This is a genomic window from Phaeobacter sp. JH20_29 (assembly GCF_048056175.1).
Classification (GTDB): Bacteria; Pseudomonadota; Alphaproteobacteria; order Rhodobacterales; family Rhodobacteraceae; genus Phaeobacter; species Phaeobacter bryozoorum.
The window spans coordinates 1-111,794 of the sequence record NZ_JAYMWO010000011.1; the positions used below are offsets into that span (position 1 = coordinate 1).

Annotated in this window: 112 protein-coding genes and 1 pseudogene; 70 read left to right on the forward strand and 43 right to left on the reverse strand. The window is 61.0% G+C overall.

The annotated features are described in order from the left end of the window. Positions 1–278: 278 nt before the first annotated feature. Both VWZ85_RS07510 and VWZ85_RS07515 read right to left on the reverse strand, forming a co-directional pair. Positions 279–1,586, reverse strand: a complete 1,308-nt coding sequence (locus tag VWZ85_RS07510; RefSeq protein ID WP_416587640.1) for a DUF6538 domain-containing protein — start codon at positions 1,584–1,586, stop codon at positions 279–281. Positions 1,587–1,622: 36 nt separating this feature from the next. Continuing rightward, positions 1,623–1,820, reverse strand: a complete 198-nt coding sequence (locus tag VWZ85_RS07515) for a hypothetical protein (RefSeq protein ID WP_102882925.1) — start codon at positions 1,818–1,820, stop codon at positions 1,623–1,625. A 910-nt stretch (positions 1,821–2,730) separates the two neighbouring features. On the opposite strand from VWZ85_RS07515, the gene VWZ85_RS07520 reads away from it, so the two are divergent. After that, positions 2,731–5,721 (forward strand): Hint domain-containing protein, encoded by a 2,991-nt coding sequence (locus tag VWZ85_RS07520; RefSeq protein ID WP_416587641.1) that lies wholly within the window; start codon positions 2,731–2,733, stop codon positions 5,719–5,721. A gap of 35 nt (positions 5,722–5,756) precedes the next feature. Here VWZ85_RS07520 and VWZ85_RS07525 read toward each other — a convergent pair whose 3' ends face one another. Continuing rightward, a complete protein-coding gene (locus VWZ85_RS07525) occupies positions 5,757–6,770 on the reverse strand; it encodes a LacI family DNA-binding transcriptional regulator (RefSeq protein ID WP_416587644.1) in 1,014 nt (337 codons plus the stop codon). A 264-nt stretch (positions 6,771–7,034) separates the two neighbouring features. Here VWZ85_RS07525 and VWZ85_RS07530 point away from each other — a divergent pair, with 264 nt between their 5' ends. The 9 genes from VWZ85_RS07530 (at position 7,035) to VWZ85_RS07570 (ending at position 17,623) form a co-directional block, all read left to right on the forward strand. Then, complete coding sequence (locus VWZ85_RS07530; protein ID WP_416545636.1) at positions 7,035–8,336, forward strand: extracellular solute-binding protein; 1,302 nt, start codon at positions 7,035–7,037, stop codon at positions 8,334–8,336. Positions 8,337–8,411: 75 nt separating this feature from the next. After that, on the forward strand, positions 8,412–9,293 hold the full coding sequence (locus VWZ85_RS07535; RefSeq protein ID WP_340544181.1) for an ABC transporter permease subunit: 882 nt from the start codon (positions 8,412–8,414) through the stop codon (positions 9,291–9,293). Between the two features lie 10 nt (positions 9,294–9,303). Continuing rightward, entirely contained in the window at positions 9,304–10,185 is an 882-nt protein-coding gene (locus VWZ85_RS07540) for an ABC transporter permease subunit (RefSeq protein WP_416536387.1), read from the forward strand. Positions 10,186–10,197: 12 nt separating this feature from the next. Beyond that, a complete protein-coding gene (locus tag VWZ85_RS07545) occupies positions 10,198–11,244 on the forward strand; it encodes an ABC transporter ATP-binding protein (RefSeq protein ID WP_340544184.1) in 1,047 nt (348 codons plus the stop codon). Continuing rightward, a complete protein-coding gene (locus VWZ85_RS07550; RefSeq protein ID WP_416587647.1) occupies positions 11,241–12,242 on the forward strand; it encodes an endonuclease/exonuclease/phosphatase family protein in 1,002 nt (333 codons plus the stop codon). The genes VWZ85_RS07545 and VWZ85_RS07550 overlap by 4 nt, the downstream gene beginning before the upstream one ends. A gap of 138 nt (positions 12,243–12,380) precedes the next feature. Further along, positions 12,381–13,463, forward strand: a complete 1,083-nt coding sequence (locus tag VWZ85_RS07555; protein WP_416543401.1) for a bifunctional transcriptional activator/DNA repair enzyme AdaA — start codon at positions 12,381–12,383, stop codon at positions 13,461–13,463. A 108-nt stretch (positions 13,464–13,571) separates the two neighbouring features. Further along, positions 13,572–15,092, forward strand: a complete 1,521-nt coding sequence (gpmI, locus tag VWZ85_RS07560) for a 2,3-bisphosphoglycerate-independent phosphoglycerate mutase (RefSeq protein WP_416587650.1) — start codon at positions 13,572–13,574, stop codon at positions 15,090–15,092. Beyond that, entirely contained in the window at positions 15,089–16,273 is a 1,185-nt protein-coding gene (locus VWZ85_RS07565; RefSeq protein ID WP_340544189.1) for a murein hydrolase activator EnvC family protein, read from the forward strand. The genes gpmI and VWZ85_RS07565 overlap by 4 nt, the downstream gene beginning before the upstream one ends. 3 nt (positions 16,274–16,276) lie before the next feature. After that, positions 16,277–17,623: a S41 family peptidase gene (locus VWZ85_RS07570; protein ID WP_340544191.1), complete on the forward strand. Its 1,347-nt coding sequence runs from the start codon at positions 16,277–16,279 to the stop codon at positions 17,621–17,623. Positions 17,624–17,730: 107 nt separating this feature from the next. On the opposite strand, the gene VWZ85_RS07575 is transcribed toward VWZ85_RS07570, so the two are convergent. Next, positions 17,731–18,603, reverse strand: coding sequence for a helix-turn-helix domain-containing protein (locus VWZ85_RS07575; RefSeq protein WP_416587652.1), 873 nt, complete (start codon positions 18,601–18,603; stop codon positions 17,731–17,733). A 90-nt stretch (positions 18,604–18,693) separates the two neighbouring features. Between VWZ85_RS07575 and pobA the strand changes: the two genes are divergently transcribed. Beyond that, on the forward strand, positions 18,694–19,875 hold the full coding sequence (gene pobA / locus VWZ85_RS07580; RefSeq protein WP_416537154.1) for a 4-hydroxybenzoate 3-monooxygenase: 1,182 nt from the start codon (positions 18,694–18,696) through the stop codon (positions 19,873–19,875). Here the strand turns inward: pobA and VWZ85_RS07585 are convergent. Next, positions 19,872–20,528, reverse strand: a complete 657-nt coding sequence (locus tag VWZ85_RS07585) for an NAD(P)-dependent oxidoreductase (protein ID WP_416540752.1) — start codon at positions 20,526–20,528, stop codon at positions 19,872–19,874. The two genes, pobA and VWZ85_RS07585, sit on opposite strands and share 4 nt — an antisense overlap. A gap of 195 nt (positions 20,529–20,723) precedes the next feature. Between VWZ85_RS07585 and VWZ85_RS07590 the strand changes: the two genes are divergently transcribed. The 10 genes from VWZ85_RS07590 (at position 20,724) to VWZ85_RS07635 (ending at position 29,113) form a co-directional block, all read left to right on the forward strand. Next, positions 20,724–21,653: an ABC transporter ATP-binding protein gene (locus VWZ85_RS07590; RefSeq protein ID WP_340544196.1), complete on the forward strand. Its 930-nt coding sequence runs from the start codon at positions 20,724–20,726 to the stop codon at positions 21,651–21,653. Beyond that, positions 21,650–22,411: an ABC transporter permease gene (locus tag VWZ85_RS07595; RefSeq protein WP_340544197.1), complete on the forward strand. Its 762-nt coding sequence runs from the start codon at positions 21,650–21,652 to the stop codon at positions 22,409–22,411. The genes VWZ85_RS07590 and VWZ85_RS07595 overlap by 4 nt, the downstream gene beginning before the upstream one ends. Before the next feature lie 223 nt (positions 22,412–22,634). Further along, the gene (locus tag VWZ85_RS07600; protein ID WP_340544198.1) at positions 22,635–23,432 is read left to right on the forward strand and encodes a S49 family peptidase; all 798 of its coding nucleotides are present in this window, start codon (positions 22,635–22,637) and stop codon (positions 23,430–23,432) included. Beyond that, positions 23,413–23,610, forward strand: coding sequence for a hypothetical protein (locus tag VWZ85_RS07605; RefSeq protein ID WP_340544199.1), 198 nt, complete (start codon positions 23,413–23,415; stop codon positions 23,608–23,610). Before VWZ85_RS07600 ends, VWZ85_RS07605 begins: the two co-directional genes overlap by 20 nt. Continuing rightward, positions 23,607–24,551, forward strand: a complete 945-nt coding sequence (locus tag VWZ85_RS07610) for a calcium/sodium antiporter (RefSeq protein WP_340544200.1) — start codon at positions 23,607–23,609, stop codon at positions 24,549–24,551. Before VWZ85_RS07605 ends, VWZ85_RS07610 begins: the two co-directional genes overlap by 4 nt. A gap of 35 nt (positions 24,552–24,586) precedes the next feature. After that, positions 24,587–25,363: an SDR family oxidoreductase gene (locus tag VWZ85_RS07615; RefSeq protein WP_416587655.1), complete on the forward strand. Its 777-nt coding sequence runs from the start codon at positions 24,587–24,589 to the stop codon at positions 25,361–25,363. A gap of 314 nt (positions 25,364–25,677) precedes the next feature. Further along, positions 25,678–27,567, forward strand: coding sequence for an excinuclease ABC subunit UvrC (gene uvrC / locus VWZ85_RS07620; RefSeq protein ID WP_340544204.1), 1,890 nt, complete (start codon positions 25,678–25,680; stop codon positions 27,565–27,567). Between the two features lie 164 nt (positions 27,568–27,731). Further along, positions 27,732–28,403, forward strand: a complete 672-nt coding sequence (gene pgsA, locus VWZ85_RS07625) for a CDP-diacylglycerol--glycerol-3-phosphate 3-phosphatidyltransferase (protein ID WP_416537158.1) — start codon at positions 27,732–27,734, stop codon at positions 28,401–28,403. Continuing rightward, entirely contained in the window at positions 28,403–28,648 is a 246-nt protein-coding gene (moaD, locus tag VWZ85_RS07630) for a molybdopterin converting factor subunit 1 (protein ID WP_416536399.1), read from the forward strand. The genes pgsA and moaD overlap by 1 nt, the downstream gene beginning before the upstream one ends. 3 nt (positions 28,649–28,651) lie before the next feature. Next, on the forward strand, positions 28,652–29,113 hold the full coding sequence (locus tag VWZ85_RS07635; RefSeq protein ID WP_340544209.1) for a molybdenum cofactor biosynthesis protein MoaE: 462 nt from the start codon (positions 28,652–28,654) through the stop codon (positions 29,111–29,113). Positions 29,114–29,171: 58 nt separating this feature from the next. Here the strand turns inward: VWZ85_RS07635 and VWZ85_RS07640 are convergent, their stop codons facing one another. The 3 genes from VWZ85_RS07640 to ubiA all read right to left on the reverse strand — a co-directional run bounded on the left by VWZ85_RS07640 (position 29,172) and on the right by ubiA (position 32,418). Then, entirely contained in the window at positions 29,172–29,486 is a 315-nt protein-coding gene (locus VWZ85_RS07640; RefSeq protein ID WP_340544210.1) for a hypothetical protein, read from the reverse strand. Beyond that, positions 29,483–31,378, reverse strand: a complete 1,896-nt coding sequence (locus VWZ85_RS07645; protein ID WP_416536400.1) for an OmpA family protein — start codon at positions 31,376–31,378, stop codon at positions 29,483–29,485. The genes VWZ85_RS07640 and VWZ85_RS07645 overlap by 4 nt, the downstream gene beginning before the upstream one ends. A gap of 77 nt (positions 31,379–31,455) precedes the next feature. Then, positions 31,456–32,418 (reverse strand): 4-hydroxybenzoate octaprenyltransferase, encoded by a 963-nt coding sequence (ubiA, locus tag VWZ85_RS07650; RefSeq protein WP_260112936.1) that lies wholly within the window; start codon positions 32,416–32,418, stop codon positions 31,456–31,458. Between the two features lie 11 nt (positions 32,419–32,429). Between ubiA and VWZ85_RS07655 the strand changes: the two genes are divergently transcribed. The 5 genes from VWZ85_RS07655 to VWZ85_RS07675 all read left to right on the forward strand — a co-directional run bounded on the left by VWZ85_RS07655 (position 32,430) and on the right by VWZ85_RS07675 (position 36,505). Next, positions 32,430–33,155 (forward strand): 16S rRNA (uracil(1498)-N(3))-methyltransferase, encoded by a 726-nt coding sequence (locus VWZ85_RS07655; protein WP_260099592.1) that lies wholly within the window; start codon positions 32,430–32,432, stop codon positions 33,153–33,155. Beyond that, a complete protein-coding gene (locus VWZ85_RS07660) occupies positions 33,155–34,063 on the forward strand; it encodes a GNAT family N-acetyltransferase (RefSeq protein ID WP_416587658.1) in 909 nt (302 codons plus the stop codon). The genes VWZ85_RS07655 and VWZ85_RS07660 overlap by 1 nt, the downstream gene beginning before the upstream one ends. Continuing rightward, positions 34,060–34,587 carry a hypothetical protein gene (locus VWZ85_RS07665; RefSeq protein ID WP_260099594.1) on the forward strand — a complete coding sequence of 176 codons (528 nt, stop codon included), beginning with the start codon at positions 34,060–34,062 and terminating at the stop codon, positions 34,585–34,587. Before VWZ85_RS07660 ends, VWZ85_RS07665 begins: the two co-directional genes overlap by 4 nt. Positions 34,588–34,651: 64 nt before the next feature. Beyond that, positions 34,652–36,022, forward strand: a complete 1,371-nt coding sequence (locus VWZ85_RS07670; RefSeq protein ID WP_416587661.1) for a glutamate--cysteine ligase — start codon at positions 34,652–34,654, stop codon at positions 36,020–36,022. 228 nt (positions 36,023–36,250) lie between these two features. Further along, complete coding sequence (locus tag VWZ85_RS07675; RefSeq protein ID WP_340544218.1) at positions 36,251–36,505, forward strand: hypothetical protein; 255 nt, start codon at positions 36,251–36,253, stop codon at positions 36,503–36,505. A gap of 103 nt (positions 36,506–36,608) precedes the next feature. Here the strand turns inward: VWZ85_RS07675 and VWZ85_RS07680 are convergent, their stop codons facing one another. From VWZ85_RS07680 to VWZ85_RS07705, 6 genes are all read right to left on the reverse strand, one after another. After that, the gene (locus VWZ85_RS07680) at positions 36,609–37,082 is read right to left on the reverse strand and encodes a YHS domain-containing (seleno)protein (RefSeq protein WP_340544219.1); all 474 of its coding nucleotides are present in this window, start codon (positions 37,080–37,082) and stop codon (positions 36,609–36,611) included. Positions 37,083–37,362: 280 nt separating this feature from the next. Next, positions 37,363–37,968, reverse strand: a complete 606-nt coding sequence (gene plsY / locus VWZ85_RS07685; RefSeq protein ID WP_416587663.1) for a glycerol-3-phosphate 1-O-acyltransferase PlsY — start codon at positions 37,966–37,968, stop codon at positions 37,363–37,365. Further along, entirely contained in the window at positions 37,968–39,278 is a 1,311-nt protein-coding gene (gene pyrC, locus VWZ85_RS07690) for a dihydroorotase (RefSeq protein WP_340544221.1), read from the reverse strand. Before pyrC ends, plsY begins: the two co-directional genes overlap by 1 nt. Beyond that, positions 39,275–39,682 carry a hypothetical protein gene (locus tag VWZ85_RS07695; protein ID WP_416536409.1) on the reverse strand — a complete coding sequence of 136 codons (408 nt, stop codon included), beginning with the start codon at positions 39,680–39,682 and terminating at the stop codon, positions 39,275–39,277. The genes pyrC and VWZ85_RS07695 overlap by 4 nt, the downstream gene beginning before the upstream one ends. 4 nt (positions 39,683–39,686) lie before the next feature. Beyond that, positions 39,687–40,244, reverse strand: a complete 558-nt coding sequence (locus tag VWZ85_RS07700; RefSeq protein WP_416537164.1) for a hypothetical protein — start codon at positions 40,242–40,244, stop codon at positions 39,687–39,689. 3 nt (positions 40,245–40,247) lie between these two features. Beyond that, a complete protein-coding gene (locus tag VWZ85_RS07705) occupies positions 40,248–41,243 on the reverse strand; it encodes an aspartate carbamoyltransferase catalytic subunit (RefSeq protein WP_340544224.1) in 996 nt (331 codons plus the stop codon). Between the two features lie 141 nt (positions 41,244–41,384). Here VWZ85_RS07705 and VWZ85_RS07710 point away from each other — a divergent pair, with 141 nt between their 5' ends. From VWZ85_RS07710 to VWZ85_RS07725, 4 genes are all read left to right on the forward strand, one after another. After that, on the forward strand, positions 41,385–42,146 hold the full coding sequence (locus VWZ85_RS07710; protein WP_416587666.1) for a uracil-DNA glycosylase: 762 nt from the start codon (positions 41,385–41,387) through the stop codon (positions 42,144–42,146). Between the two features lie 76 nt (positions 42,147–42,222). Next, positions 42,223–42,765, forward strand: coding sequence for a molybdenum cofactor biosynthesis protein B (moaB, locus tag VWZ85_RS07715; protein ID WP_416537166.1), 543 nt, complete (start codon positions 42,223–42,225; stop codon positions 42,763–42,765). A 133-nt stretch (positions 42,766–42,898) separates the two neighbouring features. Further along, complete coding sequence (locus VWZ85_RS07720; protein WP_416587669.1) at positions 42,899–44,374, forward strand: efflux RND transporter periplasmic adaptor subunit; 1,476 nt, start codon at positions 42,899–42,901, stop codon at positions 44,372–44,374. A 5-nt stretch (positions 44,375–44,379) separates the two neighbouring features. Next, complete coding sequence (locus VWZ85_RS07725; protein WP_416587672.1) at positions 44,380–47,772, forward strand: efflux RND transporter permease subunit; 3,393 nt, start codon at positions 44,380–44,382, stop codon at positions 47,770–47,772. 64 nt (positions 47,773–47,836) lie between these two features. Here VWZ85_RS07725 and VWZ85_RS07730 read toward each other — a convergent pair whose 3' ends face one another. Both VWZ85_RS07730 and VWZ85_RS07735 read right to left on the reverse strand, forming a co-directional pair. Next, positions 47,837–48,325: an NUDIX hydrolase gene (locus VWZ85_RS07730; protein ID WP_416587674.1), complete on the reverse strand. Its 489-nt coding sequence runs from the start codon at positions 48,323–48,325 to the stop codon at positions 47,837–47,839. A gap of 31 nt (positions 48,326–48,356) precedes the next feature. Beyond that, positions 48,357–49,226, reverse strand: a complete 870-nt coding sequence (locus VWZ85_RS07735; protein ID WP_416587675.1) for a protein-disulfide reductase DsbD domain-containing protein — start codon at positions 49,224–49,226, stop codon at positions 48,357–48,359. A gap of 187 nt (positions 49,227–49,413) precedes the next feature. Between VWZ85_RS07735 and VWZ85_RS07740 the strand changes: the two genes are divergently transcribed. After that, a complete protein-coding gene (locus tag VWZ85_RS07740) occupies positions 49,414–49,971 on the forward strand; it encodes a YqgE/AlgH family protein (protein WP_416540742.1) in 558 nt (185 codons plus the stop codon). Between the two features lie 30 nt (positions 49,972–50,001). On the opposite strand, the gene VWZ85_RS07745 is transcribed toward VWZ85_RS07740, so the two are convergent. Next, positions 50,002–50,949: an L-threonylcarbamoyladenylate synthase gene (locus tag VWZ85_RS07745; protein WP_416587677.1), complete on the reverse strand. Its 948-nt coding sequence runs from the start codon at positions 50,947–50,949 to the stop codon at positions 50,002–50,004. 130 nt (positions 50,950–51,079) lie between these two features. Between VWZ85_RS07745 and VWZ85_RS07750 the strand changes: the two genes are divergently transcribed. The 6 genes and pseudogenes from VWZ85_RS07750 (at position 51,080) to VWZ85_RS07775 (ending at position 55,792) form a co-directional block, all read left to right on the forward strand. Further along, positions 51,080–52,786, forward strand: coding sequence for an acyl-CoA dehydrogenase (locus VWZ85_RS07750; protein ID WP_416587678.1), 1,707 nt, complete (start codon positions 51,080–51,082; stop codon positions 52,784–52,786). Next, positions 52,783–53,820, forward strand: a pseudogene (locus VWZ85_RS07755) (MBL fold metallo-hydrolase). The gene VWZ85_RS07750 and the pseudogene VWZ85_RS07755 overlap by 4 nt, the downstream one beginning before the upstream one ends. 24 nt (positions 53,821–53,844) lie before the next feature. Further along, entirely contained in the window at positions 53,845–54,309 is a 465-nt protein-coding gene (locus VWZ85_RS07760) for a DUF6173 family protein (RefSeq protein ID WP_340544237.1), read from the forward strand. Positions 54,310–54,412: 103 nt separating this feature from the next. After that, on the forward strand, positions 54,413–54,880 hold the full coding sequence (locus VWZ85_RS07765; protein WP_416595454.1) for a hypothetical protein: 468 nt from the start codon (positions 54,413–54,415) through the stop codon (positions 54,878–54,880). 100 nt (positions 54,881–54,980) lie between these two features. After that, positions 54,981–55,115, forward strand: a complete 135-nt coding sequence (locus VWZ85_RS07770) for an aa3-type cytochrome c oxidase subunit IV (RefSeq protein ID WP_340544239.1) — start codon at positions 54,981–54,983, stop codon at positions 55,113–55,115. Between the two features lie 8 nt (positions 55,116–55,123). Then, the gene (locus VWZ85_RS07775; RefSeq protein ID WP_416536420.1) at positions 55,124–55,792 is read left to right on the forward strand and encodes a hypothetical protein; all 669 of its coding nucleotides are present in this window, start codon (positions 55,124–55,126) and stop codon (positions 55,790–55,792) included. Positions 55,793–55,871: 79 nt separating this feature from the next. Here the strand turns inward: VWZ85_RS07775 and VWZ85_RS07780 are convergent, their stop codons facing one another. Together VWZ85_RS07780 and VWZ85_RS07785 are read right to left on the reverse strand one after the other, a co-directional pair. After that, positions 55,872–56,207, reverse strand: coding sequence for an AzlD domain-containing protein (locus VWZ85_RS07780; RefSeq protein WP_340544242.1), 336 nt, complete (start codon positions 56,205–56,207; stop codon positions 55,872–55,874). Then, the gene (locus VWZ85_RS07785) at positions 56,204–56,929 is read right to left on the reverse strand and encodes an AzlC family ABC transporter permease (protein WP_340544243.1); all 726 of its coding nucleotides are present in this window, start codon (positions 56,927–56,929) and stop codon (positions 56,204–56,206) included. The genes VWZ85_RS07780 and VWZ85_RS07785 overlap by 4 nt, the downstream gene beginning before the upstream one ends. A gap of 59 nt (positions 56,930–56,988) precedes the next feature. On the opposite strand from VWZ85_RS07785, the gene VWZ85_RS07790 reads away from it, so the two are divergent. Genes VWZ85_RS07790 through glp form a run of 5 tightly spaced genes read left to right on the forward strand, consistent with a single transcriptional unit; the run spans position 56,989 to position 61,148 of the window. Next, positions 56,989–57,891, forward strand: coding sequence for a formate dehydrogenase accessory sulfurtransferase FdhD (locus VWZ85_RS07790; protein WP_340544245.1), 903 nt, complete (start codon positions 56,989–56,991; stop codon positions 57,889–57,891). A 32-nt stretch (positions 57,892–57,923) separates the two neighbouring features. After that, a complete protein-coding gene (mobA, locus tag VWZ85_RS07795) occupies positions 57,924–58,598 on the forward strand; it encodes a molybdenum cofactor guanylyltransferase MobA (RefSeq protein WP_416587681.1) in 675 nt (224 codons plus the stop codon). Continuing rightward, on the forward strand, positions 58,595–59,086 hold the full coding sequence (gene mobB, locus VWZ85_RS07800) for a molybdopterin-guanine dinucleotide biosynthesis protein B (protein WP_416587683.1): 492 nt from the start codon (positions 58,595–58,597) through the stop codon (positions 59,084–59,086). The genes mobA and mobB overlap by 4 nt, the downstream gene beginning before the upstream one ends. Continuing rightward, positions 59,083–59,895, forward strand: coding sequence for a molybdopterin guanine dinucleotide synthesis (locus tag VWZ85_RS07805; RefSeq protein WP_416587685.1), 813 nt, complete (start codon positions 59,083–59,085; stop codon positions 59,893–59,895). Before mobB ends, VWZ85_RS07805 begins: the two co-directional genes overlap by 4 nt. Next, complete coding sequence (glp, locus tag VWZ85_RS07810; RefSeq protein WP_416587686.1) at positions 59,892–61,148, forward strand: gephyrin-like molybdotransferase Glp; 1,257 nt, start codon at positions 59,892–59,894, stop codon at positions 61,146–61,148. The genes VWZ85_RS07805 and glp overlap by 4 nt, the downstream gene beginning before the upstream one ends. A 21-nt stretch (positions 61,149–61,169) precedes the next feature. Here glp and VWZ85_RS07815 read toward each other — a convergent pair whose 3' ends face one another. The 4 genes from VWZ85_RS07815 to VWZ85_RS07830 all read right to left on the reverse strand — a co-directional run bounded on the left by VWZ85_RS07815 (position 61,170) and on the right by VWZ85_RS07830 (position 63,703). Beyond that, positions 61,170–62,192 (reverse strand): hypothetical protein, encoded by a 1,023-nt coding sequence (locus tag VWZ85_RS07815; RefSeq protein WP_416587688.1) that lies wholly within the window; start codon positions 62,190–62,192, stop codon positions 61,170–61,172. Positions 62,193–62,303: 111 nt separating this feature from the next. After that, positions 62,304–62,774: a transcription elongation factor GreA gene (gene greA, locus VWZ85_RS07820; RefSeq protein ID WP_340544253.1), complete on the reverse strand. Its 471-nt coding sequence runs from the start codon at positions 62,772–62,774 to the stop codon at positions 62,304–62,306. A gap of 316 nt (positions 62,775–63,090) precedes the next feature. Further along, the gene (locus VWZ85_RS07825; protein ID WP_340544254.1) at positions 63,091–63,330 is read right to left on the reverse strand and encodes a hypothetical protein; all 240 of its coding nucleotides are present in this window, start codon (positions 63,328–63,330) and stop codon (positions 63,091–63,093) included. Continuing rightward, positions 63,320–63,703, reverse strand: a complete 384-nt coding sequence (locus VWZ85_RS07830) for a VOC family protein (RefSeq protein WP_416540732.1) — start codon at positions 63,701–63,703, stop codon at positions 63,320–63,322. The genes VWZ85_RS07825 and VWZ85_RS07830 overlap by 11 nt, the downstream gene beginning before the upstream one ends. A gap of 145 nt (positions 63,704–63,848) precedes the next feature. Here VWZ85_RS07830 and soxR point away from each other — a divergent pair, with 145 nt between their 5' ends. From soxR to VWZ85_RS07850, 4 genes are all read left to right on the forward strand, one after another. After that, a complete protein-coding gene (gene soxR / locus VWZ85_RS07835; RefSeq protein WP_416545588.1) occupies positions 63,849–64,343 on the forward strand; it encodes a redox-sensitive transcriptional activator SoxR in 495 nt (164 codons plus the stop codon). Positions 64,344–64,501: 158 nt separating this feature from the next. Further along, entirely contained in the window at positions 64,502–66,148 is a 1,647-nt protein-coding gene (locus VWZ85_RS07840) for a 4Fe-4S dicluster domain-containing protein (protein WP_416536428.1), read from the forward strand. Positions 66,149–66,277: 129 nt separating this feature from the next. Next, complete coding sequence (locus VWZ85_RS07845; RefSeq protein WP_416540729.1) at positions 66,278–68,026, forward strand: tetratricopeptide repeat protein; 1,749 nt, start codon at positions 66,278–66,280, stop codon at positions 68,024–68,026. Further along, the gene (locus VWZ85_RS07850) at positions 68,016–68,852 is read left to right on the forward strand and encodes a 4-(cytidine 5'-diphospho)-2-C-methyl-D-erythritol kinase (protein WP_416587691.1); all 837 of its coding nucleotides are present in this window, start codon (positions 68,016–68,018) and stop codon (positions 68,850–68,852) included. The genes VWZ85_RS07845 and VWZ85_RS07850 overlap by 11 nt, the downstream gene beginning before the upstream one ends. Positions 68,853–68,923: 71 nt before the next feature. On the opposite strand, the gene VWZ85_RS07855 is transcribed toward VWZ85_RS07850, so the two are convergent. Then, entirely contained in the window at positions 68,924–69,922 is a 999-nt protein-coding gene (locus VWZ85_RS07855; RefSeq protein WP_416587693.1) for a polyprenyl synthetase family protein, read from the reverse strand. Positions 69,923–69,979: 57 nt separating this feature from the next. On the opposite strand from VWZ85_RS07855, the gene VWZ85_RS07860 reads away from it, so the two are divergent. The 3 genes from VWZ85_RS07860 (at position 69,980) to VWZ85_RS07870 (ending at position 71,296) form a co-directional block, all read left to right on the forward strand. Next, a complete protein-coding gene (locus VWZ85_RS07860) occupies positions 69,980–70,192 on the forward strand; it encodes a DUF2007 domain-containing protein (protein ID WP_416587695.1) in 213 nt (70 codons plus the stop codon). Next, the gene (locus tag VWZ85_RS07865; RefSeq protein ID WP_416537178.1) at positions 70,192–70,959 is read left to right on the forward strand and encodes a tRNA1(Val) (adenine(37)-N6)-methyltransferase; all 768 of its coding nucleotides are present in this window, start codon (positions 70,192–70,194) and stop codon (positions 70,957–70,959) included. Before VWZ85_RS07860 ends, VWZ85_RS07865 begins: the two co-directional genes overlap by 1 nt. Before the next feature lie 157 nt (positions 70,960–71,116). Further along, positions 71,117–71,296, forward strand: a complete 180-nt coding sequence (locus VWZ85_RS07870; RefSeq protein WP_340544264.1) for a YdcH family protein — start codon at positions 71,117–71,119, stop codon at positions 71,294–71,296. A gap of 171 nt (positions 71,297–71,467) precedes the next feature. Here the strand turns inward: VWZ85_RS07870 and VWZ85_RS07875 are convergent, their stop codons facing one another. From VWZ85_RS07875 to VWZ85_RS07910, 8 genes are all read right to left on the reverse strand, one after another. Further along, the gene (locus tag VWZ85_RS07875; RefSeq protein ID WP_416536433.1) at positions 71,468–72,331 is read right to left on the reverse strand and encodes a DMT family transporter; all 864 of its coding nucleotides are present in this window, start codon (positions 72,329–72,331) and stop codon (positions 71,468–71,470) included. Then, on the reverse strand, positions 72,328–73,269 hold the full coding sequence (locus VWZ85_RS07880) for a transcriptional regulator GcvA (RefSeq protein ID WP_416587698.1): 942 nt from the start codon (positions 73,267–73,269) through the stop codon (positions 72,328–72,330). Before VWZ85_RS07880 ends, VWZ85_RS07875 begins: the two co-directional genes overlap by 4 nt. Positions 73,270–73,603: 334 nt before the next feature. Beyond that, a complete protein-coding gene (gene phbB / locus VWZ85_RS07885; RefSeq protein WP_416587700.1) occupies positions 73,604–74,326 on the reverse strand; it encodes an acetoacetyl-CoA reductase in 723 nt (240 codons plus the stop codon). 205 nt (positions 74,327–74,531) lie between these two features. Then, complete coding sequence (locus VWZ85_RS07890; RefSeq protein ID WP_340544269.1) at positions 74,532–75,707, reverse strand: acetyl-CoA C-acetyltransferase; 1,176 nt, start codon at positions 75,705–75,707, stop codon at positions 74,532–74,534. A gap of 301 nt (positions 75,708–76,008) precedes the next feature. Further along, positions 76,009–76,830 (reverse strand): EAL domain-containing protein, encoded by an 822-nt coding sequence (locus VWZ85_RS07895; protein WP_416537323.1) that lies wholly within the window; start codon positions 76,828–76,830, stop codon positions 76,009–76,011. 135 nt (positions 76,831–76,965) lie between these two features. After that, on the reverse strand, positions 76,966–77,901 hold the full coding sequence (locus tag VWZ85_RS07900; RefSeq protein WP_416587701.1) for a sterol desaturase family protein: 936 nt from the start codon (positions 77,899–77,901) through the stop codon (positions 76,966–76,968). Then, positions 77,894–78,337 carry a hypothetical protein gene (locus VWZ85_RS07905; protein ID WP_416587704.1) on the reverse strand — a complete coding sequence of 148 codons (444 nt, stop codon included), beginning with the start codon at positions 78,335–78,337 and terminating at the stop codon, positions 77,894–77,896. The genes VWZ85_RS07900 and VWZ85_RS07905 overlap by 8 nt, the downstream gene beginning before the upstream one ends. Before the next feature lie 166 nt (positions 78,338–78,503). Beyond that, positions 78,504–79,067, reverse strand: coding sequence for a TlpA disulfide reductase family protein (locus VWZ85_RS07910; RefSeq protein ID WP_416540724.1), 564 nt, complete (start codon positions 79,065–79,067; stop codon positions 78,504–78,506). Between the two features lie 22 nt (positions 79,068–79,089). On the opposite strand from VWZ85_RS07910, the gene argH reads away from it, so the two are divergent. The 4 genes from argH (at position 79,090) to VWZ85_RS07930 (ending at position 84,940) form a co-directional block, all read left to right on the forward strand. Next, positions 79,090–80,484 carry an argininosuccinate lyase gene (gene argH / locus VWZ85_RS07915; RefSeq protein ID WP_416587706.1) on the forward strand — a complete coding sequence of 465 codons (1,395 nt, stop codon included), beginning with the start codon at positions 79,090–79,092 and terminating at the stop codon, positions 80,482–80,484. A gap of 71 nt (positions 80,485–80,555) precedes the next feature. After that, on the forward strand, positions 80,556–80,741 hold the full coding sequence (locus VWZ85_RS07920) for a hypothetical protein (RefSeq protein ID WP_340544277.1): 186 nt from the start codon (positions 80,556–80,558) through the stop codon (positions 80,739–80,741). Between the two features lie 52 nt (positions 80,742–80,793). After that, positions 80,794–82,059, forward strand: coding sequence for a diaminopimelate decarboxylase (gene lysA, locus VWZ85_RS07925; RefSeq protein WP_340544278.1), 1,266 nt, complete (start codon positions 80,794–80,796; stop codon positions 82,057–82,059). A gap of 52 nt (positions 82,060–82,111) precedes the next feature. Then, positions 82,112–84,940: a DUF4175 domain-containing protein gene (locus VWZ85_RS07930; protein ID WP_416587708.1), complete on the forward strand. Its 2,829-nt coding sequence runs from the start codon at positions 82,112–82,114 to the stop codon at positions 84,938–84,940. 68 nt (positions 84,941–85,008) lie between these two features. Here VWZ85_RS07930 and VWZ85_RS07935 read toward each other — a convergent pair whose 3' ends face one another. Next, positions 85,009–85,869, reverse strand: a complete 861-nt coding sequence (locus VWZ85_RS07935; protein WP_416587710.1) for a zinc-ribbon domain-containing protein — start codon at positions 85,867–85,869, stop codon at positions 85,009–85,011. A 216-nt stretch (positions 85,870–86,085) separates the two neighbouring features. Here VWZ85_RS07935 and VWZ85_RS07940 point away from each other — a divergent pair, with 216 nt between their 5' ends. The 4 genes from VWZ85_RS07940 to VWZ85_RS07955 are packed head-to-tail and all read left to right on the forward strand — an operon-like array spanning position 86,086 to position 88,988. Next, positions 86,086–86,763 carry a cell division ATP-binding protein FtsE gene (locus VWZ85_RS07940; RefSeq protein WP_340544281.1) on the forward strand — a complete coding sequence of 226 codons (678 nt, stop codon included), beginning with the start codon at positions 86,086–86,088 and terminating at the stop codon, positions 86,761–86,763. Next, on the forward strand, positions 86,760–87,659 hold the full coding sequence (locus VWZ85_RS07945) for a cell division protein FtsX (protein ID WP_340544283.1): 900 nt from the start codon (positions 86,760–86,762) through the stop codon (positions 87,657–87,659). Before VWZ85_RS07940 ends, VWZ85_RS07945 begins: the two co-directional genes overlap by 4 nt. Next, complete coding sequence (locus tag VWZ85_RS07950) at positions 87,656–88,405, forward strand: lysophospholipid acyltransferase family protein (RefSeq protein ID WP_416536441.1); 750 nt, start codon at positions 87,656–87,658, stop codon at positions 88,403–88,405. The genes VWZ85_RS07945 and VWZ85_RS07950 overlap by 4 nt, the downstream gene beginning before the upstream one ends. Further along, on the forward strand, positions 88,383–88,988 hold the full coding sequence (locus tag VWZ85_RS07955) for a pyridoxamine 5'-phosphate oxidase family protein (RefSeq protein ID WP_416587713.1): 606 nt from the start codon (positions 88,383–88,385) through the stop codon (positions 88,986–88,988). Before VWZ85_RS07950 ends, VWZ85_RS07955 begins: the two co-directional genes overlap by 23 nt. Positions 88,989–89,055: 67 nt before the next feature. Here the strand turns inward: VWZ85_RS07955 and VWZ85_RS07960 are convergent, their stop codons facing one another. From VWZ85_RS07960 to sucC, 8 genes are all read right to left on the reverse strand, one after another. Continuing rightward, on the reverse strand, positions 89,056–89,370 hold the full coding sequence (locus VWZ85_RS07960) for an EthD family reductase (protein WP_340544286.1): 315 nt from the start codon (positions 89,368–89,370) through the stop codon (positions 89,056–89,058). Between the two features lie 116 nt (positions 89,371–89,486). Then, complete coding sequence (gene lpdA / locus VWZ85_RS07965) at positions 89,487–90,884, reverse strand: dihydrolipoyl dehydrogenase (RefSeq protein WP_416587715.1); 1,398 nt, start codon at positions 90,882–90,884, stop codon at positions 89,487–89,489. A 107-nt stretch (positions 90,885–90,991) separates the two neighbouring features. Further along, on the reverse strand, positions 90,992–91,402 hold the full coding sequence (locus VWZ85_RS07970; RefSeq protein ID WP_340544289.1) for an MAPEG family protein: 411 nt from the start codon (positions 91,400–91,402) through the stop codon (positions 90,992–90,994). A 7-nt stretch (positions 91,403–91,409) separates the two neighbouring features. Beyond that, positions 91,410–91,817, reverse strand: coding sequence for a hypothetical protein (locus VWZ85_RS07975; RefSeq protein WP_416537186.1), 408 nt, complete (start codon positions 91,815–91,817; stop codon positions 91,410–91,412). 6 nt (positions 91,818–91,823) lie between these two features. After that, complete coding sequence (gene odhB, locus VWZ85_RS07980) at positions 91,824–93,377, reverse strand: 2-oxoglutarate dehydrogenase complex dihydrolipoyllysine-residue succinyltransferase (protein WP_416587716.1); 1,554 nt, start codon at positions 93,375–93,377, stop codon at positions 91,824–91,826. Positions 93,378–93,383: 6 nt separating this feature from the next. Next, complete coding sequence (locus VWZ85_RS07985) at positions 93,384–96,341, reverse strand: 2-oxoglutarate dehydrogenase E1 component (RefSeq protein WP_340544292.1); 2,958 nt, start codon at positions 96,339–96,341, stop codon at positions 93,384–93,386. A 265-nt stretch (positions 96,342–96,606) separates the two neighbouring features. Next, entirely contained in the window at positions 96,607–97,491 is an 885-nt protein-coding gene (sucD, locus tag VWZ85_RS07990) for a succinate--CoA ligase subunit alpha (RefSeq protein ID WP_416587718.1), read from the reverse strand. Positions 97,492–97,859: 368 nt separating this feature from the next. Beyond that, complete coding sequence (gene sucC / locus VWZ85_RS07995) at positions 97,860–99,053, reverse strand: ADP-forming succinate--CoA ligase subunit beta (RefSeq protein ID WP_340544296.1); 1,194 nt, start codon at positions 99,051–99,053, stop codon at positions 97,860–97,862. A 359-nt stretch (positions 99,054–99,412) separates the two neighbouring features. On the opposite strand from sucC, the gene VWZ85_RS08000 reads away from it, so the two are divergent. Continuing rightward, the gene (locus VWZ85_RS08000) at positions 99,413–99,955 is read left to right on the forward strand and encodes an AAA family ATPase (protein WP_416587721.1); all 543 of its coding nucleotides are present in this window, start codon (positions 99,413–99,415) and stop codon (positions 99,953–99,955) included. Between the two features lie 103 nt (positions 99,956–100,058). Here VWZ85_RS08000 and mdh read toward each other — a convergent pair whose 3' ends face one another. Beyond that, on the reverse strand, positions 100,059–101,021 hold the full coding sequence (mdh, locus tag VWZ85_RS08005) for a malate dehydrogenase (protein ID WP_416587724.1): 963 nt from the start codon (positions 101,019–101,021) through the stop codon (positions 100,059–100,061). Positions 101,022–101,184: 163 nt separating this feature from the next. Here mdh and VWZ85_RS08010 point away from each other — a divergent pair, with 163 nt between their 5' ends. Then, on the forward strand, positions 101,185–101,940 hold the full coding sequence (locus VWZ85_RS08010) for a sulfite exporter TauE/SafE family protein (protein WP_416536451.1): 756 nt from the start codon (positions 101,185–101,187) through the stop codon (positions 101,938–101,940). 176 nt (positions 101,941–102,116) lie between these two features. On the opposite strand, the gene VWZ85_RS08015 is transcribed toward VWZ85_RS08010, so the two are convergent. Beyond that, entirely contained in the window at positions 102,117–102,446 is a 330-nt protein-coding gene (locus VWZ85_RS08015; RefSeq protein ID WP_416540715.1) for a hypothetical protein, read from the reverse strand. 383 nt (positions 102,447–102,829) lie between these two features. Between VWZ85_RS08015 and VWZ85_RS08020 the strand changes: the two genes are divergently transcribed. The 11 genes from VWZ85_RS08020 (at position 102,830) to VWZ85_RS08070 (ending at position 111,608) form a co-directional block, all read left to right on the forward strand. Further along, positions 102,830–103,684 (forward strand): HpcH/HpaI aldolase/citrate lyase family protein, encoded by an 855-nt coding sequence (locus VWZ85_RS08020; RefSeq protein ID WP_416587726.1) that lies wholly within the window; start codon positions 102,830–102,832, stop codon positions 103,682–103,684. A 35-nt stretch (positions 103,685–103,719) separates the two neighbouring features. Continuing rightward, on the forward strand, positions 103,720–104,268 hold the full coding sequence (locus VWZ85_RS08025; protein ID WP_340544303.1) for an NnrU family protein: 549 nt from the start codon (positions 103,720–103,722) through the stop codon (positions 104,266–104,268). 6 nt (positions 104,269–104,274) lie between these two features. Continuing rightward, the gene (locus VWZ85_RS08030; RefSeq protein WP_416587729.1) at positions 104,275–104,478 is read left to right on the forward strand and encodes a DUF1737 domain-containing protein; all 204 of its coding nucleotides are present in this window, start codon (positions 104,275–104,277) and stop codon (positions 104,476–104,478) included. After that, a complete protein-coding gene (locus tag VWZ85_RS08035) occupies positions 104,478–105,509 on the forward strand; it encodes a MaoC family dehydratase (protein WP_416587731.1) in 1,032 nt (343 codons plus the stop codon). Before VWZ85_RS08030 ends, VWZ85_RS08035 begins: the two co-directional genes overlap by 1 nt. Positions 105,510–105,534: 25 nt before the next feature. After that, positions 105,535–106,167, forward strand: coding sequence for a histidine phosphatase family protein (locus VWZ85_RS08040; RefSeq protein ID WP_416543357.1), 633 nt, complete (start codon positions 105,535–105,537; stop codon positions 106,165–106,167). A gap of 32 nt (positions 106,168–106,199) precedes the next feature. Then, on the forward strand, positions 106,200–106,889 hold the full coding sequence (locus VWZ85_RS08045; protein ID WP_416543356.1) for a DUF1194 domain-containing protein: 690 nt from the start codon (positions 106,200–106,202) through the stop codon (positions 106,887–106,889). Positions 106,890–107,081: 192 nt separating this feature from the next. After that, positions 107,082–107,465, forward strand: coding sequence for a succinate dehydrogenase, cytochrome b556 subunit (gene sdhC, locus VWZ85_RS08050; RefSeq protein WP_340544310.1), 384 nt, complete (start codon positions 107,082–107,084; stop codon positions 107,463–107,465). An 18-nt stretch (positions 107,466–107,483) separates the two neighbouring features. Continuing rightward, positions 107,484–107,855, forward strand: a complete 372-nt coding sequence (sdhD, locus tag VWZ85_RS08055) for a succinate dehydrogenase, hydrophobic membrane anchor protein (RefSeq protein ID WP_340544311.1) — start codon at positions 107,484–107,486, stop codon at positions 107,853–107,855. Positions 107,856–107,870: 15 nt separating this feature from the next. Beyond that, positions 107,871–109,676, forward strand: coding sequence for a succinate dehydrogenase flavoprotein subunit (sdhA, locus tag VWZ85_RS08060; protein ID WP_340544312.1), 1,806 nt, complete (start codon positions 107,871–107,873; stop codon positions 109,674–109,676). 90 nt (positions 109,677–109,766) lie between these two features. Then, positions 109,767–110,678: a hypothetical protein gene (locus VWZ85_RS08065; protein WP_416587734.1), complete on the forward strand. Its 912-nt coding sequence runs from the start codon at positions 109,767–109,769 to the stop codon at positions 110,676–110,678. A gap of 150 nt (positions 110,679–110,828) precedes the next feature. Beyond that, on the forward strand, positions 110,829–111,608 hold the full coding sequence (locus VWZ85_RS08070; RefSeq protein WP_416587736.1) for a succinate dehydrogenase iron-sulfur subunit: 780 nt from the start codon (positions 110,829–110,831) through the stop codon (positions 111,606–111,608). The last annotated feature ends 186 nt before the right edge of the window (positions 111,609–111,794 follow it).

Consider the following 111,794-nt stretch of genomic DNA (forward strand, 5'->3'; position numbering starts at 1 on the left):
CCTATTTCTAAATCTTTGAAATTGCTTACATTTCAACCCTGGGGAGAGGGTCTGGCATGCTCCGCCCGAACCCCTATAGAGGGAACCCGGGCAGAGCGTAGTTCAGTGTGGGAGGGTCTTGTTCACAACGTAGTCTGCTAACCACTGCCAATAGGCCTCGGCATTCACGAAACCCTGTTGTCGCGCAGCAAGATTCTCAGCCTCAGAACGAGAAAGACCGCCATCGTATTCAGCGATAGCGGCCCTTTCCTCGAAGGCATCAATGTCGGGTATCTTGCTCACGGCGAACACCCCGCTGGCAACCTGATCTGGTCCACGATATGCCGCTTCTGCTCGTCCGAGATACCGGCAGAGTAGATGCTATAGGTGATCCCATTCTCAGACCGGGCTGACTTGTGACCAACAATGCTGGCGGTGAAGTGCTCAGGAACACCTGTCCGCTCGCACTGAGTGATGAACCACTTCCGAGTGGAGTGGAATACCAAGCCTTGCCTGTCGATGCCCAGCGCCTGTCTGATCTTTGCGAACCGTTTGGTTATGTCGTTCACCTTCAGGTCTGGGAACAGTGGCCCAGCGCTGGGTAGCTTGGCCAGTACCGGATCGAGTGTTGAGTGGACAGGAACCTGGCGCTCAGCCGCGTCGGTTTTCAGCAAGCGTAATTGGTTCGGGCGCACCAAGAAAAATCCACCAAGATTGCCTTTGGTCACGAGATCTTCCCTGAGCAACCCTGCCGCTTCACCCGCTCTCATGCCGGACAACAGGCAAATCAACAGGACCTTGCCAATTACTGGATCAGCTTGAGCCAGCAGCAGCCTGACCTCCTTGTCCGTCGGAACCGCATATGGCTGGTGCCGAACCTTGGCCTCAAACCTGACCGATGAGAAGGGGTTGGCAACCAGCTCACCCTCGTACACACACCAGTCGAGCCAGTGACAGACCTGTGACCATATGCGCCGCTGGGTCCGCCCGGTGATCTTGGCCTTGCCGTGAGATGACCAGTCCACTGACGCATCCAGGGACATGCCGCGTGTCCGTTCCGACTTGCCGATGGTGGGGCTCAGCTGGGCGATCAGGGATAGGAACTCCCGTCCGTCCTCCCGCGCCAGTTCCACCAGCTTGCGGGTCCCGTACTTGGACGAGAACAGCTCGATCGAATAGCGGACCGACTTAAACCCGCTGGGCCTGAGCTCGTTCTGGCGCAGGATCAGGTAGCGTCTGGCGGCTTCCTGGACCGTCGCCTTGGGCTGGACCACCTGCTGGTACTTAACGGGCTCAGAGTGTTCCAGAGTGGCCCGGAGACGAGCAAGAGCCAGTTCCGATGGGGTTGCCCATTCCGAGGTGGAAGCGTCCGAGAGCGTGGCTCTCTGTGTCAGAGACAGCGCCCCTGACAGAACCTGATCCACGGTATCCTCGTAGCGGATGTTTACCTCGGCAGCCCTTTGTCGGGCCACCTTGGCGTCACTGGTCTTGAGAGACTGCTTCAGGGCCTGTTGGCCGAGGAAAGCAGCCACCTCCTTGGGGTAGTTCCGCCTATAGAGCCAAGTTTGACCCTTTAAATAGGCATAGCGAATTCGAGCAGACGACATGGTCTGTTCCTTTCTTAGTAAGTTGTATGGGTAGGATCAGCCTGCGGCTCGGGAATGAACGCGAAGGATCAGATCGAAGTCTGGTTCTCCGTATTCGTCTTTTAGGGGCCCAGTGATCGAGTATCCGGTTACAAGGTCCTCAAAGACCTCATCGATACGGAACAGGTGTTCGGGCCAGTCTTCCCCAGCTCGAATAACAACAACGTCGCCGGACTTGAGGTCGAGGTAAGTCATACCTAGACCCTCCTCGTGAGAAGGTCGGGCAGGACAACGCCGAGCATGAAACTGAAGGGTAAAGGGAATGGGATCGGGCTAAGCCATTCGGGTAACCCTGCCAAGACTAGTAGGAGAGCAGCCAGTGCTTCAGAGATGGTCAGGCGTAGGTCATACCGCTTCCGCAGGCACCAGGATACGGCCAACCGGAAGCCGCCCCCAGCCGCAACAAGCAACGTGAAAGTTGTAAGCATCTATAAATCTCCATGAGAGTTTCTTTATATAGATGCTTGTATTTCCCCGCCTGGACCCTCTACTGGAGGCTGTTCAGGCGGGGGGGCTTACCCATCTTTTTTTCCCTCAGCCATGCTTAAGACACCACCCAGAGAAACTACTTTGAGGTCTTCTCCGTGGTCATGCAGTACCCCTCCCGTATCGCGTGCCCAGCGGTTCCCGATCACAGGTAAGGCCCCCAAGAATGCCCCAATTCGGCACTTAGCAGGGCTAAACCTATGAAAGGCATCATCCGGCTGCGTTTCCTACCACCCCAGCCATTTTTCCACATATTTTGATGCTTTTGAGGGTCTGGCTTCTCCGGCCACAATCGGCGTTTCGGTGTGGCCAACTGATACCTCGCGGCATATTCGTCTTTAGGTGAAGACCGAGGGGAGGCGCGCTCTACGGTTGTAGTCTCGCTCTGTTCAGCTGCGATATCCGTGCTGAATGCCTCTGGTGCTCGTCAAATCAGAATGGATAAGAGGCAAATACTATTTAAATTTTAATATATTTTACAAAGCAGTATCGATTTTCGAACCGTTGCAGGCCCTGTATTCATTTTGTTTCAACCATAACAGCCTAACCTGATGCACCCGTCGAGACGCGGCAGGCCCACCGGCGCGCACTCGAGGAACGGTAGACTCGGAGGCTGGCCATGACGGTTGGGTATCTTGTCACTCTTGGCGACGGCACACTGGATGCCGGCGATGGGATTTCTGCGAACCAATCCAACTTTACTTCAGCCGACGTCATCGGGACTGGCAGCTGGACCTGGAGCGGTGTCTATCAGGGCGACGGTCAGACCTACTCAAACATCAGTGACACTGGCACCTATCACTATGGAAGTGACGGGAATGTCTATTTTGTTCCAGATACTTGGTACACGACCAGCGGATCCGGCAGTGCGACGACGATCCCTGCCAATTCGATGTCGGGCACATCGGGTAATGACGCAATCAACGGCGACGCCAATGACAATGTTATCTACGGCGGTGATGGTGATGACTACCTGACCGGCTCCTCGGGCGATGACATTATCTTCGGCGGCGAGGGGAACGATAACTACGATACCGATACCGGCAATGACACCTTCTACGGTGAGGGCGGAGATGACTGGGTTGCAATCTATGACAACATGGATGGCGAATCGCTCTACGGTGGCGAAACCGGAGAGACCCTGGGCGATATGCTTGAGGTCTACGGCGATTATGCGGGTGTTGATGTCAACGTCACCTTTACCGGCGATGGGGACGGAACCGTCACATTTGCGGGGCAGACGGCCTATTTCTGGGAGTTTGAGCGGTTCTATCTCCATTCGGGAGACGACACGCTGGACGGCTCTGCGGCGACTTCGGCGCTCAACGTGCAAACCGGCAGCGGTGCCAACAGTGTTACGGGTGGGGCTGGTGATGACACGATATCGACCGGCGCGGGAGCGGATGTGGTCGACGGCGGCGCAGGCGACGATCTTGTCTGGGCCGGGGTAGGGGCCGACACGGTTGACGGCGGCGCCGGGGCCGACAGGCTCTTTGGTCAGGACGACAACGACCTCATCTACGGCGGCACAGGGTCTGACACCATCGATGGGGGTTTGGGCGACGACACGATCTACGGGGGTGAAAACCCGGCAACCTCGGTCGGCGGAAGCAATACCGCAGGGAACACCTACACGGTCATTCATCTTGGGGCGGCGTCCGAGGTCGACAGCGTCGAGGGGAACGCCGCCAACGAAAACCCGAACGCTCTACTGGGGACATACGGGAGCGCGGGGGCAGAGCTATATAACAACTTCCAGACTGCCATCGCGTCAGACGATAATGCGAATACGCGCATCGACTTCGATGACGAAGCCGCGCCGGAAACGATCAATATCAACGGTGTAGACAAGCTCGTCGACACCGGCATGGTCTATAACGCAACGGTAACGTTCACCGACGGCACCACCGGGACGTTCACGGCTGTGGTCATCCAGACCACGGACGGCCACGTCTACATGATGCCGGAAGTCTCGAACAACGCCGAGAACGTTCTTCTAACCAGCAAGACGATCGAGAGTATTTCGCTTGATAGTGTCGTTGCCGGCTACTCAAACGTCACCGCAACCCGGGTAGATGCCGACTATGCTCTGCCGGGTGACACGGATACCTCGGGCGACAGCATCATTGGCGGCGCCGGCGCAGACGTCATCTATGGCGGCGCCGGGAATGACACCATTGCGGGCGGAACCGGCGCTGACAGCATAGATGCCGGGGACGACGCGGACCTCATCCTTCTCCAGGATGGCTTCGGCAACGACACCATTGTTGGTGGTGAAGGGGGCAACGACAGCGATACGCTTTCCATGTCGAGCCTGACCGGGCCAGTGACTGTGACCTATACCGGCGACGAGATGGGGACGATCACCAACGGAACCGATACGGTCAGTTTCTCGGAGATCGAGCGTCTGAACCTGACCGAGCAGGCCGATGTGGTGAATGCCAGCGCGGATAGTGCCGGGGTCGATATAGATGCTCGAGGCGGTGACGACACCATAACCGGCGGCGCGGGGGCCGATTCCATCAAGGGTGGCAGCGGCAGCGATTCCATCGTTGCCGGGGCTGGTGCTGATACGATTGTTGGCGGCATTGGCGACGACACCATTCGGCTGACTGCGGATGCAGATCGCGATCAGCTGGTGTTGGCCGATGGGGCGGGATCCGATCTGATCTATGATTTCGATCTGACGGACAGCGGTGACGGGACCACGGTTGATCAGCTGGATGTTTCAGGGCTCACCAATTTGGCTGGAGATCCAGTTAAAATCGGTGATGTCGTGGTGACCGATACCAATGGTGACGGGACCGGCGATGCGATCATGACCTTCCCCAATGGGGAGAGCATCACATTGGTCGGGGTGCAGCGGTCGCAGGTGGACAACGGGCCCGAAATGCACGCGATGGGCATACCCTGTTTTACGGCCGGGACGCTGATCCAGACGCCAACCGGGCGCGTCAGGGTCGAAGACCTCAGCCCCGGTGATTGTGTCAGCACAATGGGGGCGGGTGCCCAGCAAATCCTATGGGTTGGGGCATCGTCGTTCACCGCCACGCGCAAGCGCCTATCGGAGGCGCTGATGCCGGTGCGACTGGACCCGGACGCCTTTGGAGGTGAGCGGGCGCTGCTTGTTTCGCCTCAGCATTGCGTCCTGATGAAACAGCGCAGTAGCGGGCGCCCGGTGCATGTGCGCGCCAAGCATCTGGCACAGGTAACCGGATTTGCATCGTTCGCACGGGAGGTGACGCAGGTTACCTATGTTCATGTACTACTGAAAAAGCACGAGAATATCCTGTCGAACGGAATCCCCAGCGAGACGTTTTATCCCGGCCCTATGGCGGTCTCCACGCTTGGCCCGGCAGATCGCCTGGGACTGTTTAAATGCCTGCCGCAGCTGATCCTCCATCCGGTAGAGCAGGCTTATGGGCCTCGTGTTCTGCCTGTTCTGACACGCCGGGAGGTGCAATCACTGGCCCGCGCCGGAGACCTGGTGCCCTGGCTGATCGGTGACATATCTCGGCACCCGCCCGCTGAGCAGTGGGCCGAGAAAGGCGGCTGGCAGGCAATGTATTCGCCGCAGTACAGCTTTCAATCCGGCGCCGCAGCAGGGTAGGCAGTCGTCTCAGCCTATCCGCTGTATGGACCTGGTCAGTGGGTGTCGCGCAGGATCATTTCTGCGTCCAGCCTCACCGTTTCTTCGGGGGCCTGCGGGTAATCCAAGCGCCGCTCCAGGCAGCGCAATACGGCGGCAACCATGCCGTCAATCGGGTTTCGCAACGTGGTCAGTCGTATGGTCGGCCAACGGGCCATTTCGATGTCATCAAAACCGATCACCGAGACGTCTTTGGGAACCACCCGACCGGCATCCCGCAGCGCACCGAGTGCGCCGATGGCCATGGCATCATTGGCACAGAATATCCCATCGAAATCCGTCTGTTCCAGCAGATTGCGGGTGGCGAAATATCCACTTTCGGTGGTGTAGGTTCCGGTGATCTCACCCGCCAGTGTGATGCCTTTGGCCGTCAACCCGGCAAGCAGTCCGCTGCGGCGTTCAGCGGTCGCGCCGAATTCCCCCGGACCGCCCACCATCGCAACCCGGCGACGGCCGCGTTGCGCAAACAGATCCGCCGCCATCTGTGCGGCTTCGTGGTTGCGCAGACAGATGTTGTCGACGCCCTCTGCTACGATGATTCGGCCAGAGGCGATGACCGGGATATGCAGTTTGCTACAGAGTTCGACGATTTCGGTCGCAAGACTGCCGCTACGCAGGATCATCGCATCAAGCGGATAGCGGAGCACCTGGGTCACCGCATCGCGGGCATGGTCGCCACCACCGGCGATCACCACCGGCCATTTGCCCGCAGCATTCAGGCCGGCGATCAGGGCAGAGGTCGCCTCCTTGTCGTATTCATTGCGCATCTCACCGGCGAAAACCGCAACCAGATTGGAGCGCGCCCCCTGCAGACTGGCGGCCAGCGCATTGGGCTGGTAGCCGAGTTCATGTGCCGCCAGCAGGATCCGTTCACGTTTTTCTTGATCCAGATAGGCGCCCTCGGTGAAAGCCCGAGAAACAGCCGAACGCGAAACGCCAGCGATTTCAGCCACATCTGCGGCTGTCACCCGGGATTGGCGTTTGCCGCCAGCTGACCCTTGTCGCTTCATCTGTCGTCCCTTTCGGGCGTGATGTTTTTTTTGTGAGACACCGAAACCCTTGACACAACCGTTACATAGCGCCCCTATATGAACACGTGTGCAGTTCTGGTGCAACGGACAAGCTCCTGGCAAAAGACACAGGGCGGAAAGACGCAGCGAGCCGCACAGGCCCAGGGGAGGCCATTTCAAAAAACACCATCGGTGGCCGTTTTCGGCTGCCTTGGACAATTGGATCGTTGGCCCGATTGGGCAACGGCAGACCGGAGACTGATGATGAAGCGTATTACGTTTACGACCGCTGCGACGCTGGCTTTTGCTGCAAACGCTGCGTTTGCCGAAACCGAGATCACCTGGTGGCACGCAATGGGTGGCGCGCTGGGCGACACCGTCAACCAGATCGCATCCGACTTCAACGCGAGCCAGGATGAGTACAAGATCACCCCGGTCTTCAAGGGCACCTATGAAGAGACCCTGACCGCAGGTATCGCTGCCTTCCGCGCAGGCGAACAGCCGAATGTGATGCAGGTGTTTGATGCTGGCGCCGCAACCGTGATCGGCGCCAAGGGCGCGACCATTCCGGTTCAGGATCTGCTGGCCAACAATGGTGTTGAATTCGACATCAACGATTACATTGCCGGGGTGCGCTATTTCTACGCCGACAGCGATGGCAAGATGATCGGCATGCCGTTCAACTCCTCCACGCCGATCATGTATTACAACATCCAGGCGCTGGAAAAAGCCGGCGTTACCGCGCCCAAGACCTGGGAAGAGTTCCAGACCGTCACTGCACCAGCGCTGAAAGAGGCAGGCTATACCGCCCTGTCGCAGTCACATCTGCCCTGGATCTTCACCGAGAATTTCCACTCGCGCCACAACCTGCCGTTTGCCACCAACAACAATGGCTATGATGGGGTCGACACCCAGATCCTGGTGAACAACGACGCGATCAAGGCACATTTCACAGCTGTCACCGACTGGCAGAAAAACGGCTACTTCGAATGGTTCGGCACAGGTTGGGGCGACAACCAGACGCCGTTTGAAGAAGGCAAGGTTGCGATGTGGCTGGGCTCCTCCGGCTCCTTCGGTGGTCTGAGCAAGAAAGACCTGCCGTTTGATTTCTCCGCGACCATGCTGCCCTATTGGGAAGCCGTGACAACAGAGCCGACGCAAACCTTCATCGGTGGCGCCTCGCTGTTTGCCATGGCGGGCCATGATGCCGAAGAAAACAAGGCAACTGCTGCGTTCTTCGACTTCCTGACCTCCGCTGAGGTTCAGTATTTCTGGCATAAAGAAACCGGCTATGTGCCGATCACCGAAGCCGCATATGAGATGGCAAAGGCGGACGGCCATTATGACCGCGCCCCTGCGGCCGAGGTCGGCATCCAGCAGCTTTCGCTGGCGGCTGGTGACAACACCAAGGGCTATCGCATGGGCTTCTACGTACAGATCCGTGACGTGATGAACCGCGAATACGGTCGCATCCTGACTGGTGAAACCTCGGTTGAAGACGCCTTCAACGCGATTGAGTCCGAAGCCAACAACCTGCTGGCCCGTTTCGCCAAGACCCAAGGCTAATCGCGGGGAATTCCCCCTTACCTGTGACGGCCGCAGCCCCTGCGGCCGTCACGCATTACAACGAAGAGGCACACCGTGAAACGCGCCGGATTCTCGACCAAGTGGATGCCGATCCTGCTGCTGATGCCGCAGCTCGTCATTATCGCTATTTTCTTCTATTGGCCCGCCTGGCACGCAATCCAGTCGTCCTTTTACCTGCAGGATCCGTTCGGGTTTGGCTCTACCTTTGTCGGTCTGGAAAATTACACCGATCTTATGGGAAACAGTGAATATCGCCGCGTTGCGGTTTTCACGCTTGTATTTACGGTTTTGGTGACCTTCTTTTCGCTTGCGATTGCACTGTTGCTGGCGGTGAAGGCGGACAATGTCCTGCGCGGCGCACGCACCTATAGGACCCTTCTGATGTGGGTCTATGCGGTCGCCCCGCCGGTTGCCGGCTTCATTGGTCTGATCATGTTCGACCAGAGCTGGGGACCATTGACGCGGCTTGCCGGTTTCTTTGGCTGGGACTTTGTTCTGGGCGTGAACTTCAACGATACGGCAGCCGCGATGGTTCTGGTGTCGGTCTGGAAACAGATTCCGGTCAACTTCATCTTCTTCCTGTCCGGTTTGCAATCCATCCCGCGTTCCGTACGTGAGGCGGCTCTGATCGACAACGGATCGGCGACCAGCCGGTTCTGGGATGTGACGTTCCCGCTGCTTGCGCCGACGGGTTTCTTTCTCCTGATCATCAATATCACCTATGCCCTGTTCGACACCTTCGGCATTGTCGATACACTGGTGAAGGGCGAGCCGGGCAACAATCCGATGACCCTTGTTTACAAGGTTTATGTCGATGGTTTCCGTGGCAATGACCTTGGCGGTTCCTCGGCACAGTCGGTGATCCTGATGGTTCTTGTCCTCGCGCTTACGGTCTTCCAGTTCCGGCTGATTGACCGTCGGATCCACTATACCTGAGGGGGCTGACATGGCTGACCAAACACCCGTTCAAACGCCGCGCCGCTCCATCAACTGGGGGGCCGTTGGCGACCACACCGTTCTGATCCTCGGCTCGCTCTTCATGCTGGTGCCGCTGATCATGGTGGTGATGACCACAACCGTGCCGGATGTGGATATCATCAAATACGGACCGCAGCTGAAGATCGGCGACCAGTTCGACGAGAACTTCAACAAGGCGATGTTCGAGGCCTCCGGCTTTTCCGGGGCCAACACCGGCACGCGGATGCTGTTCAACTCCTTTGTTCTCGGCATCGGCTTTGCGCTTGGGAAGATCCTGATTGCGATGATGGCGGCCTATGCCATCGTCTATTTCCGCCTGCGGTTTGCCACGCTGGCATTCTGGGTGATCTTCACCACGCTGCTGCTGCCGCTGGAGGTCCGTATTCTGCCGTCCTATGAGGTGGTGCAGCAGCTGGGCATGCTCAACACCTACCAGGGTCTGATCATCCCGTTGATTGCGTCTGCAACCGCAACCTTCTTCTTCCGCCAGTTTTTCCGGTCTGTGCCGGAAGAGCTGGTCGAGGCTGCGCGCATTGATGGGGCTGGGCCGGTGAAGTTCTTCATCGATATTCTGGTGCCGCTGTCGCGGACCATGATTGCGGCCATGTTCATCATCATGTTTGTCTTTGGCTGGAACCAGTATCTCTGGCCCACCATGATCACCACCGAAGAGGACATGTATACGCTGGTGCGGGGGATCAAACAGATCACCCAGACCCTCGAAGGCACCAATGTCCCCGAATTCGGTCGCGCAAATCTTCTCGCCGTGATCGCCATCCTGCCGCCCGTGGCAGTCGTCATTTTCTTCCAAAGCTGGTTCGTCAAGGGCCTGACGGAATCCGATAAGTAAGGACTTCAAATAATGGCTCAGGTTTCCCTGAATTCTGTACGCAAGGTCTACCCCAATGGGGTCGAGGCCGTCACTTCCTCCAGCTTCAAGATCGAGGATGGCGAATTCGTTGTCCTGGTCGGCCCATCGGGCTGCGGCAAATCCACGTTGCTGCGCATGATTGCCGGTCTGGAGGATATCACCGAAGGCACGCTGGAAATCGGCGACCGGGTGGTCAACAATGTCGATCCGGCGGATCGCGATATCGCGATGGTGTTTCAGAACTACGCGCTCTATCCGCATATGACGGTGCGCAAGAACATCGCCTATGGCCTGAAGAACCGCAAAACCCCCGAGGCTGAGATCAAGCAGAAGGTGGCCGAGGCCGCCAAGATGTTGAACCTTGAGGAATATCTGGACCGCAAACCCTCGCAGCTGTCCGGCGGCCAGCGCCAGCGGGTTGCCATGGGGCGCGCCATCGTGCGCGATCCGGCGCTGTTCCTGTTTGACGAACCTCTGTCGAACCTTGATGCCAAGCTGCGCAACCAGATGCGGATTGAGATCAAGGCCCTGCAACGCCGTCTGGGCGTCACCTCGATCTACGTGACCCACGATCAGGTTGAGGCGATGACCATGGCGGATCGCATCATTGTCCTGAACGGTGGCCGGATCGAACAGATTGGCACCCCGTCTGAGATCTATCACAATCCGGCGTCGGTCTTTGTCGCCTCCTTCATGGGCGCGCCACCGATGAACCTGGTTGATGCCACGATCTCCGATGGTCAGGTCACCCTGCCGGATGGTGTGGCGATGGGGGCACTGGATGGCGCTGCATCAGGTGCCGTCAAGCTCGGCATCCGCCCCGAGGATGTGCAGCTGGTCAGCGAAGGTGGTATTTCGATCAACGTTGAACTGATCGAAGAACTGGGCGCACATCGCCTGCTGCATGGCCAGCTCGGCGGGCAGCCGTTCACAATCCACGTCCTGAAGGACATTCCGGTTGATCCCGGACCCCATCAGATCTCGGTGGATCCGGCGGCGATCTGCCTGTTTGACGCAGAAAGCGGCAAACGCAGATGACCGAGGTTCTGGACAGTCTGCCGCCGGTTTCCCCCGAGATGCAGGCCCGGATCAAGGCAGCGCCGCGCACTGCAGCGGCGCATCGCGCGCTCATGGCAGAGGTGCCGGCGATGGCCGCCTTGCAAGGCGGTGGTAAGGGTCATCTGGAGGCGTTGGCCTCCTCGGTGTCAGTTGTGGCTTGGAACGTGGAGCGCTGCCTTTTTCCTGAGGATACCGCGGGCCACATCCACCCGCTGGCGCCGCAGGTTGTCCTGCTGTCAGAGGTCGACCATGGCATGGCGCGTACCGGTCAGCGCCACACCACCGAGGAGATGGCTGCCGCACTCGACATGGCTTATGTCTTTGGTGTGGAATTTCACGAGTTGGATCTGGGTGGGCCTACAGAACAGGCGTTCTGCACCGATGATTTCAATCTGTTCGGCTGGCACGGCAATGCCATCCTGTCGGCGGTCCCGCCGGAACGGGTGACGCTGATCCGGCTGGATGATCACGGGCATTGGTTCGCCTCGGATGAGGTGCCGGCTGACCCGGACCAGCCGCGCCTTGGTGGCCGCATGGCGATTGCCGCGGTTCTACCGACTGAGGCTGGACCGATCTGCGTGGTTTCCACCCATCTGGAGAGCAACGCCGACGCAGCCCATAGGCATCAGCAGTTTGACAGGCTGCTCCGCGCCATCGACGCATTTGCGCCGGATATGCCGGTACTGATTGGCGGTGATCTGAATACAGGCAATCACCTGCCGCCTGATTTCGACTGGCAGCGCGAGACGCTGTTCGATCTGGCCCGTTCCCATGGCTACGACTGGAGCGCGACCCCGGATGGTGTCACCACCCGCCCCAGTCTCATCACGCCGCATCCTGATCGGCAGATGAAGCTAGACTGGTTCTGCACCCGCGATATGCGCGCGACCGAGAGCCGGCTGCTGTCTTCAGTTGATCAGAATGGTCGCCCGCTGTCTGATCATGATGCCGTCTGGTGCCGCGTCGCGCTCGATTGATGCGGGCACTGGCCTGATCCATTGACCGGGCGGCATGTGTCCGGCCGGTCAAGGCCCTGAGGTGCTATACGCCCGCGGTATTAAAATACACGCCTGATTATCGGCGGCCGGTCTGCGGTCGCGTGATAAACAGGGCGCATGTTGTTTGATCTTCCTGACCACGAAGCGCTCTATCAGGCGCTGCTGAACCGCGATGACCGCTATGACGGGCAGGCCTATGTCTGCGTGGCCACGACCGGCATCTTCTGTCGCCTGACCTGTCCGGCACGCAAACCCAAGCGGGAGAACTGCCAGTTCTTCGGCAGCGTCGGCGAATGTATCGAAGCCGGGTTCCGGGCCTGCAAACGATGTCACCCGCTGCGCCCGATGGCAGAGGCCGATCCGGCAGTGGCCAGCCTGTTGGCCGCCTTGGATCAACGCCCGGAGCACCGCTGGAGCGAGGGCGATATCCTCCGCATGGGTCTTGATCTCTCGACGGTCAGGCGCAGCTTCAAGCGGCAGTTCGGCATGACCTTTCTTGAGATGGCGCGCCAGCGCCGTCTTCGCGAAGGCTTCACCGCGCTGTCAGACGGCGGCAAGGTCATTGAGGCACAGTTGGATGCGCAATTCGACTCTCCCAGTGCGTTTCGTGCGGCCTTTGCCCGGTTGCTGGGCAGGGCGCCCGGCAGCCTGACCCGCGAAGGCCTTTTGCTGGCCGATTGGATCCCGACACCGCTCGGCGACATGATCGCAGTCAGCAGCCGGACTGAGTTGCACCTGCTGGAATTTGTGGAACGCAAGGCGCTGAAGGGCGAGCTGGACAAGCTGCAAAAGGCGGTGAAGGGCGATCTTGGTATTGGTCCGACACCACCCGGAGAGCAGATCCGTGCGGAACTGGACGCGTTCTTTGCCGGGATCTCCGCCCGGTTTGAAACGCCGCTGGCCTATCACGGGACACCTTTCATGCAGCAGGTCTGGGATGCCCTGCGCCAGATCCCGCCCGGCGTGACGCGTAGCTACTCGGAGATCGCGCGCCAGATCGGACGTCCAGAGGCGACCCGCGCTGTTGCACGCGCCAACGGTGCCAATCAGATCGCGCTGGTGGTGCCCTGTCACCGGGTGATCGGGGCTGATGGGTCGCTGACTGGTTACGGCGGCGGTCTTTGGCGCAAACAGCGCCTGCTGGATATCGAGCGGCAGTATCGCGCGCCCGTCCGGCATACCGCCAGATCCTGCAAGTAGCGGCGGGAAAGGGAGCCCGGATGCCCAGCAGAGGCCTATCGGCGGTTTCCCAAGCCCCGGCAAATCTGTAGAAGGCGGTAACGCCACTCAGAGCCGGAGCCTGAAACCATGTCGACGCCCAAACCTGTTGTTCTGTGTATCCTTGATGGCTGGGGTAGCGCCGATCCGGGAACCGCCAACGCGCCCTATCTGGCCAAGACGCCGACGCTGGACGAGATTGCGAAGACATGCCCGACAGCACGGTTGATCACGCATGGGCCGGACGTCGGCTTGCCGACCGGGCAGATGGGGAACTCTGAGGTGGGGCATACCAATATCGGTGCTGGTCGCGTGGTGGCGATGGATCTGGGCCAGATTGATCTCGCAATCGAGGATGGCTCATTCTTTGACAATGACGCGCTGCAAGCCTTCATTGCGAAGATGAAGCAGACCGGCGGCACGGCCCATCTGATGGGGCTGGTTTCGGACGGTGGCGTGCACGGCCATATCACCCATATCATTGCGGCGGTGAAGGCGATCCGCGATGCCGACGTCCCTGTCTGGCTGCATGTGATGACGGATGGCCGCGACGTGGCCCCGAAATCTGCTGCCGGTTTCGTCGCTGCCCTGCAATCGGAACTGGCGGCTGGCGCGCGCATCGCAACAGTGACAGGCCGTTACTACGCCATGGACCGCGACAATCGCTGGGAGCGGGTCAGCCAGGCTTATGACGCAATGATCCATGCCAAAGGCCTGCACCGGGCAGCGACAGCGGAGGCTGCTATTGAGGCTAGCTATACCCGCGAGGAGTTCGATGAGTTCATCAAGGCGACAGTGATCGAGGGCTATGATGGCGTGAAAGATGGCGACGGCCTGTTCTGCCTGAATTTCCGCGCCGACCGCGCCCGCGAGATCCTGCGTGCGATTGGCGAGCCGAGCTTTGATGCTTTTGACACCGGCGCACGCCCGGATCTTGCGGCGCTGCTTGGCATGGTGGAATACTCCGAAGGCCACAACAGCTATATGCAGACCGTGTTTCCCAAACGGGCCATCGTCAACACCCTGGGGGCATGGGTGGCAAAACAGGGGAAGCGCCAGTTCCGTCTGGCCGAGACCGAAAAATACCCGCATGTGACCTTCTTTCTCAACGGTGGCAAAGAGGATCCCGAGGACGGCGAAGATCGCGCGATGCCGAAATCGCCGCAGGTGGCGACCTATGATCTGCAGCCGGAGATGTCGGCGCCAGAGGTGACGGAGCGCTTTATCGAGGCTATCGAAGCGGGGTATGACCTGATTGTCACCAATTATGCGAACCCGGATATGGTGGGCCATACCGGTGATCTCGACGCTGCGATCAAGGCCTGTGAGGCCGTGGATCGGGGTCTTGGTAAGGTCGTGGCCGCGCTGACGGCGGCGGGCGGCGTCATGCTGGTCACCGCCGATCACGGCAATTGCGAGGTGATGGTGGACCCCGAAACAGGCGGGCCGCACACCGCCCATACCACCAATCTTGTGCCAGTCGCGCTGGTTGGTGGGCCGAAAGGCGCAAAGCTGCGCAACGGTCGGCTCGCGGATCTGGCCCCAACCGTGCTGGAGCTGATGGGCCTTGCGAAACCGGATGAAATGACTGGAGAGAGCCTGCTCGTATGAGGCCTGCGTTTGGCATCACTGGACTGTCGGTAATCCGGCGCGCCCTGCTGATATCGGCGGCGTCGCTTGTCCTGCCGATCCTGGCCGGGACTGCGGCGGCCGCGGATAATCCCGCCGCTGCCGCGCAGCAGGCCGCCAACCAGCTGGAAGCCGCGACGCTGGCCTTGCAGGACGCCGAAAGCGCGCGCGACCGGGTTGCCGCGCTGACCGAGACGGTGCGTGCCTATGAGGCGGGTCTTGCTGCGATGCGCGATGGGCTGCGTCGTGTGGCGCAGCGCGAGGGCCAGCTGGCGGCCCAGCTGAAGGCACGCGAGGACGATGTGGCGGATCTTCTCGGCGTGTTGCAGACCATTGAAACCTCGCCGCCGCCGGTGTTGATGCTGCACCCCTCAGGCCCTCTTGGCGCGGCGCGCTCCGCCATGACACTGGCAGAGGTGACACCGGCGCTTCAATCGCGCGCAACCGCACTGCGTCGCGACCTTGAGGAGGTCCAGACCTTGCGCCTGTTGCAGCAGAACGCGGCGAATACGTTGCAGGAGGGGCTTAACGGTGTGCAGGAGGCGAGGGCGCAATTGTCTGCCGCTATCGCCGACCGGACCGACCTGCCGCGCCGCTTTACCCAGGACCCGGTGCGGACGGCTATTTTGATTTCATCCACTGAAACCCTCAGCGGATTTGCCAGCGGGCTTGCTGAAATCGCCGAAGGCGAGATTGCAACGACTGATGCTGATATCAGCGCCCTCCGGGGTGAGTTGTCGATCCCGGTCGAAGGGCTGGTTCTGCGCGGCTACGGCGAGAAAGACGCCGCAGGCATCGCCCGGCCCGGCTGGCTTGTTGCGGCACGTCCGCGCGCGCTGGTGGTCTCTCCCACGGCGGCAACGATCCGCTATCAGGGGCCGCTTCTGGATCTTGGCAATGTGGTCATTCTTGAACCACAGCCGGAGACACTGTTTGTACTCTCCGGGTTGGCTGAGGTTTACGGCACCATGGGCGAGGTCATCCCGGCAGGAACCCCGGTTGGCCTGATGGGGGGCAAAAGCCCCGAAATCGGTGCCATTTTGTCACTAAGCGGTGAAGGGGCTGGAACTGACCGCACAGAAACGCTCTATATAGAAGTGAGAATGGACAACAGTCCGGTGGACCCCGAAACCTGGTTCCGCACCGACAAGGATGGAAATTAGTTCATGAGAAAATTTGCGATGGCCGCGGTGGGCGGCACGCTGGCAGGAATCCTTGCCACCACCTATGTAGCTGAGCCGCTTCTGGCTCAGGAAGGCAGCCGAGAGGCCAGCGTCTATGAACAGCTGGATCTTTTTGGCGACATCTTTGAACGCATCCGCGTGCAATATGTCGAAGACGTCGATGAGACCGAGCTGATCGAAGCCGCCATTGGCGGAATGCTGGCCTCGCTGGATCCGCATTCCAGCTATCTGTCGCCCGACGATGCCACCAAGATGCGGGTGCAGACCCGTGGTGAATTCGGCGGTCTCGGGATCGAGGTCACGCAGGAAGAGGGCTTTGTCAAAGTTGTCTCTCCGATCGATGGAACACCGGCGGATGAAGCCGGGATCGAGGCCGGTGATTTCATCACCCATGTGGATGGCGAAAGTGTTCTTGGCCTTTCGCTGGACGATGCGGTTGAGCTGATGCGGGGGCCGGTTGGTTCCGAAATCATCATCACCGTTGTGCGCGAAGGCGAGGCGGAGCCGTTTGACGTCTCGATCATCCGCGACACGATCAAGCTGACAGCGGTGCGGGCGCGGACCGAAGACGACACTGTCGTGCTGCGACTGACCACATTCAACGATCAGACCACGCCGAACCTGGAAGCCGGGCTGAAAAAACAGCTCGAAGAAGCCGGTGGTATGGATAACGTCAACGGGATCGTTCTGGACCTGCGCAACAACCCCGGTGGCCTTCTGACACAGGCGATCAAGGTGGCCGACAGCTTCCTCGACAGCGGTGAGATCGTCTCGACCCGCGGTCGTAACCCCGAGGACGGCGAGCGGTTTAACGCTACGCCGGGCGACCTTGTGGACGGCAAACCGATTGTGGTGCTGATCAACGGTGGATCGGCGTCTGCATCGGAAATCGTTGCAGGTGCCCTTCAGGACCATCGCCGCGCGATCGTGGTCGGCACCAAATCCTTTGGCAAAGGGTCTGTGCAGACGGTGATGCCGCTGAAAGGGGAGGGCGCAATGCGCTTGACCACGGCGCGCTATTACACACCCTCCGGGCGCTCCATTCAGGCCTTGGGTGTCTCACCCGATATCGTCGTGGAACAGCCCCGACGCACCCCGGATACCGAGGAGGAGGACGAAAAGGCATCCGCAGCACGCCGGACCCGTTCGGAGGCCGACCTGCGCGGACGTCTGAACAATGACAGCCTTTCCGAGGATGAAATCCGCCAGATCGAAGAAGACCGCGCCAAGGCCGAGGCCGCTGCCGAACGTCGCGAAGAGGATTATCAGCTGGCCTATGCCATCGACATTCTGAAAGGCTTGTCGAAGCTGGGGCCGGAGCAGCAGTAAACACCACCTCGCAGATATGACCCATGATTACCGCCCCGGACCTGTTCCGGGGCGGTTTCAGTTTGACCATCTTGATCGCAAATGGGGTTTGGCCAGGGCGGGGCGGCTCACGCGCGGGGCGGTTTTCCCGCAATGATATCGCGACGAAACCGGCGTGGTGGCAGCCCGGTGCCCCGGGTAAACACGCGGCTGAAATGAGCCGGGTCCGAATAACCCAGCTCGTAGGCGATTTCTGCCGCACTCAGCGCGGTATAGATCAAAAGTCGCCGCGCCTCGCGCAGCATCCGCTCACTGATAAGTTGCGAGGCTGGCTGACCGGTAGCCTGATGGCAGATCCGATTGAGGTGTGTTGTCGAAACGGCAAGTTCGCGCGCATAGTCGCTCACTTGACGCCGTTTGCGGAAATCCCGGTTCACCAGTGTTTCGAACTGCGCAAACAGCTGGTGGGCCTTGGGGCTCGCGTTGCGATATCGCAAGGCGCCGATAGACTGCGCGACAGTGCCGGTAAGCGCGCCGACAAGCCCGCGCAGGATCTGGCGGCGCGCAAATCCATCGGTTTCATAGGCGTCCCGGATACTCTCGACAAGGCGCTCCAGAGGCGCATCCAGCGGGGTGATGGTTGCGCGGTCCAGCGTGGTCAGGACATCGGGAATGTCATCAAGTACCTGATCAATAAGGTCTGATGTCAGGGTCAACACCCAACCGCAGGTGTCACTGTCAAAGCGGAAGCCATGCACCGCACCGCGTGGCACATTGATCACGCAAGGCGGTGTCAACTGTTGAGCGATGCCATCCAGGGTAGCCTCACCGCTGCCCCGCATCAGCACGATCAGTTGGTGCAGCCGCGCGTGGCGGTGTGGTTTCAAAGCCCAATCATGCAGCGAGGAACGCGCCTCGATGCTCTCGATATGCAGAAGGTCTGCCAGCTCTCCATGCTCTCCAAACAGGGAGTAGGTATTGATAGCGTATTCTTCGCTCATGTGCGAAATATACAAGAAATCGGCGGTAGGGTCTATTCGCAACCCTGCCTTCTCCGGGCAAGATAAGGATGCGAACAGGAGAGAACCGGAATGCCGAACCAGACAACACAGGTGGTCATTGTAGGGGGCGGCCCGTCTGGCTTGTTGCTCTCGCAACTGCTGCACCGGGCCGGTATCGACACGATTGTGCTTGAGCGTCAGACCCGCGACTATGTGCTTGGTCGCATTCGTGCCGGTGTGTTGGAACATGGATTTGTGGACCTGATGCGCCGGGCAGGAGCCAATGCGCGTATGGACCGCGAAGGCGTGGTTCATCACGGATTTCACATTGCTCATCAGGGGCGTCTGGACCGGATCGACCTTTCGGGCAGAACCGCCGGTCAAACCGTCATGGTCTATGGCCAGACCGAGGTCACGCGCGACCTCTACGACGCCCGCGATGCCATGGGCGGGCAGATCATTCACGAAGCGATGAATGTCGCCCTTCATGATATCCAGTCGGATCAACCCTATGTCACCTATGAGTTGCAGGGCGAAACCCGCCGGATCGATACCAAGTTCATCGTCGGTGCGGATGGGTTTCATGGCGTCAGCCGTCGCTCAATTCCAGCGGATGTGCTGCGTGAATATGAGAAGGTCTACCCTTTTGGCTGGCTTGGCGTGCTCTCACAGACGCCGCCCGCAACGGCTGAGCTGATCTATGCCCGCCATGAACGCGGATTTGCCCTGTGCTCGATGCGCAATGCACAGTTGAGCCGTTACTACATCCAGGTGCCGCTGACCGACCGTGTCGAGGATTGGAGCGATGCGCAATTCTGGGAGGAGTTGAAGAGGCGCTTGCCTGCGGATGTTGCGGACAGTCTGAAAACCGGCCCCTCGATTGAGAAATCCATCGCCCCGCTGCGCAGCTTCGTCGCAGAGCCGATGCGCTACGGTGCGCTGTTTCTGGCAGGCGATGCGGCGCATATCGTGCCACCCACCGGGGCCAAGGGGCTGAACCTCGCAGCATCTGATATCTACTATCTGTTCGAGGGGCTGTCGGATCATTTCCAGCGCGGCGATGACGGCGCGCTGGACAGCTATTCAGAGCGCGCACTGGCGCGGATCTGGAAGGCGGAACGCTTCAGCTGGTGGATGACCAACCTGCTGCATCGGTTCCCCGACATGTCGCCGGCGGATGTACGATTACAACAGGCCGATCTCGACTATCTGTTTTCCTCCGATGCGGCCCAGGCCTCTCTGGCGGAAAACTATGTCGGCCTGCCTTATTAGGCTCTACCCCAGGCCACTGTCAGCCGTTTATCCGGCCGGTGGTCCTGTTCCGCCAGATCCATAAGCGCACCGCCGAAATCGGCAAAGGAAATCTGTGACTGGCCTTCGTGATCGGTGACCAGAGTGTCGGTTCCCCAAGCGTACCGCCCCTTGCGCGGTCCCTCTTGCAGCATCGCTGGCGGGCGCAGGCAGGTCCAATCCACATCCGGTGTGGAATCCAGTAACTGATCCTGCGCAGCGCAGGCTTCCGCGATCGGGCGCACCGCTTCGGGCAGAAAACCAGGTGCGCTCAGCACGGTCTCGCCGCTGCCATCTGCAAGCTTCAACAGAGCGGCGCCACCGGTGATGAGGGCAGGGATGCCGGCGGAGCGGGCGGCATTCAGGACCGCCCTGGTCAGATCCACCAGCAGTGCATCCTGCCCGGGCAGCGGGCGGAGGGCGCTGATAATGATCTGGTGTTGCCGGGCCAGCCCCGCCAGCTGGTCTGCACTGGACAGAACATCCAGCGCAACGGCGGTGACCCGGGCGTCGCCGCTATGGCCTGACCGTTCCGGATGACGGGCGACGGCGGTCACGGTATGGCCGCGTTCGATGGCCTGTTGCAGGGTCGCACTCCCGACATCGCCGGTCGCCCCAAAGAGAAGAATATCCATTTCAAACCTTTTATCTTGATATCGAGATAGTGGGTATCGATTATTTATCTTCACGTCAAGATATTTGGTGCAGTGCAAAAACGCACAAAATATTGCGCGCAGGCAAACATTTGGCCTGCATTCCACGCTGGCGATCCGATGACCTGGACGCTAACGTGCACTGAACTGATCAGTTTACTTTTAAGGGAGGCAGCAATGTCAGCCATCCTATCTATCCGTGATTTGGAAAAGACATACGAAGGTGGGTTTCAGGCGCTCAAAGGGGTCTCACTCGAGATCGAGAAGGGGGAGATCCTCGCCCTTCTGGGGCCGAATGGCGCAGGTAAGACGACGCTGATTTCGACCGTTTGCGGCATCACCACCCCCAGCTCCGGGAAGGTGTCGGTGGGCGGTCACGACATCATCGAAGACTTTCGGGCCGCGCGCAGCCTGATCGGGCTGGTGCCGCAGGAGATCAACCTTGAGCCGTTTGAGACGGTGTGGAATTCGATCAAGTTTTCGCGGGGGCTTTTTGGCAAGCCGCGCAATGATGCGCTGCTGGAGGATATTCTCCGCAAGCTGTCGCTCTGGGACAAACGCAAGAGCCAGATCAAGGAATTGTCCGGCGGCATGAAGCGCCGTGTGCTGATCGCCAAGGCGCTCAGCCACGAGCCGCGCATCCTGTTTCTGGATGAACCGACTGCCGGGGTGGACGTGGAGTTGCGCAAGGATATGTGGGACGTCGTGGCAGAGCTAAAACGCGGCGGTGTCACCATCATCCTGACCACCCACTACATTGAAGAAGCCGAAGCCATCGCGGATCGGGTCGGAGTCATCACCAACGGAGAGATCCTGCTGGTCGAGGACAAGGACAAGCTGATGGCGCAGCTTGGCAAGAAGCAGCTGGAGGTGCAGCTGACAGAACCGCTAACAGCCGTGCCGGAAGGTCTCAGCGGCTATGGTGTGACCCTGACAGAAGATGGCCGAGGCCTGATCTATTCCTATGACACCAACGCTGAGCGGACCGGCATCACTGCCCTGCTGAACGACGTGGCTACCGCGGGTCTGACGCTGGCGGATGTGCAGACCCGGCAATCCAGCCTCGAGGACATATTCGTCGGGCTGGTCTCAGGAGAACCGACATGAATTGGACTGCAATCGCCTCCATTTACCGCTTTGAAATGGCGCGATTTTTTCGCACCCTGATGCAGAGCTTCCTGTCGCCGGTGCTGTCAACCTCGCTTTATTTCGTGGTGTTTGGTGCCGCCATCGGTAGCCGGATCGACCAGGTCGAAGGCGTGCCTTACGGTGCCTTCATCGTGCCGGGTCTGATCATGCTCAGCGTGATGACGCAAGCCACCTCCAATGCCTCTTTCGGGATCTATTTCCCAAAGTTCATCGGCACTATATACGAGCTGCTATCGGCGCCAGTGAACTTCCTTGAGATCGTGATCGGCTATGTCGGCGCCGCCGCCACCAAGGCCCTGTTTATCGGTGTGGTGATCCTGCTGACGGCCTCGCTCTTTGTCGATCTGACCATTGCGCATCCGCTCGCCATGGTGCTGTTCATGGTGCTGACCTGCGTCAGCTTTGCGCTGCTGGGATTCATTATCGGGGTCTGGGCGAAAAACTTTGAACAGCTGCAATTGGTGCCGCTGCTGATTGTCACGCCTCTGGTCTTCCTGGGCGGGTCTTTTTATTCGATTTCGATGCTGCCGCCGATCTGGCAGAAAATCACCCTGTTCAACCCGGTAGTATATCTGATTTCCGGCTTTCGCTGGTCCTTCTTCGGAACCTCTGACGTGCCGGTCGGGCTCAGCCTTCTGGCCATCGGCGGCTTTACCGCGCTCTGCCTGGCGGTGATCTGGTGGATCTTCAAAACCGGCTGGCGGATCCGCGCCTGACCCCGAGTAACCGCGCGGCAGATTAGGACCATAACCCGCCCGCCGCGCGGCTTTGGGGCAGCCGCAACATCGCTGCCCCAAGGGAAGGTAAGCCCGGTTAATTCCGCACGTATGTGGCGAACGTTGCAATTTTACCCAAGGTGCGCGGCTTTTTTGCTGCTGCTTTCGCCTCGTTCCGGTGCCATCCCTTGTTTCAGGGCAGTCGGCATTCTACATCGGCGCCATGAACCTGAGATTGCCTTTCTTGAACAAGCCTCCGCTGGTTGCTGTTGTGCGCCTCAATGGCGCCATTGGCATGGCCGGTCGCGGTGCGCTGAATGATGCCACTCTTGGACCGGTGCTGGAGCGCGCCTTTCGAAAGGGAAAGCCGGCAGCGGTCGCCTTTGAAATCAATTCGCCCGGCGGTTCGCCGGTGCAAAGCGCCCTGATTGGTGCCCGCATTCGTCGCCTCTCCGAAGAACTGAAAGTTCCCACTATCGCTTTCGTCGAAGATGTCGCCGCGTCCGGGGGCTATTGGCTGGCCGCCTCGGCGGATGAGATCTGGGCCGACGAAAGCTCGATCCTCGGATCGATTGGGGTGATATCGGCTGGCTTCGGCGCCCATGTCTTTCTGGCCCGCCAGGGTGTCGAACGGCGGGTCTATACAGCGGGCCGCAGCAAATCGATGCTCGATCCCTTCCGCCCGGAAAACGCTGAGGACGTGAAGCGTCTGAAGCAGCTTCTGGGGGACATCCACGACAATTTCATCGCCCATGTCAAAGATCGCCGCGGCGATAAACTGGACACCAGCGAAGATCTCTACACCGGTGAAATCTGGCTGGGACGACGTGCGGTCTCGCTGGGGCTGATTGATGGCATCGGCCATCTGCGCCCTAAGATGCAGGCCCGTTTCGGCGACAAGGTGCGGTTCCGCCGCTATGGCATCAAAAAGCCCCTGTTGGGCCGGATCGGTATGCAGATGGCGCAGGATGCGCTGAACGGTATCGAGGAACGCGCTGAATATGCGCGGTTTGGCCTCTGACGTGATCTTCAAAATCGTTTCCCTGTTTCTTGTGGTGATGGCTGTGCTGGCGATGTTCGGCAAGCTGCGGATGCCCGGGCAAAAGCGCCTGGCCTCGCGGCGCTGCGCCAGCTGCGGACGCTTCAAGATCGGAAAAGGCCCCTGTGCCTGCAAAAAGAATGGAGGGCCTCGGCAATGATGCCATGGCTGTTATCTGGACTTGGGCTGGTCATCCTGCTGTTGGCAGGGGACGCGCTGGTACGGGGTGCGGTGAACCTCAGCCTGCGGATCGGAGTGCCTGCATTGATCGTCAGCCTGACCATCGTTGCCTTTGGCACCTCGGCGCCTGAGATGCTGATCTCCATCCGGGCTGTCGGAGACAATGCCGACGGCATCGCCCTTGGCAACGTCGTTGGCTCGAACACGGCCAATATCCTCATGGTTCTCGGCATCCCGGCGTTGATGCGATCGCTTCACACCAGCGAATGCGATACCCGCAAGAACTATGTGTTCATGTTGATCGCATCGGTTCTGTTCATTGCGCTGGCGTTTTACGGAACCTTCACGGTCTGGTCTGGCCTTATCCTGCTGGGCGCGCTGTCGGTTGTTCTGGGCGTGGCCTTCCGCGAGGCGCGCGCCCATCGCCGCAACGGCAAGGATAGTGACCTCGACGAGATTGATGAGGCGGATCCCGATATGCCCTATTGGCGGATCGGCATCTACCTGTTCCTCGGATTGGTCGGATTGCCGCTGGGGGCCGATCTGCTGGTCGACAACGCGTCGATCATCGCGCGGACCTATGGCGTTACCGAAACGGTGATCGGTCTCACGCTGGTGGCCATAGGCACCTCGTTGCCGGAGCTGGCAACCACCGTCATGGCTGCACTGCGTCGGCAGGCGGATGTGGCACTGGGCAATGTGATCGGCTCCAACATGTTCAACCTGCTGGCAATTGTCGGCGTTGCCACCTTTGTCGGCCCGATCAGCGTTGATCCCTCCTTCCTGCGGGTGGATCTCTGGGTGATGCTGGCCTCATCGCTGCTGCTGGTGCCGTTTGTTTTTCTCAAAATGGACATCACCCGCACCTGGGGTGTGATTTTATCGGCGGTTTATGTGGTCTACCTGGTGCAGCTGTTCTAACTCATTGCCAAACAGGCAGATGAGGAGAGAGCAAGATGCGGGCATTGGTAACCGGCGCGGGCAAGCGACTTGGCCGCGCGATGGCACTTGAATTGGCTACGAGCGGCTATGACGTCGCCGTTCACTACGCCAGTTCCGCAGATGCGGCGGAACGCACGGCGGAAGAGATCCGCGCCATGGGGCGCATGGCTGTTACCCTGCAGGCCGATCTTCTGCAGGAGATGGCGACAGCCGCCCTGCTACCCGCCGCTGCCGAGGCTCTGGGCGGTCCGATTACCTGCCTTGTGAACAACGCGTCAATCTTTGAGCACGACAGCCTGGAGACGGCGACCCGCAGCAGCTGGGATCGTCACATGGACAGCAATCTGCGCGCGCCGTTCATTCTGACACAGCAGCTGGCCGCGCAGGACCTGCCCCAGCAGATGGACGATGAGGGGCGACCGCTGGCTTCTGCCGCTGTCATCAATCTGATCGATCAGCGTGTGCGCAAGCTTACACCGGAGTTCATGACATATACGCTGGCAAAATCCGCCCTCTGGACGTTGACGCGGACCAGCGCACAGGCGCTCGCCCCGCACATCCGGGTAAACGGGATCGGTCCCGGCCCAACGCTGAAAGGCCCGCGTCAGAGCGAGAGCCAATTTGCCCGTCAATGTGCAAATACACCGTTGCAGCGCGGCGCTGACCCGGCCGATATCCGCGCGGCTCTGGCCTATCTCCTGCGCGCACCCTCGGTCACCGGGCAGCTGATCTGCATCGACAGCGGTCAGCATCTCAGCTGGGAAACACCCGACGTTGTGGGGTTGGAATAAGGGGCTCTGCGGCCTGGTTCAAAAGTGGTAGCGGCGAAGTTGTGCACGTAGCGTCAACGCGTCGTAAATCCGTTACAAAATTCCTTTTGGAATCATAAACTTGTCAGCAATTGGAAAATTTTACGATTGAAATCAATAACTTATGATAGTGCCTAATTATTAGGCAAACGCTGGAAATCAGCCGAATATAAGGAAAAATCGCGGATAGCCATAAGATACTACCAGACTTATCCACAGCATCGGTGGATTTGTTCGCTGTTGATCCCGATGCGCTAACATTGCAGACCAGCCCCGGGAATCATAGATCTCGAAACATGACAGACCATCAGCCCGACACCCCATCCGAAACGGCATCTTCCCCGGCATTGACGGGGTATGCCGTGATTCAGGAGTACCTGAAGACACTGGACCACTCGCCCGGTGTTTATCGGATGCTGGATAGCGAAAGCCGCGTGCTCTATGTCGGCAAGGCGCGCAATCTACGGGCGCGGGTGTCGAATTACTCTCGTCCCGGTCATTCGCCGCGGATCGAACGAATGATTGCGGCGACCGCTTCGATGATGTTCCTGACAACCCGGACCGAAACCGAGGCGCTGCTGCTGGAGCAGAACCTGATCAAGCAGCTGAAGCCAAAATACAATGTGCTGCTGCGTGACGACAAAAGCTTTCCGAACATTTTGGTGGCAAAGGATCATGCCTTTCCCCAGATCAAGAAACACCGTGGTGCCCGGCGTGAGAAAGGTAGCTACTTTGGACCTTTCGCCAGTGCGGGCGCCGTAAACCGGACGCTCAATCAGCTGCAAAAGGCATTTCTGCTGCGCAATTGCAGCAATGCCATGTTCGAAAGCCGCACCCGCCCGTGTCTGCAATATCAGATCAAGCGCTGTACTGCGCCCTGCACCGGTGAGATATCGGCCGAGGATTATGCCGCATCCGTACGGGACGCCGAACGTTTTCTGTCCGGTCGCTCGACCAAGATCCAGGAGGAACTCGCCGAGCAGATGACCGCCGCATCCGAGGCCATGGAGTTTGAGCGCGCCGCTGCCCTGCGCGACCGGATCAAGGCGCTCACTCAGGTGCAGACGTCCCAGGGCATCAACCCCCGTGGTGTGGCAGAGGCCGATGTGATCGGCCTGCATCTCGACAGCGGACAGGCCTGCGTGCAGGTGTTCTTCATCCGCGCCAATCAGAACTGGGGCAATCAGGATTTCTATCCCCGCACCAGCGGCGATGTCTCCCCGGCGGAGGTGATGGAAGCCTTTATCGGCCAGTTCTATGACAATAAGGAACCGCCCCGGCAGCTGATCCTGTCGGATGAGATCGAGAACTGCGACCTGATGGAACAGGCGCTCAGCGACAAGGCCGGGCGTCGCGTCGAAATTCTGGTGCCACAGCGCGGGGAAAAGACGGAACTGGTTGCCGGTGCTGTGCGCAATGCTCGCGAATCTCTGGCCCGCCGCATGGCCGAAAGCGCGACGCAGGCGAAACTGTTGCGCGGCGTGGCCGAAGCCTTCGGCCTTGATGGGCCACCCCAGCGGATCGAAGTCTACGACAACTCGCATATTCAGGGCAGCCATGCCGTCGGCGGCATGATCGTCGCAGGTCCCGAGGGTTTCATGAAAAACGCCTATCGCAAGTTCAACATCAGAGGTGAAGAACTGACCCCCGGCGATGACTTCGGCATGATGAAAGAGGTGCTGAACCGACGTTTCTCACGCCTGCTGAAAGAAGATCCCGACCGTGACAAAGGTCTTTGGCCGGATCTATTACTGATCGACGGTGGCGCCGGTCAGGTCAGCGCCGTTGCCGAGATCATGGCCCGCCACGGCGTCGAAGACATCCCGATGATCGGCGTCGCCAAGGGGGTTGATCGCGATCATGGCAAGGAAGAGTTTCACCGTCTCGGCGAAGCGCCCTTTGCTTTGCAGCGCAATGACCCCGTGCTTTATTTCGTGCAGCGGATGCGGGATGAGGCGCACCGCTTTGCCATCGGGACCCATCGTGCCAAACGGGCGAAAGCCATCGGCGCGACCCCGCTGGATGAGGTGCCGGGGGTTGGTGCCGCGCGCAAACGCGCCTTGCTCACCCATTTTGGCAGCGCAAAGGCGGTGAGCCGGGCCAACTTGTCGGACCTGAAAGCGGTCGAGGGGGTCTCGGCAGCGCTGGCGCAGCGGATCTATGATTACTTTCACGGGCAGGGGTAGCCACGCAAACCGGCCGTCGGGTGCCATTGGCGCCTAACCATTGGTTGGGCCGGGCAAGGTCCTGACTTATTGGTCAAAAAACAGCCTCGTAGATGTGACCATTCGCGACGGAAAATTCATCTGTTCCGCTTTCCACCCGTGAAACTGCGGGCTAGTGTGCAGCCATGAAATGGACTGTTCCCAATATCCTCACCCTCCTGCGACTGGTGGCAGCCCCGGGGCTCGCGATCATGTTCCTCTATTTTTCGCGCCCCTATGCCGATTGGTTTGCGCTGATCCTATTTGTCAGCGCGGCCATAACCGACTGGTTTGATGGCTATCTGGCACGCTCCTGGGGGCAGGAGACCAAGATGGGCGCGATGCTGGACCCGATTGCCGACAAGGCAATGGTGGTGATCGCGCTGATGATCCTGGTTGGATATGCTGCCGAGCATTGGACACCCTGGCTGGTCCTGCCTGCAACGGTGATCCTGTTTCGCGAAGTCTTCGTCTCGGGCCTGCGCGAATTTCTTGGAGATACGGCCGGCACGCTCAAGGTGACGTCACTGGCGAAATGGAAAACCACGGCGCAGATGATCGCGATCGCCACCTTGTTTTCGCAAGGGATCTTTGAGCACTATCTGGTCATGTCCTCCTTTGGCATGGATCAGGTGATTGTGGATCAGATCATGATGGGGGAGATCAGCGATGAATTCGGCCTGCGCTGGAAGTTCGAGGGCATGATCTGGACCGGCCGACTCGGGTTGTGGCTGCTTTGGATCGCGGCCGCGCTGACCCTGATCACCGGCGCTGACTACATGCGTAAAGCACTGCCACATCTGAAGGAGACCCGCTGATGGATATCCTCTATTTCGCCTGGGTGCGCGAACGTATCGGCCTGCCGAAGGAAAAGATCGAGACAACTGCCGGCACCGTGCGCGAGCTGGTGGGCGAGCTGAGCGCCCGGGATCCGCGCTATGCGGCCGCATTTGCCGACCTGTCGGCGCTTCGTGTGGCGCTGGATCAGGACCTCTCGGATTTCGATGCCCCGTTGGAGGGTGTGCGCGAAGTGGCGTTCTTCCCGCCGATGACCGGAGGCTGAGCCATGCGGATCGCAGTGCAGGAGGCCACCTTTGACCTGGGCGAGGAGAGCCAGCGCTTTGCGGCAGATGTTGCGACGTCCGGCGCCAATGCCGGCGCCATCGTGACGTTCACCGGCGTTGTGCGCGGGTCGGACAGCGGCGACATGGTGGCGATGGAGATCGAACATTACCCCGGCATGACCGAGCGTGCGATCGGGCAGATCACGGAGGAGGCGCTGCGGCGCTGGTCTCTGGCCGATGCGCTGGTGATCCACCGCCATGGACGTCTGGTCCCCGGCGAGCAGATCATGATGGTCGCCACTGCCGCACGCCACCGCTCCGATGCTTTTGAGGCGGCGGAATATCTGATGGATTACCTCAAATCCCGCGCGCCCTTCTGGAAGAAAGAGCTGACACAGGACGGTTCGGGCAACTGGGTCGAGGCCAAAGACAGCGATGAAGATGCCCTGACCCGTTGGGACTGACCCGGCGTTCTGCGCCCGGTCAGCGGGCAGCCAGACTGGAACGTTTCTGATTCCGGTATTAACCGTGCAGTTGGCCGCGCAGTTCTTCCGCCTCGCGACGGGCATCGCGCAGCCCATCCATGGCAGCCCGCAACTCGGCCTCGGTCTGAACCAGCTGATTGGACAGCTCTGCCTCACGTTGTTGCAGGTAGGTGATCGCCTGATCGCGGGTTTCCTCCGCTTCGTGCAGCTCCTGGCTCATCCGATCCAGATCGGCGACATCGCTTTGCCGCACGCGGGTGAAACGATGTACCAGCCAATTGGCAAACCACCCCATCGCAAAGGCGACAAACAGGATAATGGCAGTGGTGATGATGAATTCTGTCCTGTTCATTGTCCGGAGGTCTCCTGTTCGCTGTCTGGGGCGGCTTCTTCGGCGGCGGCCTCATCAAGGGTCGTTTCGCTTGTCGGGTCATTGGCCGGGCGGATCAGCCGGAATTCGATACGGCGATTGGCCTCGCGCCCTTCCTCGGTATCATTGGTCGCAATTGGTGTGCTTTCGCCATAGCCCTTGGCGGTAAAGCTGCTGGTCACCAGCCGCCGTCCGCGCAGCTCGTTCAGAACCGATTGGGCTCGCGACTGGCTGAGCGACTGGTTCATTTCCTCGCGCCCCTGACTGTCAGTATGGCCCTGGATCTCCAGCCGCACACCGTTACAGCGCGACAGGATATCGGCGATCTGATCCAGCGTATCGCGGCTGCCCGCGGCGACGGTTGCCGACCCCGGCTCAAAGGTGATTTTCGAAACGGTCTGCACCGCTGCCAGTTCGGCTTCGCAGAGTTCCGGCGACATCGGTTTGTCCGCAGGCTCCGGCGGCTCCTCATAGGAGACGTTCAGCTCATAGCTCTCCGCCTCGCCCAGCTTGGCCGATAGCAGCTTGGCAATTTCAGCCGGGGCGTCTTCGCGGTGGCTCATCCCGCTCAGTGTGAGACTATCCGGCGTCACGGAGACCGCACCGCGTTGCAGAAAGGACAGCGCCTCCAGCCCGGCCAGCACCCGCACAGGCCAGTCGGCAGGCAGGTCTTCGACAACGCGGGTGGCGCTGTGAACATTGTCGGAACCAAACCGGGCCTTGGCATAGCTGCTGCTGATCTGACGCAGCGCCTCATCCGAAATGCGCCCGCGCAGCTGGACCTGGCCCTCCGGGCTCAGGGTTGCGGTGAACTCAGGCGGCCCATTGCCCGCGTTGGCTTCGGGTTGCGGCAGGACCGCGTGAACCGCAAAGACCTGCGGCAGGGCGCTTTCCAACTCTCCCACGACATGGTCGAACAGCGCCGCTGCGGTGCCTTCGGCGGCGACCAGCGTCATATCGGCATTGGCCAGTGTCATGGATCCAGCGCCCAGCTCGGCCAGTGCCGCGATCCCCAGCTCTGCGGCGCGCGCCCAATTGGGCGAGGGAACGCCCATGCCGATCACGCAGTCAACCTTGCCGTCAAACCCGGCCTTCTCCGCGGCCCGCAGGATGCGGTCGCGGCTCAGCTCGCTTTCGGCGGAACAGGCATCAAAGCGCCCGCCAGAGCCATCAATGCTGTAGCGCAGTGTAAATGGAGTAATGACCGGGCGCGGGGCCGCGATATCCAGCGATAGGCGCAGACCGGCCGGCGCCATCCGTGTCAGGCGTTTCTCGATCTGTTCCTTGGCTTCGATACTGTCCGAGATCGCGGTGATCGAAACTTCCTCGGCCTCAACCGAAATCTTGGACCGGGGCAGCAGGCTCAACGCGTCCAGCGCGTAATCCATCGCAGACATCCAGCCCTTCGGAGCGGCGTAATTGGCGGTCTCCAGCAGATCGGCGACCTGATCGGCGCCCGCAATCGTATTCAGCCGCGTGATCACCGTGTCACGGTCCGTGACGCGGGGGATCAGACCGATGATCGAAATGCCGCTGTCATTGCGCAGGATCTCAGCCGAAAATCGCGGAGGGGCGATCCCTTCGGACGGGGTGATCTGCATGTCGTCGATCACGCGCGCCGCATCGACCACGCCACCCACCAGCGAAATCGCGCCAAAGCGTGTGGCCTCATCGGGGGCGGTGCCGTTCAGGATCACCCGCAGCCCGTCGGCGGTCACCTCGGCCCAGGTGTAGCCTGCCTTGTCCAACGCGCGCCGCACGGCGGTTTCGCTGCCTGCTTCGATCCCCGTCACTGCAAACCCGGCCACAACCAGACTGAGCGCGGCAGCCGCGACAAAGGTCAGGCCAGAGATCAAAAGCGAGGACAGGCGCATGGGCAGACTGGTCTCCGTTGGGGCATCCGTCCGAGACGGCTTTTGTCTGTCTTACAGGGGCGCGGCCGCGGGTTCAATCATGCGAACAGAGCTGCGGCAAAGAAGATCAGCGGAATCAAGCCCGTATCCCGATTGAGCCGAAACAGCTGCAACAGGCGCTCGCCGTTTTCGGCATCAAACACCCTGAGTTGCCAGGTCATGTGCCAGCCCATCGCCCAAGGAGCCACCAGCGCCAGCACCAGCGCCAGCACCGATCCCTGCGGCTGCACCGCAAGAATGATCGCGATCCCCATCAGGCTGACCGTTGCCACGATGAAGCGGCGTAGCCACATCGGCGTTTGCGTGCCAAACAGCCGGGCGGTTGATTTCACGCCGATCAGCGCGTCATCCTCGGTATCCTGATGGGCGTAGATCGTGTCATAGAACAGCGTCCAGGCAATGCCCGCCAGATACAGGATGACCGCAGGCCAGTTCAGCGTGCCGGTATGGGCAACCCAGGCCAGCATCGCACCCCAGTTGAAGGCAAGGCCAAGAAACACCTGCGGCCACCAGGTAAACCGCTTGGCAAAGGGATAGATGGCCACCGGAAACAGCGCGAGGATTCCCATGGCAATGGCCGCCTGATTGAACGTCAGCAGGATGCCAAGGGAGACAAGCGCCTGAAGCCCCATCCAGATTACCGCACCGCGAACGGTTACCTGACCGGATGGAATGGGGCGCGAGCGGGTGCGTTCGACCTGACCGTCAAAATTGCGGTCGGTGATATCGTTCCAGGTACAGCCTGCGCCGCGCATCAGCCAGGCACCGGCACCGCAGGCCACAAAGATCCACAGATCACCCCAGCGCGGGCTTTGATCCCAGAGGATCGCCAGCATCAGTCCCCACCAGCAGGGGATCAGCAGCAGCCAGGTTCCGATGGGGCGATCGGCGCGGCTCAGCCGCAGATAGGGACGGCTCCATGCCGGGGCGTAGTGATCGACCCAATTGCCTTTGACCGCATCTGCGACCTGTCCATCTGGTGTTGGCGTCCCGCCTTGCATATGTATGCCTCATGAGTGCAAAGATCAGACTGTATGTAGAGCACCCGCTGGGGGCAGGGCAATCGGTTCCTCTGGACCGCGATCAGGCGCATTACCTGTTTGGGGTCATGCGGCAGACGGTGGGGGCGCAGCTGTTGCTGTTCAACGGACGGGACGGCGAATGGCGCGTCGAGGTGGCCGAGGCCAGCAAGCGCAGCGGTGTCCTTATCTGCCAGGAGCAGACGCGGCCATTGGTGCTGCCGCCGGATTTGTGGCTGCTGTTCGCCCCAATCAAGAAGGCGCGAACCGATTTCATCGTGGAGAAGGCCGCTGAAATGGGCGCGGCGCGGATCCTGCCGGTGCAGACCGATTTCACCAATTCCGACCGCATCCGGCAGGATCGACTTCAGGCCCATGCGGTGGAGGCCGCAGAGCAATGTGGCGGCACCTACGTGCCGGAGGTCGCGGATCTTCAGAAACTCTCGCGGCTGCTCGACCATTGGCCCGAAGAGCGCCAGCTGATGTTTTGTGACGAAGCAGAGGTCGGCAGCGCATTGGCACTGGCCAGCGAGGCACAGGCACAGGTACCTTGGGCCATCCTGATCGGTCCCGAGGGCGGGTTTTCCGAGGCAGAGCGCAAGCGTCTCCACGCGTTGCCGCAATCCCATGTCGTGAGCCTCGGTCCCCGCATCCTGCGCGCGGATACCGCAGCGGTGGCGGCGCTGACCGTTTGGCAGCAACGCTATGGGGATTGGTAATGACTTGGCGCCCGGCACAGGACAATGATCTCTCGGCGGTTCAGGATCTGCTGCATCGCCATATCGAAAGCTCCATGTTTCTGCTGATCAACCTGCGTGATCACGGGCTGGCTGGCACCGCGCCAAAGGCGGTGCAGCTCTGGGTGCGTAGTCGCGCAGAGGATGGTGTTGCCGGGCTCACCAATGATGGGATTCTCTTGATCCAGGCGGGCGCCGCCACCGCAGAGGACTGGCGGCAGCTGCAACAGCTGGTGGATCACCGACTGGCGCAGACAGCGTCGCAACAGCAGGTCGGCGTGTTGGGGGAGACCGCCCAGCTGCGCCGCTACCTCGCCGCCACCGGCCTTGATCAGCGGCCCAAGCGCCTTGACCGCGATGAGCCGGGGCTGGCGCTGACCCTGTCCGATCTGGATCGGAGCAGCCTTGATCGTTCGCAGCTGCGGGGCGCGGTGTTGCATCCGCTATCTGCGGCACCCCGTCCGATGTTGGTACAGTGGCGGGCCGCCTACCATCAGGAAACTCTGGGCACTCCGGCATCAGAGGCCGTCGCCGTTGCGGCCGGCGATATCGACAGCTATCTGCTGCGCGACAGCCATAGGGTGCTTGAGGTGGCGGGCCATTGGGTTGCGATGACCGGCTTCAACGCCCAGCTGCCGAAGGTCGTACAGATTGGCGGGGTCTATACGCCACAAGAGCAACGCGGTCGCGGCTATGCCCGCTGCGCTCTGGCATTCCACCTGCAAGAGGTCCAGACCGCAGGGGTCGAGAAGGCGGTTCTCTTTGCAGCCGGAGACGCGGCAGTCCGGGCCTATCGTGCCATCGGGTTCCAACCCATCGGGGGCTATTCGCTTGTCCTGTTCGATCAGGAACCCGAGACCGTCGTGACCGCGGGAGAGCTGACAACATGAGCTTCATCCGACCCGAAGCCCGCCGGTCCCTCTGGCGCTGGCGCGAGATGATCGCGGCGGCCGTGTTGGGGGCTCTCGGCTTGTTCTGGGCTTTTGGTGGCTACGGGGTTCAGGCGCTGATCGGCTGGGCTCTGCTGGGCCTTGGGGTGATCATTGCCGTCATCGGTATGCAGCGGATGCGGTTCCGTCTGGGTGGAGGTGGCCCCGGCGTGGTTCAGGTCGACGAAGGCCAGATCGCCTATTTCGGTCCGCTGACCGGTGGGGCCGTTGCGCTATCCGAACTGGAGCGGCTGACACTGGACCACGCCGCGAAACCACCCCATTGGCTGCTGGATCAGCCGGGGCAGGCGGCGCTGGCGATTCCGGTCAATGCGACCAACACGGATGCGCTCTTTGATGCCTTTGCGACCCTGCCGGGGTTGCGTATGGAGCGTATGCTGGCAGAATTGCATAAATCCGGCGCTCACCAGGTCGTGATCTGGGAGCGTGCACCAACACGTCAGACCGTGCACAGGCTGCATTGACACCACCGGAAATACCGACCACGACTTGCAACGCAAGACGGATCAACCTTACGGAGAGCCCCAGATGTCTATTCCTCAATCCGGCGGTGGGCCGATCGAACGTCACGAGCAGCTTGCGGAATATCTTGCCTCCGGCTGCAAGCCCCGTGACCAGTGGCGGATCGGTACGGAGCACGAGAAATTCGGCTACTGCAAGGACTCCCTGAAACCGCTGCCATTTGAGGGCACCCGGTCCATCGTTGCCGTGCTTGAGGGCCTGCGCGACCGTCATGGCTGGTCCGAGGTGCGCGAAGGGGGGCATCTGATCGGTCTGGAAAAGGATGGCGCCAATGTTTCGCTGGAACCCGGTGGTGCCTTGGAACTCTCTGGTGCGCCATTGGAGACCATCCACGAGACCTGCGACGAGGTGAACACCCACCTGCGCGAGGTGAAGGATATCGCCGACGAGATTGGCGTCGGGTTCATTGGTCTGGGCGCGGCTCCGATCTGGACCCATGAAGAAATGCCGCTGATGCCCAAGGGTCGCTACAAGCTGATGGACGCCTATATGGGCAAGGTCGGCACCATGGGGCGGACCATGATGCGGAGGACCTGTACCGTGCAGGTCAATCTCGACTTCGGATCGGAGGCCGACATGGTGCAGAAAATGCGGGTGGCCATCGCGCTGCAACCCGTTGCCACTGCGCTGTTCGCCAATTCTCCCTTCCTTGAGGGAAAACCGAACAACCACAAATCCTGGCGCTCGCGGGTCTGGCGCGATCTGGATGCAGATCGGACCGGCATGGTGCCTTTCGTGTTCGAAGAGGGCTTCGGCTTTGAACGCTGGGTGCAATATGCCCTCGATGTGCCAATGTACTTTGTCTACCGCGATGGCCAGTACATTGATGCACTTGGCATGTCGTTCCGCGATTTTCTCAACGGGGAACTGCCCGCACTGCCGGGTGAAACCCCGACCCTCAGCGACTGGGCCGATCATCTGACGACGGCTTTCCCTGAGGCACGTATCAAGAAATACATGGAGATGCGGGGCGCCGACGGTGGCCCGTGGCGTCGCCTCTGTGCCCTGCCGGCCTTCTGGGTGGGGATGATGTACGATCAATCCAGCCTTGATGCCGCCTGGGATCTGGCCAAGGGCTGGGACGCGGAAACCCGTGAAGCCCTGCGTGTCGCCGCTTCGGAGCAGGGGCTGCAGGCAAAGGTGGGCAATATCAAGATGCACGATCTGGCGCGCGAAGTGGTTGCGATTTCCGAGGCGGGTCTCAAATCCCGCGGTCGCGCGGGCGCCGGTGGGCTGGTGCCGGATGAAACGCATTTCCTCAACGCGCTGAAGGACAGTATTGAAACCGGCAAGGTCCCGGCGGATGAGCTGCTCGACCGCTACAATGGCGACTGGAACGGCGATCTGAGCCGGATCTACGCGGAATACAGCTACTGAGGAACGCTCAAGATCGCCTCAGACCAATCTCAGGGGGTGCCTATCGGGGCGCCCCTTTTTCATATGGCGGCCGGTTGATACCTGCTCGCTATGACTGGGTGTCGCAGGGGCGTTCACCGGTGGGTTCACTGGCGCTATCCAGCTGGTTTTCCCCCTAAATGACACCTTGCTCACTCATTTACTGGTCCCTAGAAGAGCGCGCATTCTATAGCTCTGAAAGGTGTCGAAATGGGTAATTTCTTTATCTCTGCATTTGAAAAACTTGTAGGCGTATTCATGGTTTTGCTGCTGATCGCCGTCGCAGGGGGTGCTGTGCTTGCGGCGCTGCAGCCCGGTGGCGGCGGTATCCTCGCAGCCCTTGGCGTGCTGGTGGTCGGCGGTCTCTACGTCGTTCTGATTGGTGGCTCGCTGTATCTGGCGGTGGGGATCTACAACAACACCAAGCGGACGGCTGATGCGATCGAACGGCTGGCTTCAAAGTAACTATTGTCGGCTGGGGCGATGGTCCCAGCATTGCGGTAATACAAATGGGCGGCAGGATACCTGCCGCCCATTATTCATGATCTAGCGTCGCGCGCTGGGAAGGTTACTGCAGAAGCTCGGCCGGTTCAGCGTCGGCGATTTCTTTCCAGTTCACATCAGCTTTTTCAATGAAGCCGGGAATGTCCTTGCTCCAGCGTTCCTGAATGTCCTTCGACAGGTTCAGGTAAAGCACATTGTCGACGATTTTCCACTCGTTCGGGTCGCCGTCGAATTTGAAGCCCATCGCGGCCCCAAAGGCGCAGTAGCCACCATAGGCCGGGACATAGGCCTCGGGGCTGGCTTCAAACAGTGCTTTGTTTTCCTCGGTGGCAAACCAGTAGGTGGCGTCATCGAATGTCGCGGTTACCTTGTAGGATCCTTTGGTCGGCTCTCCGGCGTTGAAATATGCGACCGGGTCGTAGCCCTGCATTGCCAGACCGGTGGAGGAGGCGTTGACATCCACGCCGGCTGCCAGTGTCGAGGTTGCCAGTGTCACGGAAAGGGCGATCCCGCCCAGAAGGGATTTTACGGTGTTCATCGGTGTGAACCTTTCGATTTGTCGGATGCCGTGGCACCCGGAGTTGGAATGATAAAAGGCGTGCGTCATCAAAATGTCGGCGTTCGAAATTGGACCGTCCTGGTCACGACACCGATATGAGGGCTCTACCGATCACGTTCAAAACAACTCCTTTTGTATGTGTGTTGATGCACAATCACTCTGCACCGGAGCGCTGGCACATTCGCGTGATGAAAAAAGCCCTCATCCGATGTGGATGAGGGCTTTTATTTGAAAACAAGTGCTTATCTGACGATGGCCGCTATTTCTGGCCGATCCTCGGTTCGGTGCCCATGCGCAGCCGGGCGATGTTTTCCTTGTGCCGCCAGAGGATGATCAGCGCCAGAAGCGCGGCCAGTGCCGTGATCAGAGGTACACCCAGCAGCAGGCACCACAGCGGTGCGGCCACGGCTGAGAGCAGAGCGCCCATCGAGGAAATCTTGCTCAGATAGGCTGCCGCCAGCCAGGTGAGACAGCAGGCGATGCCCACCGGCCAGGCCAGTGCCAGCATCAGGCCGAGGAAGGTCGCGACGCCTTTGCCGCCTTTGAACTTCAGCCAGATCGGGAAGCAGTGACCCAGAAACGCGGTGAGACCGGCCAGCTGCGCTGCATCCTCACCGGCCAGAACACGGGCCAGCAGGACCGCCGCCGCGCCCTTGCCGCCGTCCAGCAGCAGCGTCAACGCTGCGGCCTTTTTCGATCCGGTGCGCAGCACATTGGTGGTGCCGATATTGCCAGATCCAATGGCGCGAAGATTGCCCAAGCCCATGATCCGGGTCAGCAACAGGCCAAAGGGGATGGACCCCAGACCATAACCGATCACGGCCCAAAGCAGCAGAAATGGGGCGGCAGTCTCAATTAGCGGCATCAGTCTCTCCGATAGACCGGTTCGCCGGCCACATAAGTTGCCAGCACCCTACCTTGCATGCGCTGCCCGTCAAAGGGGGTGTTCTGCGATTTCGAGTGCAGCGAAAAACGGTCCATTACAAAGGGCTGGTCGGCGTCAAACAGCACCAGATCAGCCGGTGCGCCTTCGGCCAGGCGACCGCAGTCGAGCCCCAGTCGTTTGGCCGGGTTCAGGGCCATGGCCCGAAACAGCGTTGGCAGGTCCAGCTGTTCGGCATGATAAAGCCGCAAGGCCGCGGGCAGCAGTGTTTCCAGTGCGACAGCCCCGGCGGCGGCTTCCTCAAACGGCAGGCGCTTGCTTTCTTCATCCTGCGGTGTGTGCATCGAGGAGATCGTGTCGATCAGCCCCTCGCGCAGCGCGTCGATCAATGCCAGCCTGTCCTCCTCGGATCGCAGCGGCGGTTTGACCTTGAAGAAGGTGCGGTAGTCGGCAACGTCCAGCTCGTTCAGGGTCAGGTGATGGATCGAGGTTCCGGCAGTGATGTCCAGCCCGTTGGCTTTGGCCCGCTGAAGGGCGGGCAGGGCGCGCGCGGTGGTGATCTGATCTGCGTGATACCGCGCTCCAGTCATTTCCAGCAGGGCGATATCGCGATCCAGTCCCATCCGCTCGGCCATCGGGGTGACGGCGGGCAGCCCACGCAGCGTGGCGAATTTACCCGAGGTTGCGGCGGCCCCTTTGCTCAATCCCGGCTCCTGGGGGTGGGCGATGACCAGCGCGCCGCAGCTGCGCGCATAAGACAGGGCGCGGGAGAACACCTTGGTGTCGGCGACGACATGATCGCAATCGGAAAAGGCAACCGCACCTGCATCCATGAGAAAGCCGATCTCGGTCATTTCTCGGCCCTCGCGCCCCTTGGTCAGGGCGGCCATTGGCAGCACGTTCACCGGTGCATCGGCCTGCGCGCGACGGGTCACGAATTCCAGTGTCTCGGGGCTGTCGATGGCGGGCGTCGTATCCGGCCGCGTTACCATGGTGGTAACCCCCCCTGCCGCTGCTGCAAGGCCTGCGGATTTATAGCTTTCCTTGTGACGTTCCCCGGGTTCGCAGACCTTGACCCCGATGTCGACGATACCCGGCGCAAGACATTTTCCGTGGCAGTCAATAAGGGTCACATCCTCTGCCCCAATGTTTCGCGTGCGAAACAATTGGTCAGGGTCGGTGCCATTCTTTTCAACCGCTGCAATGCGCCCCGAGTGTACCAGAACCGCACCTAGGCTGTCGGTGCCGGCTTCGGGGTCGATCAGTCGGGCGTTGGTGAACAAGAGGGTCATGCGCGTGGACTTTCCGGGTGGTCAGAGAGGGCGGTTTCGATGGCGGTGCGGGTCGCAGCCGGGTCGGGCTGGTATTTGATCAGGTATTTGTGGCCGTCGCGGGTGACGATTTGCACAGTGCTGCCGAGCTGGTTCACCTGGGCAATATTGGCCAGCGGAATCTGTTGGTGATCCGGGCCGATCACCGATGTGTCGCCAAGGGCCCAGACCCGGGTCAGCTCATCCGACATCAGATAGCCACCACGCAGGCCGATCGCGGCGAGCCCGCCAATGGCGCCAGTCCAGACATATGGGTTCCCCATCACCCAGAGAATGCCCATCGCGCCAACCATGGCGATGACCGCGAGCCAGGCGTGGCTGCGCCAGTAGGCCATGCGGTCCGGGGAAAAGCGGGTCTCGGCCATGATGTCAGCTCGCCAGCAACAGCACGACGAGGAGGATCAGTGCCATCACGATGGCAAAGATGGTCGCGCCGATGCGTCGGGCGCGTGAGCGTGCCGCGCGCGGGGAGGGGCGTGGAGCCGAATAGGGTTTGGCGCTGTCAGGGGTTTCGTCGGGATTGCTCGGCAGGCTGGCCCAATCCGCACCAAGTTCGCTGTAATCGCCGATATGGCGGATCTGATGCGCCGGGATCAGGCGGGTTTCCTCGCCCCGAAATGCGCGCGACCGCAGCAGCAGCACATAGCCGTCGATTGCCATCAGCCTCTGGGCATCGGCTTGCAGCTGCTCGGCGGGAATGCCGCAGCCGTCGCGCAGGTAACCGATCAGCCCCAGATCCTCCAGATCGCTTACCGGAAAGATTTCGACGTGATCGAGGTCGACATACTCAATCCCCAGAACCTGTGCCAATGCGCCGGGCTCTCGCAGGAAACGGGCCTGTTCCGACCGCATGTCGAGATCAAAGACATGGATCATCCGCTGCTCGCCTGCGGGGATGGTCAGGGGCTGCGTTACCGGCTCGGTCATTGATCAGACCACGCCCGGTTGCGCCATGGCAGTCTGACGGCTGGCGCGCAGATTGCGGGCCAGAAGATCCATCACCGCCATGCGAACGGCCACACCCATTTCGACCTGCTCCTGAATGACCGAACGATTGATATCGTCCGCCAGCGTACCGTCGATTTCAACGCCCCGGTTCATCGGGCCGGGGTGCATAACGATGGCGTCGGGTTTGGCCAGCGCCAGCTTCTCGGCATCCAGCCCGTAGCGGTGGTAATACTCGCGTTCTGAGGGAATAAATCCACCGTCCATCCGCTCCCTTTGCAGGCGCAGCATCATGACCACATCCACGTCTTTCAGCCCTTCGCGCATGTCGTCGTAGATTTCGGCACCGAACTCTGCGAAATGGTCGGGCACCAGGGTCGGCGGGCCGATCAGCCGGATGCGGTTTTCCATCTTGCCCAGAAGGATCAGATTGGAGCGGGCTACCCGGGAATGCGCGACATCGCCACAGATCGCAATGTTCAGACGGTGCAGGCGCCCTTTTGCACGGCGGATGGTCAGCGCATCCAGCAGCGCCTGTGTAGGGTGCTCATGCCGCCCATCGCCCGCGTTGAGCACGGCGCAGTTCACCTTTTGCGCCAGAAGATCCACGGCACCTGAGTGCGGGTGGCGCACCACCAGCAGATCGGGGTGCATCGCGTTCAGTGTCATCGCGGTGTCGATCAGGGTCTCGCCCTTTTTGATCGAGCTGGCCTGCATGGCCATGTTCATGACATCTGCCCCCAGCCGTTTGCCTGCGATTTCAAAACTGGCCTGAGTGCGGGTGGAGTTCTCAAAGAACATGTTGACCTGGGTCAGCCCGGACAGCGCATCGGCGTGTTTGTCAGGGCGTCGGTTCAGCTCGGCATAGCTGTCGGCCAGATCCAGGATGGCGGTAATTTCATGCGGCTTCAGCGGCTCAATACCCAGAAGATGCCGTTGGTTGAAGGACATCGGATCAATCGACGTGGGGGCATTGGGCATGGGCTGGCTCCGTGCTGTTTGGCGCTCTTATAGCAGGGCTGTGGCGTCCGGCAAGACAGCCGGGGCGTGTTCTGGGCCGGGGTGAAGGCTGCGGTGAAGTCAGGTGTTTTGCTTGGCTCCCGAGCAGAGTAGCTTGGGGCCATGGAATCGGCATTGGATTATCACAGCGCGCGGGCGCTCTTGGCGTGGCAGATTGAACTGGGGGCGACCGATGCAATCGGCGATGCGCCGGTCAATCGCTATGAGCTGCAGGCGCGGCTGCCCAAGGCGGCTGCGACGGCTGCGGATGCCGCGCCGATCAAACCGCTCGAAATCGACCCGGTTGAGGTGGCGCGACAGATGGCAGGGGCGGCTGGTTCGCTGGCGGCGCTGCGCGATGCGCTGGATCAGTTTGAACATTGCGAGCTGAAAAAGGGCGCGCGTAACCTGGTGTTTGCTGATGGCCACCCCGGTGCCCGCGTGATGGTGGTTGGCGAAGCCCCCGGTCGGGATGAGGATATGGCCGGAAAGCCTTTTGTGGGCCGCGCCGGGCAGCTGCTGGACCGGATGCTGGCAGCCATTGGCTTGTCGCGTGAGGACAGCGTTTATATTGCCAATGTGTTACCGTGGCGACCGCCGCAGAACCGGGATCCGCTGCCTGCGGAAATCGCCATGATGACTCCGTTTTTGGAGCGCCACATTGCCCTTGTGCAGCCGGATATCCTGATTGCCATGGGCAATATCAGCTGTGATGCCCTGCTCGGAAAACGCGGTATCACCCGGATGCGTGGCACTTGGCATGAGGCGCAGGGCAAACCGGTGATGCCGATGTTTCACCCGGCCTATCTGCTGCGTCAGCCGGTGCAGAAACGCGCCGCCTGGGCGGACCTGCTTGAGGTGAAGACGCGGCTGACCGCCGGGTGATACGCAACCACTAACGGGGCGGGCCGGAAACGGGCGCGACCCAAGGCAGCTGATATTTCAGATGGGGGCCGGAAACATGGCACAACTCGATGACAGCAAGGATTTTATTCCCGTCCGCATTGCAGTGCTGACGGTCTCGGACAGCCGGTCGCTGGCGGAGGATCGTTCCGGTCAGGTTCTTGTGGATCGGCTGGAGGCGGCGGGGCATGTGCTGGCCGATCGCAAGATCCTGCCGGACGAGCGGGCCGAGATCGCAGGCCAGCTGCGTGACTGGATCGCCGACCCAGAGGTCGATGTGGTGATATCGACCGGCGGCACCGGGCTGACCGGCCGCGATGTCACGGTCGAGGCACACCGGGATGTCTATGAAAAGGAAATCGATGCCTTTGGCACGGTTTTCACCATCATTTCCATGCAGAAGATCGGCACATCAGCGGTGCAATCAAGGGCCACTGGCGGCGTCGCTGGCGGCACCTATCTCTTTGCGCTGCCCGGAAGCCCGGGCGCCTGCAAGGATGCCTGGGATGAAATTCTGGTGAAGCAGCTGGATTACCGGCATCGTCCCTGCAATTTTGTGGAAATCATGCCGCGGCTTGACGAACATTTGCGTCGCAAGTGAGACGGAATTGATCCGTGACTGCGTGTAACCTCGTATAGTTTGTACAAACTGGTATTCTTGCGGCTTAAGGTGTTCATTTTGAACGCTGCGGTGGTGGTGTGGCCGGTTCGTTTAGCCGATTGAAGGATAAAGAATGCGCTTTTTGCGGCAAACGGTGATTGGGGTCTTTCTTGCGGCGCTGACAGCGGCGCTGCTGCTTCTGGCGGTGCAGATGGTGGTGTCTGCCATTCAGACCCGTATGGCGGACGAACGTGGCACGCCGCCGGATCGTGAACGGGTGTTTGCGGTGAATGTCGAGCGGGCTGAGCTGGGCACGGTGCAGCCGCGGCTGACCGCCTTTGGCCGGATCGAGAGCCGCCGCAGGCTGGAGCTGCGTACGGCGGCTGCCGGTCGGGTGGTCAAGCTGGCGCCGGGTTTCGAGGATGGCGGTGACGTGAAGGCCGGGGCGCTTCTGGTGCAGATCGACCCGGCAGATGCGCAGGCCGCCCTGCGACGCGCAGAGGCGGACATGCTGGACGCAGAGGCCGAGACCCGAGAGGCCCGGCGCGGGCTGGCGCTGGCGCAGGATGAACTGGCCGCTGCCGAGGATCAGGCAGAGCTGCGCACGCGCGCGCTGGAGCGGCAGCGCAACCTGGAAACGCGGGGCGTCGGATCGGCGGCAACGGTTGAGGTGGTGGAACTGGCGGCGGCACAGGCCCGGCAGGCGGTGATTTCTCGCAGGCAGGCGGTGTCGCTGGCCGAGGCCCGCATTGATCAAAGCGTCACGCGACTGGCCCGGGCCGAGATCGCACTTGAGGATGCCCGCCGCAATCTGGCCGACACCACGATCACCGCCGCGTTTGACGGGACGCTGCAATCGGTGAACCTGGTGGAAGGGCGGTTGGTTTCGGCCAATGAAAAGCTGGCCGATTTGGTGGATCCGGCGCAGCTGGATGTGGCGTTCCGGGTGTCGACGGTTCAATACGCCCGTCTGCTGGATGCCGATGGGCAGCTGCTTGCGGCCCCGGTTGAGGTCACGCTGGATGCCACCGGCGCCGCATTGAAGGCAACGGGTGTTGCGGTGCGGGTCAGCGGTGATGCAGGCGAAGGGCTGGCAGGGCGGTTGATCTACGCGCGGCTTGATCCGGCACTTGGCTTCAAGCCCGGCGATTTTGTCACCGTTCACGTGCAGGAACCGGAGCTGGCAGAGGTGGCGCGGCTGCCGGCCTCGGCGCTGGGGGCGGATGGAACGGTTCTGGTGCTGGGGGAGGACGACCGCCTAGAGGCGCTTCCTGTAACGCTGGTGCGTCGCCAGGGTGATGACGTGCTGCTGCGCGGCGCAGGTCTGGAAGGCCGCGACGTCGTCACCGGGCGCACGCCGCTGCTGGGGGCGGGGATCAAGGTGCGCCCGCTCCGTCAGGGGGCGGAGGCCAGCGGCGCAGGGGATAGCGCCGCCGCGGAGGCGGATCTGGTTGAGCTGACCGAGGATCGTCGAGCCAAGCTCGTCGCCATGGTCGAAGGCAACAGCAGGATGCCGCAGGCGGTGAAGGCGCGGATGCTGGAACAGCTGGCTGCGGCCAAGGTGCCCGCTGGGCTGATCAACCGGATCGAAACGCGGATGGGAGGGTAGCGGCGATGCTGCGCAATCTCCCCCGATCGGCTGGCGGTGTTCTGAGTTATTTCACTCGCCACCGGACCTTGTCGAACCTGCTGCTGGTCCTGCTCCTGGTGCTGGGTGCGGCGGCGATCCCTAATATGCGGGCGCAGTTCTTTCCCGATGTGATCGTGGACCAGGTGTCGGTGGGAATCGAATGGGAGGGGGCTGGCCCGGAAGATATCGACAGCGCGATCGTGCAGGCGCTGGAGCCGGCGCTGCTGGCGGTTGATGGGGTCGAAAGTTCAAGCGCGACGTCGCGCGAAGGCTGGGCCAGCATCTCCTTGGAATTCGAACCCGGCTGGGACATGGCGCGGGCTGCCGATGACGTGCAAACCGCCGTCGATGGCGTCACCACCCTGCCGGAGGAGGCAGAGGAGCCCAGCGTGCTTCGCGGGGCCTGGCGTGACAGAGTCACGGATGTGGTGATCACAGGCCCGATCGCGCCGCGCCAGCTGGGGCTGTTTGCGGATGAGCTGATCGCGCGCCTGTTCGAGGTCGGGGTGACGCGAACCACGATCCGTGGCATCGCCGCACCGCAGACTATGGTCGAAGTGCCCTCGGCCAGTCTGATTGCCCATGATATCGCGATGACGGATATCGCCGCCGCAATCGCCGCAGAGGTTGATGCCAATCCCGCGGGCGATGTGAGTGGCGCAAATGCCCGGATCCGCACCGGCAGCGAAAAGCGCAGCCCGGAGGAATTGGCAGGCATCGTGCTGCGTACCAACCCCGATGGGTCCGCGCTGACCGTGGGAGATGTCGCCACAATCCGTGTGGAGGGTGTGGATCGCAATCGTTCTTATTTCGTCGGCGACGATCCGGCGATGTCGATCCGGGTGGACCGATCGGATCAGGGCGATGCGATTAAGATTCAGCATCAGGTCGAAGGGGTGGTTGAGGCCTTGCAGGCCAGCCTGCCGGATGGTGTCAGCGCCAGTCTGATCCGAACCCGGGCCGAGGCGATCACCGGTCGTCTGGATATCCTGCTGGACAACGGGCTGATGGGTCTTGGTCTGGTGTTGGCATTGCTGTTCCTGTTTCTGAACGCACGCATTGCCTTCTGGGTCGCGGCAGGGATCCCGGCGGCGATGTTTGCCGCAGTGGCCTTCATGTATATGGCTGGTCTGACGATCAATATGATCAGCCTGTTTGGCCTGATCATCACGCTGGGCATTGTGGTGGATGATGCGATCGTGGTGGGTGAACATGCCGATTTCCGTGCGCGGCGTCTGGGCGAGCACCCGGTTGCGGCGGCAGAGAACGCCGCGCGCCGCATGGCCATGCCGGTTTTCGCGGCCACATTGACCACGGTGATCGCATTTTTCGGATTGGTGTCGATTGGCGGGCGGTTCGGCGAGCTGATCCGCGATATCCCCCTGACGGTGATTGCCGTGCTTGCGGGGTCACTGATCGAGTGTTTCCTGATCCTGCCCAATCACCTGGCCCATGCCCTGGCCCATAGCGCCAAGGAACATTGGTATGATCTGCCGAGCCGGGTGGTCAATCGCGGGTTTCGCAGGCTGCGCGATGGTCTGTTCCGACCGCTGATGGCGCTGGTCGTACGCGGACGCTACGTAGTGCTCGCGGGTGCTTTGGTGATCCTGGCCAGTCAACTGGCGCTGTTCATCGGCGGCGATGTCAAATGGCGGTTCTTCAATGCGCCGGAGCGTGGCTCGGTCACCGGTAACTTCGCGATGGCCGAAGGTGCGACGCGGGCCGATACGCTGGCGATGATGCGCGAGATGCAGCGTGCGGTGGATGAGCTGGGTGCGGAGTATGAGGACCGCTATGGCCGCAACCCCATCGAATTTGTCATGGCTGAGATCGGCGGCAACGCCGGGCGCGGTCTGGCCGGTGTCGATGCCAAGGATAGTGATCTTTTGGGCGGGATTTCGATTGAGCTGATTGATGCGGATCTGCGGCCCTATTCCAGCTTTGCCTTTGTTGCGGAGATCCAGGAGAGGGTGCGCCGTCATCCGATGACGGAGACGCTGTCTTTCCGTGGTTGGCGGTCCGGCCCGGGTGGGGATGCGCTGAATGTGCAGTTCAGCGGTGCGGCGGTCGAGGTTCTGAAAGCCGCATCGGAGGATCTGAAGACGGCACTGCTGCGCTATCCTGAGGTCTCCGCTGTTGAGGACAATCTTGCCTATGACAAGGAAGAGCTGGTGCTGGAGCTGACGCCGCAGGGGCGCGCGCTGGCGTTCACGGTTGAGACGCTTGGCCGGGCGCTGCGTGCGCGGCTCAATGGGATCGAGGCGGCAACCTACCCGGAGGGCCCGCGTAGTGCCTCGATCCGGGTGGAACTGCCGAAGGACGAGCTGACCGCCGATTTCCTGGAGCGCACGCTGATGCGTAGCCCGGCGGGTGTCTATCTGCCGCTTGCGGATATCGTCTCTGTCAGCCAGCGCACCGGTTTTTCGACAGTGCGGCGGGAAAACGGGGTACGCGTGATCAGTGTCACGGGCGATATCTCCGAGGACGATCCGGCCAGAGCTCAGGCCATAGCAACCGCGCTGGAAGAGGAAATCCTGCCGAGCATCGCCAGCGAACGGCAGGTCGATTGGCAGCTCGCCGGGTTGAGCGAACAGGAGAACGAGTTCCTGAATGACGCGCGAACCGGACTGATACTCTGCCTGACCGGTATCTATCTGGTGCTGTCGTGGATATTCGCCAGCTGGACGCGGCCCTTGGTGGTAATGGCGATTATTCCCTTTGGTCTGGTTGGCACGATCTGGGGCCACTACCTGTGGGACGTGCCGCTGTCGATGTTCACGGTGGTGGGGCTGTTGGGAATGACCGGCATCATTATCAACGATTCGATCGTGTTGGTGACCACGATCGATGAATATGCGCAGGAACGTGGCTTGATACCGTCGATCATTGACGGGGCCGCTGACCGGCTGCGGCCGGTGATGCTGACGACGCTGACAACGGTGCTGGGGCTGGCGCCCTTGATGTACGAGGGTTCGCAGCAGGCGCAGTTTCTGAAGCCGACCGTGATTACGCTGGTCTATGGTCTTGGTTTCGGGATGTTCCTGGTGCTGCTGGTGGTACCGGCGCTGATCGCGGTTCAGGCCGATGTGGCGCGCCCCTTTGCGGCGCTGCGGCGCGGGCTGACATCGCGGGCGGGAGAGCTGCGCTGGCTGACGCTGGGGCTGGGAGCGGCGCAGCTGCTGTGGCTCGCGGTAACACTTGGCTATGCGATGGCGGTTGGGCTACTGCATCCGCTGCTGCGAACGTTTGTGCCGGTGCTGGCGGCGATGGATCCGGTGCGGGCAGCCACGCTGCTGTTCATCGTTGGTGCTGCGCTTCTGAGCCTGTTTGGCTACCTCTGCGCCCGCGCGGTGGGCGCACGCCGCGCCAGGGTCTGAGCGCGCAACAGTTCTGAGCGTCGACCCGGGCTTTATGGATGCAGTGTGGGCGGGAGTGCCAAGGCTAACCCGTCATCCGGCGGCGCTGTTGCTGGGCGAGGGCGGCGACCTCCGCCACTTGGTCAATCAGCATCCGGTCAGGAGACTGGTCGAAGCCAGTGGTCAGATCGGAGACCTGCACCCATTGTGCCTGCAGGGCGTCATCATTGGGGGCGGGCTGGCCTGAGACGTAGTCGCAGAGCACGGCGATGAGAAGATATTGCCGCTGCACCTCACCCGCGTCATCCCGCAGCATGACGTCGATATGGGTCAGCACTTCGCGGGGGCTGGCGATGACGCTGGTTTCTTCCAGCAGTTCGCGGGCGGCAGCCTGCATCGCGGTCTCGCCGAGTTCGACATGGCCGCCGGGAAAGCCCCACCAACCTGCATTTGGCGGCGATCTGCGCTGGATGAGGATCACCTGATCACCATCCTGTCGGGGATGGCAGACCACGGCCAACGCCCCCAGGACCGGGCGGCGAGGGGCTTCGTCGGAGGCGGGATTGGCGGGCATGGCTGGATCCGGTCGGGCAGATGATCCCTTGTTAGTGCCGGGTGCAGCCCTGAATGTCTACCGCCCGGTTCTGCCCAAGTACGGTGATACGCATCTGCGAGCGATCCACAGCGAAGGGACCGCCATCGGCGGAGATGATTTCGGTTTTCGCCGTCAGCTTGTGGCCCTCTCGGCTGGTCGTCGTTTCGGTTGTGACCAGCGAAGGGACGCCGGGTTCGACAACCACGACCTCCTCACCGCCTGCGCTGGGCATGGTGATCCGGGCAACCAGCTCCATCCCATAGCGGCTGGGGGACAGCGCACAGGTCGCGGCCTGCACCCCTGCCTCCTTTGCGGACCAGGGACGGTCAGCCAGTGCTGCGACAATTGCCGGGTTGCGCGGGCTGTCCGGTTTCAGCGCCTGATCGAAACGCAGTTCCGAGGGTATGCAGACATCCTTGCAGATGCCGAGCTCCATGCGGCCCTTCAGCCGCAGCGGCTGCCCGGGTTTGGCCGGGGTGATCTCGACCGGCAGCACCAGCTGGTCATGATAGCCGATGGTGCGAAATCCTGAGGTGAGGAACACTTCGGGCGTGGGCCAGCGGATTGCGACGGCCCCGACATTGCGCGAGCCTTGCCAGCTGAAGCGGGGCGGAATGCCGGCATCGCCGGGCGCGCGCCAGTAGGTTTTCCAGCCTTCGGAAAGCGTCAGCCGCAACGCTCCCATATGGGTGCCGCGTCGCGTGGTGCCGCCGTCCAGCACCTCGATACGGACAATATCGGACATCTGCTCGGCGGGGGCCGTGGCAGGCAGGGCCAGAAACGACAGCGCCAGCGGTGCGCAGAGGCATTTCGCCAAGGTCTTGGCCGTCGTGGTGCGGGCCGTCAGGGGCGTCGCAAGCGCCGAGAGAAGTGAGAACATAACCATGCCCATTTACATGTGCATTCCAGCAAGAAAAGCCAAGTCACGTTCCGGTCAACGGCGTTGAGCATTGGCTAAGGCACGGGTTGGTCTTGAACCTCTGCCTGCGGGTGGCCATTGTGACAGGGCAGGCAGGTTGCCCGGTCACGGGTGGCGGCGATTTGAAAAAAAAGGACGACAGATTCATATGGATCTTACCGGCGAACTGCTGATTGCGATGCCCGGCATCGGTGACCCGAGGTTCGAGCATTCGCTGATCTTGCTATGCTCGCATGAGGACGATGGTGCGATGGGCTTGATCGTGAATAAACCGGCCACCGGCGTTGATTTGTCCAACCTGTTGGAACAGCTGGATATTACTCCGCGCAGTGCAGAAGAGGCCGCGCTACCGGTGCGGTTTGGCGGGCCGGTCGAGACGCAGCGCGGCTTTGTCCTGCATTCACCGGAGTACAAATCCAACGTCAGTTCGTTGCGGGTTTCCGAGGCGTTTTCGATGACCGCGACCGTTGACGTGCTCGAAGATATCGCGATGGGGCGGGGACCTGAGCAGGTGATGGTCATGCTTGGCTACGCCGGCTGGGGGCCGGGGCAGCTTGAGACCGAAATTGCCAATAATGGCTGGCTGACCGCAACGGCAACGCCGGAGGTGGTGTTCGAGCTGGACGATTTCGCCAAATGGGAGGCGGCGCTGCGCTCCCTCGGCGTCGATCCGCTGACTCTGTCCACCAGTGCCGGTCACGCGTGACCGGAGGCTTACGATGCCCTGAGCAGGCCGCTAGCGTGGCGCGGCGGCGCGGCGCAGCCGGTCGTTGATGGCGACACCCAGCCCGATTTCCGGGATTGGGGCGACAGCGATAGGGCGGGCCTTGGCGTCAAGCTGGTGGAGATGTCCAAACAGCTGCGCCGCAGCCTCGCGCAGATCGCCGCTGGCCGAGAGGTTGAGATCACAGTCCATTTTGCCAAATCCGAGATAGAGCTCGCCCTCTGCTGGGTTTGTGACGTTCAGCCTGACGCTGGCGCGCGGGGCGTAGTGCGACAGCAGCTGCCCCGGAGCGGTCAGTGGATCGCCGACATCGCGCTGCTGCAGCGGGTGTCCCAGAACGGCCTCGATTTCCTCGGCGGCCAGCCCGCCGGGACGCAGCAGCAATGGCGTGCCGGTTGCAAGGCCGACAATGGTGGATTCCACGCCGACGCCGCAGGGACCGTCATCGACCACGGCCGCGATGCGGCCGTCCAGTCCGGCGATGACATGGGCGGCGGTTGTCGGGCTGATCCGGCCCGATGGGTTTGCGGAGGGGGCCGCCACCGGGCCATCCAGAACCGACAAAAGCGCCCGGGCCGCAGGATGGGCCGGGATACGGATGCCGAGGGTGGTCAGCCCGGCAGTGACCAGAGGCGAGATACCGTGGTCCTCACGCAGCGGCAGGACCAGCGTCAGCGGGCCCGGCCAGAAGGCCTCGGCGAGTTTGCTGGCGGTGTCGGACCAGATCACATAGCGCTGGGCGGTCTCCACCGCGTGGACGTGGGCAATCAGCGGGTTGAAACTGGGGCGGCCCTTGGCGGCATAGAGGGCCTCAACCGCGTCGGTCTGGCGCGCATCAGCCCCGAGCCCGTAGACGGTTTCGGTTGGAAATGCGACCAGCCGGCCCTCTTTCAACAGGTCCGCAGCTGTGCTGATCTCCTGTGGTTGCGCGGTCAGGAGGCGGGTTGTGGGACTGGACATGGCTGGTGACGCGGCGTTTTGGTTGCTTGATTAAAGGGCCCGGTTAGGTAATCGGACAAGACATTCAACATAAAGGTTTGGGGCAATGATGCCAAGGCTGCCCCAACCAGCTCTCTGAAAGAGGCCAGACATGACCTTCCGTGCCCCGGTTCCCGAGTATCAGTTTCTTCTCGAACATATCATCGGTTTTCATGAAATCGCCGCTACCGAGCGCTTTGGCGAGGCCAGCGATGATGTGGTTACGGCGATCCTGACCGAGGCGGGGAAGTTCTGCGATGAAGTTATGGCCCCCTTGAATCGTGGCGGCGATCTGCAACCGGCGCGTCTGGAAAACGGGGTGCTGCGCAGCTCTCCCGGTTATGCCGAAGGCTGGCAGGCGATTTCCGAAGGCGGCTGGATCGGGATGAGCGCGGCAGAGGAATTTGGCGGCATGGGGCTGCCGATGACCCTGACCACCGCGGTCAATGAGATGATGTCGGGCGCCTGCCTGTCGCTGCAACTGGCCCCGCTGATGAGCCAGGGTCAGATCGAGGCGTTGGAACATCACGCCAGCGATGAGCTGAAGTCGCTCTACCTGCCCAAGCTGATTTCGGGGGAATGGTCGGGCACCATGAACCTGACCGAGCCGCAGGCCGGATCGGATGTGGGGGCGCTTAGCTCGAAGGCAGAGCCTCTGGACGACGGCACCTATGCGATCAGCGGTCAGAAGATCTATATCTCCTGGGGCGACAATGATTTTGCGGGCAATATCTGCCATCTGGTTCTGGCCCGCCTGCCTGATGCGGCACCCGGAACCAAGGGGATTTCGCTGTTCCTCGTCCCCAAGTACCTGCCGGACGCCGAGGGTAACCCCGGCAAGGCCAACACGCTGAAGGTGGTGAGCCTTGAGCATAAGATGGGCCTGCACGGTTCGCCGACCTGCGTCATGCAATATGACGGCGCAATCGGCTGGATGGTCGGCAAACCGGGGGGCGGTCTGGCAGCAATGTTCACCATGATGAACAATGCCCGGCTGGGCGTTGGTGGTCAGGGCGTCGGTGTCGCTGGTGCGGCCTATCAAAAGGCGCTGGCCTACGCGCTGGAGCGCAAGCAGGGCAAATCCGCCTCCGGCACCATCGTGGACCATGCGGATGTGCGCCGGATGCTGATGGAAATGAAGGCCGATCTCTTTGCAGCGCGCGCGATCCTGCTGGCCTGTTCGCAGGCCATCGACATGCAGACCGCAACCGGCGCACAGGAATGGACCGCGCGGGCAGCGTTTCTGACGCCAATCGCCAAGACCTTTGGCACGGAAACCGGGATGCGTGTTTCGGAAACCGGTGTGCAGGTGCATGGCGGTATGGGGTTCATTGAGGAAACCGGTGCAGCGCAGTTTTATCGCGATGTGCGGGTGACGGCGATCTACGAAGGCACCAACGGCATTCAGGCGATGGATCTGGTTGGGCGCAAGATGATGGACGGCGGCGATATGGCCAACCGTCTGATCGACGAGATCGAGGAGCAGGCCGAGCGCGCCCGCACCTCTCATCCCAATATGGCCGAGGCCGTCTGGCAGGCCTGTGAATCCCTGCGCGAAGCGACCGAATGGTTGACCGCACAGAGCGACATGGATGAGCGTTTCGCAGGAGCGGTTCCCTATCTGCATGCCTTTGCGCGGGTTCTTGGCGGGCATTACCACCTGGCGGCTGCGATGGCCGACATCGGTGGCCCGCGCGAAAAGCTGGCGCGGTTCTATATCAACCGGATGTTGCCGGAACACGCCGCGCTCTTGGCTCATGCGCAGGCGGGTGCGGACGGCGCGCGCGCTCTGACGCTGGATGAATTGGCTGACGGATGACCAGCCCGCGACCCGACGGTCCATGGAACACGCCGCCTGCCGAGGGTGAGGCGATCGAGGTGGCGGAAGGCGTCCTCTGGATGCGGCTGCCGCTGCCGATGAAGTTGGATCATGTGAACGTCTATGCGCTGGATGATGGCGAAGGCTAGACCATCGTCGATACCGGCATGTCCTCAAACAAGACCCGCCGCATCTGGGAGCGGCTGATGGCGGGGCCGCTGGAGGGCAAGCCGATCCGGCGCGTGGTGGTCACGCATCATCACCCCGATCACATCGGCAACGCCGGCTGGTTCCAGTCTGAGCATGGGGCTGAGCTGGTGACCACGCGAACGGCCTGGCTGTTTGCTCGAATGCTGACGCTGGACGTGCAGGAAAGCTGGCCTGAGGAAACGCTGACGTTTTACCGCAGCTCGGGCATGGATCCCGCGATCTATGACGCACGGCTGGCGGAGCGGCCGTTCAATTTCGCCGATACGGTCTATCCGATGCCGCTGGGCTTTACCCGGATCAAACAGGGCGACGTGTTTCGCATGGGCGGGCGCAACTGGGACGTCCACATGGGTAATGGTCACGCGCCAGAGCACGCAACCTTCTGGAGCCGCGATGACAATCTGGTGATCACCGGCGACCAGATCCTGTCCTCGATCAGTCCCAATATTGGCGTCTATGCGACCGAGCCGATGGCGGATCCTGTGGCCGAATGGCTGGAGGCCTGCGAGCGTCTGGCACCGTTGACACGGGGTGATCAGCTGGCTTTGGGCGGGCATAAGTTGCCATTTCGCGGTCTGCCGCATCGGATGGCCCAGTTGATCGACAACCATCACGGGGCGCTGGCGCGGCTTCTTGAGCATCTCGACGAACCGCGCAGCGCGGCCGAATGTTTTGCGCCGCTGTTCAAACGCAAGATCGGCTCCGGGGAATATGGCCTTGCTTTGGTCGAGGCGGTGGCCCATTTAAATCATCTGTACCATCTGGGTCAGGTTGACCGCAGCCGTCGTGCGGACGGGGCTTGGCTTTACCAGCGCAAGGGGTGATCGACCCCTGGAAAGGGAGAGATCATGACCGATGAGATCGCAACCAGCGCCGAGGCGGCAGAGGCGGCCGTTCTGCCCTGCGTTCACGAGGTCCACGCGGATCCCGACGCCTGCACCGGTATCGAAAAAGTGCAGATGCCGTTGCAAAAATCCGTTGCCGAGAAAAGCGCCGCACGCTGGGCCTATGAACGGTTGATCCTTTATATCAAGAACTTCGAGGAGCAGCTGGATAGCGAGCATGAGGTCGCGATGGGGTTTGCCGGCGGCGATGCCGGTGTGATGCGGATCGAGGGTATGGGCTACTTCGACCCCGATATCATCACCTATTACGGCAGCGATTCCAGCGGCGCGCGCACGCAGCTGGTCCAACACGTCAGCCAGCTCAACGTGATGTTGCGGGCCCTGCCAAAGCGGAATGAGGCGGCACCTGCCAATCGGATCGGTTTTCGTTTGGTGTCCGACCTTGAGAGTGATCCGGCTGAGACCTGACGTTCGGGCAGCCTGTTGCGCTGGGGGTGTTGCCACACTTCTGTTCGGCGCGCTCAGCAGCGTTGCGGCCGCCGAAGACGCGGTTGCGGCGGGCTATTGGGCAATGTTGGAGCGTGCAGCTCATCGCGGCCTCATGCAGGAGGTCGCGGCAGCAGGTGGCAGGCCAACCCCCTTTGCCACCGATGGCTGTAGCGGTGGGTTGTCTGCGATCTGGCGCCAGTTCAGTGGCAGGGAAGAGACAGCCGACGGTCCGCCGTTTGAGGCCTGTTGCGTGGCTCATGACCTGCTCTATCACGATGCCGACGGGATCGGATCATCTGGCCGAATCCTTGATGGTCGCGACGAAGATCTGGCCACCGCCAGCCAGCAGGCAAGACTGGCCGCGGATCAGGCTCTGCGCCGCTGTGTAGAGACGCAACTCAGCAGCCGCGAGTCCCCAACAGCGGCCATCGCCGCACCGGTCGCAACCGCCATGTATGCTGCGGTGCGATTCGGTGGCGCGCCTTGCAGCGGGCTGAGCTGGCGCTGGGGCTACGGCTATGGTCACTGCCAAGCGGTGTTTGGCCGGTGAATTGCCCGGTGATTTGCCCTGGCTGCGCCCGATTGACGTGGTGACAGGGTCTGTGAAATCCAGTATTCAGCGGAAAACAGACGCGAATAGGAATGGACACATGGCTGACCATAAGCACGGTTCGATGGATATCACCGTTCAGGAAAAGACCTACAACGGCTTCATCAAGTTCACGACACGGTTCTGCATCGCAGCGCTGCTCTTTGCAGTGTTCCTCGCGATTTTTGCAACCTGATCACCCTCGTGAATGGTTCTGATCTGAGCGGGCGTTGTGGCGCCCGGCACCTTGCGAGCGGTCTAAGGCTTGCGCTTGTTTGCGCCGGTGTGGCGCTGCTGTCGGCCTGTGCCGCCCAGCAGCAGCCCAACGCGGATGACGCCACGCTGGAACGGGTTGCCTATCGGCATAATGGTCCGCCTGCGCTGACGCTTTATACGATGATCAACAATCGTACCGGGCAGGGCGCGCATACCTCGCTGATGATCAATGCCTCGGAACGGGTGATCTTTGATCCTGCCGGGTCATTCTATGCCGATGTGGTGCCGGAGCGGGATGATGTGCTCTTTGGCATCACGCCGGGGGTGGAGAAAGCCTATCGCGGATCACATGCGCGCAGCACCCATCATGTGGTGGTGCAGCGGATCGAAGTGACGCCCGAGCAGGCGCAGCGCGCCTATCAGCTGGTACGGGCAAACGGTCGGGTTCCGGGCGCGTTCTGTGCCAATGCCACAGCCTCGATCCTGAAGCAGGTACCTGGGTTTGAGACGCTGGATGTGACTTTCTACCCTGGGAATCTCTCGGAACAGTTTGGCGCCTTGCCGGGGGTGACGACTGAACGCTACCGTGAAAACGACAGCGCAGACTTGCAAGAGGGGCTGGCAAAGAACAATGCGGCGTTGAACGCAGGCGGGTGATGCTGCCGCGTTCAGGCACAGCTATAGATGGGAAAAGCCGCAGCATCGTCTGCGGCTTTTGTCTGTTCGTGTGGATGGATCAGCCTGCCAACAGAAAGAGCAGCAGGAAGCCAACAGCGCCGCTGCCCATGGCGATCAGGACATTGCGTGTCCAGTACCCGAGCGCGAAGACCGCCGCGGCGACGGCGAGATGGGGCAGGCTGGGGGTGCCACCGGTCGGCGTCGGCCAGACCACCAGCGGCGCCACCAGCGCAGGAATGATCGCCACCGCAGTATAGCGCAGATGGCGCATCAGCCAAACGGGCATGGTCCTGCCGCCCATCAGCCCGATAAAGGCAAAGCGCAGGGCGAAGCTGCCAATGGCAAGGCCGATGATGATCGTCCATAGCAACGTCGGATCGGGGGGCTGGGTCATGACGGATCCTTTGCAATGCTGCGGCGCTCCAGCCAGAGCTCGGCCTGGGCGCCAGCCATCATGCCGATAAGACCGGCAACAATCAGGCCAAGATTGTAGGGCAGCGCGGTGGCCGGCAGCGCGGTGGCGACAGCGGCGAAACAGGCAATGACATGGGCCGGTGTGCGCAGCATTGGGCCGATCATGGCCAGGAACGCCAGCGGCAGGACAAAGTCGAGGCCCCAGCTGGCCGGGATCTGGGTGCCGACCAACGCCCCGATATAAGTTGCGAGCATCCAGCCCGGTGCCACGCAGCCATTTGTGCCGAAGAAATAGGCCATGCGCTGTGATAGGGTCATCTGCGGATGGGTTTCGAACTGCACGATCGAGAGCGCATAGGATTGGTCGACGGTGAGATAGGCCGCACAGGCGCGTTGCCACAACGGAGCGCCGCCGAGGTACGGCGTCAGTGATGCCGAATACATCGCCACCCGCAGGTTCACCGCAAGCGCTGAAATCAGGATGATCAGAACCGGCGTGTTCTCTTGCATCAGTTGCAGCGCTGTAAACTGGGCCGAACCGGCAAAGACCGACAGGGAGAAGATCATGGCCTCAGGGACAATCAGTCCCGCTTCGGCAGCAAGAACGCCAAACAGCAGCCCAAATGGTCCCGAGACCAGGAGGAAAGGCGCGCCGTCGCGAAACCCCTTCCAAAAGGCCGATTTCGTGGTGGTGATTGCCATGATCAGGTCCTAGGTTATTGCTGAAACGGCATAGGCCTGCTGGCGGAGGTTTGCAATTGATGATGGTTGAGAACAGCTCCGACCTGGCGTCGATACTGGCTGAATATGTGATTGCACCTGCGCCGAACGATGCACGGCTGACACGGGTGGTTCAGGGGTTTGATCACACGGGGACCGCGACGGAGATCTCTGTCGTGGAGGAACGGCCGCTGACGATTTACCTCAACCGTCAGGAAATCGTCACCGCCATGACCATTGGCGATTACCCCGAATATCTGGCGCTGGGGTTTCTGCGCAATCAGGGGATGTTGAATCCCGGTGATGAGGTCACCGCCATCGATTATGATGAAGAGCTGGATACCGTGGTCGTAAGGACGGCAGTTGAGACTTCATACGAAGACAAGCTGCAAAAGAAGACCCGCACGTCAGGGTGTGCGGTGGGCACTGTGTTTGGTGACATGATGGAGGGGCTGGAAGGGGTGAGCTTGCCGCAGACAGCGGTGCGCAGCTCCTGGCTTTATGCGTTGGCGCATAAGATCAACCGCACCCCCTCGCTCTATCTTGAGGCTGGCGCCATTCATGGCACGGTTCTGTGCCAAGAAGATCGCCCATTGGTCTATATGGAGGACGTGGGGCGGCACAATGCGGTGGACAAGATCGCCGGCTGGATCCAGAGCACCGGCGCGGAGGTCTCCGACAAAATCCTCTATACCACCGGGCGACTCACCTCGGAGATGGTGATCAAAACCGCGATGATGGGGATTCCGGTGCTGGTGTCTAGATCCGGCTTTACCGCATGGGGGGTGGAGATCGCACAGGAGCTGGGTCTCACTTTGATCGGGCGGATGCGGGGGCAGCGGTTTATCTGCCTGTCGGGAGAGGATCGGCTGATCCGGGATGTGGATCCGGCAAAGGTGCCGGTTGAGGCAAAAGCGCATCGGCGCAAGAGTGCGGACCACTAGGCGCAGACCGCCCGCGACATGGTCCGCAGACGATGTGGCATCAGGCGCAGAGAGGAGATGTCGTGAGACAAAGCAAACCATTGGGCATCATCCTTGCTGGCGGGTTGGCCACAAGGATGGGTGGCGGTGACAAGGGACGCTTGCGGATTGGGGGACGCAGTCTGATTTCCCATGTGATCGACCGTCTGTCGCCGCAGGTCGAGCGTATCGCGCTGAATGCCAATGGTGATCCTGCGCGCTTTGCCGATCTTGCGTTGCCGGTGATCGCCGACAGTATTGACGGCTTCGCAGGTCCTCTGGCGGGCGTGCTTGCCGGGTTGGACTGGGCGGCAGCGCAGGGAGCCGAGAGCATTGTCACGGTGGCTGCCGACACGCCGTTCTTCCCCAAGGATCTGGTTCAGCGGCTAAAGGAGAGCGCCGCCGGGCAGCAACATCCGCTGGTGCTGGCGACAACGCCAAAGTCCGGCGAGGAACATCTGAAATCCGGTGGCGGCGGCCGGGTGAACCGGCATCCGACCTTTGGTCTTTGGCCTGTTGCCCTGCGCGATGACCTGCGCGCGGCGCTGGAGGGCGGCCTGCGCAAGGTGGTTTTGTGGACAGACCGTCACGGCGGCCAGGAGGCCCTGTTTGAGGCGGATCCGTTTGATCCGTTTTTCAACGTCAATACGCCTGAGGACTTGGCCCGGGCAGAGGCCTTGCTGCGATGAAGATATATGGCGTCACCGGCTGGAAGAACTGTGGCAAGACCGGGCTGATGGAGCGGTTGGTGGCTGAGTTCTGCAGACGTGGTCTTACCGTGTCGACCTTGAAACATGCCCACCACAGCACTTATGTGGATCAACCCGGTACTGACAGCCATCGCCACCGGATGGCGGGCGCCGCCGAGGTGATCCTTGCCTCGCCCAATCGGGTGGCGATCATGCAGGAGCTGCGTGGCATGGCCGAACCCAGCTTTACCGAGCTGCTGGCCCGTCTGCGGCCTGTGGATCTGGTGCTGGTCGAGGGGTTCAAACGCGAGGTGCATCCGAAGATAGAGGCCTATCGCACAGCGGCGGGCCAGCCGCTCATCGCGCCTGAAGACCGGTCCATTCGTGCCGTTGCCAGTGACATTCCGCTGCATCTGGACAGGCCGGTTTTCGATCTGGACGACACGGTGGCGATTGCCGATTTCATCGCCGGGGAGATTTCCCTTTGAGCGGATGGCAGAGCTTTGCCATGGTGGATTGGTCTGGTGGCAACGACCGCGGGCCAAGCCCTTGCAAGGATGCCATCTGGGCCAGCGTCAGCCGCGATAGATCAGCGGATGAACCAGTATATCTGCGCAATCGGCAGCTGGCGGAGTTGTGGCTCACCGAGCTGGTCGAGGCAGAACTGACCGCCGGGCGTCGCCTGATGCTTGGGTTTGATTTCCCCTTTGGCTATCCGGCGGGGTTTTGCGATGCAATCACGGGTTCGGATGATCCTCTTGGCCTGTGGGACTGGTTTGAGACACATATTGAGGATGCGCCAAAGTCTAACAACCGCTTTGATCTGGCGGGGGCGATCAATCGCCGCTTTGGTGGGCAAGGGCCATTCTGGGCCAATGGGCTAGCCCGCGACATCGACTGTTTGCCGCGTCGCAAGGACCGCTATCGCAACCCGTTCCCGGACCGCCGCGCGGTTGAGCATCGGGCCAAGGGCAGCTTTACCTGCTGGCAGATGGCCGGGGCAGGTGCCGTGGGCAGCCAGGTGATGATGGGCCTGCCGGTTCTGTCACGCCTGCGAAAGCGTTTTGCCGGGCAGGTCGCTGTCTGGCCGTTTGAATCCCTGGACACGCCGGTGGCTCTGGTGGAGATCTGGCCGACCCTTCTGGCAGGCCCCGCGCCGGATCACTGGATCAAGGATGCCTGGCAGGTGCATAAGGTGTCCCTAGAATTGTCGGGCCTGCACATGGCAGAGTTGGACCAGTTATTGACCGTCACAGCGCCCGAAGAGGGCTGGATCCTGGGAGTGGACCAGATATGAGCCTTGCCCCGCCACCCCTGCGTAATGATTGCTTTGCTCTTCCAGCAGGCGTCGATTGGACACCGGTGGATGACGCGCTGGATCACTTGCGGCGAAATCTCACGGCAGTGACGGCGGCAGAGGTTCTGCCATTGAGGCAGGCTTTGGGGCGGGTTCTGGCTGAGGATGTTTTTGCCGCGCGCAGCAACCCGCCGCAGGCGAACACGGCCGTGGATGGCTACGGGTTTGCGGGTGCCGCCGGAGAGGGGCCGCAGGTCATGCCGCTGAGCGAGGGGCGTGCGGCGGCGGGGCTGGCCCATGAAGGCGAGGTTGCTCCGGGGCAGGCCATCCGCATTCTGACAGGGGCGGCGTTGCCTAGGGGGGTTGATACCGTCATTCTTGAAGAGGACGTAACCTGCGATGGTGCGCAGATTGCTTTTCACGGACCACTTAAACTGGGCGCCAATACTCGCCGGGCTGGCGAAGATGCCGCCGTCGGCGATCGGATCCTAACCAAGGGTCGGGTGGTGACCCCCGCGGATCTGGCGCTGGCCTCCGCCACGGGATTGTCTGAGCTACCGGTGCGGCAACTGCTGCGGGTGGGTGTGCTGTCGACGGGAGATGAACTGGTCGAGCCGGGTGAGACGGCTGCGGCAGGGCAGATTTACGATGCCAATCGCCCGATGCTGCTCGCGCTGCTGGCAAAGATGGGGTTCGACGCTGTGGATCTGGGCAAAGCTGCCGACGATCGCGCCGCGCTGCGACGTCGCCTGGACGCTGCGGCTGAGGCGGTGGATGTGATCCTGACAAGTGGCGGTGCCTCTGCCGGGGATGAGGATCATATGTCGGCGCTGCTGCGCGAAAGCGGGGCCATGCAGCAATGGCGGATTGCCCTGAAACCGGGCCGACCGCTGGCGCTGGGGATTTGGCAGGGAACGCCGGTGTTCGGTCTGCCGGGCAATCCGGTGGCCGCGATGGTCTGCACGTTGATCTTTGCCCGCCCTGCGATGGGGCTGATGGCGGGCGCAAGCTGGGCTGAGCCGCAGGGGTTTGATTTGCCAGCCGCCTTTGAGAAACGCAAAAAGCCGGGACGGCGAGAATATTTGCGCGCCCGTGTACGCAACGGTCAGGTTGAGGTCTTCAAATCAGAAGGGTCGGGCCGTGTCAGTTCGCTGAGTTGGGCCGAAGGTCTGGTGGAACTGGCGGATGGCGCTGCGGTGATTCAGCCGGGGGATCCCGTCCGTTTTATTCCCTACGCCAGTTTTGGCATGTAACCGGAGCGCGGGCGGAAACCGTCAGTCAAAGGTGCCAGCGACCCGCCCCAGCAGCATGAAGGCGCGGGCGGTGCGTGTTTCGCCAAGCGATGATATCTCGGCGTCGCTGGCCTCTTGTTCAAATTCCGCCAGCATCTGGTCAAAGCGGCGCAGGAAATGATGTGCGGCATCGCGAAAGATCGGATCCTGTTTCATCCGCGCATTTGTCAGGGCAAGTGAGCTGCGATCCCTCACGCCGCCCAATGCGGCAACGGCGCGACCGCGTGTGCCCTGGGCGAACTGTCGCCAGATCTCTGGTCGGGCCATATCGGGGCGCAGGTCATCCATGTAGATGCCATCCTGACTGAGCAGGGTGAGCACATCCTGCGCGGCCTGAATGATCTGGGCGGCTTTGCGGTCCCGCAAGGCAAGGCGCAGGGCGGCAAAACCTTCCTCGTCTTCGGCGGTTTCAGGAAAATTCAGGGCCCGGATCAATTGCGGAGCAGGCAGCGGCGCTGCAAAATCCTCGGCGGGCGTGCCAAGCGCCAGCAGTCCCTGATCGGTCGCGTCGCCGCCCGTCGCCGCGGTGGTGGATATGCCCGGCATGGGTCGATCACGGCGGCTGGTGTGAAATGTCGCGAGGGCGGTTTCCGTCTTGCGGGTCGCGGCGGCAATCTCGTCCAACTTGCGTGTGACGGAGGGTTCGGAGACCGAAGCCGCCTGCTGCGCATGGGCGATATAGGCGTTGCGCATTCCGTCGATGGCAGCGTGCAGGCGCTGCGATTCATCCCGCATCACTTGGGCGGATCGCAGGGCGATAGCACCGACCCAGATCAGGAGGACAGGCAGGACCACAGCGACAATCCGCAGCAGGATATCCGACCATCCCGCCGCAGGCGTCGCGTCAGGCGTACCACCCAGCACGAAAACTGCGACAACCACGAGCAGCCACAACGCGCTCGACGCAAGCGCCGCAGCCTCGATCAGGCCAAAGACCGGTCGTTCCGGCGGCGCGTCGAGGGCGCTGGTGGGCGGCTTTGCAGCGGTGGAACTGGTGCGGGTCATACTGTTGCTCGAAACAGAGGGTGGCGAGAGAGGTTGGCATATGCCGCATGGCGCGGCGGCGAGATGGACATGGCGGGGCGCCGGTGACTGGCGCCCAGCCGGTAATGCGTATCAGGAAAAGACGATCTTGAGGATTTCATAGGCGCGGTCGCCGCCTGGGGTGCGGACCTCGACGCTGTCGCCTTCTTCCTTGCCAATCAGAGCGCGGGCGATCGGGGATTTGATGTTCAGAAGTCCCGCTTCGATATTGGCCTCATGCTCGCCGACGATCTGCCAGGTCTTTTCCTCATCGGTGTCTTCGTCGACGACGGTGACCTTTGCGCCGAACTTGATCGCGCCGGACAGTTTGGCCGGGTTGATCACATCGGCGAGCGACAGGATGCCTTCCAGCTCCTTGATGCGGCCTTCAATGAAGGACTGCTTCTCGCGGGCGGAATGGTACTCGGCGTTTTCCGAAAGATCGCCGAGTTCGCGGGCTTCGGCAATGGCCTTGATGATGGCCGGGCGTTCGACCGACTTCAGGGTCTTCAATTCAGCTTCTAGGGCGGCGTGACCCGCGGGGGTCATCGGGATCTTTTCCATGTCTGTGTCCAGATATCGTGTCAGGTTTGGCCACCGGCCGTGGCGGTTCGCGTCTATAGGAAAACCGGTTTGTCCCACTGTCAGACTGACAGCGGGACAAACCGGTTATGTCTCATTTACCTGACCCAATCCTGCCGCCGAATGCAAGAGGGCGGCAGGGGCTGTCCACAGCGATTTCATGCCAACAGGCGGAAAACTCCGCTTTTTTACGCCTGTCCGCTTTGCGCCTGTCCGGGGCGCGGTGTGGCGGCAAACGCGTCACTGACAGGCGGGACGACGGGCGGGCGCCTCGCAGTCCTGCCGATACGGAGTAAGGTCAGCGAACCTGCGCCGTGGTGGACGTCTTGCCGGTGATGCTGTGACGGGGCACCCGCGGGCGCGGATCCAGTTGCCGCAGCAGCTTTAGCAGACGGCTGTACCCGAGCAGGGTTTCTTCCCGCCCGAAGCATGGCTGTATCACAGGTTGCCGCTTCGAGCGTTCGGCGTCAGGCGTGATGAGGCGCGGAGGCAGGACCGCGCGCGGGCGGCTGGCGTGCCAGAGCAGATCAAGCATCATATTGAACCACCTCGAATTCGATATTGTCGCGGTCGCGGAAGTAGAACCTGCGACCCGGCTCGTAGTCGTGATGCTCACCTGGGGTGAAGCCTGCATCCCGTACACGAGTCTCGACCGTGCTCAGATCATCAACGACGACGGCAATGTGATTGAGCCCTCCGGTGATGCCGTAGCTGATCGGGGCTTTGGCCAGCGGTTCCGGGGGGCAGTAGAGCGCAAGATAACTGTCAGAACCACCGATATGCAGGCTGTAGCCGCCGTTGATAGCCTCACCCTGCCAGCGAATGCGCCAGCCGAACACATCCTGCATCCAGGCGGCGGTGGCTTCAGGGGAAGAAACGGTGATGTTTGCATGTTCAAGACGTACAGTCATATCAGGCTCCGATGCTTGTCAGTTTGGATCGATTACCTGTAGGCTAACTTCTGAACCTAACTTTAGATCAAGGTTTTTCTTTACCTTGAAGGTGAAGCTGTAAACCTATTATTTTTCAGTTGTTTATCAGAATGATGAAGGGGTTATGGCAAAGTCAGCTGGCGTGTCGATCGGATATCTTGCGGAGCGAACCGGGCTCGCCGTGTCTGCTATCCGCTATTATGAGTCGCAGGGTCTGGTTGAGCCCTGGCGGAATGCGGGAGGACAACGACGGTTCCACCGTGCGGACCTGCGGCGGCTGAGTTTTGTGATGATCGCGCAGAAGTTTGGGTTTTCCCTGCCTGAGATCCAGGGGTTTCTGAAGAGCCTGCCGGGTGGGCGCACCCCGACCAAGGCTGACTGGACGCGGCTTTCAGCGCAGTTCCGCGAGCACCTGAACGCCCGAATCGAAACGCTGGAGCGGCTTCGTGACAATCTGGATGGCTGCATCGGCTGTGGCTGCCTGTCGCTGCCCAATTGCAAGTTGTACAATCCGGATGATGCTGCCGCTTCCAAGGGGCAGGGGCCGCGCTATCTGATGGGGGACCGGCCAGCGGATCTGGCCAAAGACGGGAACAGCGCGCCAAATGACGATATTTGACGCACCATTTGTCGCAATTGAGGGTTCTAGATCATCGTAACGTAGAGTTTGGATTGACCAGAGCCTCTGGCACCCGCTAAGCAACCGCGAAAGAAAATTGCGCCAAGGACGCACAGCCTGCACGGGCTGGTCCTGAGCCATAGCCTAAGGAGCCTTCGATGGCCGAGATTGAACGCGAAGCAATGGAATACGACGTTGTGATCGTTGGGGCAGGCCCGGCTGGTCTGTCTGCGGCGATCCGTTTGAAACAGCTGGACAGCGACCTGCAGGTCGTGGTGCTGGAAAAAGGCTCTGAAGTGGGTGCGCATATCCTGTCCGGCGCGGTGCTGGACCCCTGCGGGCTGGATGCACTGATTCCCGACTGGAAAGAAAAAGGCGCGCCACTGAACGTTCCGGTCAAGGACGACAATTTCTACATGCTGGGTGAGGCGGGGCAGATCCGCATCCCGAACTTCCCGATGCCGCCGCTGATGAACAACCATGGCAACTACATTGTCTCGATGGGCAATGTCTGCCGCTGGATGGCTGAGCAGGCAGAAGAGCTGGGTGTCGAGATCTTCCCGGGTATGGCCTGTTCCGAATTGGTCTATGGTGACAATGGTGAGGTCAAAGGCGTGGTTGCCGGTGTCTTTGGTCTGGAATCCGACGGTACCTATGGTCCGAACACCGAGCCGGGGATGGAACTGCACGGCAAATATGTCTTCCTCTCCGAAGGTGTGCGCGGCTCGCTTTCCAAAGAAGTGATTGCCAAATATGGCCTGTCTGACGGCAAGGAGCCGCAGAAATACGGCGTTGGCATGAAAGAGATCTGGGAAATTGATCCTGCCAAGCACAAAGAGGGCTCTGTCACCCACACCATGGGCTGGCCGCTGGGGTCCAACGCGGGTGGCGGATCCTTTATCTATCACCTCGACAACAATCAGGTTTACGTCGGTTTCGTGGTTCACCTGAACTACAAGAACCCGCATCTGTACCCCTACATGGAATTCCAGCGCTTCAAGCACCATCCGATGGTGGCTGAGCTGCTGAAAGGCGGTAAGCGCGTGGCCTATGGCGCCCGTGCGATCACCGAAGGTGGCTATCAGTCGATGCCGAAGCTGGTCGCCCCCGGTGTGGCGCTCTTGGGTTGCTCGGCTGGCATGGTCAACGTGCCGCGCATCAAGGGCAACCACAACGCCATGCTGTCGGGCAAGGCAGCCGCCGAAGCCGCCTATGACGCGATCAAGGCTGAGCGTTCGGGCGACGAACTTGCCGACTATGAGGTCAGTGTCCGCGACGGCGCGATCGGTGCCGACCTGAAGAAAGTGCGCAACGTCAAACCGATGTGGTCGAAGTGGGGCCTCACCGCCTCGCTGATGCTGGGTGGTCTGGATATGTGGACCAATACGTTGGGCTTTTCGCTGTTTGGCACTTTGGGTCACGGTAAAAATGACGCAGAGGCAACCGAGGAAGCCTCCAAGCACAAACCCATCGACTATCCCAAACCCGATGGTGTGCTTTCGTTTGACCGCCTGACCAACGTTGCCTTTGCGGCGACCAACCACGAAGAGAGCCAGCCCTGCCACCTGCGTCTGGGCAATCTGGACACGCCGATCAGCGTCAACCTGCCAAAGTTCGCGGAGCCTGCGCAGCGCTATTGCCCTGCGGGTGTCTATGAGGTGGTGGAGAAGGACGGCAAGCCGGAGTTCGTGATCAACTTCCAGAACTGCGTCCACTGCAAGACCTGCGACATCAAGGATCCGAGCCAGAATATCACCTGGACCACACCGCAGGGCGGTGACGGGCCGAACTACCCGAATATGTGATCGGTTTCGGCAGGTATTTGCCGGAATAATTGGGGCAGCCTGCGGGCTGCCCCATTGCGTGTTAAGGGGCGGCGTTCTACGCTTTGTGGCGAGGCAGTATTTGACCAGTCACCAACGAGGAGGCCCCCCGTGCCCGTCCCATTCTTTCGCAGCCTGACAAGCGCAGCGGCTCTTGCCGTGGCGACCACCCTGCCGATACTGGTACAGGCCGATGCGGTGCGTGCAGATGGGCTGGCGGGTGCGTATCTGGCGGCACGGGCTGCTACCCTGGATAGTGATTTCCGCGCCTCCGCGGATTATTACAACCGCGCGCTGGTGCGCGACCCGAAGAACCCGCTGCTCATGGAGCATGTCGTGTTTTCCCGGCTTGCGCTGGGTGATATCAAAGGGGCCGCGCCGGTCGCGACCCGCCTGTCGGAGATGGGCGCGCGCAGTCAGGTCGCCAATATCGTTACCACTGCCAACCTGGTCCTGACCGAGGACTATCAGACCATCATCGAACGCGTGACCTCTCAGCAAGAGGGGCAGTATGAGATCAATGCCCTGGTGGATGGCTTGCTGTTGGGCTGGGCACATCTGGGCGCTGGTTCAGTGTCCGATGCGCTGACACAGTTTGACGTCTTGGGTGAAAAAGAGGGGCTTGGCCTTTTCGCGCGCTATCACCGGGCGCTGGCGCTGGCCTCTGTCGGGGATTACGAGGGGGCGGAGGCCCTGTTTGCTGCCGAGGAGGGCCAGCTGACCAATACCTCGCGTCGGGCGGTGATCGCGCGGCTTGAGATTCTGTCGCAGCTGGGGCGCAATGAACAGGCGCTCGATGTGCTGTCCGACGCCTTCAATGGGCAGCTGGATCCGGGGCTTGCAGCGCTGTCCGCACGGCTGAAGGATGGCGAAACCCTTCCCTATACGCTGGCGGCCACGCCGACACAGGGCATTGCCGAAGTGTTCTTCACCATGGGGGCTGCCCTGAATGGTGAAATGGCCGATGACTATGTGCTGATGTATGCCCGTGTCGCAGCTGCCTTGCGCGAAGATCACGTGGACGCATTGTTGCTGGCTGCGGAGCTCTTTGACCAGCTGGGCCGCTACGCCCTGTCGATCGAGCTTTACAAGCAGGTGCCGCGCGAGCATCCGGATTACCACGCCGCAGAACTGGGACGCGCCGAAGCATTGCGTCGCGCCGCCAAACCTGATGCGGCCGCCGAGGTCCTGCAGCAGCTGGCGCGTGATTTCCCGAAAGAGGCACCGGTCCATACTAATCTGGGTGATCTGTTGCGGCAGCAGGAGGACTACAGCGGCGCCGTCGCTGCCTATGACACCGCGCTGGGGCTGATGGATGAAAGCGTGGAGGGACGTTGGTTCCTGCTGTATGCCCGTGGCATCTGCCACGAGCGGCTGAAAAATTGGGAGCAGGCAGAGGCGGATTTCCGCGCCGCACTCGAAATTCGCCCGGATCAGCCACAGGTTCTGAATTATCTCGGCTATTCTCTGGTGGAGAAGCAGATCAAACTGGACGAGGCGCTGTCGATGATCGAACGCGCTGTCGCCGCGCGCCCTGACGCGGGCTATATTGTCGACAGCCTCGGCTGGGTACTCTATCGGCTGGGTCGCTATGAAGAGGCGGTTGGCCATATGGAAACCGCGGTTGAATTGATGCCGGTCGACCCTGTGGTCAACGACCACCTCGGGGATGTTTACTGGGCTGTCGGGCGGGCGCGGGAAGCTGAGTTCCAGTGGAAGCGCGCGCTATCGTTCATCGACCCCGAAGATACTGACAGTGAAGCCGACCCTGAGCGCATTCGCCGCAAGCTGGAAAGCGGGCTTGATGCCGTTCTTGCCGAAGAGGGTGCGGCGCCGTTGAACGTGGCACATGACGGTTGAGGGATTTGCCCCGGCCAAGATCAATCTGACCCTGCATGTGACCGGCCAGCGCACAGATGGCTATCATCTGCTGGATTCGCTTGTGGTCTTTGCTAACATCGGGGACCGGATCACGGCTGTATCTGCCGACGCCCTGAGCCTGCGGGTGGGGGGCGCCATGGCAAAGGGTGTACCGACCGACAGCTCCAACCTAATGATGAAAGCGGCTGAGCTTTTACAGGTCGAGCGGGGGGCGGAGCTGAGGTTGGATAAGCAGCTGCCACCGGCCTCTGGCATCGGGGGCGGGTCCTCCGATGCGGCGGCGACGTTGCGGGTCCTGTGCGAGCTGTGGCAGGTACCTCTTCCCGGAGTTGCAGAGGTTCTCCCCCTGGGAGCGGATCTGCCGGTTTGCATGGAGCCGGGCGCCCAGCGGATGCGTGGTATCGGTGAGCAGCTGGAGCGGCTGCCAGCCTTGCCTGACTGCGCGATTGTTCTGGCAAATCCGGGGGTGTCAGTCGCCACGCCCGCGATTTTTCGCGCGATGGAGAAACGTGACAACCCACCGATGCCCGACAGGCTACCCGTTTGGCAGAGCGCAGAGGAGCTGGCGGCCTGGCTTTCGGGTCAGCGCAACGATCTGCAGGGGCCGGCAATCATGCTCGAGCCTCTGATCGGAGCGGTTCTCGACGCGCTGTCGGGTTTGGCCCCGCTGTTTCACGCGATGTCGGGGTCAGGTGCGACCTGCTACGCGTTATTTGCCGACGAGGCGACGGCAGAGGCGGCGGCTGCCACCTTGCAGGCGGCACATCCTGACTGGTGGGTGCGCGCGGGCCGGTTGCTGGCATGACCGGCGCACAGCCAAAAAAGCCTGCGCAGCGGTGCGGGCCTCTCAGGCGTTAATCCGGTTATTCTTTAGGCCTAGGCAAGGCGGGCGACAACATAGTCGGCCAGATCATGCAGCATCTGGCGGATCGGATCCTCTGGCAGGGAGGTCAAGGCGTCCTGTGCCTTGGCAACCCATTGCATCGCATCGCGGCGGGTCGCGGCCAACGTGTCGTATTTGTCCATCAGGGACAGCGCATGGTCGAGGTCGCCCTCATCCTGACGTCCCTTTTCAATGGTGCGAACCCAGAAGGCGCGCTCTTCTGCGGTGGCCTGTGCAACGGCCTTGATCACCGGCAGGGTCAGCTTGCGTTCGCGGAAATCATCGCCGACGTTTTTTCCCGTCGCGGAGCTATCACCCTGATAATCCAATAGATCGTCGGCAATCTGGAAGGCGATACCAAGCGCATCGCCATAGGCAAACAGCGCGTTTACCTGCGCTTCGGGTGCGCCGGCGACGACGCCACCGGCCTGAGTTGCGGCGGAGAACAGCGCTGCTGTCTTGCCGCGCACAACCTGCAGGTACACGGCCTCATCGGTGGCAAGATCGCTGGCCGCAGTCATTTGCAGAACTTCACCCTCGGCAATGGTCGCCGAGGCGTTGGCCAAGATATCGAGCACCCGCAGAGAGCCGGTTTCCACCATCAACTGGAAACTGCGCGCAAAGAGATAGTCGCCGACTAGAACCGAGCTTTTGTTGTCCCACAAGAGATTGGCTGTCGGACGACCGCGGCGCTGTCCGCTTTCGTCAACCACGTCATCATGCAGCAGGGTGGCGGTGTGAATGAATTCAACGGTTGCTGCCAGTTTCACGTGGTTTTCACCGCTGTAGCCACATAGGCGCGCTGCCGCGAGGGTCAGCATCGGGCGCAAACGCTTGCCGCCGGCCTCGACAAGATGGGCCGTCACCTCGGGAATGCGCGGCGCATGTTTCGAGGCCATGCGTGTCTGGATCAGCGTATTGACCGCTGCCATTTCGTCGCTGAGTGTCGCGGCCAGCATGTCATGCGGCTTTTGCGTCAGGATTTGATTCATCGTTTTCCCGCTTGCAAGGCTCGACAAGGCGCAGCCCTTGCCCTTAGATCCATCCCTATGAAGGAACTTTTGCGCAGCACCGACCCAACTGTCATGGCCTTTGCCACCGCCCTTCTTGAGGGTGAGGATATAGACTGCTTTCAAATGGACGTAAATATGAGCATCCTTGAAGGTGGTATCGGGATATTCCCGCGCAGATTGATGGTGCGCAGAGATGATCATGCCGCTGCCGAGAGCGTGATGCGTGACAATGATATTCCGCTGCGCTGATGTCGGGATTTGAGGACAGCGCTCTTAGCCAGGACGCGTTTCTGGGTGGGCGGGTACAGTTGTTGCAACCAAAGCAGGGGTATCGCGCCGGGGTCGACCCTGTCCTGCTGGCCGCAGCCGTTCCCGCACAGCCTGGTGATCGGGTGCTGGAGCTGGGCTGCGGAGGCGGTCCGGCTCTGTTATGTCTGGCTGCACGGGTCCCGGATCTGGACCTGACCGGGGTCGAGCTTCAGGCCGATTATGCCGATCTGGCGCGACGCAATGCCGCGCTGAACGCAGTCGATATCACGATCGTCGAGGCTGATCTGGCAGCACTGCCGGTGGATCTGCGCCAGATCCAGTTTGACCATGTCATCGCCAACCCGCCCTATTATCGCGCCGGTGCGCACAGTCCGGCGCAGGACGTGGGGCGGCAGATTGCACTCGGCGGGGCGACGGAGTTGACCGTCTGGTTCGATACCGCAGCGCGACGCCTCACCCATAAGGGATATCTGCACATGATCCAGCGGGCCGATCGCCTGCCGGAAATGCTTGGGGCCTGTTTTGGACGTCTGGGCTCACTTGAGGTGTTGCCATTGGCCGCCCGTGTCGGTCGTGGCGCCGAATTGGTTCTGCTGCGGGCGCGCAAGGGTGGCCGTGCAGGGTTCAGGCTGCATGCGCCGCTGATCCTGCACAACGGTGAAGCACATTTGCGTGACGCCGAAAACTACCAGGCGGAGATCCGGGCTGTTCTTCGTGATGGCCATGGGTTGCCCTGGCCAAGCTGATATTTGCGGGAGACTCGCGGAGAATCGGCTCTCATTCGGCGAGGACATGCCGAAATGACGGTTTCATGACAAAATATATGCTTCTGCAGCGTGACAGAGCAATAATCTTGTGTTCCACTCACTTTGTACGCAACACGCTCAAAGAAGGAGGAATGACATGAGCCTCAGCTCGCATCTGACCGAACTAAAGAAGAAGCACGAGCATCTGAGCATGGAAGTCGAACACGCCCAACGCTCACCCGCGACCGACGGGCTGCGTATCGCGTCGATGAAGAAACAGAAACTGAAACTCAAAGAAGAAATTAAACGTCTCTCGACGGAGGAACTTGCCGTCTGAGAGAGTGGTCTGATCTGAGGTGACCGCAGTCCCGTCGCTGCGGTGCCTGAGGCAGAACCGATTGGTTGTTAGGGGTCATCAGCACGGCTGGTGACCCCTTCTTGTTTCTGCGTCTGGCGCGGGATTTTCTGTCGCGGCCCTTGGGAAGGGATGCGCCGGTAGATGGATGCTTCAGGGCGTCGCATTGGCCCGCGCGGCCAGCAGCGCCCCACCTGTTATCAGACAGGCTGCAATCGCCAGCGTCCATGACGCAGGCGCAATTCCTGCAACAACAAGGATCAGTGTTGAAAGCAAAGGTGCCGCATAAGAGCTGGTGCCGAGCAGTTGAATGTCACCCTGTTTCACTCCGATGTCCCAGACATAGAACGCAAGGCCGACCGGCCCCAGACCCAGCGCGACTGTCGCTCCCCAGCCGCTGATGCCGATGGGCCAATGGCTTTCTTCCAGCGCGAAATGAAGGCCCCAGGATGCTGCTGCAGTGATCAGGCAGAATACGGCAACCGTGCTGGTGGGGGCTGTCCCCAGGCGTCGCGCAAGCACGGAATATCCCGACCACGTCAGTGCGCAGAGTAGCGCAAGCCCATAGCCGGGCAGTGCCGCGGCATCAAACTCGGCTCCGCCACCGGTGATGATCGTTGCAGCACCGGCGAAGCCGAGGAGGGCCCCCAGCAAATGCCCCGCGCGCAGTGTTTCCCCGGGCAGCAGGCCGGACAACAGCACAATCAGCAATGGCCAGAGATAGGCAATGAGCCCTGCTTCGGCTGCGGGGGCCATCCTCAGCGCGGAGAAGTAAAGCGCATGATAGCCAAAGAGACCAAGGCTGCCGAAGAGATAGACCCGCCATGACACTTGTCGCAGTGCCGTGAGGCCACCACTGCGCCAACACCATATGAGGCCCAATGAGCCGCCGATTGTGAAACACAAGGCGTTCAACAGGAGCGGTGGGGTCGGCGCAGTGCCAACGGTGAGAACAGCCAGTAGCGACCAAAGCAATACCGCGACAAAGCCGGTCGCCGTTGCGCGGTTCCTGGTCATGTGAGACTGTCTACCGACACGATGGTCAGCCCATCTGACACGGCGGCGGTCTTTTCGATTTCGGCCAGGATCCAGTCGCGGAATGCCACGATCTGCGGGCGCGTTTCAGCGCCTTTCTGACAGAGGAAGCTAAATCGGGCCTTGCCGGTTAGCGCCGTATTGAAGGGGGCAACCAGACGCCCCTCGGCAAGATCCTTTACCACCAGCGCGCGCCGCCCTAAAACCACCCCGGCCCCCGCCAAAGCGGCATCCACCGCGTGGTCGGCGTTGCTGAAGCGGGCGCCATGGGTGGGGTTGAACTCCTCACCCATCAACTTGAACCAGGCGGTCCAGTCGAGCTGCGGTGACATAAAGTTCAGTGAATCGTCGTGGATTAGCGGCGCGTCTTTCAGCGCGGCGACGGTGGGGTAACGCTGCGCGATATCAGGTGTCATGACCGGCATCACCCACTCCACAGGCAGCGGCATTGAATAGACGTCTGGGTATGGGCCGTAGCCAAAACGGATCGCCACATCAACGTCGTCGCGCATCAGATCGACACGGCGCAGGCTGGCCGAGAACCGAAGGTCGATTTCAGGGTGGGCGCGCGCAAACTCGTAAAAGCGCGGCGCCAGCCATTTCGCGGTAAAGGCAGGGCCGGCCGTGACCGTCAGGACCCCATCGTCCTGTAGCCGGATTGCCGCGCGCCAGGCTGCCGTCAGTGCCTGAAACCCATCAGACGTCCCGGGCGCCAGGGCAGCCCCTGCTTCCGTCAGCTCGACGGCGCGGTTCAGGCGGCGGAATACCGGTGTTCCCAAATGCTCTTCCAGGGATTTGATCTGAAATGACAGCGCTGCCGGGGTCACGTTCAACTCCTGTGCCGCACGGGCAAAGGACATATGGCGGGCGGCGGCTTCAAAGGCGCGCAGGGCGGTCAGTGGCGGCAGGCGATCAGACATGTGAGATAAGTAATACTTAAGTGAAGTGCTGAAAAGTCTCGTTTGTCTGTTGTCACGAAAAGGCGCATATCTAGGTCAAGTTAGCAACACTGATCTGAATGGAGGCCGAAACCATGGAATATTCTGCCAGTGCTACCGTAAAACTCGCCCTGCAACGCGCACATGAGGAGCGCGGCCAGGTCGTACGTGCGCTGTGGGCGCGTATATTTGCACCGCGTCGCGCCACGCGGCTGCGTGCCGGGGTTTCCCGCTGGGCATAGCGCGCATGTCCTTACGGGATTGGAAAAGGGCCGGCCCAGTGGACCGGCCCTTGCCATGTGTGCTTGGTGCGGTCTTACACGAAGAACTGCGCGCCATTGGCCGAAATGGTGGAGCCGTTGATAAAGCCCGAGTCCTCTGATGCGAGGAAGGTCACGCAGCGAGCAATCTCTTCCGGCTCACCCAGCCGGCCAGCTGGGATCTGGCCAATGATCGACTCGCGGACCTTCTCGGGAACGGCCATCACCATCTCGGTCGCGATGTAGCCAGGGCAGATCGCGTTGGCGGTGATGCCCGCCCGCGCCCCCTCCTGGGCCAGAGATTTCACGATGCCGAGGTCGCCTGCTTTGGTCGCGGCATAGTTTACCTGAGCGAACTGGCCTTTCTGGCCATTGATCGAGGAGATCACGATCACACGGCCGAACTTGCGTTCGCGCATGCCGGGCCAGATCGGGTGCACGGTGTTGAAGACACCAGTGAGGTTGGTGTCGATCACCTGCTGCCATTGCTCCGGTGTCATCTTGTGGAACGGAGCATCGCGGGTGATGCCTGCATTGGCGACGACGATATCGATCGGGCCGATATCCGCTTCAACCTTGGCGATGCCAGCGGTGCTGTCTTCGTAGCTGGCAACGTCCCACTTGTACGTCTTGATGCCGGTTTCATCGGTAAACTTCGCCGCTGCCTCATCATTACCGGCATAGGTCGCCGCCACAGTATAGCCTTCCGCTTTCAACGCCTGTGAGATTGCCGCGCCGATGCCGCGAGAGCCGCCGGTGACGAGTGCGTTACGTGCCATGGAAAAGTCCTCCGTTATTTGACTTGGTAATCTTGCTACTATTTTGTTTTTGATTGCGCAATTATATTACTCCGTGAATCCAGGCGCTGGAGCCGATACTGAGTGCGACGCTGCGTCGCCCTCTTCGACAAAGCTATCGTAAAATGCGCTCCATATAGAAAAGGGCGCCAATCGGGCGCCCTTGATATGGTCAGAATAATGCGCCTCAGGGACGCTCCACGCACATGGCAACGCCCATACCGCCGCCGATGCAAAGCGTGGCGAGGCCTTTCTTGGCACCCCGCCGCTTCATTTCAAACAGCAGCGTATTGAGGACGCGGCAGCCGGAGGCACCAATCGGGTGACCAATTGCGATTGCGCCACCGTTGACGTTGACGATTGCCGGATCCCAGCCCATGTCCTTGTTCACGGCGCAGGCCTGCGCTGCGAAGGCTTCGTTGGCCTCAACCAGATCGAGGTCATCCACGGACCAGCCGGCTTTCTCCAGTGCCTTGCGCGAGGCGTAGATCGGACCAACGCCCATGATGGAGGGGTCCAGACCTGCGGTGGCATAGGAGGCGATCCGGGCCAGCGGTTCGATACCCCGCTTTTCGGCGTCATCGGCGCTCATCAACAGGGTGGCCGCGGCGCCGTCGTTCAGGCCTGAGGCATTGGCGGCTGTGACCGAACCGTCCTTGGTGAAGGCGGGGCGCAGCTTCTGCATGGCCTCGATGGTGGCACCGTGGCGGATGTATTCGTCCTGATCCACAATGATGTCGCCCTTGCGGGTCTTGACGGTGAAGGCTGCGATTTCATCGGCGAATTTGCCTGCCTTCTGTGCCGCTTCGGCCTTGTTCTGGCTTGCAACGGCAAATTCATCCTGCATGTCACGGGAGATCTGCCATTTCTCGGCAACATTCTCCGCAGTCTGGCCCATGTGGTAGCCGTTGAAGGCATCCCAAAGGCCATCGCGGATCATGGTATCGATATAGCTCATATCGCCCATTTTGTGCCCGGCGCGCAGATTGGCGGCATGGGGCGAGAGGGTCATGTTTTCCTGACCGCCCGCACAGACGATGGCCGCGTCACCGAGTTGGATGTGCTGGGCGCCAAGTGCCACGGCACGCAGACCGGAACCGCAGACCTGATTGATCCCCCAGGCTGCCGATTCCTGTGGCAGGCCGGCATTGATATGGGCCTGGCGAGCGGGATTCTGACCCTGTGCCGCCGTCAGCACCTGACCCAGAATGGTTTCGGAAACTTCGGATTTGTCGATCCCGGCACGTTCAACCACAGCCTCCAGCACTGCGGCGCCAAGATCATGGGCGGGGGTATTGGCGAATGCGCCACCAAAGCTGCCGACGGCGGTGCGTGCGGCGGATGCAATTACTACATTGGTCATCAGTTAGGGTCCTCTGCCATTCATAGTCCCGGGAGGCCAACCGCGCAGTCCGCATTTCGCAGCCGCAGCAACCGGGATCCCCCTGCCTTTTTTTAAAGGCCGTGTGTTTCGCTGCAATTGCAGCACGTGCAAGGTGTCCCACAGGGAGAGCCTGTGTCAATCAATACTATGGCACATATTCTGAGGCAGGTCCGGTCGTTTGCCAAGCGATCATTCCCGACAGGAATTCTCCCTTACGTTGCGTGGCAGGTATCTGGCGCAAAGATGCGCGAATTCACCCATAAGGCAACGTGCTGTGAGGTCAGGATGCGCGACTGTTCCTGCGCAGCTCTTCCAGCCATGGCGGGCTGACCGAGGGGGCGCCGAACAAATAGCCCTGCAGGCAGTCCACACCGATGGAGATCAGGAATTCGGCGTCAGCTGGGCTTTCGACGGATTCCGCAACCACCAGCATATCGAATTGCTTGGCGATCCCTACCAGCGCGCGGACAACAGCCTGATTGTCATGGTTGGCATGAATGTTACGGATGTACTGCCCGTCAATTTTCACCGCATCAAAGAAGAACTGCCGGAAATAGCTGACGGCCGTTGCCCCGGCGCCGAAGTTATCAAGCGCAAAGGCGATACCGTGTTTCTGCATCCGGTCCATGAAGTCGATGACCAACTCGGGCGCAGCCATGGCAGAGGCCTCAGTGATTTCCAGCACCAGCCTTTCGCCTGCGGCGGCATCTTTCTTCAGATGTTTTTCAAGGACACGCATCCAGCGCTGATAGCCGATCGAGCGCGCGGACATATTGACGGAGAGGCGGATATTGGGGCTGCGGGCAAGTGCCTTCAGGCCATGTTCGAGGGCAAGACAGTCCAGTTCACGCCCGGTTTCCTTATCCTCGACCAGCGGCATGAATTCGCGCGCAGGTATCACGCGACCCGTTGAATCGAGAACCCGGATATACCCCTCGTAAAACGCAACCCCCTGTGGCGGCATAGCCTGTATGATGGGCTGATAGGCAAGCATCGTCTGGTTGTGGCGAATCGCGTCGCTGACCATGTCGAGAGTCGACCGATCACGCGATACAACCGCAGAGGTCAGCGGGTTATCGCCGCCTTCTGGCATGTCGGCCATGACCTTTTGCTTCTTCTTCACGGGTATATCCCTTGGCGCTGGGGTGGTCTGATCAATATGGATCAGACCGGACCTTGGCGCAAAAGCGTTGAGCTAGGATTAAGGCGACAATTTTACCCAAATTGAGAGCTGCACTCAGGTCTTGTCAAAGCCAGCGCTGCCGATGTCCTCAGGATGACGTTGCAAATGCTTTGCGCGGATTGTGTTGGAGCTGTCGCGGCTGCCGTCATGGCTGTAGCCCGGCGGGGCAACCGCATATAGCAACCGCTGCCGGAACGTCAGCCCGGGTTGGGTCACATCCTTGAAGATGCTGACCCATTCGTGGAAGGCGACACGCAGTGGGTTGAAGGTGCCGATGTTGTGAACCAGGCCGTAATCCGGGCGGTCGTGATCCTGTTCGGGTACGAATGTGCCGAACATCTTGTCCCAGATGATAAAGACACCAGCATAGTTGCAATCAAGATAGCGCGGATTGCGGCCGTGGTGGGCGCGGTGATGGCTGGGTGTGTTCATCACGGCCTCAAACCAGCGCGGCATCCGGCCGATGGCCTCGGTGTGGATCCAGAACTGGTAGACCAGATTGATGCCTCCGACAAACAGCACCATGGCAGGATGGAAGCCCAAGAGAACCAGCGGCGCGCGCACCACCATCATAAAGGTGAATGTGCCCGTCCAGGTCTGCCGCAGAGCGGTGGTGAGGTTGTAGTGCTGGCTTGAGTGATGATTGACATGGCTGGCCCAGACCCAGCGCACCCGGTGGCCAAAGCGATGCACCCAGTAGTAACGCAGGTCGTCCAGGACGAAGCACAGAACGATCACCCAGACCGATGTGCCCAGGTCCAACGGCGTGATCTGCCACAAAAGCATGAAGAAGGCCCAGGCGATGAAGCCAAGCGCAATGCCTGACGCCACGCTACCGGCGCCCATAACAAGAGATGTGACGGCGTCGCGGGTTTCATATCGCCCGCCACGTCCCTTGATGGCGATCCAGAGGAACTCAGCCAGAATCGCGGCGATGAAGAAAGGGACCGCCCATTGGGTGACATCAGGGTACGAAATCGTATCAGGCATGTGTCTGTCCTTCTGTCTGCGCTGTCACGGTCGGTGTGATTGGTGCGCTGTGGTCGCCCATGATGCGCCGTCGCCAATCTTTTCGCTCGGCATCCGACAGGTGCAGCACCACGGAGGGGGTAGCAAAATCGCCGAACCGCAGCTTCAGGCCCTTGGGGTGATCCAATAGTCGCACCCCGGCAAGTGGCCGGGCGATGGTATCGGCGCCAAAACACCAGACCAGACCAAGCCCGAGATCGGTTTCAATCAGGGCGGCCTGACCAAGAGTGCTTGGCCATGTGTTCAGGATTTGAGTATCGGGATCATGACGAGACCAGGCCTTGGCGGCGGTGTCTCGCGTCATCAGAACCGGAGCGGACCGCCCGGTGACATGAAGCAGTATAGCTATGACAACAATGCCGATCAGCACCATCGCCACCAAGATTTCCAGCGGCATCACGTCCTCCCTGCCGCTCAGATTGGCGGCAGGGTGACGGCTCTGTCAAAGGTGGCGTTGGGTCAAGCTCCGAAAGATGCCAGCTATCTGGCCACCGCCCGCGCACGCCCGGGAAAGCTGCTGCACTGCGGTACGGCCGCGGGTCTTCTTAATGAGCGTCAATCAGTCATTCTGCGTCGATCAGAGTTTGCAGGATTGCCTTGGCACTGTCGGAGTTCCACTCTGCATCGCCACGCAGGCGGCCGATTTCATTGCCGTCGCGATCGAGGATCATTGTCATCGGCAGGCCAAATACGGCCATTTCCTTGGCCAGCGCACCCTTTGGATCCTGATGGCGGGGCAGATTGGTGATGCCCGTTTCATCAAAGAACTTCTGAATCCCGGCGGGCGAGTTGCGGCCGGTGGCTAGGGTCAGGACCTCAAAATCCTCACCGCCAAATTCACTTTGAAGTTCGGACAGCATCGGCATTTCTTTCCGGCAGGGAGCGCACCAGGTGGCCCAGAAGTTCAGCAGGACAACCTTGCCCTCATAATCGGCAAGCGAGGCGCTGCCCTTGCCGTCTTCCAGTTCAAAGCTGTTGCTGGAGGTCGGTTTTGCTTCCGGGTGGAGGATCAGACGGCGCATGTCACCTTCGCGGAGCTCGGAAAGGGCTGCGGGGTCCGCGGCAAAGGCGGCATTTGCACCGAGGGCAAGGGCCATATAAAGGGTTAGCTGACGAAACAGACGCATATTATCTCCGGGGTTCCACACCATGACAGATCAATCCTCGAACCAGATGTGGGGCGGCCGCTTTGCCGCTGGCCCGGACGCGATCATGGAGGCGATCAATGCCTCGATCGGGTTCGACAAGCGGATGGCAGCGCAGGACATTGCCGGCTCCAGGGCCCATGCGGCGATGTTGGCCGCGACAGGTGTCATTACGGATAATGATGCCGAGGCCATTCGGGAAGGGCTGCTCACCGTATTGTCAGAGATCGAGGGCGGAACCTTCCAGTATTCCACCGCACTGGAAGACATCCATATGAACGTGGAGGCCCGCCTGAAAGAGATCATCGGTGAGCCTGCGGGCCGCCTGCACACGGGCCGGAGCCGCAACGACCAGGTGGCAACCGACTTCAAACTCTGGGTACGTGACCAGCTGGACGCGGCGGAATCGGGCCTCTTGGCGCTGATCCGCGCGCTTCTGTCGCAGGCAGAAGCTGGCGCCGATTGGGTGATGCCGGGCTTCACCCACCTACAGACCGCGCAGCCGGTCACCTGGGGCCACCACATGATGGCTTACGTTGAGATGTTCGGCCGCGACCTCAGCCGCGTGCGCGACGCCCGCGCGCGGATGAACGAATCGCCGCTGGGTGCGGCGGCGCTGGCGGGCACCTCCTTCCCGATCGACCGGGAAATGACCGCAAAGGCGCTGGGCTTTGACCGTCCGGCGGCAAATTCGCTCGATGCCGTCTCTGACCGTGATTTCGCGCTGGAGTTCCTGTCCTGCGCCTCGATCAGCGCCATGCACCTCTCCCGCTTTGCCGAGGAGTTGGTGATCTGGTCCTCCGCCCAATTCCGTTTCGTGACGCTCAGCGATCGTTTCTCCACCGGCTCGTCGATCATGCCGCAGAAGAAGAACCCGGACGCGGCTGAGCTGATCCGCGCCAAAGTGGGCCGGATTTTTGGCGCCAACACCGCGCTGATGATGGTGATGAAGGGGCTGCCGCTCACCTATTCCAAGGACATGCAGGAAGACAAGGAACAGGTATTTGACGCTGCCGACAACTGGATGCTGGCGCTGGCGGCGATGGAAGGCATGGTGAAGGACATGACCGGCAACCGCGAGTCGCTGGCCGCTGCGGCAGGCTCCGGCTTCTCCACCGCCACAGACCTGGCCGACTGGCTGGTTAGGGTGCTGAAGGTGCCGTTCCGCGATGCGCACCACGTGACCGGCACCCTGGTGGCGATGGCCGAAAAGCGCGGCTGCGACCTGCCGGACCTCTCGCTCGCGGATATGCAGAGCGTGCACGCAGGCATCACCGAGGACATCTTCACTGTGCTTGGCGTCGAAAACTCGGTAAACTCGCGCATGTCTTACGGCGGCACCGCACCCGCCCAGGTGCGCGCGCAGGTGGCCCGCTGGCAGAGCCTTCTGGCGGACTGATAGCAAGGCGGTTGCGGTTAAGCGGTGATGTGCCGGTTCAATCGCAACCGCCCAGATCGAAAGGGATCAATATGCAGAAAACCGTTCTGATCCTGGGTATTCTGGTGGCCTGCGTGGGTCTTGCGGCCTGCGGGGTCGACGGAGAGCCGGTGCGACCCTCGCTCAATGCCGGAGTTGGCGTGTCCAGCAGCGGCGTCCACGCGGGCGGCAGCCTTGGCCTGCACAAAGGGCCACTCAGCGTCTATCTGGGCGTCTGACCCTGAGCGGAATCATTTGATCCGCGCCCCGGTTCTGGTCTAAGCGCGATCTATGGATCATTTTCTCTATCGTGACGGCGCTCTCTACGCCGAAGATGTGCCGGTGGCCGAGATCGCGGCTGCTGTGGGCACTCCGTTTTACCTGTATTCAACGGCGACACTGCTGCGCCATTTCCACCTCTTTGATGATGCGCTGAAGGAGATGGATCATCTGGTCTGCTACGCAATGAAGGCAGCCAGCAATCAGGCGATCCTGAAAACGCTGGCACAGGCCGGCGCCGGCATGGATGTGGTCAGCAAGGGCGAATATCTGCGCGCCAAGGCGGCCGGGGTTCCCGGTGACAAGATTGTGTTTTCGGGCGTCGGCAAGACCGAGGACGAGATCCGAACCGCCCTGAGCGGTGGTATCCGTCAGTTCAATGTGGAATCCGAGCCGGAAATGGACGTGATCAACGCGGTTGCGCAGGAACTGGGCGTTGTGGCGCCGATCACCGTACGCGTGAACCCGGATGTCGATGCAAAGACGCACGCCAAGATCGCGACGGGCAAATCTGAGAATAAATTCGGCATTCCGATTGCGCGGGCGCGGGAAGTCTATGCCCGTGCCGCCAGCCTGCCAGGGCTGAAGGTGATCGGCATTGACGTACATATCGGCTCGCAGCTGACCGAACTGGCCCCGTTCGAGCTGGCCTATCAGAAAGTGGCGGAACTGACCGAGCAGCTGCGCGCTGATGGTCATGAGATTCACCGTCTCGACCTTGGCGGTGGCCTTGGTATTCCCTACACCCGCTCGAACGATACGCCACCGTTGCCGGTTGAATACGGCGCTATGGTACAGCGCACCTTGGGGCATCTTGGGTGTGAGATCGAAATCGAACCGGGGCGTCTGATTGCCGGCAATGCCGGCATCATGGTGAGCAAGGTGATCTATGTGAAATCCGGCGAGGACCGGGATTTCCTGATCATCGACGGCGCCATGAATGATCTGATCCGCCCCGCCATGTATGAGGCGCATCACGAGATTGTTCCGGTGATCGAAGCCGACGCCGGAGTGGAGCAGCGTCCATATGATATCGTTGGACCGGTCTGCGAAACTGGCGATACCTTTGCGCGCCATCGCGATATGCCGCCCCTGGAAGCGGGGGATCTGGTGGCTTTCCGCAGTGCCGGCGCCTATGGGGCAGTGATGTCGAGCGAATATAACTCGCGCCCGTTGATCCCTGAAGTGCTGGTCAATGGGGATCAATTCGCGGTTATCCGCCGACGTCCGGACTTTGACGAAATGATAAACCGCGATACCATCCCGGAGTGGCTCTGACGGGTACCGCGACATCTGACGCGGCGCAGGGCTGATCGGAGGCGCCGCCCGCATGGTCAACGACCCCAAGTTTCGCCGCAAGGCTGACGCGACATCTGCCGCCGCGCCGGGTTCACCGGCGCGCCCGCAGGCGGAGGGCGGGTACTCGCGGAAAGACGGCGGTTCCGATCTGCCGTCCGATCCGATCCCAACAGGTCGCGGCTCAGGCCCGAGGCTCTCAGATCCGCGCCTTTTGCGGCTTCGCTGGCCGGTGCGGCTGACCTGGGTGGGGCTGTTGTCGGAACGTCTGGTGCGCGCCTTCTGGCCGTTGGTTTCGCTGCTGATGCTGGCGCTTGCGGCTGTGATGTTGGGCCTGCACGAGCAGTTGCCGATCGAACTGGTCTGGGTGGGGGCCGTGCTGCTGGTGTTGGCTGCGGCAGTCGCGATTGGCTTTGGGGGCTGGCGGTTCAGAATGCCAGGTCTGTCCGACGCCCTGGCTCGTCTGGATATGACGCTGCCCGGTCATCCTATTGCGGCGCTGCTGGACGCGCAGGCCATCGGGTCGGATGATCCAGCCTCGCAAGCCCTGTGGCAGGCGCATCAGCGGCGGATGCAGGCGCGCGCCGCCTCCGCAGTTGCCCCTAAACCCAATCTGTCAGTCGCGCGCGCTGACCCCTTTGCTCTGCGCTATCTGGCACTTCTGGCGCTATCGGTTGCCATGCTCTTCGGTTCCATCTGGCGGGTTGGTAGCCTTGGCGAGATGACCCCCGGCACGGTGAATGCGGCAGCAGGGCCGACATGGGAGGGCTGGATCGAACCGCCGCGCTACACCGGTCTGCCGGTGCTTTATCTCAATGATCAGTCCGAGCCGGTTCTGACCCTGCCCGAAAACAGCCGCCTGACCCTGCGGTTTTACGGTGAGGTCGGAGATCTTACACTGGATGAAACCCTCTCGGGACGCACCGGAGACGTGCCCTCTGCCGCCGCGGCTGAGCAGAGTTTCGTGATCACCCGCGACGGGACATTGACCATCAATGGCACCGGTGGCCGCAGCTGGGATGTGACGCTGATTGAGGACCTGCCTCCGACGATTGCCATTGTAGGAGAGCCGACGCTGGAGACCGATGATACGACCTCGCTTGCCTATACCGCCAGTGACGATTACGGCGTGGCGGCTGGTCAGGTCGAAATCTCGCTGGATATGGTCGAGATTGATCGGAGCCATGGGCTGGCAGCCGAACCAGATACGCGGGAGCCGATTGTTCTGGACCTGCCACTGCCGCTGACCGGTGATCGCCACAGCTTCGACGAGCAGGTGATCGAGGCCTTCGCCAAACACCCCTGGGCCAACATGCCGGTCAGCTACCGTATGGTCGCACAGGACGCCAAGGGGCAGGAGACCGAGGCAGAGGTGCTCAGGGCGCCGCTGGTGACCCGGCGTTTCTTTGATCCGATGGCCGCAGCGGTGGCAGAGCAGCGGCGCGATCTGCTCTGGGCGCGTGCCAATGCGCCACGGGTGGCCCAGGTCCTGCGCGCCCTGTCGACCTATCCGGCCGAAGTGTTCCACGACCATGGGGATTATCTGCGTCTGCGCACTATCCTGCGTCGTATGGAACAGCACAGCAACGCAGGAACGCTTGGGCCGGAGCAGCAGGACGCGTTGGCTGAAGCGCTCTGGGATTTGGCAATCCAGCTGGAGGAAGGCGATGTCGGCGACGCTCTTGCCCGCATGCAGCGCGCTCAGGAGCAGCTGAGCCAAGCGATGCGCGATGGTGCCAGCGATGAAGAGATTGCCCGTCTGATGCAACAGCTGCGCGATGCCACGCAGGACTATCTGCGTCAGTTGCAGCGACAGGCGCAGGAGCAGGGCAATGACGGGCAGCCGCAAGGCGCTCCGGATGAGAACGCCATGCAGCTCACTCAGCAGGATCTTCAGGCGATGATGGATCGTATTCAGGAGCTGATGGAACAGGGCCGGATGGCCGAGGCCGAGCAGGCGCTGCGCGAGTTCCAGCAGATGATGGAAAACATGCGTGTCACCCAAGGGCAGGAAGGTCAGGATGGCAGCCCCGGAGAGCAGAGCATGGAGGGGTTGGCCGAAACCCTGCGTGAGCAGCAGGGCTTGTCGGATCAGGCATTTCGGGATTTGCAGGAGCAGTTCAATCCCGGTGCACGCCGCGGCGAAAGTCAGGGAAATGAAGGGCGCAATGGCGGCCTGGGCCGTGGGGAGTCCCACGAGGGCGGTCAGGGCAATCAGGGTGGCCAAGGCGACAGGCCCGGCTCCGGCGACCCCAGCGGTGACCGGCAGCCCGGTCAGGGTGGTCAGGGACAGCGCGCGCCTGATAATGATGGAACCGGGCAGGGTGGCGGCGCCAACACTCCGCAGCGCGGCACACAGGGTCCTGCCGGGTCGCTGGCTGATCGCCAGCAAGCTCTTCGCGATCAGTTGCGGGCGCAGCGGGATGGCCTCCCGCTTGGCAATGGCGAAGGCGGTCAGGCGACGCGTGATGCGCTTGATGATGCCGGACGGGCGATGGATGGGGCGGAGGAGGCTTTGCGGCAGGGTGACCTCGCCGAGGCCATCGACCGCCAGTCCGACGCGATGGAAGCTCTGCGAGAGGGAATGCGCGCGCTGGGAGAGGCAATGGCCGAACAGCAGCAACCGGGTCAGGGACAGGGGCAGGGGCGCACCAGCAGCTCAAGCCAAGGCAACCAAATGGATCCGCTTGGCCGACGCAATGGGGAACAGGGTGATGGTGGTGTTTCCGACGGGCAGTTCAGCGAAGGGCAGGCCTATCGCCGCGCCTGGGATCTTCTTGAAGAGATCCGCCGCCGCGCCGGAGAGCGCAGCCGTAGCGAGACTGAGCGAAGCTATCTCGAGCGTCTTCTGGATCGCTTCTGACGACGGCGGTGGACCTGCGGGGCGACCGTTCGTGTCCGATCGGTCGCCGGTACCGTCTGGTTGCGGTTCTACTGCTGCACGGTGAATGCACGCACCTGCGTATCTAGCCACAGCCGCGCCGCGTCCACCTTGGCGACATAGGTGCTGAGGTAGGGATCCGCCTGTGGCAGCTTCTGGGCGATCAGGGGCGCGTTGTCATAGGCCATGGCAAGACCCAGCGCGATCAACAGTGCAAAGGCAAAGCCCCGCGCAAAGTTCCGCTTTTTCCTTGGGGCCGGTGCATCGACTGGTGGTGCGATCGGGGCCGCAAGCCCTTCACCGGATCGCAGGGTGGAGTTGATTTCGTCGATATTGGGCAGCAATCCGCGACGGGTTTCGGTTTCCGAGGTGGAGAGCTGCTGGGGATCTTCGCCACGCATCCGGGCCATCTGCTCGCGGGCTTCGCGGGCACGGCGGGCGGATTCTTCTTCCGGCAGAGAATCCAGTCCCAAATCCGTCTGTGTTTGTAAGCTGTTGCTTTCAGCGGCGCGCAGCCGGGCTTCACGCTCAGCCTCCTCGCGCAGAATATCGCTGATCGTCGGGTCAAGACCTCGCGACGTGGCTGTGATCTCTGGCGGTTGATTCTGGATTTCATCCTGCTGATCAGGCTCTGCGGTCTCCTCCTCCGGCGCGTCTTCCACGATATCATCGTCTTGTGTCGCCGTAAGGGAAGCGGGATCAGGGGCGCCGATTTCGTCCTCAACCGGGGCTATATCGTCGCCGGGTTCCGCAGCGGGGGAAATGCTCGGGTCATCCTCCGCCTCAATCGCACGGCCAGCCTGAAACCACGTTTGCCCGCAGTTGGAACATTGCACGTCGCGCCCCTCATCGGGGATCACATCATCCGGCACCTCATATTGGGCGGCACAGTTCGGACATGTCAGTCGCATGGGTCACTCCTTGGGACCTGAGGTGGCTCCCGGGGGGGCCGGGCGGCTGTCGGCGGGTGATTGTTGAATAATCATAGGCAGTTCCGTCTTTCCACGAAAGAGCCAATCGCTCTCATCCGAACGGACTGTTTCAGCCGGGGTGGCGTGGCAACAGCGCGGACCATTGAAACTGGGCGCACAGTCGGGCAAAACACCGGTGACCAAAAGGGGACCGCCGTGATCGAGCTGGACAATGTGGGGTACAACTACGGTGGCGGGGAACTGCTGAGCGACGTGTCGGTGCAGCTGGCACCGGGGTCGTTCCATTTCCTGACAGGCCCATCGGGCGCAGGCAAGACCACCCTGTTGAAACTTTGCTATGGCGCGCTGACACCAACGTCAGGCCGCGCACGTGCTTTCAACATGGATATCAAGGGGCTGGATCGTGACCAGATGGCCTATCTGCGCCGCCGCATCGGGGTGGTCCACCAGGATTGCCGGTTCCTCGATCACCTGCCGGTTCTGGAGAATATCGCGTTGCCGTTGACGGTCTCCGGGCGGGATATCACCCAGGAAGAGGCTAATCTGCGCGAGCTGTTGAACTGGGTTGGCCTGTCGGAGCGCGCCCATGCCACCCCTCCGGAGCTCTCTGGTGGCGAGCGGCAGCGCGCGGCGCTGGCCAGATCGGTGATCCTCTCGCCTGAGGTGATCATCGCCGATGAACCAACTGGCAACGTGGATTGGGACATGTCGCAGCGGCTGCTGCAATTGTTGGTGGAATTGAATCACATGGGCAAAACCGTTCTGGTCGCGACACATGATCTGTCGTTGATCCGGGCCGCCAAGAAGCAGGTTCAGGCACGAGTCCTGCGGATTTCGAACCGCCAGCTTCAGCAGGCCGGAGCGGACCTATGAAACTGACCCGTTTGCGTAACCTGATTGTCGGGGATGCCCAGGCTGACCGTGTTGTTCCGCCCAGTGGATTTACCGCCCAGCTGACTTTGTTTGTCTCTGGTGCGATGGCGTTTCTGGCGGTTTTTGCCTTGGCGCTGTCGCTGGCCTCCGGCCGTTTGGCAGATCGCTGGGCAGAGGAGCTGGCGCGCGCGGCCACGCTACGGATCAATGCACCGGCGGAGCAGCGTGCTGCCCAGACCGAGGCGGCAATGACCATTCTGGAACAGACGCCGGGTGTCGCCTCGGCTCGTGCGCTGAGCCGCGAGGAACAGGCGGCGCTGTTGGCGCCATGGTTTGGCACCAAACTGCCGCTGGATACGCTGCCGATCCCACAGCTGATCGAAGTGATCGAGGGCGATCCGGGCTATGATGAGACCGGTCTGCGCTTGCGCCTTCAGGCTGAGGTTCCGGGCGCGATCTTGGATGATCACACGCGCTGGCGGGCGCCGCTGGTGGATGCTGCCCAGGCGCTGCGGCGGTTGGCCTGGGTGTCCATCCTGTTGATCGGCGGGGCCACCGCGGCGATGATCACCCTTGCTGCGAATGCAGCGCTTGCGGCCAATGCCCAGGTGATTGAGGTGCTGCGTCTCGTCGGCGCGCTGGACACCTATATCGCTCAGGCCTTTATCCGGCGTTTCACCCTGCGCGCGCTATTTGGTGCCAGCGTTGGCATGGCGCTGGGAATGCTCGGGGTCTGGCTGATGCCCGAAGCCTCCCGCGAGGGCGGGTTCCTGACCGGGCTTGGCTTTCAAGGCTGGAGCTGGCTCCTGCCACTCTGCATCCCTCTGCTTGGTGCGCTTGTCGCCTTTGCCGCGACCACCCGTGCGGCCAACAAACGTCTTGGAGATTTGGCGTGAAAACTGCGTTTAGATGGCTGCTCTCGGCCGTGTTCATGATTCAGATCTATGTGATGATGCTGATCTTTGGTCTGGTCTTTGCGCCATGGGCCCTGGTCTCGCCGCGCGGTGCCCGGGTGGCCTGTCGCAGCTATGCCGGTTATGTGCTGTGGTGCGCGCGTTGGATGCTGGGCCTGCGTACGGAGGTGCGTGGCGAGGTCCCGACCGATGAGGTGATCATTGCGGCCAAACATCAGAGTTTTCTGGATATTCTGATTATCTTTCACGCCACACCAGCAGCCAAGTTCATCATGAAACGTGAGCTGTTGTGGACGCCGATTATCGGCATTTATGCCAAGCGCCTGGGCTGTGTGCCGGTCAACCGTGGCAAGAAGGGCAATGCCATTGCCCGCATGGTCAAGGACGTGGCGGCAGAATTTGCAGAACCCGGCCAGCTGGTGATCTATCCGCAAGGCACGCGGGTCGCGCCGGGGGTTGACCGGCCCTACAAGATCGGCACCGGCGTCCTTTATGCCGCGCTGGAGCAGCCCTGTGTGCCTGCGGCGACCAATGTGGGGTTGTTCTGGCCACGCACAGGTATCATGCGCAAACCGGGTTTGGGCGTTGTGGAATTTCTGCCTGCTATCGCCCCGGGACTGGACCGCGATGCCTTCATGGCCACGCTGGAGCGCGAAGTGGAGACACATTCAGACAAGTTGATGCGGGAAGCGGGGTTCAAGGTCGATGGAATTTCTCAGCACAGTTGATGAGTTGGAGGCGCTTTATGGCGCTCCGGGAACACCGTCCCTGCGCAAGGTGGCACGGCAGATGACGCCGCTGTACCGGCAGTGGATCATGGCATCGCGACTGTGCATGTTGGCCACTGTTGGGCCGGAGGGGACCGATGACAGCCCGCGCGGTGATGATGGTCCGGTGGTGCTGGAGCTGGATCCCGGAACGCTCGCGCTGCCGGATTGGCGCGGTAACAACCGTATCGACAGTTTGCGAAACATCCTGCGGGACCCCCGGGTTTCGCTGATGTTTCTGGTACCGGGGTCAAACAATGTGGTGCGGGTCAACGGGCGGGCACGGGTCACTGCGGATGCGGCGATGTTGGCCCGGTTCGACAAGAACGGCAAGCAGCCGCGCACAGTGATTGTGATCGAGATTGGCGAGATCTACAGCCAGTGCGCCCGCGCGCTGATGCGGGCGCGGACCTGGACCTCGGGCGACGAAAGCGCGGGGCTTCCTTCTATGGGCGAGATCCTGGCCGAGCAGACCGCAGGGCAAGAGGGCGGTATCGCCTATGACGAGGCCTGGGCGCCCCGTGCAGCCAAGACCCTCTGGTAACCGGGAGCGGCTGTGAATGCCCCATCCGGGCTTTCACAGCAGGGTTCGCCCGGGTGGCAGAGCAGGGTCAGCTCATCAAGACCTCACCGACAAGGATCTGCGGACGCACATTGGTGAAATTGGCGACGTCGTCGATGATTGGTCCGCTTTTTTCGCCCATCGCGCGGTCCAATGTGTCCATATCTGGAAAGGTGATCGTGGCGATCAGCAGATAGGCCGGCGGAATATCCGGGCCGCTTGCAATCCCGCGCGATGCCTCGACGGTTTCCATCAGATCGCCAAAATGTTCTTCGACCAGTGGCAGGTGGGTGGTCTCATAATAATCATAGTCAAACGTCGCGTCGGCGGAGGCGGGGTAGATCACTTGCAGGCTGACAGTCATGGCAGAGGCTCCGGTTCATGAGAAAGCGGCCCACCATGGATGGGCCGCTCTGGTGTGGGTTAGATATCTAGCAGGCGGAGCCCGGGTAGGGCACCCGGTTTCCTGCGCTGCTCCATTTAGCTGTGGATCGGACCGTCACCGCAGGCCAGCGCCGCTTCGCGGACAGCTTCGGAATAGGTCGGATGTGCGTGGCAGGTCAGCGCCAGATCCTCGGCGGAGGCGCCGAACTCCATCGCTACACAGATTTCGTGGATCAGGTCACCGGCTGCCGGGCCAATGATCGAAGCGCCCAGGATGCGGTCGGTTTCCTTATCGGCGATCAGCTTGACGAAGCCGCCTTCTGCCTGATGCACCGCTTTGGCGCGGGCGTTGCCCATGAACATGAACTTACCCACCTTGATCTTGCGACCTTCGGCTTTCAGCGCATCTTCGGTCTGGCCGACGGTGGCCACCTCCGGTGTGGTGTAGACCACGCCAGGGATCACGCCGTAGTTGACGTGGCCATGTTTGCCCGCAATCACCTCGGCAACGGCCATGCCTTCGTCTTCGGCTTTATGGGCCAGCATAGGACCTTCGATGACGTCACCGATGGCATAGACGCCTTTGACATTGGTCGCCCAATGGGAGTCGGTGGCGATCTGACCCCGTTCGGTCATCTTGACGCCGAGGGCGTCCAGCCCCAGCCCCTCCGCATAGGGTTTGCGACCCGTCGCTACCAGCACCACATCTGCGTCGATCACCTCTTCGTCGCCGCCTTTTTTCGGCTGGTACTTCACCTTTGCCTTGGTCTTGGCGGCGTCGACCCCTTGGACGGCCGCGCCCATCACAAAGGTCAGGCCCTGTTTTTCAAGGATCCGCTTGAAGCTGCGCTGAACGTCCTTGTCCATACCGGGGCAGACGGCGTCCATATATTCCACCACGGTGACTTCGCTGCCCAGGCGGGCATAGACCGAGCCCAGCTCCAGACCGATAACGCCAGCGCCGATTACCACCATTTTCTTTGGGATCTTCGGCAGGTCCAGTGCGCCGGTGGAATCCACCACGATGCCCTTGTCATTGTCGACCTCGACGCCCGGCAGAGCCGAGGGAACGGAGCCGGAGGCAATCACGATGTTCTTTGCCTCATGGGTGTCATCGCCCACCTTGACCTTGCCAGCCTCCGGGATGGAAGCCCAGCCCTTGATCCAGTCGATCTTGTTCTTCTTGAAGAGGAATTCGATGCCACCGGTGTTCTGGCCGATGACCTCTTCCTTGTAGGATTTCATCTGTGCCCAGTCGACCGAGGGGCTTTTGCCCTTGAGACCCATATGGGCGAAGTTGTGCTCGGCCTCATGCAGCAGATGGGTGGAGTGCAAGAGCGCCTTTGACGGGATACAGCCGACATTGAGGCAGGTGCCGCCGAGGGTTTCGCGGCCCTCGACCACTGCGGTCTTGAGGCCCAGCTGGGCGCAGCGGATAGCGCAGACATAGCCACCGGGGCCGGCGCCGATTACGATCACGTCATAGGATGCCATATTGATGTGCTCCTTGAGGGGTTAGCGATGAAGATCATGGGGAAAGGGGGCGCTGCCCCCGACCCCTGTCGGGGCCTCCCCCGGAGTATTTCGGGAAAGATGACGGCTCATGTCAGGGCCGCAATCAGCATGAGGGTGGTTGCGAGGTAGCCCACAGACCAGATCAGCGAGCGCCACGGGACCCAGCCAAAGGCATAGGCGGGAATGTAGAGGACGCGCGCGCCGAGGTAGGCATAGGCGCAGGCCGCGGTGAACCCGGTTGACTTGCCCGCCAGTGACACCACCAGGCAGGCGATGCCGAAGAGGATCAGCCCCTCAAAGTGGTTTGACATCGCCCTGTGCAGACGCGCGGTGCGGGTCGAGAGCTGATCGCGCAGATCACCGCCGAGACGATCCCGGTCGCGCGGCCCAAGCGTTTTGCCCTGACCCAGCTCAAGGTTCGCAGGCACCGCCATCAGGGCGATCTGAAACACCTGCAAGAGCGCGGCGAGGGTGAGGGCGGTGAGTTCAGGGGGCATCTAGACCTTACACAATGCTTGTAGAGGTTGCAGATCGGTTTCGCAGCCAGATCACGATGCCGCACAGAGTCACGAAGTTCAGGATACTGGAAACGATGGTGCCAAGAGCGTAAAGCAAGCCCAACCCGATAAGATTGCCGCCAACAAAAAATCCTAGCAGAAGGTATCCACCGTAAAGAATGCCCACTACCGCCCAATCGCGGGCGAGAGCATAGAGAAAAAAGATATAGAATATGCAAACCGCTACCATCGCTTGCGAGTAGGGCGCAATCTCATTCCCAGCAGCAATCTCCAGCGTGCCAATAACGGCGAACAGCCCCCAGACAACGGCGAGCTGAACAAGAGTTGCGCGCGCTGCGAGGCGGCGGCCATCAGCCGCCCGGCCCTTCTCCGTAATCTGGAACAGCGCGCGCATGCTATCCTACAGATCCATCAACAACCGGCGGGGATCTTCCAGCGCTTCCTTGACGCGCACGAGGAAGGTCACGGCACCTTTGCCGTCGACGATGCGGTGGTCGTAGGATAGCGCCAGGTACATCATCGGGCGGATTTCCACCTTGCCGTTGATCGCCATCGGGCGGTCCTGGATCTTATGCATGCCGAGGATACCGGACTGCGGCGGGTTCAGGATCGGCGAGGACATCAGCGAGCCATAGACACCACCGTTGGAGATGGTGAAGGTGCCGCCCTGCATTTCCGCCATCGACAGCTTGCCGTCGCGGGCGCGCGCGCCTTTTTCGGCAATCGCTTTTTCGATGTCAGCAAAGGACATTGCATCGGCGTCGCGGATGACCGGAACCACCAGTCCCGTGGGCGTGCCTGCGGCGATGCCCATGTGGACGAAGTTCTTGTAGACGATGTCGGTGCCGTCGATCTCGGCATTGACCTCGGGCACTTCCTTCAGCGCGTGGCAGCAGGCCTTGGTGAAGAAGGACATAAAGCCCAATTTTACGCCGTGCTTCTTCAGGAACAGATCCTTGTACTCGTTACGCAGGGCCATCACCTCGGTCATGTCGACCTCGTTGTAGGTGGTGAGCATGGCCGCGGTGTTTTGGCTGTCCTTCAGACGCTTGGCGATGGTCTGGCGCAGGCGGGTCATTTTCACCCGTTCTTCGCGCGCGGCGTCGTCGGCTGCCACAGGTGCGCGCACCGGAGCGGCAGCTGCGGGCGCCGAGGCAGTAGCCGCCGGTGCCGCTGCGGCCGCAGCCACAGCGCGGGCGACATCGTCCTTCATGATGCGGCCATCGCGACCGGTGCCCTGGACCTGATCTGCGGACAGACCGGCCTCGGCCATGGCTTTCTCTGCGGAGGGCGCATTGGCGACATCCTTTGCGGGACCGCCCTGACCTGCAGGAGGTGTGGTGTATTGCGCACCACCGGCGGTTTCTGCCTTTGTCGGCTCGGGGGTGACGGCGCCGGCGTCGCCACCGGAGATCACACCGAGCTTGGCCGTTGCATCCACGGTGCTGCCTTCTGCGGCGGTGATTTCGGTCAGAACGCCGGAGACCGGCGCGGGCACCTCGACCGAGACCTTGTCGGTTTCCAGCTCACAGAGCATTTCATCCTGCGCGACGGTATCGCCGACCTTCTTGAACCAGGTCGAGACGGTGGCTTCGCTGACCGATTCACCGAGAGTGGGGACCATCACATCGGTGCTGGCCCCCGCCTTGTCACCGGTGTCTGCGGCTGGCGTGGTATTGCTCTTGGGCGCACCCGAGGTTGCGGCGCCGGAGGACGCACCTTCGGAGATGGTGGCCAGAAGGGCGTCGACCCCTACGGTCTCGCCTTCGGCGGCGACGATTTCACCCAGGGTGCCTGCGGCAGGGGCGGGGACTTCGACGGTGACCTTGTCAGTCTCCAGCTCACAGAGCATTTCATCAGCCGCTACGGCATCACCGGGTTTCTTGAACCAGGTGGCAACGGTGGCTTCGGTCACGGATTCGCCCAGGGTGGGCACGCGAACTTCGGTGGTCATAGGGTGTTATCCTTCGATGCTCAGCGCTTCGTTGACGAGCGCAGCTTGTTGGGCTTTGTGTTCGCTGGCCAGACCCGTCGCGGGTGAGGCCGATGTGGCGCGACCGACATAGATCGGGCGGCTGTTCTTGGCGCCGATACGGGTCAGCACCCATTCGATATTCGGCTCGATGAACGTCCAGGCACCCTGGTTCTTGGGCTCTTCCTGGCACCAGACCATCTCGGCGCCCTTAAAGCGCTCCAGCTCTTTTACGAGGGAGATGGCAGGGAAGGGATAATACTGTTCGATCCGCATCAGGTAGATGTCGTCGATGCCGCGCGCGTCACGTTCTTCCAGCAAGTCATAGTAGACCTTGCCAGAGCAGAGCACCACGCGCTTGATCTTGTCGTCGGCCACCAGCTTGGTGTCGGAGTTGCCGTGCTGTGCATCATCCCACAGCACCCGGTGGAAGCTTGAGCCGGTGGTGAACTCCTCGGCCTTGCTGACCGCCAGCTTGTGACGTAGCAGCGATTTCGGCGTCATCATGATCAGCGGCTTGCGGAAGGTGCGGTGCAGCTGACGACGCAGAATGTGGAAGTAGTTTGCCGGTGTCGTGCAATTCGCCACAATCCAGTTGTCCTGGCCGCACATCTGCAGGAAGCGTTCCAGACGGGCGGAGGAATGCTCCGGGCCCTGACCTTCGAACCCGTGCGGCAGCAGGCAGACGAGGCCTGACATACGCAGCCATTTGGATTCGCCGGAGGAGATGAACTGGTCGAACATGATCTGGGCGCCGTTGGCGAAATCGCCGAACTGGGCCTCCCACAGGGTCAGCGCATTGGGTTCCGCCAGCGAGTAGCCATACTCGAACCCGAGGACAGCATATTCCGACAGGGCGGAATCGATCACCTCATACTGCGACTGGCCGCTGCGGATGTTGTTCAGCGGATAGTAGCGCTCTTCGGTCTCCTGGTTCACGATGCCGGAATGGCGCTGCGAGAAGGTGCCGCGCGTGGCATCCTGACCGGCGAGGCGGACAGGGTAGCCTTCAGTCAGCAGCGAGCCAAAGGCGAGTGCCTCACCGGTCGCCCAGTCGATGCCTTCACCGGTCTCGAACATCTTGCCACGGGCTTCAAGGAAACGGCCGATGGTCTTGTGGATCGGGAAGCCCTCCGGCACGCGTGAAAGTGCGGTGCCGATTTCGTTCAGGGTGTCCGGCTTGATGGCGGTACGGCCGCGCTGATACTTGGCGCCGTGTTTGTCGAGGTGCGACCAGCGTCCGTCCAGCCAGTCCGCCTTGTTCGGCTTATAGTTCTTTCCGGCTTCGAATTCCTCGTTCAGGCGAGCCTGGAACGAGGCTTTCATATCCTCAATCTCGCCCTCGGGGATCAGCCCGTCCTTCACTAGACGTTCGGTATAGAGCGACAGCGTGGTCTTGTGGCCCTTGATCTTCTTGTACATCAGAGGGTTGGTGAACATGGGCTCGTCGCCCTCGTTGTGACCAAACCGGCGGTAGCAGAAGATATCCAGAACCACGTCCTTGTGGAACTTCTGCCGGAATTCGGTCGCGACCTTCGCGGCATGGACCACCGCTTCCGGGTCATCGCCGTTGACGTGGAAGATCGGCGCCTCAACCACCAGCGCGTTGTCGGTGGGATACGGAGAGGAGCGAGAGAAATGCGGTGCGGTGGTAAAGCCGATCTGGTTGTTCACCACGATATGCATGGTGCCGCCTGCCTTGTGGCCGCGCAGCCCTGACAGGGCGAAGCATTCCGCCACGACCCCCTGGCCGGCAAAGGCCGCATCACCGTGCAACAGGATCGGCAGAACCTTGCTGCGATCGTGGTCTTTCAGCTGATCCTGCTTGGCGCGCACCTTGCCCAGAACCACCGGGTTTACCGCTTCGAGGTGAGAGGGGTTGGCGGTCAGCGACAGGTGGACGGAATTGCCATCGAATTCACGATCTGACGACGCGCCAAGATGATATTTCACATCGCCCGATCCATCCACGTCTTCGGGTTTGAAGCTGCCACCCTGAAATTCGTTGAAGATCGCCTTGTAGGGTTTCTGCATCACATTGGCGAGCACCGACAGGCGGCCCCGGTGCGGCATCCCGATCACGATGTCTCGGATCCCAAGCGCGCCACCGCGCTTGATGATCTGTTCCATCGCCGGGATCAGGCTCTCGCCGCCATCAAGGCCAAAGCGTTTGGTGCCCATGTACTTGACGTGCAGGAATTTCTCGAAGCCCTCGGCCTCGACCATCTTGTTTAGGATCGCCTTGCGCCCTTCGCGGGTGAAGGTGATTTCCTTGTCGTAGCCCTCAATCCGCTCCTTCAGCCAGCTGGCCTGCTCGGGGTCTGAGATGTGCATGTACTGCAGGGCAAAGGTGCCGCAGTAAGTGCGTTTCACGATGTTCACGATCTGGCGCATCGAGGCGACCTGAAGACCCAGAACATTGTCGATGAAAATCGGGCGATCCATGTCGGCTTCGCTGAAGCCGTAAGTGCGCGGATCCAGCTCGGGGTGCTGGGCGTCCTCTCGCATACCGAGCGGATCAAGATTAGCTGCCAGATGGCCGCGGATCCGGTAGGCCCGGATCAGCATCAAGGCCCGGATCGAATCCAGCACGGCGCGCTGGACCTGATCGTCGGTCACTTCGACACCCTTGGCTGCGGCCTTATCCTTGATCTTCTTGCCGGCGCTCTTGCTCTCTTCCGGGGCGGGCCATTCGCCGGTCAGCGCGGCCGTCAGGTCGTCATTGGGAGCAGGCGGCCAGTCGGAGCGCGCCCAGGAGGGGCCTGCGGCCTCGGCCTTCACGTCGAGCTCTGCATCCCCCATCTGCCGGAAAAACTCCGCCCAGGCGGCATCCACCGCATTGGGGTCATTGGCATATTGGGCATAGAGCTGCTCCAGATACTCCGCGTTGTGCCCCTGCATGAAGGAGGAGGCATGGAAGAGATCGTTAGGGCTCTGGTCGGTCATGAGAGTACCTCTTGCGGGTTGGGACCGGTTTTGGTGCGACCTTGGGTCAATGCGTTGCAGCCTGATCAGAAGGCGTTTCGGAAGAGTAAAACGCCCTCGGAATCCTGCAGCAGATAAGAACGGCCTCTGGAGGTAACAATCTTATCTGCAAAAGGATCCCTGAAACGGGAAGACGAGCGGCCCGGACAGCCGCTCGGTTCCCGGACAGACAGGGTGTGCCCGTCCGGGATTTGGTCCTTGATGCCATATGAGGCAGCCTTCGGCATTATTTGCCGATAGCTTTCAGAACGGCCTCGCCCAGGGTGGCCGGGCTGTCAGCCACAACGATACCAGCGGATTTCATCGCTTCGATCTTGTCCTCTGCGCCACCTTTGCCGCCTGCGACGATCGCGCCGGCGTGGCCCATGCGACGGCCCGGAGGGGCGGTACGGCCTGCGATGAAGCCAGCGACCGGCTTCCAGCGACCTTTTTTCTTCTGCTCGGCGAGGAATTCTGCCGCTTCTTCTTCAGCGGAGCCACCGATTTCACCGATCATGATGATCGACTGGGTCTCATCATCATTCAAGAACATGTCCAGCACGTCGATGTGCTCGGTGCCCTTGATCGGGTCGCCGCCGATGCCCACAGCGGTGGACTGGCCGAGACCGATATCGGCGGTCTGCTTAACAGCTTCATAGGTCAGGGTACCCGAGCGGGACACAACGCCGACCGAGCCACGCTTGTGGATGTGGCCGGGCATGATGCCGATCTTGCAGGCATCTGGAGTGATGACGCCGGGGCAGTTCGGGCCGATCAGACGCGATTTGCTGTCTTCCAGCGCGCGCTTCACCTTCATCATGTCCAGAACCGGGATGCCTTCGGTGATGCAGACAATCAGTTCCATTTCGGCGTCGATGGCCTCAAGGATGGAGTCAGCCGCGAAGGGCGGTGGCACGTAGATCACGGAGGCATTCGCCTCGGTCACGTGCTTGGCTTCGTGCACGGAGTTGAACACCGGCAGGTTCAGGTGGGTCTGGCCACCTTTGCCGGGGGTGACGCCGCCGACCATCTTGGTGCCATAGGCAATGGCCTGTTCAGAGTGGAATGTGCCCTGCGAGCCGGTGAAGCCCTGACAGATGACCTTGGTGTTTTCGTCGATGAGGACTGCCATTGGGGGAGTCTCCTAGATTTTTCTAAGTGATTTCAGAGCGAAAACCGTGCGGATTGCAGCGATAATCAAGAATGCGAGAGGGAGGTATCGGCGAATGGTAAAGCCCATGGCGTGAAAAGGTTCTGCATTTCCGAAGTGAATCGGGCAATTCGGAGATAGTAAGAACACTGCTTTCACCCATTCGATACCAGACAGTATACACTCATCGAGGCGCGCTAAGGCTGTGGCTTGAAACCCCCAAACAACGACGATTGCCGCAATGAAGATTATTCCTATGTGCCGGGTGGAATTTCCAAACAAGCTGATAGCGATCAGAAATCCTGTGATCCAGCCAAGCAGGCCACCGATGAATATTATTCCCGACAAGATTACCCTTTCACCGCTTTCACGATTTTTTCGGCGCCGTCGGACAGGTTGTCGGCGGCGATGACATCAAGACCGGAGTTGTTGATGATGTCTTTGCCGGCTTCCACGTTGGTGCCCTCGAGACGAACAACCAGCGGAACCTTCAGGCCGACCTCTTTCACCGCGGCAACCACGCCTTCGGCGATGACGTCGCAGCGCATGATGCCGCCGAAGATGTTGACCAGGATGCCTTTGACGTTCGGGTCGGAGGTGATGATCTTGAACGCCTCGGTCACTTTCTCCTTGGTGGCGCCGCCGCCCACATCGAGGAAGTTCGCAGGCTCGGCACCGTAGAGCTTGATGATGTCCATGGTGGCCATCGCCAGACCCGCACCGTTCACCATGCAGCCGATCTCACCGTCCAGAGCGATGTAGTTCAGATCGTATTTGGAGGCTTCAAGTTCCTTGGGGTCTTCCTCGGTGGTGTCGCGCAGCTCGGAGATATCGGCGTGGCGGTAAACCGCGTTGCCGTCGAAACCGACCTTGGCGTCCAGCACCTTCAGATCGCCGCTGTCGGAGACGATCAGCGGGTTGATCTCCAGCATTTCCATGTCTTTTTCGACAAATGCCTTGTAGAGCTGGCCCATCAGTTTGACGCATTGCTTGATCTGCTGGCCCTCAAGACCCAGCGAGAAGGCGATGCGGCGGCCGTGGAACGGCTGGTAGCCGGTTGCCGGATCAACGGAAAAGGACAGGATCTTCTCGGGGGTGGCTTCCGCCACTTCCTCGATGTCCATGCCGCCCTCGGTGGAGCAGACAAAGGAAATGCGCGAGGTCTGGCGGTCCACCAGCAGCGCGAGGTAAAGTTCGGTCTGAATGCCGGAGCCTGCCTCGATGTAGATGCGGTTCACCTGTTTGCCGGCCGGGCCGGTCTGGTGGGTCACAAGCGTGCGGCCCAGCATTTTCTTGGCTTCGTCAGCGGCTTCTTCGACCGATTTGGTCAGGCGCACGCCGCCTTTTTCGCCCGCGTCGGCTTCCTTGAAGGAGCCTTTGCCGCGGCCACCTGCGTGGATCTGAGCTTTGACCACCCAGAGCGGGCCGTCCAGCTCACCAGCTGCGGTTTTGGCATCTTCTGCCTTGAGCACCACACGCCCGTCCGAAACCGGCGCGCCGTAGCTGCGGAGGAGGGCCTTGGCCTGATATTCGTGGATGTTCATCTGAAACTGTCCCGTCTGGCTGCAATTGTCTTGTCTAATACGCCGTCATGGCGCCAATGTTTAAAGGGTTTTCTCACGGCTGGTAAAGAATTCCCGAAGATTTATCGAATTTGTGATCACAGTTTTCCGGCGTGTGATCACAAATTTACAGAATGTGAATGCAGTTGATTCGATGGGAGAGGTTTGGATCCTGACCGACCGTAAGATGCCCGGATGCGGCATTCGACCGCCCGGACGCCGCGCGTGTGGCACGAACTGGGCATGTGGGGTCGCCGTCTCAGCGGGGCACGGCAGAGATTTCCAACACCCGAGCGCTGAGGCAACGGGCAGTTTCAATGATGCAAAAGGGGGGGGGCTTCATGACCGAGGGGACAGCGCGGCATGTCATTCTTTCGGGATGTTCAGGGGGTGGAAAATCCACTCTACTGACCGAGTTGGGACGGCGCGGGTTTGCGACCGTGGCCGAGCCGGGGCGTCGGATCGTCGCCGAGGAACAGCTGGGGAGCGGCGCTGCGCTGCCATGGGTGAATATGGAAGCGTTTTCGCGACGGGCGATGGATCTTGCGCGCGAAGATCGCCGCGGCGTTTCTTCCACCCGGGGATGGGTGTTCTTTGACCGGGGGATGGTGGATGCGGCGGTCGCGTTGTCGCATGTCACCGGACAGCCTGTTGGCGATATTCTGGCCAAATCCGAACGCTACCACGATCTGGTGGTCCTAACGCCGCCCTGGGCGGAGATCTATTGCCAGGACGCCGAGCGGCAGCATGGTTTCGGACAGGCTGTTGAGGAGTATGACCGCCTGGTAATGGCTTATCGACGGCTCGGCTATCGTGTCGTTGTCCTGCCTAAAACGACTGTTGCGGCTCGAGCCGATATCGTGCTGCGCCTTCTTGGGATCTAACTGGGTACAGGAGGGGGCGGCTTCCTGCTGGAGGCCGTGCGGCAAGAAAAAGGCCCGCCAATATGGCGGGCCTTCTAAAATGACGTGTTTCTGACCGTCGAATTTAGGTCAATGAGCCGTCGATACCTTTGCAGGCTTCGACCAGGCCTTTGACTGCGTTGACTGAATTGTCGAACATTGCCTGCTCGTCTGCGGTCATCTTAATGTCGATGACGCGTTCGATACCTCCGGCACCAATCACCGTGGGCACGCCAACATACATGCCTTTAAGGCCCAGAGCACCATCAACATAAGCCGCGCAGGGCAGGACGCGCTTTTGGTCTTTGAGGTAGGCTTCTGCCATTTCAATCGCCGAGGTGGCGGGCGCGTAGAAGGCCGACCCGGTTTTCAGAAGGCCGACAATCTCGGCGCCACCGTCACGGGTGCGCTGAACGATCGCGTCGAGTTTCTCCTGGCTGGTCCAACCCATTTTCACCAGGTCCGGCAGCGGGATGCCCGCGACGGTGGAGTAGCGTGTCAGCGGAACCATCGTGTCGCCATGTCCACCCAGCACAAAGGCGGTGACATCTCTCATGGAGACGTTGAATTCTTCAGCCAGGAAGTGACGGAAGCGGGCGCTGTCCAGAACACCGGCCATGCCGCAGACCTTCTCGTGGGGCAGGCCCGAGAACTCGCGCAGGGCCCAGACCATTGCGTCCAGCGGGTTGGTGATACAGATCACAAATGCGTCCGGCGCGTGGTCACGGATGCCTTCGCCGACGGATTTCATAACTTTGAGGTTGATGCCCAGAAGGTCATCGCGGCTCATGCCGGGCTTGCGCGGGACACCGGCCGTGACGATGCAGACGTCGGCGCCTGCAATGTCCTCATAGGACTGGGTGCCCTTCATTTTGGCATCGAAGCCCTCCGAAGGACCGGATTCTGCGATGTCGAGCGCCTTGCCTTCAGGGGTGCCTTCGGCAATGTCGAACAGGACGACATCGCCGAGTTCTTTCAGTGCTGCGAGGTGGGCAAGTGTGCCGCCGATCTGGCCTGCGCCGATCAGGGCGATTTTGGGTCGAGCCATTGGAATATCTCTCCGGTCCGGTTGTGATTGCCGGGAGGACTAAGCCCTTCTGTGTCTTGGCGCAAGATCCCTGCGTGGCTACGGCTGATCTGCCGCAGACTGTTCATTTCGGACGGATCTGTTTAAAAAATCGACATATGAGGCACTTAGAGGGATTTCTCAGATGCCCGAGATCACGGTTATGTTTTTTCTGGTGGCGGTTCTGGCAGTTACCTTCGCGGGTGTTTCCAAGGCGGGCTTTGGTTCTGGTGCTGCCTTTGCCTCATCCTCGATTCTTGCTCTGATTGTGGAGCCTGGTGTAGCACTAGCCTTTATGTTGCCGTTGCTGATGCTGATTGATGTGGCATCACTCCGACCGTACTGGGGGCGCTGGCGGATGCGCGAGTCGCTTTTGCTGATTGTCGGCGGTTTGCCCGGTGTGCTGTTGGGGGCTGTCTTCTACCGATCTGTCGACGCAGATGCCATGCGGATCCTCATCGGTGTCATCTCGGTGGGGTTTGTGGCTTGGCAGCTGTCGGGGCATCTGCGGGCGCGATTGGCAGAGCCGCGTGAGAACGCTGATGTGACCGGGCTGTTGGCCGGACTGGTTGCGGGGTTCACCAGCTTTGTAAGCCATGCCGGCGGGCCGCCGGCGGCGGTCTATCTGCTGGGGCGCAACATGACCAAGACGGAATATCAGGCCTCTACCGTATTGGTGTTTGGCGTTCTGAATATGGCGAAGTTCGTGCCCTATGCGATGCTTGGGTTGGTGACCCCGGCATCGTTGACACTTGATCTGATGTTGGCGCCCTTTGCCTTGCTGGGGGCCTGGATCGGGGTGCGGCTGCACCACCGGGTATCTGAGCCGCTATTTTTTGGACTGACCTATGTTTTATTGCTGGCCACGGGGACCAAGCTGATCTGGGATGGGTTGACCTAATGATCGACCCCGCCCCAAAGGTTTAAAATGCCGGAGCCAGAGAAATCCAGGTGTCTTTATCCGTGCCCGTAGTCCCGGTCAGCCAGATTGGCAGAGGGCCGTTTGCTGCTCCCCTCCGCCGCTAGACGAACCGACCAATTGGGCAGGTGGTCTTCTGTCTTCGGGTGGGCCGTCTGTCAGGCGTCACTGTCGACAGCCGGGAGCGCCTCAGCCAGGAACTCAAAGGATTGGCCCGAGGCAACAAGGCATGTCACCCCACCCGGCGTTGTGATCGTGATTGTCCAGCTGCCAGTGTCGGCCGAGGCGAATGTTTCCATCACGACACCACGTTGGCCAATCCCAATGCTTTGGCGGCTTTCACCGTAGCGCTCAGCCAGCCGTTTCACGACCTGATCGCGGGGCGCGCAGTTATTGCTGGTTTGTGCCGTCGCCGGCAGGGCCATAAGACCAAGTGCCGCCAGCGTGGCGCCTTTGAGAACTGCAACTTCAAACGTCTTCTTCAACATGGGTTTTACCCTTTCCGGAAGATCCAGCAGCGGGGCGGTCCCTCGGGTCGTGTGATCCGACCCGGGCGGGTCATGCATCGCGCCGGTATCGCGTCATCGTCTGTGCGGATCTGTTTGCCCGCTCCCGGAAGGGTCGTGCCGTTTTGGTTCGGTCCTCATCCGGTCTGAAAAGTGTTGCAAATAGATGCTGACATCCCATTAACGCAGAGTTCTCCTTGATTTTTCTTTAAAATAATAAATCGTTCCAAGTATTTAGGTTTTCACGGTGACTCGCTTCCAACCGGTGTGATGTCGGGAATTCTGCGCTGCGGCGTAATTTCACTTGAAAGCTTCCTTTCACTTGGATACCCGTTTGCGCAACAAAATGTCTCAGGAGGTCGCTCATGGATCCGCGCACACGTCCCTATCGTTCGGTACTTTACATCCCCGGTTCCAAGCCTCGCGCGCTCGACAAAGCGCGCAGCCTGCCTGTGGATGCGATTATCTTTGACCTCGAGGATGCCGTTTCTGCCGATGAGAAGGAAAACGCCCGGGCGACGCTGGCGGCGGCACTGGACGAAGGGGGGTATGGCGGTCGGATGAAAATCGTTCGGATCAACGGTCTGGACAGCCCCTGGGGCGCCGCGGATGCAGAGGCGGCGGCCGAGATGGATTGCGATGCAATACTGCTGCCCAAGGTGTCCTCTGCCGCTGACCTGGATCAGCTGTCCAAAGTCACAGGCGATACGCCGCTCTGGGCAATGATGGAAACGCCTCGCGGCATGTTGAACGCAGCGGAAATCGCCGCACACCCGCTGCTTCAGGGCATGGTGATGGGCACAAACGATCTCGCCAAGGAGCTACAGGTCCGTTTCCGCGCGGATCGGCTGCCGTTGATGGCCGGGCTCGGCCAATGTCTGCTCGCGGCAAAGGCGGAAGGGATCATTATTGTGGACGGGGTCTATAATGCCTTCAAGGATGGCGAGGGCCTTGCAGTGGAGTGTGCCCAGGGCCGCGACATGGGGTTTGACGGCAAGACGCTGATCCATCCGGCGCAGGTTGATGTGGCGAATACGGCCTTTGCTCCGTCAGAGGATGAGATTGACCTCGCCCGTCGTCAGATCGCGGCCTTCGATGCAGCCGAAGCAGAGGGGCAGGGGGTCACGGTGGTCGATGGCAAGATCGTCGAAAACCTGCATGTCGCCACGGCCCGCGAAATTCTCGCAAAAGCGGATGCAATTGCGGCGTTTTCCGCCTAGGCGTTGGGTCAGTCATATTTCTTGGGGAGACTGACATGGCATTGTTGCTTCTAGGCATCCTGATCTGGTGGGGCGCGCATTTCTTCAAAAGGCTGGCGCCGGATGCGCGCGCCGCAATGGGGGGGCGTGGCAAGGGGATGATGGCGCTTGCGCTGCTTGCAAGCGTTGTTTTGATGGTGATCGGCTACCGCAGTGCCGAATCCTTCGATCTGGCGCTGCCGCCCCCGTTTCTTACCCATATCAACAACACTCTGGTGCTGCTTGGCCTCTACTTTACCAGTCCTGGCCCCAGCAAGGGGGCGCTGTTTTACAAGCTGCGTCACCCCATGCTGCTCGGCTTTGCGATGTGGGCCGTGGCGCATCTTCTGGTGAACTGGGATCCGGCCTCTTTTGTGCTCTTTGGCAGTATGCTCGTCTGGGCGCTGGCTGAAATGGTTGTGATCAACCGGTCCGAGCCGAACTGGACCCCGAACCCCAAAGGCAGCATCGCAAAAGATGGGATGTTCCTTGTCGCGTCGATCGTGCTGCTGGGGGTGATCGGCTATATCCACGGGCTGGTTGGCCCTTCGCCGTTTCCGGGGTGATCGCTGATGAAACTCTATCGTTTTCTGTCCGAGGACGACACCTCGGCCTTCTGCCACAAGGTGACCGATGCACTGAACAAAGGGTGGGAGCTTTATGGCAGTCCCACCCAGACCTTCGATCCGGTGCAGGGTATCATGCGCTGTGGTCAATCTGTGGTGAAAGAGGTGCCCGGCACCTATACCCCTGACACCAAATTGGGAGATCACTAATGGCCAAGACCAATCCGGGCCGGTTCTTTGAGGACTATGCCGTCGGCGACGTGCTGCATCATGCGGTGCCGCGGACGGTTTCAGGTGGGGAGCGCGCATTGTATCATGCGCTCTACCCGGCGCGACATGCGCTCTATTCCTCGGATGAATTTGCGCGCGGATGTGGTCTGGCTCAATCGCCGCTGGAGGATCTGGCGGCGTTTCACATGGTTTTTGGCAAAACCGTGCCGGATGTTTCGCTGAATGCGGTGGCGAACCTCGGTTATGCGGAGGGGCGCTGGCACCTGCCTGTTTACCCGGGCGACACCCTGCGCGCCGAGAGTGAGGTGATTGGGGTCAAGCAGAACTCAAACGGAAAGTCCGGCGTGGTCTACGTGCGGACGCGTGGCCTCAACCAACATGATGATTGCGTGCTTGACTATGTTCGCTGGGTGATGGTGCGCAAAGGCGATCTGGACGTCCCTGCGCCGGAGACCTGCATTCCGGACCTGGCCAGGGTGATCTCTGCTGAGGAGCTGGTCATTCCTGCCGGGCTGGATTTTTCCAACTATGATTTCACGCTGGCAGGCGAGATGCATCGCTGGGGCGACTATGAGGTTGGCGAGCAGATAGACCATATTGACGGGGTCACTGTTGAAGAGGCTGAGCACATGCTGGCCACGCGCCTGTGGCAGAACACGGCCAAAGTGCATTTCGACACCACCGCGCGGCCCGATGGCTCACGATTGATCTATGGTGGTCATGTGATTTCCATGGCGCGGGCGCTGTCGTTCAACGGCCTTGCCAATGCACAGATGATCGTGGGGCTGAATGGAGGCGCCCACGCAAACCCCTGCACATCCGGCATGACCATTCGCGCCTGGTCGGAGGTTCTGGACAAGGCGGAAACCGCGGCTCCCGGGGTTGGGGCAATCCGGTTACGTCTGGTTGCGACGAGTGGCGGTGCTCCGTTCCAGCTGAAGGGGGATGACGGCAAATATCGGCCCGAGGTCCTGTTGGATCTGGACTATTGGGCGCTGATGCCACGATGACCTACGCGGGATCAATGGGTGTGAAATGATCGAACTTGATCCCGCCACTGTTCTTTACATCACGCATCCGCAGGTGGAGATAGACGCGGCTGTCGCCCCGCCTGATTGGGGGCTGTCCGCGGTCGGCTCAGCGCGGGTGGCGCACCTGGCGCAGCGTCTGACGATATTGCAGCCGACAGGCAAGGCGGCGGTGATCGCCAGCGCCGAACGCAAAGCGGTCGAGACCGCCGCGCCGCTGGCCGCCGCGCTTGGGGCGCTGGTCAGCTGTCGACCGGACACGCATGAGAACGATCGCTCCAGCACAGGGTATCTTTTGCCTGACGCCTTTGAGGTGCAGGCTGATGCCTTCTTTGCGAAGCCGTCGCAGTCGGTACGAGGCTGGGAGAGAGCTGTGGATGCGCAGGCGCGGATCCAGCGGGAGGTTCAGGCGGTGGAGCAGGATTACCCGGATTCAGCGCTAGTTTTCTGTGGTCACGGGGCGGTCGGCACACTGCTATACTGCGCCTTGAGGGGCGTGGCGATTGACCGGCGCTGGGATCAGCCCGCTGGTGGCGGCAATTGGTTCGCCTATGATCGGCACAGCCGCCAGGTGCTGGGTCACTGGGCGCCGATCGAGACCCTGTTTGCGGGACAGCGGGCGGGCTGCGAAAAACGATAGGGCAACCGCCCGGTTTTCGCTAAGCTTGGAATATGCGGATCCTTCGACTGTGCGTTATTATGCTTGTGACACTGGCGCCGATGCAGGCGCGGGCGTGCGATCTTGCCTTGGTTCTGGCGGTTGACGTCTCCGGCAGCGTCGATGTCGAGGAATACCGCACGCAGATGGAGGGATTGGCTGCGGCGCTGCGCGATGGGATCGTCGCCGAGGCTCTGGTGCGGGCACAGGCGCGGGTAGCGCTAATTCAATGGTCGGGCAGCGGGCGCCAGGACCTGACGCTCAGCTGGCGCAGCGTCACAGATTTCCCGGCGGTCGACCGGCTGGCTGCGGATATTGCCAGTGCTCCGCGCCCCTGGCGCAACTACGCAACCGGCATCGGTGAGGCACTGCAGCTGGCGTTGGAGCAGTTCCAGCTGGTGCCGAGCTGTCGCCGCCGGGTGATCGATGTTTCTGGTGACGGGCCGTCGAATGAGGGGATCGAGCCGACGGCGATGCGCGGTGCTCTCAGCGCGGCAGGGGTGACTGTCAATGCGCTTGCAATTGAGGAGAGCGAGCCGGATCTGACGGCGTATTTCTTTGAACAGCTCATTCACGGACCCGGCGCCTTTGTTCAGACTGCGGCCAGATTCGACGACTATCCAGATGCGATCCGCAAAAAACTGTTGCGGGAAGTGGCACAGCAAAATGCAGATTTGGGCAGCTTTGTCCCGTCAGTCCATTAAATTCGCGAACACCATGTGATTCTGTAAGGATTCACCTATATGCTGTTTTGTGATCACTTACCGGAACCGTGTGATCACATATTGTTGTTTTCGTAGCATTCCCAAAAATAACTGCGCATTTTTACCGCTCGTTTGCGTGACAGGACGCAAAAAACCGCTAAAACGTCGTCAGCTAACCGGAAAGGAGCCAACATGGCCGATGTAAATCGGGGCAACCGCCCGCTTTCGCCACATTTGCAGGTCTACCGCCCGCAGATCACTTCGATCACCTCGATCCTGACGCGGATTACGGGCAATGCCTTGCTTGTGAGCGCGCTATTGATCGCCTGGTGGTTTCTGGCGGCGGCAACTTCTGAAGATTATTTCCGCACCGCAAATGCGGTGATGACCAGCTGGCTCGGCGACATCGTGATGAGCCTGTCAGTGCTGGGCCTCTGGTACCACACGCTGGCCGGTGTGCGTCACCTGATCTGGGACAACGGCAAGATGTTGGATCTGGAACCCGCGCAGAAACTGGGCTGGGCCGTCATTATCGGATCGGTTGTTCTGACCGTCCTCACCCTTTTTATCGTCTGAGCTGAAGGAGTTGTCGCAATGCGCTATTTGACAGATCGCAAGCGTGCCGTTGGCATGGGTGCAGCAAAATCCGGTACAGCACATCACTGGTCGATGCAGGTCAGCTCCATCGGATTGCTGATCCTGGTTCCGCTGTTTGTCTTCACCTTTGGCTCCGCGCTGGGGGGATCCTACGAAGAGATCACAGCCTATTACGCGCGCCCGTTCCCGGCGCTGGTTGCTCTGCTGACCATCTGGGTGGGCATGATGCACTTCAAATCCGGCGCGCAGATTATGATCGAAGACTATGTTCACGGTTTTGCAGGTCGTCTGACGATTATTCTGATCACCTGCCTGTCCTATGCCGTGGCCGCTGTCAGCGCCTATGCGCTGATCCGCCTGGCCCTGTAAACTCCGAGGTTCTCAATGGCTGCTTACGAATACGAAACACATGATTATGACGTGGTCGTGGTTGGCGCCGGTGGTGCTGGCCTCCGTGCGACCCTCGGCATGGCAGAACAGGGCCTGCGCACAGCCTGTGTGACCAAGGTGTTCCCGACCCGCTCCCACACCGTCGCGGCGCAGGGCGGCATCGCGGCATCGCTGTCAAATATGGGGCCTGATCACTGGCAGTGGCATATGTATGACACCGTCAAGGGGTCTGACTGGCTGGGTGACACCGACGCGATGGAATATCTGGCCCGTGAAGCGCCCAAGGCGGTTTATGAGCTGGAGCATTACGGCGTGCCGTTCTCGCGTACCGAGGAAGGCAAGATCTATCAGCGTCCCTTTGGCGGTCACACCACAGAGTTCGGCGAGGGTCCCGCCGTGCAGCGGACCTGCGCCGCTGCGGACCGGACCGGCCACGCCATTCTGCACACACTCTATGGTCAGTCGCTGAAGAACAACGCCGAGTTCTATGTTGAGTATTTCGCCATCGACCTGATCATGTCCGAGGACGGGCAGTGTCAGGGCGTTGTCTGCTGGAAGCTGGACGACGGCACCATGCATGTCTTCAACGCCAAGATGGTTGTGCTGGCGACCGGCGGTTACGGACGGGCGTACTTCTCTGCCACCTCGGCGCATACCTGCACCGGCGACGGCGGCGGCATGGTGGCGCGCGCAGGCCTGGCGCTGCAGGACATGGAGTTCGTGCAGTTCCACCCGACCGGCATCTACGGCTCCGGCTGTCTGATCACCGAGGGCGCGCGTGGCGAGGGTGGCTATCTTACCAACTCCGAAGGCGAGCGGTTCATGGAGCGCTATGCGCCACAGTATAAGGACCTCGCGCCGCGTGACTATGTTTCGCGTTCGATGACCATGGAAATCCGCGAAGGTCGCGGTGTTGGCGAGCATGGCGACCACATTCACCTGAACCTCAGCCACCTGCCGGCCGAGGCGCTCGCCGAGCGGCTGCCGGGCATTTCCGAAAGCGCCAAGATCTTTGCCGGAGTTGACGTGACCAAGGAACCGATCCCGGTTCTGCCCACGGTGCACTACAACATGGGCGGCATCCCGACCAACTATTGGGGCGAGGTGTTGAACCCGACCGCAGATAACCCGACCGCCGTTGTGCCGGGCCTCATGGCTGTGGGCGAGGCGGGCTGCGCCTCGGTGCATGGTGCCAACCGTTTGGGGTCGAACTCGCTGATCGACCTCGTGGTCTTTGGCCGCGCCGCAGCGATCCGTGCGGGCAAGGTTGTCGATGCGGATGCCCCGAACCCGGTTCTGAACCAGGCGCAGGTTGACAAGGCCTTTGATCGGTTTGATGGTCTGCGCCACGCGAAGGGCGGTATTCCGACCGCTGATCTGCGTCTTGAGATGCAGCGCACCATGCAAAGCGACGCTGCCGTGTTCCGCACCTCGGAGACCATGTCCGAAGGCGTAACCAAGATGACAGCGATCGCTGCCAAGCTTGATGATCTGGCTGTGACCGATCGGTCTCTGGTGTGGAACTCGGACCTGATGGAAACGCTGGAGCTGACCAACCTGATGCCAAACGCGCTGGCCACTATCGTTGGCGCCGAGGCGCGCAAGGAAAGCCGTGGCGCCCACGCGCATGAGGATTTCACCAACCGAGACGACGAAAACTGGCGGGTTCATACCGTCAGCCGCGTCGATGGCAACAAGGTGGATCTGTCCTATCGCCCGGTGATCGTCGAGCCGCTCACCACTGAGGCCGAAGGTGGCATCAGCGAGGCGAAGATCGCGCCCAAAGCACGGACCTTCTAAGAGCGTGATGCAGGCAGCCCCAGCATATCAGATTGCAACATTTCCCCGCATACGCGGGGGAGTGGCGACATCTGTGCAGGTGGTCGCGTGATGGCGACAGGTCGGACATCATCGGTGATGCCGGTTGCAGGCGTTGTTGGCAATGCGGGCTGTTGGCCAGAACTCGGCTGGCGGCCCGATGCTGCGCTGCGGATGTTCGGGATGCGTCGTTCCGGCAATCATGCGGTAGCCAATTGGTTGCAGCGCAATGCGCCGCACGGACAGGCGTTGTTCTTCAACAATTGCAAATCGGGCCGGGCGCCGCTGGCGCATCATCAGGGGGTGGAGCGCAACGCTGTGCAGCTGGCGCGCTATGATACGCGCGATCTGGCAGGGTTGGGGGCAACGCTGGGGGCCGGTGGCCTTTTGCTCATCTCATATGAGGATACGGTGCCGTCGGACTTCGGTCTGGAACGGCCAGTTTCCGGTGATCTGGACGAGACTCTTCTGAGCGGTGATATCCTGTTGCTGCGTGGGTTTCTGAACTGGTCGGCCTCGCTTTTGAAGAAGCTACAACGGAACCCGGATTTCACGGTAGCGCATCGTAGCGCTTCGGTGCTGCGGGCGATCGACAGCTACCGCAAGATGCTGGAGTTGGTCGCGGAGGCGGATGATCTCGCTCTGACCGTGATTGACTATGATGTCTGGATACATGACGCGGAATACCGCTCCGCTCTGCTGGATCGACTGGGGCTGCCCTGCGTTGACAATACCCTTGGCAAGGTTCAGCGCTATGGCGGTGGTTCGTCCTTTGATACGCCAGAGGCTGGCGCCGATTTTGATTTGCGGACGGATCAGCGCTGGCAGCGCATGTCCGGTGACGCTGAGTATCAGGCGATCCTGCATATCGCAGCGCGTGACACGGCACTGCTTGCCGCGCTGAGCCGACACTACCCTCACGATGCCAAAAGGCTTGCGTCGCTTGCAGATCAGACGCCGATAGCGGCGGGAGGGCTGCGCTGATGCTGCCCTGCGCCTACCAGATTGCGACCGACCGGGTCGCTACACCGACAGATCTTCGTTCCGGCCTTGCCGGAGCGCGGACACCGATCTCCTGCCAGCGCAGCGCTTTGTGCCTGTGGCTGGCGGGCAGCTAAGCAAGGAGAACGATCTATGGTCGAATTCGCACTTCCGAAAAATTCCAAGATCACCACGGGTAAAACCTGGCCCAAGCCCGAAGGCGCATCCAATGTGCGCAAATTCAGCATCTACCGCTGGAATCCGGATGACGGCAAGAACCCGCAGGTGGATACCTATTTTGTCGATATGGACAAATGCGGTCCGATGGTTCTGGACGCGCTCATCAAGATCAAGAATGAGATCGATCCGACCCTGACATTCCGCCGGTCCTGCCGCGAAGGGATCTGCGGCTCCTGTGCGATGAACATCGATGGGATCAACACCCTGGCCTGTATCTACGGCCTCGATGAGATCAAGGGCGACGTAAAGATCTACCCGCTGCCGCATATGCCGGTGGTGAAGGATCTGATCCCTGATCTGACCCATTTCTACGCCCAGCATGCCTCGATCATGCCATGGCTGGAAACCAAGACCAACCGCCCCGCGAAAGAGTGGAAGCAGTCCATCGAGGATCGCAAGAAGCTGGACGGGCTGTATGAATGCGTCATGTGCGCCAGCTGCTCGACATCCTGCCCGAGCTACTGGTGGAACGGGGATCGTTACCTTGGGCCGGCCGCGCTGCTGCACGCCTACCGCTGGATCATCGACAGCCGCGATGAGGCAACCCCTGAGCGTCTGGATGAGCTGGAGGATCCGTTTAAGCTCTATCGCTGCCACACCATCATGAACTGTGCGAAGACCTGCCCGAAGGGATTGAACCCGGCCAAGGCAATTTCGCATATCAAGCAGATGATGGTTGAACGCGCGGTTTAAGCCCTGCCAAGCTTTGATTAGGGAGAACGCCGCTCACCTGCTGTGGGTGGCGTTCTGCGTTGTCGAGCAGCGACTGCGCCCCGAAGTTGCGGCTGACAGTGGGGATCGGTAAACAGGCGATATGCCAGTGTTGATCCTCTTTCTGTTGCTCGGTGTCCTTGGATATTTCCTTTGGCGCCACAATAC

Coding starts and splice junctions, on each gene's coding strand:
- VWZ85_RS07960 (WP_340544286.1), bottom strand. CDS start 89,370: ATGACTGTCAGCCTGCAAGTGATCTACCCCGCCTCCGCCGACGCGACG.
- lpdA (WP_416587715.1), bottom strand. CDS start 90,884: ATGGCATCCTATGACGTGATCGTAATCGGCGCCGGCCCCGGTGGCTAT.
- VWZ85_RS07910 (WP_416540724.1), bottom strand. CDS start 79,067: ATGCGTCTGTTTCGTCAGCTAACCCTTTATATGGCCCTTGCCCTCGGT.
- pobA (WP_416537154.1), top strand. CDS start 18,694: ATGCCGAACCAGACAACACAGGTGGTCATTGTAGGGGGCGGCCCGTCT.
- VWZ85_RS08070 (WP_416587736.1), top strand. CDS start 110,829: ATGGTCGAATTCGCACTTCCGAAAAATTCCAAGATCACCACGGGTAAA.
- lysA (WP_340544278.1), top strand. CDS start 80,794: ATGGATCATTTTCTCTATCGTGACGGCGCTCTCTACGCCGAAGATGTG.
- VWZ85_RS07555 (WP_416543401.1), top strand. CDS start 12,381: ATGTTGTTTGATCTTCCTGACCACGAAGCGCTCTATCAGGCGCTGCTG.
- sdhC (WP_340544310.1), top strand. CDS start 107,082: ATGGCCGATGTAAATCGGGGCAACCGCCCGCTTTCGCCACATTTGCAG.
- VWZ85_RS07905 (WP_416587704.1), bottom strand. CDS start 78,337: ATGCCGCTGGAAATCTTGGTGGCGATGGTGCTGATCGGCATTGTTGTC.
- VWZ85_RS07640 (WP_340544210.1), bottom strand. CDS start 29,486: ATGAACAGGACAGAATTCATCATCACCACTGCCATTATCCTGTTTGTC.
- VWZ85_RS07595 (WP_340544197.1), top strand. CDS start 21,650: ATGAATTGGACTGCAATCGCCTCCATTTACCGCTTTGAAATGGCGCGA.
- VWZ85_RS07840 (WP_416536428.1), top strand. CDS start 64,502: ATGGCCGAGATTGAACGCGAAGCAATGGAATACGACGTTGTGATCGTT.
- argH (WP_416587706.1), top strand. CDS start 79,090: ATGACAGATCAATCCTCGAACCAGATGTGGGGCGGCCGCTTTGCCGCT.
- VWZ85_RS07565 (WP_340544189.1), top strand. CDS start 15,089: ATGAGGCCTGCGTTTGGCATCACTGGACTGTCGGTAATCCGGCGCGCC.
- VWZ85_RS07700 (WP_416537164.1), bottom strand. CDS start 40,244: ATGACCGAGCCGGTAACGCAGCCCCTGACCATCCCCGCAGGCGAGCAG.
- VWZ85_RS07730 (WP_416587674.1), bottom strand. CDS start 48,325: ATGCCCGCCAATCCCGCCTCCGACGAAGCCCCTCGCCGCCCGGTCCTG.
- VWZ85_RS07750 (WP_416587678.1), top strand. CDS start 51,080: ATGACCTTCCGTGCCCCGGTTCCCGAGTATCAGTTTCTTCTCGAACAT.
- VWZ85_RS07550 (WP_416587647.1), top strand. CDS start 11,241: ATGACCGAGGTTCTGGACAGTCTGCCGCCGGTTTCCCCCGAGATGCAG.
- VWZ85_RS07545 (WP_340544184.1), top strand. CDS start 10,198: ATGGCTCAGGTTTCCCTGAATTCTGTACGCAAGGTCTACCCCAATGGG.
- gpmI (WP_416587650.1), top strand. CDS start 13,572: ATGTCGACGCCCAAACCTGTTGTTCTGTGTATCCTTGATGGCTGGGGT.
- VWZ85_RS07890 (WP_340544269.1), bottom strand. CDS start 75,707: ATGACCAATGTAGTAATTGCATCCGCCGCACGCACCGCCGTCGGCAGC.
- pgsA (WP_416537158.1), top strand. CDS start 27,732: ATGAAATGGACTGTTCCCAATATCCTCACCCTCCTGCGACTGGTGGCA.
- plsY (WP_416587663.1), bottom strand. CDS start 37,968: ATGCCGCTAATTGAGACTGCCGCCCCATTTCTGCTGCTTTGGGCCGTG.
- VWZ85_RS07600 (WP_340544198.1), top strand. CDS start 22,635: ATGAACCTGAGATTGCCTTTCTTGAACAAGCCTCCGCTGGTTGCTGTT.
- VWZ85_RS07815 (WP_416587688.1), bottom strand. CDS start 62,192: ATGACCCGCACCAGTTCCACCGCTGCAAAGCCGCCCACCAGCGCCCTC.
- VWZ85_RS07710 (WP_416587666.1), top strand. CDS start 41,385: ATGGAATCGGCATTGGATTATCACAGCGCGCGGGCGCTCTTGGCGTGG.
- mdh (WP_416587724.1), bottom strand. CDS start 101,021: ATGGCTCGACCCAAAATCGCCCTGATCGGCGCAGGCCAGATCGGCGGC.
- VWZ85_RS07780 (WP_340544242.1), bottom strand. CDS start 56,207: ATGACCCAGCCCCCCGATCCGACGTTGCTATGGACGATCATCATCGGC.
- greA (WP_340544253.1), bottom strand. CDS start 62,774: ATGGAAAAGATCCCGATGACCCCCGCGGGTCACGCCGCCCTAGAAGCT.
- VWZ85_RS07570 (WP_340544191.1), top strand. CDS start 16,277: ATGAGAAAATTTGCGATGGCCGCGGTGGGCGGCACGCTGGCAGGAATC.
- VWZ85_RS07880 (WP_416587698.1), bottom strand. CDS start 73,269: ATGTCTGATCGCCTGCCGCCACTGACCGCCCTGCGCGCCTTTGAAGCC.
- VWZ85_RS07870 (WP_340544264.1), top strand. CDS start 71,117: ATGAGCCTCAGCTCGCATCTGACCGAACTAAAGAAGAAGCACGAGCAT.
- VWZ85_RS07605 (WP_340544199.1), top strand. CDS start 23,413: ATGCGCGGTTTGGCCTCTGACGTGATCTTCAAAATCGTTTCCCTGTTT.
- glp (WP_416587686.1), top strand. CDS start 59,892: ATGAGCCTTGCCCCGCCACCCCTGCGTAATGATTGCTTTGCTCTTCCA.
- VWZ85_RS07705 (WP_340544224.1), bottom strand. CDS start 41,243: ATGCCCAATGCCCCCACGTCGATTGATCCGATGTCCTTCAACCAACGG.
- VWZ85_RS07515 (WP_102882925.1), bottom strand. CDS start 1,820: ATGACTTACCTCGACCTCAAGTCCGGCGACGTTGTTGTTATTCGAGCT.
- VWZ85_RS07760 (WP_340544237.1), top strand. CDS start 53,845: ATGACCGATGAGATCGCAACCAGCGCCGAGGCGGCAGAGGCGGCCGTT.
- VWZ85_RS07875 (WP_416536433.1), bottom strand. CDS start 72,331: ATGACCAGGAACCGCGCAACGGCGACCGGCTTTGTCGCGGTATTGCTT.
- VWZ85_RS07830 (WP_416540732.1), bottom strand. CDS start 63,703: ATGACTGTACGTCTTGAACATGCAAACATCACCGTTTCTTCCCCTGAA.
- VWZ85_RS07985 (WP_340544292.1), bottom strand. CDS start 96,341: ATGACCGACCAGAGCCCTAACGATCTCTTCCATGCCTCCTCCTTCATG.
- VWZ85_RS07895 (WP_416537323.1), bottom strand. CDS start 76,830: ATGGCCGACATGCCAGAAGGCGGCGATAACCCGCTGACCTCTGCGGTT.
- VWZ85_RS07720 (WP_416587669.1), top strand. CDS start 42,899: ATGCGCTTTTTGCGGCAAACGGTGATTGGGGTCTTTCTTGCGGCGCTG.
- uvrC (WP_340544204.1), top strand. CDS start 25,678: ATGACAGACCATCAGCCCGACACCCCATCCGAAACGGCATCTTCCCCG.
- VWZ85_RS07770 (WP_340544239.1), top strand. CDS start 54,981: ATGGCTGACCATAAGCACGGTTCGATGGATATCACCGTTCAGGAAAAG.
- VWZ85_RS07785 (WP_340544243.1), bottom strand. CDS start 56,929: ATGGCAATCACCACCACGAAATCGGCCTTTTGGAAGGGGTTTCGCGAC.
- VWZ85_RS07740 (WP_416540742.1), top strand. CDS start 49,414: ATGGATCTTACCGGCGAACTGCTGATTGCGATGCCCGGCATCGGTGAC.
- VWZ85_RS07695 (WP_416536409.1), bottom strand. CDS start 39,682: ATGGCCGAGACCCGCTTTTCCCCGGACCGCATGGCCTACTGGCGCAGC.
- VWZ85_RS07510 (WP_416587640.1), bottom strand. CDS start 1,586: ATGTCGTCTGCTCGAATTCGCTATGCCTATTTAAAGGGTCAAACTTGG.
- VWZ85_RS07530 (WP_416545636.1), top strand. CDS start 7,035: ATGAAGCGTATTACGTTTACGACCGCTGCGACGCTGGCTTTTGCTGCA.
- VWZ85_RS08020 (WP_416587726.1), top strand. CDS start 102,830: ATGGATCCGCGCACACGTCCCTATCGTTCGGTACTTTACATCCCCGGT.
- VWZ85_RS07540 (WP_416536387.1), top strand. CDS start 9,304: ATGGCTGACCAAACACCCGTTCAAACGCCGCGCCGCTCCATCAACTGG.
- sucD (WP_416587718.1), bottom strand. CDS start 97,491: ATGGCAGTCCTCATCGACGAAAACACCAAGGTCATCTGTCAGGGCTTC.
- VWZ85_RS08000 (WP_416587721.1), top strand. CDS start 99,413: ATGACCGAGGGGACAGCGCGGCATGTCATTCTTTCGGGATGTTCAGGG.
- moaB (WP_416537166.1), top strand. CDS start 42,223: ATGGCACAACTCGATGACAGCAAGGATTTTATTCCCGTCCGCATTGCA.
- VWZ85_RS07975 (WP_416537186.1), bottom strand. CDS start 91,817: ATGCGCGCGCTGTTCCAGATTACGGAGAAGGGCCGGGCGGCTGATGGC.
- VWZ85_RS07735 (WP_416587675.1), bottom strand. CDS start 49,226: ATGTTCTCACTTCTCTCGGCGCTTGCGACGCCCCTGACGGCCCGCACC.
- soxR (WP_416545588.1), top strand. CDS start 63,849: ATGGCAAAGTCAGCTGGCGTGTCGATCGGATATCTTGCGGAGCGAACC.
- VWZ85_RS08030 (WP_416587729.1), top strand. CDS start 104,275: ATGAAACTCTATCGTTTTCTGTCCGAGGACGACACCTCGGCCTTCTGC.
- mobA (WP_416587681.1), top strand. CDS start 57,924: ATGTGGCATCAGGCGCAGAGAGGAGATGTCGTGAGACAAAGCAAACCA.
- ubiA (WP_260112936.1), bottom strand. CDS start 32,418: ATGCAAGGCGGGACGCCAACACCAGATGGACAGGTCGCAGATGCGGTC.
- VWZ85_RS08015 (WP_416540715.1), bottom strand. CDS start 102,446: ATGTTGAAGAAGACGTTTGAAGTTGCAGTTCTCAAAGGCGCCACGCTG.
- VWZ85_RS07635 (WP_340544209.1), top strand. CDS start 28,652: ATGCGGATCGCAGTGCAGGAGGCCACCTTTGACCTGGGCGAGGAGAGC.
- mobB (WP_416587683.1), top strand. CDS start 58,595: ATGAAGATATATGGCGTCACCGGCTGGAAGAACTGTGGCAAGACCGGG.
- VWZ85_RS07790 (WP_340544245.1), top strand. CDS start 56,989: ATGATGGTTGAGAACAGCTCCGACCTGGCGTCGATACTGGCTGAATAT.
- sdhD (WP_340544311.1), top strand. CDS start 107,484: ATGCGCTATTTGACAGATCGCAAGCGTGCCGTTGGCATGGGTGCAGCA.
- VWZ85_RS07725 (WP_416587672.1), top strand. CDS start 44,380: ATGCTGCGCAATCTCCCCCGATCGGCTGGCGGTGTTCTGAGTTATTTC.
- VWZ85_RS07575 (WP_416587652.1), bottom strand. CDS start 18,603: ATGAGCGAAGAATACGCTATCAATACCTACTCCCTGTTTGGAGAGCAT.
- VWZ85_RS07585 (WP_416540752.1), bottom strand. CDS start 20,528: ATGGATATTCTTCTCTTTGGGGCGACCGGCGATGTCGGGAGTGCGACC.
- VWZ85_RS07865 (WP_416537178.1), top strand. CDS start 70,192: ATGTCGGGATTTGAGGACAGCGCTCTTAGCCAGGACGCGTTTCTGGGT.
- VWZ85_RS08025 (WP_340544303.1), top strand. CDS start 103,720: ATGGCATTGTTGCTTCTAGGCATCCTGATCTGGTGGGGCGCGCATTTC.
- VWZ85_RS07645 (WP_416536400.1), bottom strand. CDS start 31,378: ATGCGCCTGTCCTCGCTTTTGATCTCTGGCCTGACCTTTGTCGCGGCT.
- VWZ85_RS08065 (WP_416587734.1), top strand. CDS start 109,767: ATGGCGACAGGTCGGACATCATCGGTGATGCCGGTTGCAGGCGTTGTT.
- VWZ85_RS07945 (WP_340544283.1), top strand. CDS start 86,760: ATGAAACTGACCCGTTTGCGTAACCTGATTGTCGGGGATGCCCAGGCT.
- VWZ85_RS08040 (WP_416543357.1), top strand. CDS start 105,535: ATGATCGAACTTGATCCCGCCACTGTTCTTTACATCACGCATCCGCAG.
- VWZ85_RS07855 (WP_416587693.1), bottom strand. CDS start 69,922: ATGAATCAAATCCTGACGCAAAAGCCGCATGACATGCTGGCCGCGACA.
- moaD (WP_416536399.1), top strand. CDS start 28,403: ATGGATATCCTCTATTTCGCCTGGGTGCGCGAACGTATCGGCCTGCCG.
- VWZ85_RS07665 (WP_260099594.1), top strand. CDS start 34,060: ATGAGCTTCATCCGACCCGAAGCCCGCCGGTCCCTCTGGCGCTGGCGC.
- VWZ85_RS07615 (WP_416587655.1), top strand. CDS start 24,587: ATGCGGGCATTGGTAACCGGCGCGGGCAAGCGACTTGGCCGCGCGATG.
- sdhA (WP_340544312.1), top strand. CDS start 107,871: ATGGCTGCTTACGAATACGAAACACATGATTATGACGTGGTCGTGGTT.
- VWZ85_RS07860 (WP_416587695.1), top strand. CDS start 69,980: ATGAAGGAACTTTTGCGCAGCACCGACCCAACTGTCATGGCCTTTGCC.
- pyrC (WP_340544221.1), bottom strand. CDS start 39,278: ATGACCCTCTTGTTCACCAACGCCCGACTGATCGACCCCGAAGCCGGC.
- VWZ85_RS07955 (WP_416587713.1), top strand. CDS start 88,383: ATGGAATTTCTCAGCACAGTTGATGAGTTGGAGGCGCTTTATGGCGCT.
- VWZ85_RS07525 (WP_416587644.1), bottom strand. CDS start 6,770: ATGAAGCGACAAGGGTCAGCTGGCGGCAAACGCCAATCCCGGGTGACA.
- VWZ85_RS07610 (WP_340544200.1), top strand. CDS start 23,607: ATGATGCCATGGCTGTTATCTGGACTTGGGCTGGTCATCCTGCTGTTG.
- VWZ85_RS07520 (WP_416587641.1), top strand. CDS start 2,731: ATGACGGTTGGGTATCTTGTCACTCTTGGCGACGGCACACTGGATGCC.
- VWZ85_RS07670 (WP_416587661.1), top strand. CDS start 34,652: ATGTCTATTCCTCAATCCGGCGGTGGGCCGATCGAACGTCACGAGCAG.
- VWZ85_RS07825 (WP_340544254.1), bottom strand. CDS start 63,330: ATGATGCTTGATCTGCTCTGGCACGCCAGCCGCCCGCGCGCGGTCCTG.
- VWZ85_RS07850 (WP_416587691.1), top strand. CDS start 68,016: ATGACGGTTGAGGGATTTGCCCCGGCCAAGATCAATCTGACCCTGCAT.
- VWZ85_RS08045 (WP_416543356.1), top strand. CDS start 106,200: ATGCGGATCCTTCGACTGTGCGTTATTATGCTTGTGACACTGGCGCCG.
- VWZ85_RS07590 (WP_340544196.1), top strand. CDS start 20,724: ATGTCAGCCATCCTATCTATCCGTGATTTGGAAAAGACATACGAAGGT.
- VWZ85_RS07675 (WP_340544218.1), top strand. CDS start 36,251: ATGGGTAATTTCTTTATCTCTGCATTTGAAAAACTTGTAGGCGTATTC.
- VWZ85_RS07765 (WP_416595454.1), top strand. CDS start 54,413: ATGTTGGAGCGTGCAGCTCATCGCGGCCTCATGCAGGAGGTCGCGGCA.
- VWZ85_RS08035 (WP_416587731.1), top strand. CDS start 104,478: ATGGCCAAGACCAATCCGGGCCGGTTCTTTGAGGACTATGCCGTCGGC.
- VWZ85_RS07745 (WP_416587677.1), bottom strand. CDS start 50,949: ATGTCCAGTCCCACAACCCGCCTCCTGACCGCGCAACCACAGGAGATC.
- sucC (WP_340544296.1), bottom strand. CDS start 99,053: ATGAACATCCACGAATATCAGGCCAAGGCCCTCCTCCGCAGCTACGGC.
- VWZ85_RS08010 (WP_416536451.1), top strand. CDS start 101,185: ATGCCCGAGATCACGGTTATGTTTTTTCTGGTGGCGGTTCTGGCAGTT.
- VWZ85_RS07920 (WP_340544277.1), top strand. CDS start 80,556: ATGCAGAAAACCGTTCTGATCCTGGGTATTCTGGTGGCCTGCGTGGGT.
- VWZ85_RS07930 (WP_416587708.1), top strand. CDS start 82,112: ATGGTCAACGACCCCAAGTTTCGCCGCAAGGCTGACGCGACATCTGCC.
- VWZ85_RS07970 (WP_340544289.1), bottom strand. CDS start 91,402: ATGCCCCCTGAACTCACCGCCCTCACCCTCGCCGCGCTCTTGCAGGTG.
- VWZ85_RS07900 (WP_416587701.1), bottom strand. CDS start 77,901: ATGCCTGATACGATTTCGTACCCTGATGTCACCCAATGGGCGGTCCCT.
- phbB (WP_416587700.1), bottom strand. CDS start 74,326: ATGGCACGTAACGCACTCGTCACCGGCGGCTCTCGCGGCATCGGCGCG.
- VWZ85_RS07680 (WP_340544219.1), bottom strand. CDS start 37,082: ATGAACACCGTAAAATCCCTTCTGGGCGGGATCGCCCTTTCCGTGACA.
- VWZ85_RS07660 (WP_416587658.1), top strand. CDS start 33,155: ATGACTTGGCGCCCGGCACAGGACAATGATCTCTCGGCGGTTCAGGAT.
- VWZ85_RS07655 (WP_260099592.1), top strand. CDS start 32,430: ATGAGTGCAAAGATCAGACTGTATGTAGAGCACCCGCTGGGGGCAGGG.
- odhB (WP_416587716.1), bottom strand. CDS start 93,377: ATGACCACCGAAGTTCGCGTGCCCACCCTGGGCGAATCCGTGACCGAA.
- VWZ85_RS07935 (WP_416587710.1), bottom strand. CDS start 85,869: ATGCGACTGACATGTCCGAACTGTGCCGCCCAATATGAGGTGCCGGAT.